Annotated in this window: 106 protein-coding genes and 13 pseudogenes (1 of these 119 only partly in view); 56 read left to right on the forward strand and 63 right to left on the reverse strand. The window is 60.9% G+C overall.

Features of this window, described 5'->3' with window-relative positions; all coding sequences use genetic code 11:
• Positions 1-804, forward strand: a pseudogene (locus NKH05_RS19805) (calcium-binding protein); the annotation flags it as partial.
• A 302-nt stretch (positions 805-1,106) separates the two neighbouring features.
• Here the strand turns inward: NKH05_RS19805 and NKH05_RS19810 are convergent.
• Positions 1,107-1,814 (reverse strand): hypothetical protein, encoded by a 708-nt coding sequence (locus tag NKH05_RS19810; protein WP_353025916.1) that lies wholly within the window; start codon positions 1,812-1,814, stop codon positions 1,107-1,109.
• A 205-nt stretch (positions 1,815-2,019) separates the two neighbouring features.
• On the opposite strand from NKH05_RS19810, the gene NKH05_RS19815 reads away from it, so the two are divergent.
• Positions 2,020-2,268, forward strand: coding sequence for a helix-turn-helix domain-containing protein (locus NKH05_RS19815; RefSeq protein WP_031195030.1), 249 nt, complete (start codon positions 2,020-2,022; stop codon positions 2,266-2,268).
• 494 nt (positions 2,269-2,762) lie between these two features.
• Here NKH05_RS19815 and NKH05_RS19820 read toward each other — a convergent pair.
• A pseudogene (locus tag NKH05_RS19820) lies at positions 2,763-3,661 on the reverse strand (TIM barrel protein).
• Positions 3,662-4,303: 642 nt separating this feature from the next.
• Here NKH05_RS19820 and NKH05_RS19825 point away from each other — a divergent pair.
• The 7 genes and pseudogenes from NKH05_RS19825 to NKH05_RS19855 form a co-directional block, all read left to right on the forward strand.
• Positions 4,304-5,491 carry a magnesium transporter gene (locus NKH05_RS19825; protein WP_353025917.1) on the forward strand — a complete coding sequence of 396 codons (1,188 nt, stop codon included), beginning with the start codon at positions 4,304-4,306 and terminating at the stop codon, positions 5,489-5,491.
• Between the two features lie 491 nt (positions 5,492-5,982).
• Positions 5,983-7,254 carry a tetratricopeptide repeat protein gene (locus tag NKH05_RS19830; protein ID WP_352484404.1) on the forward strand — a complete coding sequence of 424 codons (1,272 nt, stop codon included), beginning with the start codon at positions 5,983-5,985 and terminating at the stop codon, positions 7,252-7,254.
• An 11-nt stretch (positions 7,255-7,265) separates the two neighbouring features.
• Positions 7,266-8,084: a FecR family protein gene (locus tag NKH05_RS19835; RefSeq protein ID WP_352915548.1), complete on the forward strand. Its 819-nt coding sequence runs from the start codon at positions 7,266-7,268 to the stop codon at positions 8,082-8,084.
• A 15-nt stretch (positions 8,085-8,099) separates the two neighbouring features.
• On the forward strand, positions 8,100-10,145 hold the full coding sequence (locus NKH05_RS19840; RefSeq protein ID WP_353025919.1) for a CHASE2 domain-containing protein: 2,046 nt from the start codon (positions 8,100-8,102) through the stop codon (positions 10,143-10,145).
• Between the two features lie 748 nt (positions 10,146-10,893).
• Positions 10,894-11,139 carry a type II toxin-antitoxin system VapB family antitoxin gene (locus tag NKH05_RS19845; protein ID WP_023722247.1) on the forward strand — a complete coding sequence of 82 codons (246 nt, stop codon included), beginning with the start codon at positions 10,894-10,896 and terminating at the stop codon, positions 11,137-11,139.
• Positions 11,139-11,567, forward strand: a complete 429-nt coding sequence (locus NKH05_RS19850) for a type II toxin-antitoxin system VapC family toxin (protein ID WP_023722248.1) — start codon at positions 11,139-11,141, stop codon at positions 11,565-11,567. Before NKH05_RS19845 ends, NKH05_RS19850 begins: the two co-directional genes overlap by 1 nt.
• 157 nt (positions 11,568-11,724) lie before the next feature.
• Positions 11,725-12,390 (forward strand): annotated as a pseudogene (locus tag NKH05_RS19855) (IS5 family transposase); the annotation flags it as partial.
• Between the two features lie 24 nt (positions 12,391-12,414).
• Here NKH05_RS19855 and NKH05_RS19860 read toward each other — a convergent pair.
• The 7 genes from NKH05_RS19860 to NKH05_RS19890 are packed head-to-tail and all read right to left on the reverse strand — an operon-like array spanning position 12,415 to position 18,677.
• The gene (locus NKH05_RS19860; RefSeq protein WP_023722251.1) at positions 12,415-13,206 is read right to left on the reverse strand and encodes a sugar isomerase domain-containing protein; all 792 of its coding nucleotides are present in this window, start codon (positions 13,204-13,206) and stop codon (positions 12,415-12,417) included.
• Positions 13,207-13,242: 36 nt separating this feature from the next.
• Entirely contained in the window at positions 13,243-14,013 is a 771-nt protein-coding gene (locus NKH05_RS19865) for a GntR family transcriptional regulator (protein WP_352494293.1), read from the reverse strand.
• Positions 14,010-14,885 carry an ROK family protein gene (locus NKH05_RS19870; protein ID WP_353025920.1) on the reverse strand — a complete coding sequence of 292 codons (876 nt, stop codon included), beginning with the start codon at positions 14,883-14,885 and terminating at the stop codon, positions 14,010-14,012. The genes NKH05_RS19865 and NKH05_RS19870 overlap by 4 nt, the downstream gene beginning before the upstream one ends.
• Positions 14,882-15,619: a PIG-L deacetylase family protein gene (locus tag NKH05_RS19875; RefSeq protein ID WP_352492816.1), complete on the reverse strand. Its 738-nt coding sequence runs from the start codon at positions 15,617-15,619 to the stop codon at positions 14,882-14,884. Before NKH05_RS19875 ends, NKH05_RS19870 begins: the two co-directional genes overlap by 4 nt.
• A complete protein-coding gene (locus NKH05_RS19880; RefSeq protein ID WP_352549465.1) occupies positions 15,616-16,449 on the reverse strand; it encodes a carbohydrate ABC transporter permease in 834 nt (277 codons plus the stop codon). Before NKH05_RS19880 ends, NKH05_RS19875 begins: the two co-directional genes overlap by 4 nt.
• Positions 16,450-16,451: 2 nt before the next feature.
• The gene (locus tag NKH05_RS19885) at positions 16,452-17,384 is read right to left on the reverse strand and encodes a carbohydrate ABC transporter permease (protein WP_353025921.1); all 933 of its coding nucleotides are present in this window, start codon (positions 17,382-17,384) and stop codon (positions 16,452-16,454) included.
• Positions 17,385-17,411: 27 nt separating this feature from the next.
• Positions 17,412-18,677: an extracellular solute-binding protein gene (locus tag NKH05_RS19890; protein ID WP_353025923.1), complete on the reverse strand. Its 1,266-nt coding sequence runs from the start codon at positions 18,675-18,677 to the stop codon at positions 17,412-17,414.
• A gap of 328 nt (positions 18,678-19,005) precedes the next feature.
• Here NKH05_RS19890 and NKH05_RS19895 point away from each other — a divergent pair, with 328 nt between their 5' ends.
• The 4 genes from NKH05_RS19895 to NKH05_RS19910 all read left to right on the forward strand — a co-directional run bounded on the left by NKH05_RS19895 (position 19,006) and on the right by NKH05_RS19910 (position 22,948).
• Positions 19,006-20,298 (forward strand): ABC transporter substrate-binding protein, encoded by a 1,293-nt coding sequence (locus tag NKH05_RS19895; protein WP_352494297.1) that lies wholly within the window; start codon positions 19,006-19,008, stop codon positions 20,296-20,298.
• A gap of 43 nt (positions 20,299-20,341) precedes the next feature.
• Positions 20,342-21,232, forward strand: coding sequence for a carbohydrate ABC transporter permease (locus NKH05_RS19900; RefSeq protein WP_352857326.1), 891 nt, complete (start codon positions 20,342-20,344; stop codon positions 21,230-21,232).
• Positions 21,229-22,101, forward strand: a complete 873-nt coding sequence (locus tag NKH05_RS19905; RefSeq protein ID WP_352549455.1) for a carbohydrate ABC transporter permease — start codon at positions 21,229-21,231, stop codon at positions 22,099-22,101. The genes NKH05_RS19900 and NKH05_RS19905 overlap by 4 nt, the downstream gene beginning before the upstream one ends.
• 166 nt (positions 22,102-22,267) lie before the next feature.
• A complete protein-coding gene (locus NKH05_RS19910; protein ID WP_353025925.1) occupies positions 22,268-22,948 on the forward strand; it encodes a hypothetical protein in 681 nt (226 codons plus the stop codon).
• Positions 22,949-22,971: 23 nt separating this feature from the next.
• Here NKH05_RS19910 and NKH05_RS19915 read toward each other — a convergent pair.
• The 8 genes and pseudogenes from NKH05_RS19915 to NKH05_RS19950 all read right to left on the reverse strand — a co-directional run bounded on the left by NKH05_RS19915 (position 22,972) and on the right by NKH05_RS19950 (position 32,361).
• Positions 22,972-23,599 (reverse strand): annotated as a pseudogene (locus NKH05_RS19915) (DUF6088 family protein).
• A 304-nt stretch (positions 23,600-23,903) separates the two neighbouring features.
• Positions 23,904-24,782 carry an SMP-30/gluconolactonase/LRE family protein gene (locus NKH05_RS19920; RefSeq protein ID WP_352689867.1) on the reverse strand — a complete coding sequence of 293 codons (879 nt, stop codon included), beginning with the start codon at positions 24,780-24,782 and terminating at the stop codon, positions 23,904-23,906.
• Positions 24,783-24,817: 35 nt separating this feature from the next.
• Positions 24,818-25,780, reverse strand: a complete 963-nt coding sequence (gene kce, locus NKH05_RS19925; RefSeq protein ID WP_353025926.1) for a 3,5-dioxohexanoate:acetyl-CoA acetone transferase — start codon at positions 25,778-25,780, stop codon at positions 24,818-24,820.
• The gene (locus NKH05_RS19930; protein ID WP_353025928.1) at positions 25,777-26,724 is read right to left on the reverse strand and encodes a 3-hydroxyacyl-CoA dehydrogenase; all 948 of its coding nucleotides are present in this window, start codon (positions 26,722-26,724) and stop codon (positions 25,777-25,779) included. The genes kce and NKH05_RS19930 overlap by 4 nt, the downstream gene beginning before the upstream one ends.
• Before the next feature lie 9 nt (positions 26,725-26,733).
• Complete coding sequence (locus NKH05_RS19935; RefSeq protein ID WP_353025929.1) at positions 26,734-27,540, reverse strand: SDR family oxidoreductase; 807 nt, start codon at positions 27,538-27,540, stop codon at positions 26,734-26,736.
• A 13-nt stretch (positions 27,541-27,553) separates the two neighbouring features.
• Positions 27,554-29,626, reverse strand: coding sequence for an ABC transporter permease (locus tag NKH05_RS19940; RefSeq protein ID WP_353025931.1), 2,073 nt, complete (start codon positions 29,624-29,626; stop codon positions 27,554-27,556).
• Positions 29,623-31,161 (reverse strand): sugar ABC transporter ATP-binding protein, encoded by a 1,539-nt coding sequence (locus NKH05_RS19945; RefSeq protein WP_502913245.1) that lies wholly within the window; start codon positions 31,159-31,161, stop codon positions 29,623-29,625. Before NKH05_RS19945 ends, NKH05_RS19940 begins: the two co-directional genes overlap by 4 nt.
• A gap of 72 nt (positions 31,162-31,233) precedes the next feature.
• Complete coding sequence (locus tag NKH05_RS19950; protein ID WP_023722272.1) at positions 31,234-32,361, reverse strand: sugar ABC transporter substrate-binding protein; 1,128 nt, start codon at positions 32,359-32,361, stop codon at positions 31,234-31,236.
• A 232-nt stretch (positions 32,362-32,593) separates the two neighbouring features.
• Here NKH05_RS19950 and NKH05_RS19955 point away from each other — a divergent pair, with 232 nt between their 5' ends.
• On the forward strand, positions 32,594-33,274 hold the full coding sequence (locus tag NKH05_RS19955) for a GntR family transcriptional regulator (RefSeq protein ID WP_352484666.1): 681 nt from the start codon (positions 32,594-32,596) through the stop codon (positions 33,272-33,274).
• Between the two features lie 140 nt (positions 33,275-33,414).
• Here NKH05_RS19955 and panC read toward each other — a convergent pair whose 3' ends face one another.
• Complete coding sequence (panC, locus tag NKH05_RS19960; RefSeq protein WP_352549442.1) at positions 33,415-34,374, reverse strand: pantoate--beta-alanine ligase; 960 nt, start codon at positions 34,372-34,374, stop codon at positions 33,415-33,417.
• Complete coding sequence (gene panB / locus NKH05_RS19965) at positions 34,371-35,207, reverse strand: 3-methyl-2-oxobutanoate hydroxymethyltransferase (protein ID WP_023722275.1); 837 nt, start codon at positions 35,205-35,207, stop codon at positions 34,371-34,373. The genes panC and panB overlap by 4 nt, the downstream gene beginning before the upstream one ends.
• A gap of 448 nt (positions 35,208-35,655) precedes the next feature.
• Here panB and NKH05_RS19970 point away from each other — a divergent pair, with 448 nt between their 5' ends.
• Together NKH05_RS19970 and NKH05_RS19975 are read left to right on the forward strand one after the other, a co-directional pair.
• Positions 35,656-35,967: a hypothetical protein gene (locus NKH05_RS19970; protein ID WP_023722276.1), complete on the forward strand. Its 312-nt coding sequence runs from the start codon at positions 35,656-35,658 to the stop codon at positions 35,965-35,967.
• An 818-nt stretch (positions 35,968-36,785) separates the two neighbouring features.
• Entirely contained in the window at positions 36,786-37,160 is a 375-nt protein-coding gene (locus tag NKH05_RS19975; protein ID WP_353025994.1) for an FCD domain-containing protein, read from the forward strand.
• Between the two features lie 41 nt (positions 37,161-37,201).
• Here NKH05_RS19975 and NKH05_RS19980 read toward each other — a convergent pair whose 3' ends face one another.
• Together NKH05_RS19980 and NKH05_RS19985 are read right to left on the reverse strand one after the other, a co-directional pair.
• The gene (locus tag NKH05_RS19980; RefSeq protein ID WP_023722279.1) at positions 37,202-37,618 is read right to left on the reverse strand and encodes a hypothetical protein; all 417 of its coding nucleotides are present in this window, start codon (positions 37,616-37,618) and stop codon (positions 37,202-37,204) included.
• Positions 37,615-38,277 carry a nucleotidyltransferase domain-containing protein gene (locus NKH05_RS19985; protein WP_352484673.1) on the reverse strand — a complete coding sequence of 221 codons (663 nt, stop codon included), beginning with the start codon at positions 38,275-38,277 and terminating at the stop codon, positions 37,615-37,617. Before NKH05_RS19985 ends, NKH05_RS19980 begins: the two co-directional genes overlap by 4 nt.
• 307 nt (positions 38,278-38,584) lie before the next feature.
• Between NKH05_RS19985 and NKH05_RS19990 the strand changes: the two genes are divergently transcribed.
• Positions 38,585-38,848 (forward strand): hypothetical protein, encoded by a 264-nt coding sequence (locus NKH05_RS19990; protein WP_023722282.1) that lies wholly within the window; start codon positions 38,585-38,587, stop codon positions 38,846-38,848.
• 55 nt (positions 38,849-38,903) lie between these two features.
• On the opposite strand, the gene NKH05_RS33140 is transcribed toward NKH05_RS19990, so the two are convergent.
• The 4 genes and pseudogenes from NKH05_RS33140 to NKH05_RS20005 all read right to left on the reverse strand — a co-directional run bounded on the left by NKH05_RS33140 (position 38,904) and on the right by NKH05_RS20005 (position 40,733).
• On the reverse strand, positions 38,904-39,494 hold the full coding sequence (locus NKH05_RS33140) for a hypothetical protein (protein ID WP_502913246.1): 591 nt from the start codon (positions 39,492-39,494) through the stop codon (positions 38,904-38,906).
• Positions 39,495-39,723: 229 nt separating this feature from the next.
• Positions 39,724-40,179 (reverse strand): Ros/MucR family transcriptional regulator, encoded by a 456-nt coding sequence (locus NKH05_RS20000; RefSeq protein WP_352549438.1) that lies wholly within the window; start codon positions 40,177-40,179, stop codon positions 39,724-39,726.
• Positions 40,180-40,347: 168 nt separating this feature from the next.
• Positions 40,348-40,547 (reverse strand): annotated as a pseudogene (locus tag NKH05_RS33145) (biotin/lipoyl-containing protein); the annotation flags it as partial.
• 42 nt (positions 40,548-40,589) lie between these two features.
• A complete protein-coding gene (locus tag NKH05_RS20005; RefSeq protein ID WP_352958797.1) occupies positions 40,590-40,733 on the reverse strand; it encodes a DUF982 domain-containing protein in 144 nt (47 codons plus the stop codon).
• 484 nt (positions 40,734-41,217) lie between these two features.
• Here NKH05_RS20005 and NKH05_RS20010 point away from each other — a divergent pair, with 484 nt between their 5' ends.
• A complete protein-coding gene (locus tag NKH05_RS20010) occupies positions 41,218-41,427 on the forward strand; it encodes a hypothetical protein (protein ID WP_353025934.1) in 210 nt (69 codons plus the stop codon).
• A 261-nt stretch (positions 41,428-41,688) separates the two neighbouring features.
• Here the strand turns inward: NKH05_RS20010 and NKH05_RS20015 are convergent, their stop codons facing one another.
• Positions 41,689-43,182 carry a serine hydrolase gene (locus NKH05_RS20015; protein ID WP_353025936.1) on the reverse strand — a complete coding sequence of 498 codons (1,494 nt, stop codon included), beginning with the start codon at positions 43,180-43,182 and terminating at the stop codon, positions 41,689-41,691.
• A 635-nt stretch (positions 43,183-43,817) separates the two neighbouring features.
• Here NKH05_RS20015 and NKH05_RS20020 point away from each other — a divergent pair.
• Positions 43,818-44,348: an alpha/beta fold hydrolase gene (locus NKH05_RS20020; protein WP_353025937.1), complete on the forward strand. Its 531-nt coding sequence runs from the start codon at positions 43,818-43,820 to the stop codon at positions 44,346-44,348.
• Positions 44,349-44,372: 24 nt separating this feature from the next.
• Here the strand turns inward: NKH05_RS20020 and NKH05_RS20025 are convergent.
• Together NKH05_RS20025 and NKH05_RS33150 are read right to left on the reverse strand one after the other, a co-directional pair.
• A pseudogene (locus NKH05_RS20025) lies at positions 44,373-44,782 on the reverse strand (molybdopterin cofactor-binding domain-containing protein); the annotation flags it as partial.
• Positions 44,778-45,192: pseudogene (locus NKH05_RS33150) on the reverse strand (DHA2 family efflux MFS transporter permease subunit); the annotation flags it as partial. The pseudogenes NKH05_RS33150 and NKH05_RS20025, both read right to left, overlap by 5 nt.
• Positions 45,193-45,420: 228 nt before the next feature.
• Here NKH05_RS33150 and NKH05_RS20035 point away from each other — a divergent pair.
• Positions 45,421-46,818 (forward strand): cytochrome B6, encoded by a 1,398-nt coding sequence (locus tag NKH05_RS20035; RefSeq protein ID WP_352958826.1) that lies wholly within the window; start codon positions 45,421-45,423, stop codon positions 46,816-46,818.
• 56 nt (positions 46,819-46,874) lie between these two features.
• Positions 46,875-47,477: a DUF4142 domain-containing protein gene (locus tag NKH05_RS20040; protein ID WP_353025939.1), complete on the forward strand. Its 603-nt coding sequence runs from the start codon at positions 46,875-46,877 to the stop codon at positions 47,475-47,477.
• 344 nt (positions 47,478-47,821) lie between these two features.
• On the opposite strand, the pseudogene NKH05_RS20045 reads toward NKH05_RS20040, so the two are convergent.
• A pseudogene (locus NKH05_RS20045) lies at positions 47,822-48,704 on the reverse strand (IS110 family transposase).
• Positions 48,705-49,046: 342 nt separating this feature from the next.
• On the opposite strand from NKH05_RS20045, the gene NKH05_RS20050 reads away from it, so the two are divergent.
• Positions 49,047-49,235 carry a hypothetical protein gene (locus NKH05_RS20050; protein WP_352958805.1) on the forward strand — a complete coding sequence of 63 codons (189 nt, stop codon included), beginning with the start codon at positions 49,047-49,049 and terminating at the stop codon, positions 49,233-49,235.
• 313 nt (positions 49,236-49,548) lie between these two features.
• Here the strand turns inward: NKH05_RS20050 and NKH05_RS20055 are convergent, their stop codons facing one another.
• Positions 49,549-49,767, reverse strand: a complete 219-nt coding sequence (locus NKH05_RS20055) for a KTSC domain-containing protein (RefSeq protein ID WP_023722567.1) — start codon at positions 49,765-49,767, stop codon at positions 49,549-49,551.
• A 313-nt stretch (positions 49,768-50,080) separates the two neighbouring features.
• Between NKH05_RS20055 and NKH05_RS20060 the strand changes: the two genes are divergently transcribed.
• The 3 genes from NKH05_RS20060 (at position 50,081) to NKH05_RS20070 (ending at position 51,518) form a co-directional block, all read left to right on the forward strand.
• Positions 50,081-50,290, forward strand: coding sequence for a hypothetical protein (locus tag NKH05_RS20060; RefSeq protein WP_023722566.1), 210 nt, complete (start codon positions 50,081-50,083; stop codon positions 50,288-50,290).
• A gap of 418 nt (positions 50,291-50,708) precedes the next feature.
• Positions 50,709-51,221, forward strand: coding sequence for a DUF2231 domain-containing protein (locus NKH05_RS20065; RefSeq protein WP_023722565.1), 513 nt, complete (start codon positions 50,709-50,711; stop codon positions 51,219-51,221).
• A 99-nt stretch (positions 51,222-51,320) separates the two neighbouring features.
• Positions 51,321-51,518, forward strand: coding sequence for an RNase H family protein (locus NKH05_RS20070; protein ID WP_352589231.1), 198 nt, complete (start codon positions 51,321-51,323; stop codon positions 51,516-51,518).
• A gap of 95 nt (positions 51,519-51,613) precedes the next feature.
• Here NKH05_RS20070 and NKH05_RS33155 read toward each other — a convergent pair.
• The 3 genes and pseudogenes from NKH05_RS33155 to NKH05_RS20085 form a co-directional block, all read right to left on the reverse strand.
• Positions 51,614-51,818, reverse strand: a pseudogene (locus NKH05_RS33155) (spore coat protein U domain-containing protein); the annotation flags it as partial.
• Positions 51,819-51,842: 24 nt separating this feature from the next.
• Positions 51,843-52,496, reverse strand: a pseudogene (locus NKH05_RS20080) (IS110 family transposase); the annotation flags it as partial.
• Between the two features lie 616 nt (positions 52,497-53,112).
• Positions 53,113-53,367, reverse strand: coding sequence for a DUF982 domain-containing protein (locus NKH05_RS20085; protein WP_352958807.1), 255 nt, complete (start codon positions 53,365-53,367; stop codon positions 53,113-53,115).
• Positions 53,368-54,226: 859 nt separating this feature from the next.
• Between NKH05_RS20085 and NKH05_RS20090 the strand changes: the two genes are divergently transcribed.
• Positions 54,227-55,096, forward strand: coding sequence for an MBL fold metallo-hydrolase (locus NKH05_RS20090; RefSeq protein WP_352589225.1), 870 nt, complete (start codon positions 54,227-54,229; stop codon positions 55,094-55,096).
• A gap of 342 nt (positions 55,097-55,438) precedes the next feature.
• Complete coding sequence (locus NKH05_RS20095; protein WP_352494309.1) at positions 55,439-55,891, forward strand: YidB family protein; 453 nt, start codon at positions 55,439-55,441, stop codon at positions 55,889-55,891.
• A gap of 187 nt (positions 55,892-56,078) precedes the next feature.
• On the opposite strand, the gene NKH05_RS20100 is transcribed toward NKH05_RS20095, so the two are convergent.
• The gene (locus NKH05_RS20100) at positions 56,079-56,264 is read right to left on the reverse strand and encodes a hypothetical protein (RefSeq protein ID WP_352494310.1); all 186 of its coding nucleotides are present in this window, start codon (positions 56,262-56,264) and stop codon (positions 56,079-56,081) included.
• An 821-nt stretch (positions 56,265-57,085) separates the two neighbouring features.
• Here NKH05_RS20100 and NKH05_RS33160 point away from each other — a divergent pair.
• Both NKH05_RS33160 and NKH05_RS20110 read left to right on the forward strand, forming a co-directional pair.
• Entirely contained in the window at positions 57,086-57,445 is a 360-nt protein-coding gene (locus tag NKH05_RS33160) for a PHB depolymerase family esterase (RefSeq protein ID WP_502896865.1), read from the forward strand.
• Positions 57,446-57,690: 245 nt separating this feature from the next.
• A complete protein-coding gene (locus NKH05_RS20110; RefSeq protein WP_023722557.1) occupies positions 57,691-58,041 on the forward strand; it encodes a hypothetical protein in 351 nt (116 codons plus the stop codon).
• Positions 58,042-58,230: 189 nt separating this feature from the next.
• On the opposite strand, the gene NKH05_RS20115 is transcribed toward NKH05_RS20110, so the two are convergent.
• Positions 58,231-59,313, reverse strand: a complete 1,083-nt coding sequence (locus tag NKH05_RS20115) for a sensor histidine kinase (protein WP_352484681.1) — start codon at positions 59,311-59,313, stop codon at positions 58,231-58,233.
• Between the two features lie 398 nt (positions 59,314-59,711).
• Here NKH05_RS20115 and NKH05_RS20120 point away from each other — a divergent pair, with 398 nt between their 5' ends.
• Together NKH05_RS20120 and NKH05_RS20125 are read left to right on the forward strand one after the other, a co-directional pair.
• Entirely contained in the window at positions 59,712-60,245 is a 534-nt protein-coding gene (locus NKH05_RS20120; RefSeq protein ID WP_023723255.1) for an alpha/beta fold hydrolase, read from the forward strand.
• A 277-nt stretch (positions 60,246-60,522) separates the two neighbouring features.
• Complete coding sequence (locus NKH05_RS20125; RefSeq protein ID WP_352589216.1) at positions 60,523-61,449, forward strand: ArsR/SmtB family transcription factor; 927 nt, start codon at positions 60,523-60,525, stop codon at positions 61,447-61,449.
• 429 nt (positions 61,450-61,878) lie between these two features.
• Here the strand turns inward: NKH05_RS20125 and NKH05_RS20130 are convergent, their stop codons facing one another.
• Positions 61,879-62,802 (reverse strand): glycoside hydrolase family protein, encoded by a 924-nt coding sequence (locus NKH05_RS20130; protein WP_352589214.1) that lies wholly within the window; start codon positions 62,800-62,802, stop codon positions 61,879-61,881.
• 645 nt (positions 62,803-63,447) lie between these two features.
• Here NKH05_RS20130 and NKH05_RS20135 point away from each other — a divergent pair.
• The 3 genes from NKH05_RS20135 (at position 63,448) to NKH05_RS20145 (ending at position 65,889) form a co-directional block, all read left to right on the forward strand.
• Positions 63,448-64,395 (forward strand): glycosyltransferase family protein, encoded by a 948-nt coding sequence (locus tag NKH05_RS20135; protein ID WP_352589211.1) that lies wholly within the window; start codon positions 63,448-63,450, stop codon positions 64,393-64,395.
• 2 nt (positions 64,396-64,397) lie between these two features.
• A complete protein-coding gene (gene glf / locus NKH05_RS20140) occupies positions 64,398-65,540 on the forward strand; it encodes a UDP-galactopyranose mutase (protein ID WP_023717096.1) in 1,143 nt (380 codons plus the stop codon).
• Positions 65,541-65,799: 259 nt separating this feature from the next.
• Complete coding sequence (locus NKH05_RS20145; RefSeq protein ID WP_352494395.1) at positions 65,800-65,889, forward strand: hypothetical protein; 90 nt, start codon at positions 65,800-65,802, stop codon at positions 65,887-65,889.
• Between the two features lie 49 nt (positions 65,890-65,938).
• Here the strand turns inward: NKH05_RS20145 and NKH05_RS20150 are convergent, their stop codons facing one another.
• The 4 genes and pseudogenes from NKH05_RS20150 to NKH05_RS20165 all read right to left on the reverse strand — a co-directional run bounded on the left by NKH05_RS20150 (position 65,939) and on the right by NKH05_RS20165 (position 68,191).
• A complete protein-coding gene (locus NKH05_RS20150; RefSeq protein WP_352999307.1) occupies positions 65,939-67,105 on the reverse strand; it encodes a beta-glucosidase in 1,167 nt (388 codons plus the stop codon).
• The gene (locus NKH05_RS20155) at positions 67,102-67,374 is read right to left on the reverse strand and encodes a cell division topological specificity factor MinE (protein ID WP_023717093.1); all 273 of its coding nucleotides are present in this window, start codon (positions 67,372-67,374) and stop codon (positions 67,102-67,104) included. The genes NKH05_RS20150 and NKH05_RS20155 overlap by 4 nt, the downstream gene beginning before the upstream one ends.
• Positions 67,371-67,493 (reverse strand): annotated as a pseudogene (locus NKH05_RS20160) (septum site-determining protein MinD); the annotation flags it as partial. The pseudogene NKH05_RS20160 and the gene NKH05_RS20155, both read right to left, overlap by 4 nt.
• 178 nt (positions 67,494-67,671) lie before the next feature.
• Positions 67,672-68,191: pseudogene (locus tag NKH05_RS20165) on the reverse strand (YciE/YciF ferroxidase family protein).
• A 784-nt stretch (positions 68,192-68,975) separates the two neighbouring features.
• Between NKH05_RS20165 and NKH05_RS20170 the strand changes: the two are divergent.
• The 4 genes and pseudogenes from NKH05_RS20170 to NKH05_RS20180 all read left to right on the forward strand — a co-directional run bounded on the left by NKH05_RS20170 (position 68,976) and on the right by NKH05_RS20180 (position 72,848).
• Positions 68,976-69,902: an NAD(P)/FAD-dependent oxidoreductase gene (locus NKH05_RS20170; RefSeq protein ID WP_352589202.1), complete on the forward strand. Its 927-nt coding sequence runs from the start codon at positions 68,976-68,978 to the stop codon at positions 69,900-69,902.
• Positions 69,903-71,490: 1,588 nt separating this feature from the next.
• A pseudogene (locus NKH05_RS33165) lies at positions 71,491-71,657 on the forward strand (PIN domain-containing protein); the annotation flags it as partial.
• Positions 71,658-71,879: 222 nt separating this feature from the next.
• A complete protein-coding gene (locus NKH05_RS20175) occupies positions 71,880-72,092 on the forward strand; it encodes a DUF982 domain-containing protein (protein ID WP_352814477.1) in 213 nt (70 codons plus the stop codon).
• A 171-nt stretch (positions 72,093-72,263) separates the two neighbouring features.
• A complete protein-coding gene (locus NKH05_RS20180; RefSeq protein ID WP_352589199.1) occupies positions 72,264-72,848 on the forward strand; it encodes a PTS sugar transporter subunit IIA in 585 nt (194 codons plus the stop codon).
• A gap of 120 nt (positions 72,849-72,968) precedes the next feature.
• Here NKH05_RS20180 and NKH05_RS20185 read toward each other — a convergent pair whose 3' ends face one another.
• Both NKH05_RS20185 and NKH05_RS20190 read right to left on the reverse strand, forming a co-directional pair.
• Positions 72,969-73,325 carry a hypothetical protein gene (locus NKH05_RS20185; RefSeq protein ID WP_023717087.1) on the reverse strand — a complete coding sequence of 119 codons (357 nt, stop codon included), beginning with the start codon at positions 73,323-73,325 and terminating at the stop codon, positions 72,969-72,971.
• Between the two features lie 346 nt (positions 73,326-73,671).
• A complete protein-coding gene (locus NKH05_RS20190) occupies positions 73,672-74,496 on the reverse strand; it encodes a 5'-3' exonuclease (RefSeq protein WP_352483876.1) in 825 nt (274 codons plus the stop codon).
• 825 nt (positions 74,497-75,321) lie between these two features.
• Here NKH05_RS20190 and NKH05_RS20195 point away from each other — a divergent pair.
• Positions 75,322-75,609, forward strand: a complete 288-nt coding sequence (locus NKH05_RS20195; RefSeq protein WP_352483875.1) for a hypothetical protein — start codon at positions 75,322-75,324, stop codon at positions 75,607-75,609.
• A 152-nt stretch (positions 75,610-75,761) separates the two neighbouring features.
• On the opposite strand, the gene NKH05_RS20200 is transcribed toward NKH05_RS20195, so the two are convergent.
• The 4 genes from NKH05_RS20200 to NKH05_RS20215 form a co-directional block, all read right to left on the reverse strand.
• Positions 75,762-76,076, reverse strand: coding sequence for a hypothetical protein (locus tag NKH05_RS20200; RefSeq protein WP_023717084.1), 315 nt, complete (start codon positions 76,074-76,076; stop codon positions 75,762-75,764).
• A 457-nt stretch (positions 76,077-76,533) separates the two neighbouring features.
• The gene (locus tag NKH05_RS20205) at positions 76,534-78,375 is read right to left on the reverse strand and encodes a HipA domain-containing protein (protein WP_352589196.1); all 1,842 of its coding nucleotides are present in this window, start codon (positions 78,373-78,375) and stop codon (positions 76,534-76,536) included.
• A gap of 259 nt (positions 78,376-78,634) precedes the next feature.
• Positions 78,635-79,111, reverse strand: a complete 477-nt coding sequence (locus tag NKH05_RS20210) for a hypothetical protein (RefSeq protein ID WP_352937117.1) — start codon at positions 79,109-79,111, stop codon at positions 78,635-78,637.
• Positions 79,098-79,394: a hypothetical protein gene (locus tag NKH05_RS20215; protein WP_352483872.1), complete on the reverse strand. Its 297-nt coding sequence runs from the start codon at positions 79,392-79,394 to the stop codon at positions 79,098-79,100. The genes NKH05_RS20210 and NKH05_RS20215 overlap by 14 nt, the downstream gene beginning before the upstream one ends.
• A gap of 91 nt (positions 79,395-79,485) precedes the next feature.
• Here NKH05_RS20215 and NKH05_RS20220 point away from each other — a divergent pair, with 91 nt between their 5' ends.
• From NKH05_RS20220 to NKH05_RS20250, 7 genes are read left to right on the forward strand one after another with little or no spacing between them, the layout of a single operon-like run.
• A complete protein-coding gene (locus NKH05_RS20220; RefSeq protein ID WP_245278510.1) occupies positions 79,486-80,691 on the forward strand; it encodes an ROK family transcriptional regulator in 1,206 nt (401 codons plus the stop codon).
• The gene (locus tag NKH05_RS20225) at positions 80,688-81,947 is read left to right on the forward strand and encodes a M20 family metallopeptidase (RefSeq protein ID WP_023717077.1); all 1,260 of its coding nucleotides are present in this window, start codon (positions 80,688-80,690) and stop codon (positions 81,945-81,947) included. Before NKH05_RS20220 ends, NKH05_RS20225 begins: the two co-directional genes overlap by 4 nt.
• A gap of 33 nt (positions 81,948-81,980) precedes the next feature.
• Positions 81,981-83,042: a substrate-binding domain-containing protein gene (locus NKH05_RS20230; protein WP_352589191.1), complete on the forward strand. Its 1,062-nt coding sequence runs from the start codon at positions 81,981-81,983 to the stop codon at positions 83,040-83,042.
• A gap of 59 nt (positions 83,043-83,101) precedes the next feature.
• On the forward strand, positions 83,102-84,163 hold the full coding sequence (locus NKH05_RS20235; RefSeq protein ID WP_352813468.1) for a substrate-binding domain-containing protein: 1,062 nt from the start codon (positions 83,102-83,104) through the stop codon (positions 84,161-84,163).
• Positions 84,164-84,198: 35 nt separating this feature from the next.
• A complete protein-coding gene (locus NKH05_RS20240) occupies positions 84,199-85,173 on the forward strand; it encodes an ABC transporter permease (protein WP_023717074.1) in 975 nt (324 codons plus the stop codon).
• Positions 85,174-85,185: 12 nt separating this feature from the next.
• Positions 85,186-86,385, forward strand: a complete 1,200-nt coding sequence (locus tag NKH05_RS20245) for an alanine racemase (protein WP_023717073.1) — start codon at positions 85,186-85,188, stop codon at positions 86,383-86,385.
• Positions 86,386-86,394: 9 nt separating this feature from the next.
• Complete coding sequence (locus NKH05_RS20250; RefSeq protein ID WP_036244138.1) at positions 86,395-87,147, forward strand: ATP-binding cassette domain-containing protein; 753 nt, start codon at positions 86,395-86,397, stop codon at positions 87,145-87,147.
• A gap of 104 nt (positions 87,148-87,251) precedes the next feature.
• Here the strand turns inward: NKH05_RS20250 and NKH05_RS20255 are convergent, their stop codons facing one another.
• Entirely contained in the window at positions 87,252-89,642 is a 2,391-nt protein-coding gene (locus NKH05_RS20255) for a thiamine pyrophosphate-binding protein (RefSeq protein ID WP_352589189.1), read from the reverse strand.
• A 129-nt stretch (positions 89,643-89,771) separates the two neighbouring features.
• Between NKH05_RS20255 and NKH05_RS20260 the strand changes: the two genes are divergently transcribed.
• Positions 89,772-90,245 carry an Lrp/AsnC family transcriptional regulator gene (locus NKH05_RS20260; RefSeq protein WP_352515862.1) on the forward strand — a complete coding sequence of 158 codons (474 nt, stop codon included), beginning with the start codon at positions 89,772-89,774 and terminating at the stop codon, positions 90,243-90,245.
• Positions 90,246-90,311: 66 nt separating this feature from the next.
• On the opposite strand, the gene NKH05_RS20265 is transcribed toward NKH05_RS20260, so the two are convergent.
• Together NKH05_RS20265 and NKH05_RS20270 are read right to left on the reverse strand one after the other, a co-directional pair.
• Complete coding sequence (locus NKH05_RS20265) at positions 90,312-91,028, reverse strand: acyl-homoserine-lactone synthase (protein ID WP_352589186.1); 717 nt, start codon at positions 91,026-91,028, stop codon at positions 90,312-90,314.
• A gap of 73 nt (positions 91,029-91,101) precedes the next feature.
• Positions 91,102-91,851 (reverse strand): autoinducer binding domain-containing protein, encoded by a 750-nt coding sequence (locus NKH05_RS20270; protein WP_352515860.1) that lies wholly within the window; start codon positions 91,849-91,851, stop codon positions 91,102-91,104.
• Between the two features lie 127 nt (positions 91,852-91,978).
• Here NKH05_RS20270 and NKH05_RS20275 point away from each other — a divergent pair, with 127 nt between their 5' ends.
• Complete coding sequence (locus NKH05_RS20275) at positions 91,979-92,194, forward strand: helix-turn-helix domain-containing protein (protein ID WP_023679380.1); 216 nt, start codon at positions 91,979-91,981, stop codon at positions 92,192-92,194.
• A gap of 28 nt (positions 92,195-92,222) precedes the next feature.
• Here the strand turns inward: NKH05_RS20275 and NKH05_RS20280 are convergent, their stop codons facing one another.
• Complete coding sequence (locus tag NKH05_RS20280) at positions 92,223-92,489, reverse strand: helix-turn-helix domain-containing protein (RefSeq protein ID WP_352908441.1); 267 nt, start codon at positions 92,487-92,489, stop codon at positions 92,223-92,225.
• 158 nt (positions 92,490-92,647) lie between these two features.
• On the opposite strand from NKH05_RS20280, the gene NKH05_RS20285 reads away from it, so the two are divergent.
• The 6 genes from NKH05_RS20285 (at position 92,648) to NKH05_RS20310 (ending at position 98,289) form a co-directional block, all read left to right on the forward strand.
• Positions 92,648-93,421 carry an IclR family transcriptional regulator gene (locus NKH05_RS20285; protein WP_352846215.1) on the forward strand — a complete coding sequence of 258 codons (774 nt, stop codon included), beginning with the start codon at positions 92,648-92,650 and terminating at the stop codon, positions 93,419-93,421.
• Positions 93,411-94,604, forward strand: a complete 1,194-nt coding sequence (locus tag NKH05_RS20290) for a M24 family metallopeptidase (RefSeq protein ID WP_352515857.1) — start codon at positions 93,411-93,413, stop codon at positions 94,602-94,604. The genes NKH05_RS20285 and NKH05_RS20290 overlap by 11 nt, the downstream gene beginning before the upstream one ends.
• Entirely contained in the window at positions 94,601-95,893 is a 1,293-nt protein-coding gene (locus tag NKH05_RS20295; RefSeq protein WP_352589177.1) for a threonine synthase, read from the forward strand. Before NKH05_RS20290 ends, NKH05_RS20295 begins: the two co-directional genes overlap by 4 nt.
• Before the next feature lie 157 nt (positions 95,894-96,050).
• Complete coding sequence (locus NKH05_RS20300) at positions 96,051-96,797, forward strand: substrate-binding periplasmic protein (RefSeq protein WP_352589174.1); 747 nt, start codon at positions 96,051-96,053, stop codon at positions 96,795-96,797.
• 107 nt (positions 96,798-96,904) lie between these two features.
• Positions 96,905-97,561, forward strand: coding sequence for an amino acid ABC transporter permease (locus NKH05_RS20305; protein ID WP_352589171.1), 657 nt, complete (start codon positions 96,905-96,907; stop codon positions 97,559-97,561).
• Entirely contained in the window at positions 97,558-98,289 is a 732-nt protein-coding gene (locus NKH05_RS20310; protein ID WP_352589168.1) for an amino acid ABC transporter ATP-binding protein, read from the forward strand. The genes NKH05_RS20305 and NKH05_RS20310 overlap by 4 nt, the downstream gene beginning before the upstream one ends.
• 45 nt (positions 98,290-98,334) lie before the next feature.
• Here the strand turns inward: NKH05_RS20310 and NKH05_RS20315 are convergent, their stop codons facing one another.
• Positions 98,335-99,381: a cysteine synthase family protein gene (locus tag NKH05_RS20315; protein WP_352857353.1), complete on the reverse strand. Its 1,047-nt coding sequence runs from the start codon at positions 99,379-99,381 to the stop codon at positions 98,335-98,337.
• A complete protein-coding gene (locus tag NKH05_RS20320) occupies positions 99,378-100,055 on the reverse strand; it encodes a GHMP family kinase ATP-binding protein (protein ID WP_353025946.1) in 678 nt (225 codons plus the stop codon). The genes NKH05_RS20315 and NKH05_RS20320 overlap by 4 nt, the downstream gene beginning before the upstream one ends.
• A 652-nt stretch (positions 100,056-100,707) precedes the next feature.
• On the opposite strand from NKH05_RS20320, the gene NKH05_RS20325 reads away from it, so the two are divergent.
• Together NKH05_RS20325 and NKH05_RS20330 are read left to right on the forward strand one after the other, a co-directional pair.
• Complete coding sequence (locus tag NKH05_RS20325) at positions 100,708-101,595, forward strand: LysR family transcriptional regulator (protein WP_352589162.1); 888 nt, start codon at positions 100,708-100,710, stop codon at positions 101,593-101,595.
• A 221-nt stretch (positions 101,596-101,816) separates the two neighbouring features.
• The gene (locus NKH05_RS20330) at positions 101,817-102,821 is read left to right on the forward strand and encodes an ATP-binding protein (RefSeq protein WP_502896868.1); all 1,005 of its coding nucleotides are present in this window, start codon (positions 101,817-101,819) and stop codon (positions 102,819-102,821) included.
• 441 nt (positions 102,822-103,262) lie between these two features.
• Here the strand turns inward: NKH05_RS20330 and NKH05_RS20335 are convergent, their stop codons facing one another.
• The 11 genes from NKH05_RS20335 to trbB all read right to left on the reverse strand — a co-directional run.
• Positions 103,263-103,490 carry a DUF2274 domain-containing protein gene (locus NKH05_RS20335; RefSeq protein WP_353025948.1) on the reverse strand — a complete coding sequence of 76 codons (228 nt, stop codon included), beginning with the start codon at positions 103,488-103,490 and terminating at the stop codon, positions 103,263-103,265.
• Entirely contained in the window at positions 103,487-104,701 is a 1,215-nt protein-coding gene (locus NKH05_RS20340) for a TraB/TrbI/VirB10 family type IV secretion system protein (protein ID WP_352589156.1), read from the reverse strand. Before NKH05_RS20340 ends, NKH05_RS20335 begins: the two co-directional genes overlap by 4 nt.
• Positions 104,698-105,696: a P-type conjugative transfer protein TrbG gene (trbG, locus tag NKH05_RS20345; protein ID WP_353025997.1), complete on the reverse strand. Its 999-nt coding sequence runs from the start codon at positions 105,694-105,696 to the stop codon at positions 104,698-104,700. The genes NKH05_RS20340 and trbG overlap by 4 nt, the downstream gene beginning before the upstream one ends.
• Before the next feature lie 62 nt (positions 105,697-105,758).
• Positions 105,759-106,445, reverse strand: coding sequence for a conjugal transfer protein TrbF (gene trbF / locus NKH05_RS20350; protein WP_353025950.1), 687 nt, complete (start codon positions 106,443-106,445; stop codon positions 105,759-105,761).
• Complete coding sequence (gene trbL / locus NKH05_RS20355) at positions 106,442-107,806, reverse strand: P-type conjugative transfer protein TrbL (protein WP_353025952.1); 1,365 nt, start codon at positions 107,804-107,806, stop codon at positions 106,442-106,444. Before trbL ends, trbF begins: the two co-directional genes overlap by 4 nt.
• Positions 107,803-108,171, reverse strand: a complete 369-nt coding sequence (gene trbK-alt / locus NKH05_RS20360) for a putative entry exclusion protein TrbK-alt (protein ID WP_352589147.1) — start codon at positions 108,169-108,171, stop codon at positions 107,803-107,805. The genes trbL and trbK-alt overlap by 4 nt, the downstream gene beginning before the upstream one ends.
• Before the next feature lie 11 nt (positions 108,172-108,182).
• The gene (gene trbJ / locus NKH05_RS20365; RefSeq protein ID WP_353025998.1) at positions 108,183-108,896 is read right to left on the reverse strand and encodes a P-type conjugative transfer protein TrbJ; all 714 of its coding nucleotides are present in this window, start codon (positions 108,894-108,896) and stop codon (positions 108,183-108,185) included.
• 32 nt (positions 108,897-108,928) lie between these two features.
• Positions 108,929-111,436 (reverse strand): conjugal transfer protein TrbE, encoded by a 2,508-nt coding sequence (gene trbE, locus NKH05_RS20370; protein WP_352589145.1) that lies wholly within the window; start codon positions 111,434-111,436, stop codon positions 108,929-108,931.
• 10 nt (positions 111,437-111,446) lie between these two features.
• Positions 111,447-111,710: a VirB3 family type IV secretion system protein gene (locus tag NKH05_RS20375; protein ID WP_352589142.1), complete on the reverse strand. Its 264-nt coding sequence runs from the start codon at positions 111,708-111,710 to the stop codon at positions 111,447-111,449.
• Entirely contained in the window at positions 111,710-111,973 is a 264-nt protein-coding gene (locus tag NKH05_RS20380) for a TrbC/VirB2 family type IV secretion system protein (protein ID WP_353025999.1), read from the reverse strand. The genes NKH05_RS20375 and NKH05_RS20380 overlap by 1 nt, the downstream gene beginning before the upstream one ends.
• 74 nt (positions 111,974-112,047) lie before the next feature.
• A protein-coding gene (trbB, locus tag NKH05_RS20385) for a P-type conjugative transfer ATPase TrbB (protein ID WP_352589139.1) crosses the window boundary here: on the reverse strand, positions 112,048-112,212 show its final stretch. The gene runs 852 nt beyond the window's last position; the window shows 165 of its 1,017 coding nt (coding positions 853-1,017); its start codon lies off the right edge, out of view; it ends in the stop codon at positions 112,048-112,050.

The raw sequence follows: 112,212 nt of genomic DNA on the forward strand, positions 1-112,212 counted from the left end.
AATGCCGGCGATAGGGTGTACGAGGCGGCTGGTGGTGGCACTGACAAAGTTCTCGCCTCCGTGAGCCATGCCCTTTTAGCTGGGCAGGAGATCGAGCTTCTCGGCACAACGAACTCTTCAGGTACCACAGCCATCAACCTCACCGGCAACGAGTTCGCCCAAACCATCCTGGGCAATGCGGCCAATAACACCATCAACGGCGGCAGCGGCGGTGACATGATGGCAGGCTATCGCGGCAACGACACCTACTATGTCGATAATGCCGGCGATAGGGTGTACGAGGCGGCTGGTGGTGGCACTGACAAAGTTCTCGCCTCCGTGAGCCATGCCCTTTTAGCTGGGCAGGAGATCGAGCTTCTCGCCACCAGGAATCCGTCGGGCACGACGGCGATCAATCTCACAGGCAACGGCTTTGCCCAGACCGTCCAAGGCAATGCCGGCTCGAACATCATCAATGGCGGCGGCGGTGCCGACATCTTGACCAGTAACGGAGGCAATGATGCTTTCGTGTTCAACAGCACTCTTGGAGCCGGCAATATCGACAAGGTCACCGACTTCAACAAGGTCCAGGACAAGATCCATCTCGACGACGCCGTTTTTGCCGGGCTTAAGCTGGGTGGCCTTTCATCCGACGCTTTCTTTGCTGGTACGACCGCGCATGATAGCTCCGACCATATCATCTACAACAGCTCAACCGGAGCGCTCTCTTTCGACAGTGACGGGATCGGCGGCGCAGCTCAAGTACAGTTCGCCACTCTCTCTCCAGGTCTGTCGCTTGCAGCAGGTTCGTTTCTTGTGATCTGAACGACCCGGAACGGCGGACCTTCAACTCGAGACGGTCCGCCGCTATTATCCTTGTTCAAGCACCGGATTTCCAAGCAAAGTGAGGAGTCTGGATTGTGCCATCCTCCTGGAGCTCGGTTCCCTGTCAAGGCTGAAGGCCAGAGGGAACACTGCTTGGCGCGAGTGTGCAAAGCAGTCGGATTGGCTGGAACTGCACAGGGTTCCGGGGTGGAGCTCAGAGACGACGGTTGATCAGACTCTCATCCGCGGGTTGGATACCGCCTTCCGTGTCTTCGTCTCGGGGCCGTGACTTGACCGGACGGTCATCGGGAATGGCGGAGAGTTTTAGCTTGGTCGTGACGGATCCTTCGGCGCCGCGCCCGGTCAGCACCAATGTCTTCGGCTATGCGCACCAGGTCGCTCAGCGCTGAACGGATTTGCGGCCAAGGAAATTCGGAACATTCCTCCCACGCCTCGCCCTCGCGCAATACGGCATCGAGCTTGCCTTCCACACCGGCGAGAGTCGTAGCGGGGGTGGTTGAGAAGGCTTCCAGAAGATCGTTCGCCCGCTCGCCAGCTTCGCGTTCGGCTCTGAGGGCAGCAATGTAACCGGTCTTCTCAGCAGCCGCATCCCAGCGTGCCTGATGCGCAGCAAACTCAGATTCGGCCCTTTCTCGGAGAGCGGCGGTATCCGGCCCGTTCCCGAGCACCTGACCGAGCGCCTCGATCGAGTAGACTGTTAGTTCCTGGCCATCGGGCAGGCGGACGTCCACACAAGGAAAGCCGACGCATTCGACAAGCTTGGTCTCTAGGCGCTGCTGCCTGCGGCAAAGCCGATCGGTTAACCTGTGGGCTGTCTGCCATTCCCGCCGAAGCGCCAGCGCTGGGTCAGAAGGCACATTGGTCCTTCCGGCGTCGCCTGCGGACGCGTTACCTTCAAGTGTCCACGCGGTAGTAGCCGCCACTGTTCCCGCAAGCACTCGCCGGCGGGTGACGAATGGGAGACTCGTGATATTGTCGGAATCAGTCATGATCCGAGCTCCTCAGAAGCTTGGGGTTGTGGTCAGGCCGGGTAAGGTGTTGCACCACCTTATTCGGCCGTTTTACACGGGCTCGTCCTGCCACCGGTCGAGTATTGTCTGGGGCTGAGCGAGCGCAGTATCCACTCTACGGTCTTAAACGAAACCGTCGGCATTGTCAAGACTTTTAGCATCAAATGATGCGTCAGGTATAATAATGATAACGAGTGAGCAGTTGCGAGCAGCCCGCGCACTTTTGCAATGGGATCAAAAAGCCCTCGCCGCGAAGTCAAAAGTGTCAGTCGCGACCATTAAGCGGCTTGAGCCACTCGCTGGCATGTTGAAGGCCAACCAGGTGACGATCGAAGCACTGAAGCGTGCATTGGAGGCCGGTGGCGTCGAATTCATTCCCGAAAATGGCGGCGGGCCTGGTGTACGGCTGGCACGCCCTCTGGAAAGCAAATAAGTTGTTGCAAACGTGCGGCAAAGGCTTCGTTCATCCATCTCCGGCCAAGTGTCTTCGATGAGGGTTGCGTGTGTCCATCTGCGGCTCAACTTACGATTGTTATTGTTACAGATCGATTGCGCTCACCCGGAATGCGAGAGCATGCCCGCGAAGCTGAGGGCCGAGGTTGTGAGCAGGCAAGCGATTGCAGAGAGCAGAAATCAGTCGAGGGCCGGCTGGCCAAAGGGGGGTGTTTGGCACGTTTCCGGCCTGCCCCGCTCGAGCGCCAAAGATAGATCAAGCCAAATGCTGCCCGTCATATCGCAGACCGTTAGGCGCACTCTTCTTACAATCTCACCGAAAACGGGATGAGCAAATCGCGTCACGACCCATCTAGCTATACGGACGTCTCGCTGCTAACGGGTTGGCAGCTCTGGCCGACGTTTGCAGGACCACGCCAGCTCATCGCGACCCTTACTCCGCCGTTCCGCGCTCAGCGCGATTGTTCAAGGCAATCAGGTTTTTGCCCGGGCTGGGCTGCCGGGCTGCTCATTGCGATAACGGGGTCCGATTTCCATGATGAGAACGGTCTCCGGCAAGAAGATCAGCTCGCTGAAGATCTCATCCCATTCAATATCGCCCGAACCGAGGGGTAAGTGCAGGTCGCCCAGACCAAACGCTGCATTCTCCTGCGAGAGGTAGGTTCGATGGAGACCCTGCGGGCGCCCGAAGGAATCATGGACATGAAGGGCCCCGTGACCGGCGCCATAGCCCGCAGCTGCTCATGGAAGTTCAGGCCGCGATGGGTCGATTCAATATAGGCGTGGCTGAAATCGATGAGCGCCACCAGGCTGGCATGGCCGACCGCCTTCACCGTCTGCGCCACCTCGGCCGGGGTCTGCCGGCGCTGACCCGGTTCCATGGCGAAGAGATTCTCGAAGGCGATGCGCACACCATGGGGCTTGCTGAACTCGGCGAGTTCGAACAACGCTTCGCGTTCGCGTTCCTCGGCACCGGCACGATCGAGAAGCTGGTCGGCGCGAAAATGGCCGCTATGCTGGACAAGCACGCGCGGGTCGATCCGGTCGCAGAATTCGTCCAGGGCCTTGGCGGCATCGATCTGGTAGCGGCAGACCGCCGGGTCCATGAGGTTCGATGAGACGACGCCATGAACCGTGTAGCGGAAATCGAATTGACTGGTCAGTTCGATAAGCCTCTCGGCTCTCTCGGGGATGACGCGGCCACCCGCTATGAGATCGAAGGTCGTCAGGCTCAGTTCGACGGCTTCGACGCCGATATCGGCAAAGCTGCGAAAGTCCGCCGCAAGGCTCGCCAACCCGCTATTGGCAGAGATTGAGTTAAAACCTGTGGGATAGTGCTGCTCATATGCATCACCCGATGATGGGCAAGGAATGCCAGGCCAGTCCGGATCGCCGATCAGGTGAGATGCAACTACCGAACCGATGCCACTCTCGAAACGAGTCTTCGTTCGCCCCCAGGTGCGATCGAGCGGTCTACCGCTATTATCAGTGGGCCTACATTAACTCGGACCGGACTGCGACGACCTCGAGTCTCACAAAGCAGACCGCCTGCCCCCGAACCTGCAAGCTCTAAGAGCACCTCTCGTTCCTGACAGACTTCAGACTGAGAATCCCTTTCAGGCTAAACTTTTACGGTTTCACGCAAATCACCTTGTCATCCTGGCGAATTCATCCGCCTCCAGAGCTGGTGGAACTGGCAAGATGCGCCGGATGAGGCACGCCGGAGGCCCCCGCCTCTGCAGAGTTTCCGGGTTTAAGTTTCATGGTGCGGCGTGCTCGCAGAGCCCAAGAAAAGATCGGTGAAGTTCGCAACACGTTGAATTCTCGGCGACACGCAGAGGTTACAGCCCGCCTGTATGCACCCCGCAGTGGCTCAGATTTGTCTGGGTACGGTCTACTCGGCGCCTGGAGAAGGCGAAGATTCCCGGATCGAGCGCTTGGGCACTGCGCCAGCGCAGAGCGATCAGATTCGTGTCATACCGTCAGAGGCAAGACACTAGCAATTGGGGAAGCAGATGAAGGAAGAGAACGACGTTCAGAAGCTGGTGCGCACGCTGCGTGCTCGAGCACCTGATGACGCGGCTGAATTGCTTGCCCGAGAGTCTCCCGAGCTCATCCAGGACGCACTAAAGTTGTTGCCGGATAGGCTCGCCCGGAAGGTGGTGGAGCATTTGCCGCCGCATATGAGGCCTATCAAGGCTCATAGCGATGGCAAGGGCCTCGCGATCCCGGAGTCGCTCGTCGAGCTGATGGACCCGATTCCCGGCAGCGTTCTTGTCGGTACGGCGGTCGCCGCCGCAGTGGAGGCTGTCAGGCGCACTCAGGTGCCGACCGAGCTCACTTATCTCTATGTCACGGACGAGGGCGACAAACTGGTTGGCCTCGTAGTCCTGCGCGATCTGATGCTGAGCGAACCGGACGCAACCGTGGATCAGATCATGCTGCCGAAACCGTTCGCCCTTCCCGTCAGTATGTCTTTGAGCGACGCATGCAAGGCGGCGGTACGCCGTCACTACCCTGTCTATCCCGTGGTAGACGCGGAGAACCGGCTGCTCGGGCAGGTTCGCGGCTGGCGGCTGTTCGAGCAGCAAATCATCGAGATTTCCGCCCAGTCTGGCCAAATGGTGGGTGTCCAGAAGGAGGAGCGTTCTTTTACGCCGCTGTTTTCAGCCTTTTTGAAGCGTCATCCGTGGCTGCAGCTGAACCTGCTGACGGCCTTCATGGCCGCTTTCGTGGTCAGTTCGTTCACAGGCACGATCGAGAAGATCGTCGCCCTGGCGGCATTCCTACCGGTCTTGGCCGGGCAGAGCGGAAACACCGGCTGCCAGGCACTGGCTATGACGCTGCGTGGCCTTGCCCTGGGCGATGTAGACAAACGGCCGAAGCTGCACCTGGTGATGAGGGAGGGCGCGCTCGGGATCGCCAACGGCGTGCTCGTCGGTCTTGTGGCGGCTGCGGCGATGTGGTTCTACGCCTCGCGGCAACCGGAGTCGGCGGCCCAGGCGCCCATGCTGGCACTTGTGATCCTGCTCGCCATGTCCGGATCGTGCCTCATGTCCGGAATCTCCGGCGTGCTGATCCCGCTGGGCCTGCGCCGGGTCGGCGCCGATCCGGCGGTCGCTTCGGCGATCTTCCTCACCACCGTGACCGATATCGTAGGCATGGGTCTGATGCTGGGGCTGGCCACCATGCTCGTTCTGTAGCAAGGCGCGTCCGGTGACGCGTCCCTGGGGAGATGGGGTCCTATAAGCTGACCTCGTCGGCGGTCAACGAAATTGCGAAGGCCAGGCCGCAATCGCGCACACGTCGTGAGAAGCACCTTCCGGCAGCTCTCCGACCCCTTGCGCAACGCGACGGAAGACCTTTGGATGAGCCGTGGGTGACCTTGAAACCTCATTCGGTGACCAGATACGCGCAGAATCGCGCAAACAATATTAATCTTGTCGGCTGTGCGATCCGCCATTGATGATGATTTGAGTTGGTTGCCACTGGTGCCGAATACTTCAATTACGTATAGCAACGCTGAGAAGATGTTTTGACAACCAGCGCAGCCGAAATAGGAATAAACCCGATAATTTGTTGCGCAGCTGCAACAGCTGCTGAGACTCGCATGGTCTGGTGACAGTTCAGTCGCCTTTTTCTTGTAGTCGTGCTAAATCCTTCGCACTAGTCGGGTTTGGGGTGGGTTCTCGGCATGCAATCTTCGTTTCCAGCTATCTTCGGCTTCGCCGCGGCGCTGCTTTGTACCGGCGTATTGCCGGCCGGCGCGCAGGGTCTCTTTCCGGCCTATGACGATGCGTTTTCGGCCCGCATAGCCAGTCCGGCCGACAATGGAACGCTCGCCCAATTCGTCACAGTTGCCGTCAACGCGGGACAATACGATCAGGCGATCTCCTCGATCGAGCAGTATCTGATCAAATATCCCCGCGATGCGCGCGCCCGGCTGGCGGCCAGCCGGTTGTACTATCATGTCGGCTCCTATGAATTGGCCCGGCGGCAGGTGCAGTACGGCATCGAAGTCGGTGGCTTGTCCGCAAGTGAGCAGCAGGAAGCTGCTCGCCTGCTCGCCCGCATCGATCGCGCGTTGCGCGGCGTCACCTGGGAACTCGCCCTGACCGGCGGCGTGTTCAGCGCATTTACCGATTTTGAGCCGGGCGGGGCGCAAGACGACGACAGCTTCGTCTCGCCCTATGGGCGGGCGGAAGGCTTTGTCCGGTGGGACCTCGGCACGCCAAGCGCCGACGCTCTCGTCCTTTCGGGGTCATTGACGGCGACACAGCGTTTTTTCACGGAAGACCTGTCGGTTCCGGGTAGCAAGGAGACCTTCATCCACGGCAACGCCGCGATCACCTGGGACAAGGGGCTGCCCAACAGTGGGATCGATTCGCTGCGCCTGCTGCTTTCCGCCTTCACAGTTACGGATCGCTTCGACAGCGATATCCAGGAAACCGGCGTCGGCGTCAGTGGGCGCTTTCTTGTGCGCCCGACGGTCGAGACGACGCTCTTCGCCGGTGGCGGCTACATCGATCTAAGCGCCTCGCAAGGCATTTTCGTCGATAGCAGGGTTTTCTATGAGGCAGGCGGCAGCTACCGCTTCCGCAATGGCCAGGCGCTCGGACTGCGCTTTGTCGGCTCTAATGACTTCGCCTCCGGATCTGAAATCGGCCGCAGCTACACAGGCGAGGTCCGCTATGGCGGCCTGTTGATGAATGTACCGGATCTTTTCGCATGGTCGCACCAGGTCGCCTTCTCGGCCGGACATAGCGACGCTCCCGATCTGTCCGTCGGCATCGGCACAAGTATCAAGAGCGACTTCTGGCGCATTGCCTCGGAAAGCGATTTTCAGCTGACGGAGTCGCAGAAGATCAGCGTCGATCTCGCCTATCGCGAAACCAACTTCGACATCGCCAGCCGCGACCGAAAATCGTTCGAAATGCTCATGAGCTACACGTTGACGCTCAATTGAAAGAGGCCGCGATGAGGACCCCGTACCGTCAGATCGCCATTTTTGTCGCCTGCCTTGCCTTCGCGGCACCATCCGCCGCTGAGACGGTCGGGTCGATGACGGCCTACCAGACCAACATCGTCCGCAACAACGGCGGGACTATGAACGTCGGCGCGGGCGTCGAACTCGGCGACCAGCTGCGCAGCAATCCCACTGGTCTTGGAATGCTGGTGTTCCGGGACGAATCGAGCGCCAAGATTGGTCCGAACACCAGCCTGACGATCGATGAATTCGTCTACAATCCGGGCTCCGGATCGGGAAAGATCGACATCGGGATGAACAGCGGCCTGGCCCGGTTCTATGGCGGCCAGGTTTCGAAAGGCGGCGTCATGCAGGTTGCGACGCCGCATATGGTGCTCGGAGCCAGAGGCGGCATCATCGAAGTGCTGGTGGCAGCCGGCCAGACCGTCGGCATTCTGCGCGCCGGCCGCATGACCTGCACGATCAATGGGAAACGGCTGGTCATCACAAACCCGGGCTACGCCTGCACATCGGAAGATGGCAAGCTGCTGACCGGCTACGGCGGAATCGACACCTTCCCGATATTGGACAGCATCGACCGGATAGCCGGCACCGGCCTGCCAGGCGCACCGGGTCCGGGATTGGACGTAAGCGCGATTTGTGCGTCGGCACTCGGCGGCTCGCTCAAAGTCTGCGACTCCACCGACGGCGCATTGCCAGGAGTGGTCATGGAGTTCCCCGACAGCCCAACGCCCCCTGTGGGCGGCGGCGTGGAGGATTATGGCGAGGGCGATGGCGAGGGCGACGGCTGCTCCTACTACTGCAATTAGGCCCGGCAGCGCGACATGAGCCTCTTGGCCGGTTGGCGCTGGGCTGATTGGCGGCAAGCTGCCAGGCGCAAAATATCCGGTCTTGCGGTCGTGCTCCTGCTGCTCGCTTGCCATTTGGCTTTTGACGGGCCGTTGTCGCGCCTGCGCGAACGCACGTACGACTTCTACCAGTTTCTCGCTCCGCGCCAGGCGACGAGCAATCCTGTCGTGATCGTCTCGATAGACGACGCCAGCCTCAAGGCACATGGGCGATGGCCCTGGAACCGTGGCCTCTTGGCCGATCTGGTCGATGGCATCACCAAGTCCGGCGCCGCGGTCATCGGGCTTGCGCTGGTACTGCCCGAGGCCGACACCTCGCCTGAGGGCATCGCCGGAGACAAGCGCCTGGCAGCGGCACTGGCGAAAAATCGAACGGCGCTTGCCGTCAGCCTGGGCAACGAGGCGACGGTTTCAGAAGCAGAGCCCAAAGCCGGCTGGTCGATCGTCGGGCAAGTACCCGACACACTTCCCGGCTTCACCGGCCTGACCGGCTCGCTTGCCGAATTCTCGAACGCCGCCGCGGGCCTCGGCGTAATTCGCACCTTGCCCGACCCCGACGGCGTACTGCGCCATGTGCCGCTGCTGTGGCTTCGCAACACCGCTCAAGGCGTGCAGCTGTGGCCGTCCTTCGCGCTCGAACTCCTGCGCCTTTATGCCGGACAGGACGGCTACATAGCCCGCCTGAATGCCGCGGGGTTTAATGCACTCAGGATGGCTGGCGCCATTGTGCCGCTCGAGCCCGAGGGGAGCATCCGGCTATGGGAAACCGCCACGGATACGCCCCGTATATCTGCCAGCACTATCCTTTCGGGCGGCAGTGATCCGCGGCTGCGGGACGCCATCGCCATTGTCGATCTGTCGGCCGTGGGACTGACGCAGTACCTGCCCACCCCGACACGTCCAGCGCGACCAGGCGCGGACATCCACGCCGATGCAATCGGCCAGATGCTTGCCGGGCGCTACCTGGCAGAGCCAACGCACGCGCGTATGCTCGAGCGGCTCTGGTTTGTCCTCAGTGCCGTCGTTTTCATCGGACTTTCCGGAGTGCTCGCCGGGCGCGTCGTGCTTGGTGCCCTGGCTCTCGTGCTGCTGGCCGTCACGCCGTTCGTGTTCGGCGCTCTCGAATACAGCCTGCAGGGTGCACTCTATGACCCGCTGCAGCCGGCGCTTGCGACGATCCTGGTAGCCGGCTTCGAAGGCTATGTTCTCTACAGGCGCAGCGAGCAGCGCCGGTCCACCCTGGCACGGCAGTTCTCCCAGTATCTGTCGCCTTCCGTGGTGCAGCGCCTCGCAAGCTCGGACACCGAAGCGATCCTGTCCGGCGAGAAGCGCGAGATCACGATCCTGCTCAGCGACATACGCGGCTTCACGACGATGAGCGAACAACTCGATACCCAGGAAATCGCCAAGGTGGTCAATCACTTCCTCGGCATTGCGACCGATGAGATCCTCAAGCGCGACGGCACCATCGACAAGTTCATGGGCGATGCGGTGCTCGCCTTCTGGAACGCGCCGCTTGATCAGCCGGACCATCGCGAGCGCGCGCTCGACGCGGGGCTTGCCCTGATCGAACGGGTGAAGCGTGAAGACGCCGCCTTCACCGCGGACGGCCACCCCTCCATCGCAATCGGCGTCGCCATCGAGACCGGCATCTGCTCGGTAGGCAATTTCGGCTCCGAACGGCGCTTCGACTACACCGCGATCGGCTCCCCGGTGAACCGCACGGCACGGCTCGAGTCGACGACCAAGAAGCTGGGCATCCCCCTGGTGCTTGGTCCCGGCTTTGCGGCAGGAGCATCGATGCCGGTCGTCCAGGCAGGCGCCTTTGAGCTCCAGGGTTTCAAGGGCGAGGTGCCGGTTTTCACCGTTCCGGAGATGCAAGCTGCTCACCAAGGTATGAGCCGCGAAGTAGAGAGCCAACGTGGTGAGCAATCTGGCGCCCCTGCCGTGGTGGTTGGTTCGCCGCCATCCGTGCAAATGGCACCGCCTGATCTTGCACCCCGAACCCGAAGCACACGCTGACCGGATCCAGCGGATGGCAGGGGTGCCGACCTGCTTTGTGAACTAATACTGCTGGGGAGGCCTAGGTGTCATCAAACGGCCCTTTAATTGCGGGTGGCTGTCAATCCGGATCAGCGCGACAGCCGATGAGACGCGGATAGACGGCGAAGGGATCCGTCGAGGTAACCCCGGCAATGATTGTCGAGGCCGCCGAATTTTCGAGCGAGAAGATAGGCCGTGTTATCCAGTTCACCACGAATGCAGCACGGCTTCGTTGAGTTCGCCGGCGCCATCATGTGGAGGCAGCGCGTGGTTCAGATTGTTTATCCTCGCCGCCGGATCATGCGCTCGGGATGTTCCCAAGAGCATCCAGCCGTAGCACTCCCCGAGCTGCCCTACCGAGAGAGTTCGCTGGGCCGGGATTATGGCCGTTATGAACCTGACGCAATCGATGCAGCTGGCGCTGGCCTCGTCGGGCGCGTGGGCGGTCTATCGACATCAATCGGTCGCCGCGGATGTTGGGATGCGCAGGCGTCGGCGTACGTAGCGCCGGTGCGCCTTGGGCATGTGGGCGTTGACAGTGACATGGCCGCAGCGACGTGTTTCAGACGCCGAGCAATTCCAAGGACTGAGCACCAGAACCGAACCTTCCGACGGATTTTCGCGAGCTGCATTCCTCCCTGCCCTCCATATCAAAACCGCCGCTCGCGAATTCGCTGGCCAGTATATCTGCGATATGATATACATATATCACTCAGAGGATATACAAATGCCGCTCTTCATTCGCGATCCCGACGTCGATGCCATGGCCGTCGAGCTGCAGCAGATTACCAACGCGCGCAGCAAGACCGAGGCCGTCAGAACCGCCTTGCGCCATGAGATCGAGCGCAACCGCGGCAGCGTCCCGCTGCGCGAGAGACTTGCCAAAGTCAAGGAAATGGCGCGGCGGATCGGGCCGGCCAACCCTGATTTCGATATGAAGAAATTCACCGACCAAATGTGGAGCGACGACTGATGTTCGTCGATGCCTCGGTGATCGTTGCCATCCTGAACGAGGAACCTGGCGCGGAAGAACTCGAAAAGCGGCTCGCGGCCGCGACCAAGCCGCTGTATATCTCCCCGCTCGTCCGGTTCGAGGCAGTCCAGGGTCTCGCGCGAGCATCGGCCGAAGCCATCAAAAAGAACGCCAAGCCCACGGCCGACATGCTGGCGCAAGCCCGTGAGACCGTCGACGCCTTTTTGATCGAGATCGCCGGCAAGGAAATCATGATATCCGGCGACATCGGCGACCGGGCGATCGAAGCCAGCATGAAATACGGCAAAGCAGTCGGGCACAAAGCCGATCTCAATTTCGGCGATTGTTTTGCCTACGCTTGCGCGAAGGCTCACCGGCTTGCCCTGCTTTACAAGGGCAATGACTTTTCACAAACTGATCTGGCGTAAGGCTTTCCTGGCCTTGCATCGCGGCGCGAGAGCCGATGGGCCCTTTTGCATGCTTTGGGCGAATCGTCGTCTTTCATGGTTAAACGCAATATTGCGAGGAACGTTCGCTGCAGCACTGGTTTTCTTCGGCACGATCACCGTCCAGGCACAACGGGCAGACGGCATCTTCTGGGTGCTGCGATCGGGTGCGCCATGCCGCGATCTTCCAGGGGGCGATACGGCCCACGCACCACCTGCTACAATCGCTTCGTTCGATGGCGGAAAGCAGGTGTGTGGGACCGCCTCATGCATGGCATCACCAAAGCCCATGATGCAACGGTGCAGATGATCGATACCTCCATTGTTCGCGTCCATCAGCAAGGCGCGACAGCAAAAAGGGGGATCGAGATTATTGTCTCGGTCGTTCCCGATGCGGGCTGACGACCAAAATCCATGCTCTTGTCGACGCCGAAGGCAGGCCGATCAAGCTGACGCTCACGGCAGGTCAAATGAGTGACATTGCCTACGCAGCGGACTTGATCAAGGATTTGCCCGAGGGTGCCATGCTGCTCGCCGACAAGGGCTATGATGCCAACGCCTTGCGCAATGCCGTCACCGAGCAAAAGGCATGGGCCAACATCCCGCCCAAGGCCAACCGCAAGGACCCGATGTGCTTCAGCCCCTTTCTCTACAAGGCCCGCAACCTCGTCGAACGTTCTTCAACAAGGCCAAGCAGTTCCGTCGCATCGCAACTCGATATGACAAGCTGGCAGAAAACTACCTTGCTGCCCTGAAACTCGTGTCAACTCGCATCTGGCTACGCGGTAATGAGTCTACGTCCTAGCGTTTTGCGTGCCCTGCCCGGTTGTCATTCGCCGCGCATGGTCGCCTGGAACGTCGGCAGGTGCTTCTTCTGCGCCTCGAGCATTTTCTCGCGATAGACGCCATAGATGACGTCGGTGTCGTGCAGCGTGACGCCGGCAATTGTCGGCGAGGCAAAAACCGGCAGTTCGATGCCGCGTTTCGAAAGCGCCTCGGCGGTGCGGGCGATCAGCTCATGCGCCAGGATCATGGCAAGCACGGTCGACGAACCGGAGACCGGCCGGCTCCAGCCCTCGACCGGCACGATGGCATCCTCGATCGGCGAGCAGGTGTCGATGACAAGGTCGGCGGCATCGGCAAGCCGTTTGCCGGAAGAGTGCGTCGCCGGCTTGTCGAGATTGTTCTTGCTAGTTATCGCAACGACGAAGATGCCGCGTTTTTTCGCATAAAGCGCGGTGTCGATGCCGGACGAATTGCGGCCGCTGTGGCCAAAGATGATGATCGAATCGCCTTTGTTCAGCGGCTGGTGGTCGAGGAATTTCTCGGCGTATTTCTCGGTCCGCTCCAGCCACAGAAGTTCGCGCACGCCGCCGGCGCCGAGCACGTTATGCCACATGACACGCGGGTCGGTCAGCGGATTGAAGCCGACATAGCTGCCGTAGCGCGGAAACACTTCCTGGACCGGCAACACCGAGTGGCCCGAGCCGTAAAGATGAACCAACCCGCCGCTCTCGAGCGTGTCGGCAAAGCGGCTGGCCGCTTCGCCAAAGGCTTCGGCATTGGCTTTCGAGGCCTGTTCGATGAGGGCGGCAAGGCGGGGTATGTAAAGATCGGACACGTCGGTACTCCTGTTATGGGTCGGCTTGGGTATGGCTCAGCTTCTTGCGGTTGGCGCGGCGCGACCGGCACGCAGCGTCGAGCGGATTTCGTAGCGGTCGCCACGCATCACCGAGACAGTGAATTCGAACGGGCCGCGCTCGTCGGTGGTGATGCGCTCGACCACGAAAGCGGGGCTCCCCGCAGGCAGATCGAGCAACTCGGCATCCGCCGCCCCGACAGCGCCGACACGGTAGTTTTCGCGCGCTGCGACCGGCACGATGCCGTAATGGCGTTCCAGCGCTTCGTAGAGCGAGCCTTGCAGCAGGCCGGCATCGAGAAAGCCCGGCACGCGCGCGGCCGAGAGTTGCGCAGTCTGAATACCGATCGGTTCGTTGTTGCCGAGCCTGAGCCGCCGGATGCGCACCACCGGGTCGCCCTCCTCGATCTCCAGCGCTCCGGCCGCGGCGGCATTGGCGGTGGTCAGGCTGCAGTCGAGCAAGCGCGAGCCGGCGACCACGCCCATATTGCCCATTTCCTGCGTGAAGCTGGTGAGTTCGCGGGTGCCGGCGACCAGCGTGGTGGAGCGCACGAAGGTGCCACGGCCATGTTCGCGCCTGAGCAGCCCGTGCTCCTCAAGATTGCGCAAGGCGTGTCGCAGCGTGATGCGGCTCACCCCGAACAAGGCGCACAGTCTGTCTTCGGCCGGAATCTGGTCGCCGGTCGCCCACTCGCCACTCTTGACGATGGCGCGGATGGCCTCTTCCACCTGATACCAGAGCGGCTCGGGCCTTCTGCGGTCGGGCAGATGGAAGCTGACTTGGCTCATCTTATCTGCCTCCACTGTGCTCCGGCGAGACCAGCCAGCGAGGCGCCGACGAGACCGGCGCGGGAGCCGAATTCGCCGGACCGCAGAACGACGTCGCGCAGATGCGGCGGCAACTGACGCCGCAATGCCGCAAGCAGCGGCGGCCCTATCACGTCCAGCGCATCGGCAAGCCCGCCGGAAATCAGGATCGCCTGCGGATCAAGCAGCGCGACCGCACCCGCAAGGGCAGTGCCCAGCCGGCGCGCCGGCAGCTCCAACGCGTCAAGTGCGGCCGTCTTGCCAGCCCGGGCGGCCTCGACCAACCTGCCGCCATTGGCCAACCCGATCTGGCGCGCCACGGCGTCGAACGCACGCCCGGAAGCGAAGCGCTCCAGCCAGCCGCTACGGTCCTCGCCTTCATCCTCGATGTCGGCGCAGGCCCAGCCGAATGAGCAGGCGCCGCCACATGCGCCGGCAACGATGCGATTATTGGCCAGAACGGCGGAGCCGATGCCGGTACCGATCGCCAGCAGGATGGCATCGGACAGGCCCTTTGCGGCACCTTCGATCGCTTCGGCCAGCATGGCGATCTGTGCGTCATTGCCAACTACAACGCGCAGACGAGGAAACAAGGCCGCGATGTCGATGCCGTCGAGATAGGGCAGGTTCGGAATCCAGCGGCAGACCGAGCCCTCGACAAGTCCGGGCACCGCAAGCCCGAGGGCGTCGACCGGACCGGCCTCGGCGCGCAAGGCACCGATACGGGCGACGAAGGCATCCAGGCTTGTCGGCGCAGGCTCGCGGCTCAGCATCTCCAGCCAGCGAACATCGCCGCTATGGATTGCGGCGCGCAAATTGGTGCCGCCAAGATCGATAGCCAGAATGCGTGTCATCGAGAGCCGCTCCGATTGGCCGGCGCGAACAGGCCACTGCCGGCTTGCCAGGACTGCGAGGCCGCCGCAAAACCCTGCGCGTAGCGCGTGCCGCGCAGGCAGCCGCGAAGCCGATAAAGCGCACTGTAATAATCGACGTAGGGGAAACTGCTCAGGCCGCGTGCCAGTTCGTATTCCCGCACCGCCTCGCTCCAGGCCTCGAAGCCGTCGCTGACGTCGACGAGGTGTTCGGGGCGAAAGCCTTCGTCGTCCTCCCAGTTTTCGCCGAACAGCAGCAGTTGCGGTGTGTGTGCAGCATGGTCGCGCTTCAGCGTCGGCAATGCCGCAAAAAAAATACCGGTCTGTGTCAGTCGGGCCGCGGCGCGATGGTCCTTGTGCCAGCTGCCATGCCAGTGAGTGATGACGATTTGCGGCTTCAACTCGCGCACAACATCGCAAACCTTGAGCGCCGTCTCGTCGTCGCAGGGCAGGAAGGCGTCGTGCAGCCCGAGACTGCGCATGGCAACGCCGAGCCTGGCTGCGGCCTTTGCGGCCTCCTCCTGCTTCTGGACGCAATAGTACTCGGGGGCGAGGCTTGGATGGCCCTGCTCGCCCATGCTGAGATGCAGGAAGGTGACTTCGGCACCGCCTTGCACCGCCGCCGCCGCCAGTGGACCGGCAATCACCTCGGCATCGAAGGCATGCGCCCCGACGACCAGAATCGAGCGTGCGGCATAGACCTTGTCCTCGATCATTTCGCGCCTCCCCCGGAGCCGACGCCCTCGCGAATCTGGCGGGCAAGCAGACAGTACATGATCAGGATGGGCGCCATGGAGATGGCAAGCGAGGCGAACACGAGGCCCCAATCCGTGCGGAACTGGCCGACAAACACGCTGATCGCCAGCGGCACGGTCTTGTAGCGGTCGTCGAAGATGAAGATCAGCGGGAAGAAGAAGTCGTTCCACACGGCGATAGCGGTGAAGATGGCGACGATCGATACGGCTGGCTTCACCATTGGCAGCACGATCTGGAACAGAATGCGCGCCTCGCCGGCCCCATCCATGCGCGCAGCCTCGTCGAGCTCGGACGGCAGTACCCGCATGAAATTTGCGAAGATGAAGACGGCGAAGGGAATGCGGATGGCCGAATAGACAAGGATCAGGCCGATCAGCGAATCGAGCAGGCCAAGGTTGCGCATCAGCGTGAACAGCTCCACCGAGGCAAGCCGGATCGGCAGCATGATGCCGGACAGGAACAGGCCGAGCATGATACCGTTCCAGCCCAGCCGATAGCGGCTCAGCGGATAGGCGGCCATTGCCGACACGATAATCGTCAGGATCACCGCACCGCCGGTGACGATCAGGCTGTTGATGAAATTCTGGCCGAGATCGGCGCGCGTCCAGGCCGCAACGAAATTGTCGAAGGCAAAGCTTTGCGGCAGGCCGAGCCTGTTGTCGTAGATCTCCGCCGTGGTCTTGAAACAGGAGACGACGAGAATATAGAGCGGCAGCAGCACCGCTGCGGTCCACAGGACCAGCGCCGTCCAGCCGGGCAGCCGAGCAAGCTGTCGAGGGATGGCGAGCATATTCACAGTTGCACCGTGCGGCGGTCGAAGAAGCGCAGCATCACAAGCGTGCCGATGCTGAGGATGAGAAACAGCAGCGTTCCCAGCGCAAGCGCCAGGCCTATATCGGTGATACCGACCGCGCCTTCCGCGCCGAAAGCGAGCCGGTAGAAATAGGTCACCAGCGTGTCTGTGGAATAGCTCGGATTGCCCTGCACGCCTTGCATGACATAGACGATGTCGAACTGGTTGAAGGTGTTGATGAACGACAGCGTCGTCAACGTGCCGACGGCCGGCATCAGCAAAGGCAGGGCAACCGAGACCAGCATGCGGCCGCTGCCGGCGCCATCCAGCCTGGCAGCCTCGAATATCTGGGACGAAATCTGCCTGAGGCCGGCGGTGTAGATCAGCACCGGCAGGCCCATCCAGTTCCAGGCGTCGACGGCGATCAGCATCACGAGTGCCGTGTGGCTGTTGCCGAGAACCGTCAGGCTGCCTTGATGCAGGCCAAGGCCGTTGAGCATCCATTCGATGGTGCCGCCGGGCGCCAGCAGCAGCCGCCACAGGGCGCCGACGATGGCCGGGCTCAGCACCGCCGGGAAGAAGAAGACCGACTGGAAGAAGGCCGCCCCTTTGGCGCGCAGGAACAGCAGCCAGGCCAACAGCAGACCAAGGCCGTTCTGGAACAGCATGATGCCGAAGAACCAGGCGACGTTGTGCCAGAGCGCTCCGTAGAGCCGCCCACCGCTCGGGAAAACGAACAGGCGGGTAAAATTCGACAGGCCGGCGAACTCCAGCATGCGCAGGCCCCTCCAGACGAAGAAGCTGCCCCACAGCGACATCAGCAGCGGATAAAGGACAAACAGCGCATAAACGGCCAGTGCCGGCACGATGAACAGCACGGCCATGCGCTGCTGGGTGCGCTGAAGGCTGCTTTTGCGGCGACGGGCGATCATGTGCTGTTTCGCGCAGGGTGTGACGGCCTACTGCTTCGGCTTGAACCAGCTGCTGACGGCGGCCTGCATGTCCGCCGCCAGCTTCTGCGGCGTGATGTTGCCTTCGACCATGTCGATGATCTCGGACTGCAGGATCGAGGAGGCCGTAGGCGTCTGCCAGCGGAAGCCGACAAGCGTCAGATAGGGTGTGGAATTCTTCGACATCTCCATCATCGTGGCGAGTACCGGGTCCTTCACGGTGACGTCGGTACGGGCCGGCGGCCAGCCCAACTCGTCGGCGAAGAGCTGCGCGAACTCGGCCGAAGCCATGAAGTTGAGCACCTTGATCGCTGCCTCCTTGTTGGTACTTTCAGAGACCAGACCATAGGAGCCGTCCGAAAAGGCCGAGGTGTAGAGCTTGGTGGCAGGATCGTCGGCGGGGAACGGGAAGATCGAGAATTTCAGCTTCGGGTTCTGCGCCTTGAAGCTGCCGTTCTCGAACGAGCCGCCGAAGAACATGGCCGCCTTGCCGCCGATGAATTGCTGTGTCGAAGTGGTGTAATCGACACCGGCAAAGCCGTCGGAGAAATACGGCTTCAACTCGGCATAGCGTTTCAGGGCAGCCACGTAGCGCGGATCCTCGAAGGTCGCCTTGCCGCTCATCATTTCGTCGTAGAAGCCCGGGCCATAGATGGTCGGGCCGACAACACCGACGCCGATCTCCAGCGCCCAGGCGGAGCCGTTGGCACCGCCGGCGGCTATTGGCGTTATCCCCGCCGCTTTCAGCTTCTCGCAGGCGGCGACGAAATCTTTGTAGGTCTTGGGAATCTCGATGCCCTGGGCGGCGAAGATGTCTTGATTGTAGAAGACGCCCATCATCGGCACCGAATAGGGCACGCCATAGATCTTGCCGTCGGCAACGCCACGAGCGCCGCCCAGCGCGCTATCGGGCATGTTCTTCAGCTCCGGCACGCTGTCGTCGAGCGGATCGAGATAGCCACCCTCGATGAATGGTTGCAGTTCGCCGTAAGCCTTGAGCTGAGCGATATCAGGCCCGCGGCCGCCACGCAGCGCCGTACTCAGCCGGTTCTGGTAGTCGGCGTCGGGGGTGAACTGGATGTTGACCTTAATGCCGGGAGTCTTGGCCTCGAAGGCGTCGAAGATGCGGCGCATCGCAGCCTCGTCCTCGGTGCGCCAGCTCCACAGGGTCACGGTGTCGTCGGCCTTGGCCGGCAGTGCGGTGAAGACCCCGGTGCAGACTGCGGCAAACCCGCCGATCAGGCCGAGTGCGGCGCGTCGATGAATTGAAAGCATGCTCAGTCTCCCATTCTTGTCGATATTGTCATCCCCACGGCGGTTCAAAAGCCGCAAGGCAGTCATAGCTTTTCTCATGTCATTATAACGACATGACTTCGACCGCAAGTGCCTTGCAGTATGTTTGGGCATGGCCGGCAGCGGAGAATCATCTCGAACTGTATCAGATAATTTCTTGTTTTCACGATGTAATCTTGCATGCTTTGTTGACCGCAGTAAGAAAACGCCGCAACACCGGCAGGAGCTCTCCACGAAGATAGCGCTTGCATCGTTGCTTGGAGTTGTCATAACGTCATGGACGTCGCTGGGTGGCTATGCGGAGGGTCGGATGTCTTTGGCTTGGATTTCGAAACTGGCGCTGGCTGCAGGGTTGTTGGCCTCGCCCACCATTGGTTGGACCCAATCGGTCAACATCTCCTATCTGACGCACTGGTCGCCCGAAACGGTCGCTTTGCTGGACGCCGCGGCCAAGGACTACGCCAAGAGCAATCCGGATGTGACCGTCACCGTGCGCGCCGTCCCCTTCGGCGATCTCCTGACGACACTGCGTTCCCAGGGCGGCAGCTCGGACGGGCCGACGATCGGCGGCATCTATGATTTGTGGCTGCCCGAACTGGCGCGAGACAAGCTGGTCGCGCCGGCCCCCGATGCGGTTGCCGGCGAGGTCAAGAGTGCGTGGCCGGCCGGTGTCGTCAGTGCGGCCTCTGTTGGTGGCACGCTCTACGGCATTCCAAACGAGATCGACGTCTATGCACTGAACTACAACAAGGAGCTGTTCAAGCAGGCAGGCATTACGGCCGCGCCGAAAACCTGGTCCGAATTGAAGGATGCGGCCCAGAAGCTGACCAGGAAAGATGCCGGCCAGCAAGGTTTCGGCATGATCAATTCCTGGGCGGCGGGCGTCGTCCATCCCTTCGCCTCGCTACTGGCCTCCAATGGCGGCGAGCTGGTCAAGGACGGCAAACCGGTGCTCGACAGTCCTCAAGCCGGCGAGACTTTCCAGCTCTACGAGGACCTGATCAAGTCCGGTGCCAGCGATCCGGCGATGGCCACGGCCGACGCCAACACAACCGGTCCCTTCCTCGACAGTTTCGTCTCCGGCAAGACCGGCATGATCATCATGGCCAACTGGTGGGAAAGCGCATTGAAGAGCGGCATGGGCGACAAGTTCTCCAATATCGCCACCGCACCCATCCCGGTGGGTCCGAACGGCGACAAGCCGCACTCGATCTCCTATTCGTGGATGACCGTCGTCAACGCCAATGCCGGTGAGGCCGAGCAGAAAGCGGCATGGGATTTCCTGGCGTGGCTGAACAGTCCGAAGTCCGGCGAGAACGGCGCCTCGGCAATGTCGGATATTCTGATGTCGATGGGCATCCTGCCGACGCGGACCTCCGACATCGAAGCCCATAAGGACAAGCTCGGCTCCGAGTTCCTGTCCGGCTATGTCAGCGTCCTTGCCGACGCCAAGCCCTTCCCTGTCGTGCCGGGCGGCCAGGAGTTCAGCGAATCGCTGCAGCAGACGCTCGAGGCGTTGCAGTATGGTCAGCTCTCGGCCAAGGATGCGCAGGCGAACGCGCAGGCCGATGCCGTCTCGATCCTGGAGCGTGCCGCCAAATAGCGAAGGCGCTGTTTCGAGAGCCCGGCGCTTTGGAAGCAGAGCGATGATCAAGAACTATCGTGCCTCGGCGGGCATCATGCTGGCGCCTGCCGTGACATTGATCGGTGTTTTCATCCTGCTGCCGATGCTGCTCACCATCTGGCTGTCATTCCAGGACTGGTCGACGCAGACGCCTTTTTCCAATGCGAGCTTCATCGGCTTCGACAATTTTCGCGAAATATTCGGGCCGACCTCGGTCGGGCGGGATTTCAAGCGAGCACTGCTCAACACCGCGATCTACACGGCATTGTCGGTGATGCTCATCCTGCCCCTTTCGGTCGCGTTCGGTTTGATGGTCTACCAGCGCGATGTCGCAGGCGGCACGGCGCTGCGGACCGTGTTGTTTTCCACCTACATGGTGCCGATGATCGCCGTGACGCTGGTCTGGTCGAAGCTTTATTCGCCGAGCGAAGGGCCGCTCAACCAGATGCTCGGCCTCGCCGGCATCGGCCCGCAACCCTGGCTGTCCTCGCCAAGATCGGCGTTGATCTCGATCGTCGTCCTGAATGTCTGGCAGCAGATCGGCTATTTTACCGTGCTGGCCGTTGCCGGGCTGACCCAGATCCCGGGCAGTCTTTACGAGGCGGCGACTCTGGACGGCGCCACCCGACGCGAACAGTTCCGCTTTATCACGTTGCCGCTGCTGCGGCGCACGCTTCTGTTCAGCGCCGTCATCGCCATCATAAACGCCGTGCAGGTGTTCGAGCCGGTGGCGCTGATCACCCAAGGCGGGCCGGTCGGCTCGACCAATGTGCTGACCTATCACATCCGCCGTGTCGGCATCGAGCGCGCGCAAGGCGGATTGGGCTCGGCCATGGCAGTGATGCTGATGTTGGCGCTGATCGTCGTTGTGTGCGCGCTGTTTGCATTTGCCAACCGGAAGGATGACGAATGAGCGCGCCGGGCCGATCAGCATCGAGCCGGTTGGCGCGCAAACGCCTGGCGGGCCGCAGAGCACTGCTCGCCACGCTGATGCTGCTGGTTGCCGTGGCCTCCGCCTTTCCGCTGTTGTGGATGGTGCTCTCCAGCCTGAAGACGCCGGCCGAAACCATGCAGGTGCCGCCGGTGTGGATACCGCGCACGCCGAGCCTCGAAGCGTATGAGAAAGTGTCCGGCGTCATCAATGTCGGCCGCTCGATGTGGAATTCGCTCGTGATCGCCACGATCACCACCGCCGGCATTCTGGTCACCAGCATGATGGCTGGCTACGCCTTCGCCAAGCATCACTTTCCCGGCCGCTCACTGCTGTTTTCGGTGCTGATCGCCACAATGTTTCTGCCGCCGATCGTGACTTTGGTCCCGCTGTACCGTCTCGTCGGATCGATCGGTCTGAATGCCAGCCTTGCCGGCATCATCGTGCCCAACCTCGCCAATGCCTTCGGCATCTTCCTGATGCGCCAGTTCATCGCCGGCGTGCCGGACGATTTGATCGACGCGGCACGGATGGATGGGGCGTCGGAACTTGTGATCCTGTTCAAGATCGTCGCGCCGAGCGTGGCGCCCGCGACCGCGGCATTGGCGCTGTTTGCCTTCGTCTATCATTGGAACAGCTATCTGTGGCCGCTTACCGTGCTGCAGGGCAATGCGGAAGATTATCCGATCGTCATTAGCCTCAGCCGCCTGCTCAGCTACAACAGAGGTGCGCTCAACACCGGACTGGTCATGGCGGGCGCCACTCTTGCCGTGCTGCCGCCACTGGTGCTGTTCGTTTTCCTGCAGCGCTTCTTCGTGGATTCGATCGTCGGCTCGGCGATCAAGGGATAGCCTCGGCGGCACTGCCGGCTTACGCCGGTCGGTCGTTGGGACGCGCTCTGCAAGCTCCAGGCAATCAGCGAACTTGGACGCCAAATGCCACAGCTTAGCTGCACCTGTGATACCGGTTGTTGTGCTACATATGTAACCATGCTCATCGCCCCAGGAGCGGGAGATCATGGCACTTACCCATGAGACTATTGAACTGTCGGGATTTGGCGTCCTCACCGGAAAGCCGAAGGAGGTTGGTGACCGACTTGATCGCCTAACTCTCGAGCTGGTCATAGCAGTAACGGTCGAGCATGGGAGTGAACCTGCTGTGCGCGGCCTCGCGGACACGCTCGTCAGCATTGCGCCTCTGGTGCGTACGATCCTGATGAGTCGCCAGCGCGAAGCCATAAGCACGATAATCGACGCCCTGGTCCCTGACGTACTCCCTCCGCAACACGTGCTCATACAAGCGCGGATGGCGGCCGAGGCGAGAAGAGAAGTATTGGAAAGCGGCGGTTGGCTGACCGCTCCTCAAGTCGCGACAATGGCAGGGTTCAGCACGAGCAACCCACGTGCGCAGCCAAACAAGTGGAAAAAACAAGGCAGCATCTTCGCAGTTCGGCATCGGGGTGTAGACTATTTTCCCGGCTACGCTCTGGATATTGCAGCTGGATATCGGCCCACTAAACCGCTCGCTAAGGTTCTGAGTGTGTTTCGCGGGAAAAAGGATGCCTGGGGGCTCGCCTATTGGTTTGCATCGATCAATAGCTTCCTTGGCGGCAAACGTCCGCAAGATGTGCTCGCCTCGGACCCCGAACGCGTTCTTTCAGCTGCCGTGGATGAGTTAGCACGCGCACCACATGGCTAACCGACGCGGCTTGGCGCACGAAGCTATCCATGAGCCGCATCCGATGGTGAGTCGCCAATGGCCCTTAGTATTGGACGCATCCAAGCCGCGCCTGTATGGCGGTTGAGACGAGTCTCTTTTTGTTACTCAGGGACAGTTGGCGCGACGCGATCTGAACGACATCGGCGGCCCGTGATGGCCCGAGATGCCGCAACGCCTGAACGACTGTTCCCGCAGCACTCCCCGGTGCTATCGAGTGTTTGGGCGACGCATGGCGCAGGTCGATAACACGCTTTCCGAGCACCACGCGACGGGATGGACCATCCGTGAGATATGAGGTTCGGGCGGGAACTTGGCTGGTCAGACCAAGCGCATTGGCCGCATGCGTCCCGGCGACCTGCACATGAGAGCCAGTCTCCCTGGCCAGCGCCTGGGCAACATAATCGGGCGACGGGGAAAGCGCCCAAGTTTTGGATGCAGTTTCGGGAAATCGTAAAGTCCGCGGGCGAGACGCCGCAACCTATCTCTTTTGACGAGGCGCGAGAGCGCCTGATCGATCGCTGACCGTCCCGCCAGATCAAGAAAATCGCTGGGCGTGAAAACGCTCCCGCGCCCACTACCGCGGGCGCGCCTCAAGATCCGATCAGGAACTGAGGAAACGACCATCTTCATGCGTCAGAAAATAACGCATCTTTTACTGACATTCATCGAAAAAATAGGCATCGCTGTCTGGTTGCTAGGTTTCTCAACAGAGTGCGAGAGCCCAACCAAGCGCCGCGGACTCAGTTGGCGGGCCGCAGCCACAGAGGACTCGGAGACGGCTTGTCCGTGAGAACCTGTTGTTGAAACGAATTCGGGCGCGAGGGTCATGCCGGCCACCGGTCACGCCCGTCGGATGGCAGCCTGCTACAGACTGAGTACTGCGGAAAGCTGCCGAGACGATGACCGCCACAAAGTGACGGCTCGATGCCGAGCTTCACGCAGCAAATCTTGGCTCCGGAACTCCCGTTACGCCGAGGCCGGTGACGGCAAAAAGGCTGCCGCGTAAAACTCCGTCACCCGGAAAGCGCGGCAGCGGCGGCTTGGCCATCGACGTGACGTACAGGGTATCGAGCTTCGGCCCGCCGAACATGACGCTGGTGATCTTCTTGACGGGCATGTCGATGATGCGGTCGACGCTGCCGTCGGGCGCGTAACGCACCAGCCTGCCGTCATAGACCAGCGCGTTCCAGAGGAAGCCCTCGGCATCGACAGTTGAGCCGTCGGCCGCCCCTCCCCGGCTGGTATCGACGCGGGTGAAAGTGCGCCGGTTGGTGGCGGCACCGGTTTCGATATCATAGTCGTAGGCCCAGATCTCGCCGGTCCAGGTGTCGGCGAAATAGAAGGTGCGGTCGTCTGGACTCCAGCACGGGCCGTTCGAGCAGATGATGCCGGAATCTATCCTGGTCACGGAGAAATCGGGATCGAGCCGGTAGAGCCCGCCGGAGGGCCCCTCTTCCATCGTGTCCATTGAGCCGGCGAAGAAGCGGCCGCGCCGATCGACCTTGCCGTCATTGAGCCGGTTCATCGGCCGGTCCGGCTCCGGATCGTGGATCGGCGTCACCTCGCCGGTGGCGAAATCAAGCAGATGGAAGCCGCGCTGCAGCGACACCACCGCGCCACCGCCGTCCTTGCGCAATGCCATCGAGCCGATCTTCATCGGCACGTCCCAGCAACGGATCTCGCGGCCGTCGGCGGTCGCCCGAAACACACGCCCGTCGAAACTGTCGATCCAGTAGAGGCGCTCCTGTTCAACGTCCCACAGCGGTCCCTCGCCCAGCGTGGTCTTCACGTCCACCACGACTTCGATCTTCATGCCGTCCTCCTCTGTTCGAACCTTGCAGAAACCGGTCAGAACGCGACCTGGTCGCCGCCCTTCAATGACAGGATTTCGCGAGCCTCGTCGGGCGTCGCCACTTCCATGCCGAGGCCTTCGATAATCTTGCGGGCAAGCACCACCTGCTCGGCGTTCGATTTGGCAAGCTTGCCCTTGCCGGCCCACAGACTGTCTTCGAGCCCAACGCGAATATTGCCGCCAAGCGCTGCCGATTGCGCGGCAATGCGCAGCTGGCTGGCGCCGGCACCCAGCACCGACCAGCGATATTGGTCGCCGAACAGCCGGTCGGCGGTGCGCTTCATATGGGCGACGTCTTCCGGGTGCGTACCGATGCCGCCGAGCAGGCCGAACACGGATTGTACGAAGAACGGTGGTTTCACCAGCCCGCGATCGGCGAAATGCGAGAGGTTATAGAGATGGGCGATGTCGTAGCACTCGAACTCGAAGCGCGTGCCGTTGTCGTAACAGGTCTCCAGTATGTACTCGATATCCCTGAACGAGTTGCGGAAGACCAGGTCACGCGTCGCTTCCAGGTGCGGCCTTTCCCAGTCGAACTTGAACGTTTCGTATTTGTCTACGAGGTGATAGAGCCCGAAATTGATCGACCCCATGTTGAGCGAGGCGACTTCCGGCTTGAACTGGGCGGCGGGCCGCACACGCTCCTCCACCTTCATGTAAGGACTGCCGCCGGTGGTGATGTTGATGGCGGCATTGGTGCCTTGCTTGACGCGCGGCAGGAAACGCGCGAACGCCTCCGGCGTCTGGTCGGGCTTGCCGGTCTCAGGGTCGCGGGCATGCAGATGCAGGATTGCCGCACCAGCCTCGGCCGCCGCAATCGCCTCCGAGGCGATCTGGTCTGGCGTGATCGGCAGATAAGGCGACATGGTCGGCGTATGGATTGCCCCCGTCACCGCACAGGTGATGATGACCTTGCCCTTGGCCTGCGGGGCGCCGGGCTTGCGGCTTGTTTCCATCATCGTCCAAACTCCTGATCCGATTTTTTCTTGTGCGCCGCCAGCGCCATCAGCCGACGGTCGCGCCAGACCTGCCGTTCGCCGAGTTCTTCCCGCGGCAGGCGCTTGCGGCGCTCGGCCTCGATCGTCTCCATGACCTCGCCGGCCCAGTCGACCCGACGCAGCATCTGCGGGAAGATGTTGGAATAGATCGTCTGGTAGCGCTCTACATAGTCGCGCACACCACCAGGCGCGTTGAGGTCGATCGTTTCGAACGGACCCATGAACGACCAGCGCAGCGCCAGCCCCTCGCGCAGGCCCGTGTCAACGTCCTCAACGCTGGCGTAGCCGTCGGCGACGAGCCGGAACGCCTCCTCCAACAGCGCGCCCTGCAAGCGGTTCATGATGAAGCCGTCGAGTTCGCGCTTCATCACCAGCGGCGCGTGGCCCGCTTCGACAAGGAAGGCGCGGGTCCTTTCCACCGTTTCGGCGGAGGTCCATGGCGCCGGCACGACTTCCGCTGCCGGGATGAGATAGGGCGGATTGATTGGATGTACGACGAGGCAGCGATGCCGCCCCTCAAGATGATCGGTGAATTTCGACGGCAACAGCGCCGAGGTGGAACTGGCGATCACCGCCTGCGGACCGGCAAGGGCGTCGATCCGGGAGAACACGTCACGCTTCACCTCCAGGTTTTCGGGTGTGTTCTCCTGGACGTGGACGGCATCGGCCAGGGCCTCGCCAAGCTCCGCCACAATGGTGATGCGGCCAAGCACGGCATCGACCGCCTGTCCCCGCAGCAAATCGTTGGCGGCGAGGTCGCCGAGCACGCCGGCGATATAGTCGCGCGCACCGCTGGTCGCGGCCGGCGCCTGGTCCCACATCCGCACATCATACCCCGCGCGAGCGAAGCTGATCGCCCACGCTCGCCCGATGAAACCGCTTCCGACAATTGCTACCTTCGCCATGATCGCCCCTCAGAGTGTCTCGACATTGCCGTCGACGCCAAGCGATTGGCCGGAAATGTTGACGCCCGCATCGGAAAGCAGGAAGGCCACCATCGCCGCGACATCGTATGGGCTGGTCATCCGGCGCAGCGAGATGTTCTGCAGATAGCGTTGTGTCATCTCCTCGTTTGACACGCCGAGCTGCTTTGCCCGGTCGGCAATGACCTTGTCGATTCGCGGCCCTTCGATGATGCCGGGCAAGATGGCATTGACCCTGATCCCATCCGGTCCGAGTTCCTTGGCAAGGCTCTGGGTCAGGCCGACAACGCCGAACTTGGCAGCCGAATAGGGGGTGCGGAACGCGTAGCCATGGCGGCCGGCGGCCGAAGACATCGAGACGATCGAGCCGCCGCCCGCCGCCTTGATCAGCGGCACGGCACGCCGCGCGCACAGGAACTGGCCGGTCAGGCAGATATCTATGCAACGCCGCCAGTCTGCCGGATCGATCTCGTCGACGCCGCCGGTTGGCCCGGCAATGCCGGCATTGTTGATCAGGGCGTCGAGCCCGCCGAGCTTCTCCTTGACGATCTCGAACAGTCGGTCGACATCGCCGTCGCGCGAAACGTCGGCCTTGACTGCGGCGGCGAGCGTAATTCTCTCTCGAGCAGCGGCCAGCGCCTCGTCCGAAATATCGCAGATCGCGACGCGTGCGCCGAGCCGCGATAGCGTCTCTGCAATGGCAAAGCCAATGCCGCCAGCGCCCGCCGTGACCAGCACGCGCTGGCCTTTGAGCCCGGTCAGGAATTCGTCCGCCGATGCCGGTGAGCTTGAGCTCATTGTTCCATCCCTTTCACTGAATCCGCCTTTCGCGCAGCGCCATGACGGCACCGAGCACCACCAGCCCAAACAGGATTGCCCGCGTCGCGTAAGGCAGCGTCGTGCCGGCGAGCAGCATCTGCAACGCGGTCAGGAGCAGCACCCCACCCAGCATGCCGAGATAGTGGCCACGCCCGCCGGTAATCAGCGCACCGCCGACCACGACGACGGCGATGGAGGGCAGTAGATAATCGTCGCCCATGCCGAGGCTGGCCTGGCCGGAAAAGCCGGTCAGCATGATGCCGACGATCGCCGCGCAGACCGCCGACAGGACATAGACGAGGATGAGCGTGCGACCGACCGCGATGCCGGAGAGCTGGGCTGCGCGCAGGCTGTTGCCGATGCCGTAGATGCGGCGGCCGAAAGCGGTGCGGCCGAGCAACAGCACGGCGAAGACGACGAAGGCGATCATGAACAGCACCACCGGCGTGATGATGAATATTTTGCCGGTCATGAACCAGCGCAGCATCGGCGAGGAGAAGCCGGCCGGCGTGCCTTGCGAGTAGAGCAAAGCGAAACCTTGCAGAATGCCGTTGGTGGCCAGCGTCATTACAATTGGCGAAATGCCGAGGAAGACGATGCCGATGCCGTTGGCGAGACCGATCAGGCAAGCGATGAGCAGCACCGCCGGCAGCGCATAGGCAAGTGCAGCATCCGATCCGTTGACCATGCCGGCAAGCAGGATGCCCGAGAGGCCGATCGTCCACGGCAGCGACAGGTCGAGCCCACCGGTGAGGATTACGCTGCCCTGCCCAAGCGCCAGGATGGCAAGGAAGCTCGACAGCACGAACAGCGAGTTCCAGTAGGTGACGTTGACGATGGCGCGTCCAAGCCAGATCTGGGTGACGATCACGACGACGGCCAGGCAGACATAGGCCGGCAGCGCATAGCGCAGCGTCTCGGCGTTACGGACATGGAAGGCCGGCTGCGGCGCCTGCTGGTCGCCAGCGCTGCCCCGCTTGATTCTCAGCCGCCGGTCGGTGCGATCGATCTGCGAGGGCAGCATTCCGGCGCGCCACGCGGCCAGCCGAGCCCGTAGCGCACGCAGTTGGCGGGCAAGCACGGAGCCATGCGACAGCGAGCCGGCAAGCACGGCAAGGATCAGGATCATGCCCTCGGCGATCGTCGAATAATAGGCCGAGACGTTGAGCACGAGCAGGATGTTGACGACCATCATCAGGATGTAGGCGCCGAAGACGGTGCCGACTGGCCCGCCTTGACCGCCGCCCAGCCTTGTACCGCCGACGACGACTGCCGCGAACATCGACAGCAACAACGGGTTGCCGACCAGCGGATCGCCGCTGCCGGTCTGGGCGCTGATGAAAACGCCGGCAAGCCCATAGCAGCCGCCGGCAATGACATAGACCAGGAAGCGTACGAGAACGACGCGCACACCGACCGCGGCGGCGGCATCCGGGTCGCTGCCGACCGCATAAAGCGCCGTCCCGAAGCGTGTTCCTTTGAGCCAGAACCAGCCGAGCAGGACGACGCCGATGACGACCAGCGGCATCGGTATCCAGCTGGCAATGGCATCACCGAGATAGAAGGCGCCAAGATCGGGCGAGACGAAGCCGCCCGGCTTGTCCATGACCAGCAGCGTTACCCCCTGCAGGATGAACATGGTCGACAGTGTGACGACGATTGGCTGCATGCGCAGGACGGCGATGAAGAAGCCGTTGAAGGCGCCGACCAGCATGCCGACACCAATTCCGGCCAAGGTCCACAGCGCGACACTCGTGCCGGTTGCCATCGGATCCATGCCTTTTGCCAGAACGACATTGACCAGCGAGATCACCGCGCCCGCGGACAGGTCGAAACCGCCGGACAGGATGACCAGGGTCTGGCCGATCGCCGCCAGTGCCGAGGTGGCGCCGCCGCTCGACAGGAACGAAATATCGAAATAGGTGAGCCGCCCGGCACTTACCAGATCAACGATTAGCAGGAGCACGGCAAAGACGATCGCCGCGATGATCGCGCCGCTGTGCCGCGCGAGGAGCCGCGACACTGTTGCGGCCGGTGCCGCGGCGGCCAAGCTCGTCACACTCATTCCGCCGCCTCCCGGACCATGTCCCGGTGGCCAAGCGCCGGCCGCATGATCGCGCCTTCCGTGATGTCGTTGTCGGCAAGCTCCGCCACCAGGTGACCGTCGTAGAGGACGAGCACCCGGTCGCATTGATGGACCAGCTCGGGAATTTCGGTTGAATGCAGAAGGATCGAGCCGCCGGCCGCCACATAGTCGCGCATCATCACATAGAGCTCGTGCTTGGTGCCGACGTCGATGCCGCGGGTCGGATCGAAAAGCAGCAGGATCCGGCTTTCGGCGACCAGCCATTTGGCAATCGCTATCTTCTGCTGGTTGCCGCCAGAGAACGCCCCTGCCCTCGTCCACAAGGCACTGCGGTCGACCTCCACGGTTGAGAAGGCGGACTGCACGGTCTTTGCCTCCTCGTCGTTTCTGATCAGGCCAAATCGGGTAAAGCGTTCGACCACAGGCAGCGATGCATTCTGCCGGCCCGAGAGCTTCAGGAACAGGCCTTCGGTCTTGCGGTCCTCCGGCACCAGCCCGATCGCCATGTTGGGCTTGAGCGCATCGGAGGGCGAGCCGAGCCAGACCTTGCGGCCGTCGACCAGGACATGGCCGCGCTCGATCTCGGCCATGCCGAAGCAGGCGAGGAACAAGTCGAGCTGCCCCATGCCCTGAAGCCCGGCAATGCCGAGAATCTCGCCCTTGCGCAGGTCGAAACCGACGCCGTCGAGCTTCCTCCCCGTCTTGAGATCGCGCACACCGAGCACCGGCGGACCGAAGGCGGCCTCACTTTGAGGTTTCGGCGGGAAGGTCTGGGCGATGCTGCGGCCGATGATCTTTTCGATCACCTCACCATCCGAAACATCGGCAACCGGCGCGGTCACGATGTGGTGGCCGTTCCTGAGAATGGTCAGCGTGTCGCAGAAAGCCCGCACCTCGCGCATGCGATGGGTGATGAACACGACCGTGGTACCGGCCGCTTTCAATTGCGCGATGATGGCGCCCAGCCACTCGACATCGCCACCTGACAGTGTCGAAGTCGGCTCGTCGAGCAGAAGGATGCGCGGCTTGCGATAGAGCGCGCGCGCGATTTCGATCTTCTGGCGGATGGCGAGATCGAGCGTCGCTACCTCGGCATCGAGATCGACCGTAAACCCCAGATCGGAGATGTGCTTGCGGACTGCCTTGCGCGCGCTCAACCGCCTGATCAGGCCGATCGAGCCAACGGGCGCGTAAGGCAGCAACATGTTATCGAGAACGCTGAGATCGCGTACCAGGGTCATTTCCTGGAAGGCTGTCTGCACGCCTTTGGCATGCGCGGCGCGCGGCGAACCGAGTGGCGCCGGTTCGCCTGACACGGTGATTTGCCCATCGTCGGGCCGTACCAGCCCCGACAGCAGCTTAACGAGCGTGGACTTGCCCGCACCGTTCTCGCCAAGCAAGGCATGCACGCTGCCGGAAGCGATCTCGAAGGAAACGCCATCGAGGGCAACTGTTGCGCCAAACGCCTTGCGGACGCCCTCTATGCCGACAGCTGTCGAATGCGCTGACATCATGATCTCAGTCCCAGCCCGCATGAAAGCTGCGTGGAGCGCCTCGAAAGCACCCCACGCCCCACTTCGGAAGGCCTACTCCTCGGGCTGGCCTACAAGGGCGGCCGCGAGACCGATCTCAGGTGTCTGATCGGAGAAGATCGAGGCGAACCAGCCTGGGTTCGAGACCAGCGACGGTTTGAACGCATTGCAACCAGCCTTCATCTCCGCCCAGGTGCCCTCGTCGCAAAGCTTTATCGTCTCGTTGGTGACGACCGGCAGCGGCAGGATCGTCTTCTTGGCAACGTGCTTGCCTTCAAGCGCCTCGACGGCAAGCTTGAGAGCGAGCGCCCCGGAATAAGGCGGCGAGGCGTAGGAAATGCGCGGCGCGCCGAGCGGCGCATAGGGAGAGGTTGCGCCCTCGACCTCCGTGCCCTCCGGCAGCATCTGGATGCGCCCGCCATTGGAGCCCTCGCCGGCGCAAGGCAGGAGTTCGCTGACCTTCTTGCCGGCCTCGAGCTGCATGGAATTGGCAGTGAAGCAGCCTACCTGCATCCACAGCCCATTTATGTCATCCCAGCTGCGCGTCGCCAATATCTTGGACAGTTCGGTACGGGCCACCGCCTGGCTCCACATGCCGACAGCTTCGCCGACGATCTTGATGTCGGGATGCTTGGCAAACACCTCCTTCGCGGCCTTGGTGCGCAGGTCATCGACCGAGGTGCCGGGGACGCCGGTCACCGCGATGATGTTGCCCTTACCATTAAGTTTCTTGACCAGCCACTCCGCCGTCACGCGGCCAGCCTCCTCCTGGTCGATATGGACATTGTAGGCGCAGGGCTCGGTGATTTCGGCATCATAGGCAAACACCTTTACCCCCTTGTCGCAGGCGTTCTTCACCACCTGGTTGAGCGCTGTCGGCGAGATAGGGAAAATCACGATGGCTTCGGCGCCTGCCTGCACCATCGCGTTGATCTGCTGGATCTGGCGCTGTGCGTTCGGCCCCGCCACCTGAACCTGGAGGTCGACCTTGTCGGCCATGCTCTTGTGCGACGCCATCGCCTTGAGCATGTTGGCGGCCTCGGCCTGCCAATCATTGCCGATGAAGCTCATGCTGAGAAATATCTTGTGCTTTCCGGCCGCTTCGGCGGCGGACGTACCACAAACGCAAACAGCCATGCCGGCAAGCAGCGCAAGCCGCCGGGCTTTCGATCCGATACCCATTCGAAACTCCTCCCAGTTCAGACGACCGAATGCCTCCCAAGGGTACGAAACGTACTCCTTGTCATTCGATGCGGCTGACCGTATCATGATTTGATCAAAGATCAATGATGAAATTGCTAAGAGGGAAAAGTCGGAAACGCGGGCGCTTGACGCGGCAATCCGAACCTTGCATTCCGGACACAGGCGCCGGGTATGACAAGAGCGTCGCCCGAATGGGGGAAGGTTGACAGAAATGGCTGGGGCGGCATTCAGGAAGCCGGGCGTCGAGATCACGCCGCTGTCCAGGGAAACCCTGCAGGACAGGGTTTACCGGCACGTTACCGAGTTGATCCTCGACGGCAGCATCGTTCCAGGTGAAATGGTGACGGTGCAGAGCCTCGCAGACGCTTTCGGCGTCAGCCCGATGCCGGTTCGCGAGGCTCTGAGGCGTCTGAGCGCGGCCAACGCCTTGATGGTGGTTTCGGGCCGTTCGATCGGTATCCCGGCATTAAGTCGTGCGCGGCTTATCGATCTCAGGAACGTCAGGTTCGAAATCGAGGCGATCGCCGCCGCATGGGCCGCAGAACGCATTGACGATCACGGCGTGATGCTGCTGGGCCAGCATCTGGAGGCACTCGAGCAGGCCAATGCCGCTGGCGACGTCAAATCCTATCTCAGGGCCAATTACGCCTTTCACTTTTCCATCTACCGGGCCGCGGGCTCGGAAAACATGCTCAGCATCATCGAGAACCTGTGGCTGCAGATCAGCCCCTATTTCAACATGCTGCACGATTCCGGAAACTATTCGACCGCCAACCAGCACCATCAGGAGATGTTTGCAGCGCTGCGAAACCGCAACGCGGAGGCGGTCCGGGCTGCGGTTCGCGCTGACATCGACGCGGCTTTCACTGTCCTGATCAAACTGCTGAAATAGTCGCAGGTCGCCAAGCCCGACATGGCAGGACGGTGATGCTCACCACGAACCGAACCGCCGAGCATCAGCGGGCATTTCCGGCGCCTTGCTGCGGTGATTCATCCAGAGGGGACGATCCAGCGCTCACAGGGCCGAGTTGGTCAGGGGTAGCGCTTGCCAGAGCCTACAAGCTCATCCTTGAATGCTGGCGTTGCGGTGTGACCGTCGGCACGGGTGAAGGCATGCCCGAGCGGCTTGTCAACAAGAACGGGAGACGGCAGTGTTCTGACGTTATCAATGAGCCGCGTTTCGCCGAGCCAGGCCGCTGCAAACAGGCGTGCCGGCCGATCCAGGCTTGCTATCGGTTGCAGATCTGCCTCGCCACGGAGTTCCAGGTACTCGACCTCGCGATAGCCCGCGGACAGGATCGCTGCGCGCGCGTCGGCAAGCGTTGGCAGGACGGGAGAGCCGTTCGAGAGCCCCGCCGCCGTATCGAGTAGGACCGATGCTAGCCTTGGGGCGACGGCGCGCTCTGCCGGCGAGAGCCGGACATTGCGCGATGACAAAGCGAGACCATCGGCTTCCCGGACTGTCGGACAGGGGACGACGGTGATCGGAATATCCAGGTCCCGGACCATGCGCCTGATAAGTTGAAGCTGCTGGAAGTCCTTCTCTCCGAAAAAGGCGAAATCAGCGCCGGTCTGCAGGAAGAGTTTTGCAACGACGGTCGCCACCCCATCGAAATGGCCGGGCCGGAACGCACCGCAAAGGCTTTCACTGACGCCGGACACGGACACGGTCGTGGCGAAGCCGTCAGGATACATCTCAGTCGCATCCGGAACATAAAGCAGGTGGGCGCCCAGCCGCGTGAGCTTTGCAGCGTCTTCGTCTTCCGTGCGGGGATAGGCGGCAAGATCCGCCGCACTGTTGAACTGCTTGGGATTGACGAACAGCGTCACGATCACGCGATCGGCCTTTTGAAGCGCAGAACGCACGAGACTCAAATGCCCTTCATGCAAGGCCCCCATCGTAGGCACCACGGCGATATTGGCACCAGAACGGCGCCATCCCGCCACAACGGTACGAAGCCCGGCAATGGTGCGGACGATCGGCACGCTCACGCGGTTTCTCCGGCCTGCGGCGCGTCGGCGAAGAGATGTTCGGCCGCCGGAAAGCGCCCTCCCCGCACATCAGCCGCATAAGCCGCAATGGCAGCTTCGGCCTCTGAGCCCAGTTCGGCATAGCGCTTGACGAATTTCGGACGAAAACCGGTGAACATGCCCAGAATATCGTCGACGACCAGAACCTGGCCGTCGCAGGCGGCGGAGGCGCCGATCCCGATGGTTGGAATCGTAACCTCCTCGGTTATTCTTCGTGCGAGCGGCTCGGCCACCTTTTCCAGCACAACGGAGAATGAGCCGGATTCGGCAACAGCAACAGCGTCCCGCAAAATCCTGTCGCCGTCTCTGCCCCTGCCCTGGACCTTGTAGCCGCCAAGCACATTGATCGCTTGCGGTGTCAGCCCGACATGGCTCATGACGGGGATGCCGCGGGCAATGAGAAAGCGGATCGTGTCAGCCATGCTCTCGCCGCCCTCCAGCTTGACCGCAGCGCATCCGGTCTCCGCCATCAGCCGGGCGGCGTTGCGAAAGGCCTGTTCGCAGCCCTCCTCATAGGAGCCGAACGGCATGTCGACGACCATCAGCGCCCGTTCAAGACCGCGGCGCACGGCCTTGCCGTGCATGATCATCATCTCCAGCGTAACTCCGAGGGTTGACGTCAGGCCATGAAGCACCATGCCGACGCTGTCGCCGACCAGGACCACGTCGCAATGCCTATCGGCGAGGCGCGCAACGGGCGTTGTATACGCTGTTAAGCAGACAATCGGCATCTTGTGCTTTCGGGCCGCAATGTCCGGCGGCGTCAGCGCCTTTGTTTCGACCGCCACACTCATCAGCACATTCCCTTGGGTCAAGTTCCAGCGGTGACGGTTTTGCATAGTTCTGTGCAGGTGCGAAGGCCAAAACCGCACTGCATCAGAAAAGTTTGTGCGTCGCGAAGCAGGCTCTCCGCAAAGCAAAGACAGAGGGCCAGCGTTTCTCTGCTTCGGTGATCCTGCGCGACAACCGTGTTGCTGATCGGCTGAGCAATCGGGCTCCGGCCGTTTTCAACTCGAACAGTTTAACTGCCGCACGGCGGTTCACGCCAGAAGCGACCTTGGTTGCAAGCCTACCAGAAATGCGTTGTGACGGAAGCATGCGCCCGCACTCCAGACACTACGATTTGAATCAAAATCGCTGGTTCGAATCAGTTCCGAAACAAGGTGCACGCTGGCGGTGTTGGCATCTTCCGCATATTAGCAATCCCTTGACTACCGTCAAAGCCGCTCCAGAATCAGGGGCATGGCTTGGGAAATTGCGGACATCAATATCGGCGATGAGGTGGCGATCACCGTGACGGTGCTGAAGCTCCTGGACGACGGAAGAGCTAGCGTCAGCATCCCCTCCTATGGTTTTCCGCATTCGATCCCTGCTCCTAAAAAGTCCAAACCAGGTGACGAGCTCCAGCTCACTGGCGAGGTCACGCGGGTCGACGAGGAAAATCGAAAGGTGACCGTGAAAGCTGGCGGGCTAATCACCGTCGATGCTGATACAATCATCGACTGGACGCCTGTCCGCCGCAAAAAGATGTCGCTCAGAGATGAGGCGGATTAGCGAACGCAGATCAAACCATCGATGCCGAAGACAAGTCCGCAAGGCCTGGCCGCCCTTGCTCTGGTGCGCGTGGCATCGAGGAGACCTGCCCGGCCGGCGTGCTGCCGATCGAGGAGGCTGTCTTCCTGCTCTTATGGCCAAGAGCCCATGCATGAGGGTGAGGCGCTTGCCAAGGCTATCATTGAAACAGTTGAACGGCTAACTGCTTGCGGAAAGGCAATCGGCCCCAGGTGGCGCACTGTACGAAAATTACCAACTTCGTTAGCCGGGAACAAGCACTCAACATCAAACGTTTTTTTGCGCGAGAACTCTCCTCCGTTCTCCAGTCTGGCTGTAAAGGCCCGCTGCTCTGCACGGGCAGCGGGCCTGAGGGTTCGCACATGCCGCAGCGCCAGCGTACCAATCGCACCTGCCTTAGTCCTCATGATTTGGCTATTTGCCAGCGCGTTTTCGATCGGATTTGCGCAGACGAAGACCTCGACCCTTTAAGCCAACAGGGCAAAATCCTGGCGGAAACGGTAGTGGCGACTTTTCGAAATGCTCACACTGACGAGCGGGAACTGCTGAAGGCAGTCAGGTCTCATCGAGGAAATTGAGCGGCAAAATTTCACCCGACCGACAAGGTCGGGCTTGACCCATTCGGCCTTGTCCCCGGAGCAGGCCCGGGAGCTAACGAGGCCCTAACTGCCAACAAGATAGGCGTCACCGATTGCGGCGTCGCTGTGTTGACGGTCGTTTTGCGCCCTCATCATTCCGCTCTTGCATAGCAGTCCCAGTCTTCAGCCGCTGTTCCCGTAGTCTGGCCGTTTTTGCGTCCCGTGCCGTACGCTCAGTGCGGTCCTTGCTTTCCTGATGAGCAGCCATGCCTCACCTACGTTTTTTGCTGGTGCCCAAACCTTCGTCAAAACCCGCTGTTCCACTCCGGATCCTACCTCAGGGCTAACTACGCCTTTCATTTCTCCATCTATCGAGCCGCGGGCTCGGAAAACATGCTCAACATCATCGAGAACCTGTGGCTGCAGATCAGTCCCTATTTCAACATGCTGCACGATTCCGGAAACTATTCGACCGCCAACCAGCACCATCAGCAGATGTTTGCAGCGCTGCGAGACCGTAACGCGGAAGCGGTCCGCGCCGCGGTTCGCGCTGACATCGACGCGGCTTTCACAGTGCTGATCAAACTGCTGAAGTAACATTCAGGTCGCCGTAAGCGACATGCCGCCTCCATTGCTGATCAGACTTCCAGTTCTTTTTCCGCCCACTCCGCGAACTTTTCCAACTTGTCGAGCAAGCTCTCCGCTTCGGGTAATGATTTTGCCCTTATTCCGTATTGAGTTTCGTCCTTCTCATCGAGGATGCTCCGCAACCTGCTGGCCTGCGCTGCAGGAAGGCGATTTCCAAGCGCGTCGCGCATGGTTTTCACCACGGCCGCATGATCCGCGCGGTTGATCTTTCCTGCAAATCGGGCAGTGAGCGCATCGGCGTATGCTATTGCCGCATTCACGATCTGCGACATAGCCGGATTTCCGATGTCACCCGTTCCGGACATTGCCACCTCTAAACGGGCAGCCTTCAAATATGAGCGGGCGATGCGCAATCGCCCCTCGCCAAAGCCTGTCTCGACTGCTTTCGTCGCACCTCTTCTGGTCATGCCAACGCCTGCCGGCGAGTTTTTGTTGCGAGTTCGTCCGGGCGTGAACCCAAGACGAGCAGGGCATTGGCTTCGACCCCGCCCCACCACGGGTCTCGCGTGCTCGACAGCCTTGCCACATCCTCCGGAGTGAGTCCCACGACCGAGGGATTGAAGCCAAGCTTTTGACCTTGGGTCACCAGTGCCTCACGGATTTCTTGGAGCGCGCTATCTAGCTTTTCGGATGGCGTAACCACTGCGATGTCGAGATCGCTGTCTGGACGGTCCTCGCCCCTCGCTACGCTGCCGTAAATCCAGGCCGCGAGTACTTTCGGCCGAACTGCGGAGACCGCCTCAGTGATTACGGCGCGAATATTGGAATACCGAAGCGCCTCCTGCTCGAAGAGAGCTTCCAGTGATGTCGCCAGCGGATGGCGATCATTCAACCGGTAAAGACGAGCCCTGCCCGTTCCCTCCGAAGATACGATGCCAATCCCTTCCAAGGTTGCGAGAGCAGACCACACGCTTGCCCTTGCAAGCCCGCTACGAGTCGCAAGCAATGGAGAAGAAAGCAAGCCGCCGTGGCGCGACAATTCCCGGAGCAATCTTACGCTTGCTTCGGTGCCGAGCATAATGGTGAGTGGATAGCGCAAAGCGCTTTGAGCGGTCGAGCGTGCCATGCGCAAGTTCCTTCTGCTGTGGACTCATAGCACATCAAATCGTCGGATATCAAATCGGATGTTTTGTTTTCTAAACGAACGTCCTGTTGCCTGAATCCTGGGCGGTTGCTGCGCCACGTTTGCATCTGGACCTGATGCTGGTCGCCGTCGGCCATCTGTTCAGAGGATATCGGCGGCTTGGGCAACCCGCTCCAAGTGTAGATAGTGTTCCGCGACCTGCACGGGCTCCTCAAAACGGTGGTCTTGCACGCGCACCTCCCGAGTCTCGAACACGACTCAATCCTCGGTCATGTGACAGGTTCCTGCCATGTCTGATCATATTCTGCCCGGTCAAAAGAAGCCCAAGCTAATCGTCGTAGTGGCGTTCGATCGTGGCGAGGACGGCGAACTGTTTCCCGCCTTTGGTCCCGCCGATCAGCAAAGCGAGGAACGCGCAATCCGCACCGGTCAGGCGCTCGCAGGGAAGCACGTTGGCGTAATCGCATGGAGCCGCGACGCCGACCCGGCTATTGGCGACTATGGCCCGCCGACCGTGCTATTCACCTGCGGTGACGTGCCGGATATGGAGTAAATTCAGCCCCGAGATTCCATTTCGCGGCGTTCGGAGAACTCCCCTTCACTGCCCTTCACTGGGTATTTTGTGAATCATTTATTGGGTAACGCCGCTCTTGGCGATGCGCTCTTCGAAACTCGGGGCCGGCCCGACGTGCTGAAGCACTGGCCAGCGTCCATCGCGGCGGCAGCTTCTGGGCTAAGCGGATGCCTTCTGTTACTTGCGGACGTTTGATGTGGCTCAAAGGATCAGCAGAAGCTAACATATCTTGTTCTTGGAGGCTGTCGTGCGTACGAAACGTTTCAGAAAGCCCGTCATCATTCAACCCGGCCGGATCGATCGCGACAGAGTTGTTGCGTCGGTATCCGACGCGGCCGAAGTTCTGCTGAAGGATTGGCCGAGGCCGGAGGGCAAGTCGCGGCGCGCCGCAATCGAAGCATGCCTTGCCGTAATCCGTGGAGAAAAACCACCAAGGATAGCACGCCAGGCGTTCATCGCTGCTGCCAAGGAGGCCAGGATATTGCTCGGGGAAGAAATTTAGGCTTACCCAGCACCCGTATGGCCATGCCCTTGAAGCACGGAGCGCTGCTGGATTCAGCGGCTTTGTTGCTTTGTGGCATCGAGCAGAGCTTGATGTATCGATGTAGTGCGATTTTATCGACATGATTTGATTATCTGTCGAGGGCGACGATGTATCAGCTCGACTTGTCGATCGCACATTGATCGACCTCTCCTGCCCCCGCCAGGATACGAGGACGTGAAGACGCAAGCAGTGCTGAAGCTTGTGTTGTGGCGTGAGCGGCGCTTACTGAACTGCGAAGCCAGGCAGCTCATTCCCAGCCACGCCACCTGGACCATCTAGACCTGATGGCATGGCCCGAATTCGTGCACTGTCAGGCTTTGGCCTTGCGCTTTGCTGGTGCTTTCTTTGGCGGCGTTTTGGCAACCGCCCTGCGGCCGAGACCGGCAGCTTTGGCCAGCGCAGACCGCTGAGCCGCATAGCTTGGCGCTACCATAGGATAGTCCCGCGCCAAACCCCACTTGGCTCTGTACTCATCAGGTGTCATGCCAAGCAAGCCCAGGTGGCGCTTCATCGACTTGAACTTGCGCCCGTTCTCAAGGCTTATAATGTATTCGGGAAAGATCGACTTCTTAGGATTTGCCGCGGGCGTAAGTATTGGCGATGGTGCAGCGACCGGCTCATCCAGGCCAGACAACGCAGAATTAACACTGGCGATCAAATTCGGCAGATCCGCCACGGGCGTTGCGTTGCTCTGGACATAGGCTGCGACGATATCTGCTGTCATCCCTAGCAGATCAGCCCTTCTCTGCCCAATTGCTTCATCCATCAAAATTGTTCCCTTGTTGATCTCCGGCGTTCCTATTTGGAAAATTCGGCCTGCGCAATTGCAAACAACGATTATTTGACGCTAGATTACTCCAAGGCCGACTTTGCTGGTCATCTTCTGCGACATGCGTGTTTGCGGCCGATTTCCCTTCAGGTGTAGCACCCTCATTCACCCGAATGCGATCAGCAGATCGTTGGCATTATCTGGTCGCCGGCCTTGATCTGGACTTCGGCGATGGTGCTGTCGCGCTCGGCATGCAGCGCCGTTCCATCTCACCGCTTCGATCGAAAGCAGCAGATCGCCGGCCTTCACCGCCTGGACGGCAGCGACCGAGAGCGCCGACAGACGCCAGGCCTCGGCGCGCGGACACGCGAACACAGCCCAGGATGGCAACGTGCATTCGGGAGATGTCAGGCGTTCAAGATTTTCGCTTCCTTGGCGGCGCTGAGAAATGCCACGCGGGCAATCTCCGGGGCCCTATCCCAGCCGAGCATGCAGGCCATGGGTGCCTGGATGCGGCGCCCAGTTTCTCCAGTGGGCCAATCATAACGCATCAGGTCAGGCCGGCGTTTAAGCGTTCGACTCTACCTTCACCGCGAAAAAGTACCTGTCGATACAAGCGATCCAGCCGTCGTCTTGCGGTCATGGAGCAAAATTCAAAATGCACTGTTAGGTGTAAGATTAGGAGCGACCTATGCACCCCAGCTTCACCTGGAACGATATGGCTCGCGGCACTCCAACTACGCCGGGCGAGGAAGGGCTAGCTCCGGCGTTGGCCCGCAACATTGACGCTCTCGTCGAGCGTGCAAGGCGAGAGGCGAAAGCAGCTTCTCTTGAGGAAAGGCCGCCGCCGCAATGGCCGTAGGGGAGCGTCTGGGCATTTTAGGATCTGATGGGAAAGGTCATCGCAGCGGGTTGGAGCGTTGGAGCTCGCGAAGCGATAGAGCACCTCCCGGCTGATAAGCGGGCGAGGGACGAGAACGCCGCACTCGACGCATCTCTCGTGATTGCGCGAACTTTGGCCGCGAGGGCACCGCAATGAAGACTCCGAAGCCGCTGTTCGTCCTGACCGGGGTGGGTGCTGCCGCGGAGTTCTCGAAGGAAAATCGTCCCTCGATCGGCATTCTGACTTTGAATACCGACACGGAAGAGCTGAAGTTCGCTATGAACATCGAAGGAGCCGAGGCGATCATCAGATCATCAACGCTACGAACGCATTCCTTCAGGCAGCGGCCGAGCACGCCGTGAAACAAGGAGGGCCACCGCCGGTCGGTGGCCACCACCCAGGGTGGTTTTGATCCCAACGAGACGAGGCGCTTTTTAAGACACTGCGGCTCTGTCTGGCGAGCGCCCACGAGGCTTTGAAGCGTGAGGTCGACCGACGGCATGGGGTGTATGAAGCACCCGACGCCTTCACCCCCTACCTCTGAAAATGCCCCAACTCGTTCTCATTCAGATAGTCCACCGTCATCACCCGCGCGCGAATGCCGCCGGGGGAACCGACGAACTTCACCGATGAGAGCCGGTCGGCGCGTTCTCTCCGCGGGGCGTGAGGGCGTAGGTGTCGCCGTCCCAGTGCTCGAGCGTGAACTGCATGGGCTTGGGGCCGAGTTCGAGCATCAGCTTGTCGCCATCGGCCCGCACGGTGGCGGTGTCGAAATAGTTGCTCGTATATTGGCCCTCGTAGAAGGATGGACTGCGCGCCTTGGCGGGGTTCGTCGGCTTGACCTTGCCGGCGAGGTCGCCCACCGGCTTGTAGTAGCCCATGAACCGCGGCTTCATGTAGGGATACCAGTCGCGGGTGATCTGGCCATATTGCACGATGTCCATGAAGCTGGCGGCGACCGCCTCGGCGGCGCCGACGGGGGAGCCGTTGGTGAGCACGACGATGCCGACGTCGGCCGAGGGCAAGATCTGGAAGGTGGTGCCGGCGCCGAGCAGGAAGCCGCCGGAATGGCCCATGGTGGTGCGCCCATTGGCGTTCACCCCCACATTGAAGCCATAGCCATAGGAGCTGGCCCGCGTATCGGGCGTCTCGCCGCGGTAGGTCACGCTCTGCGGTGTGATGGCGGGCTGCAGGATCTTCGGGTCGATCATGGGCTGGCCGTTATAGGTGCCGTCGCCAAGCAGCAGGATCATCCACTTGGCAAGATCCTGGACGCTGGAGGAGACGCCACCCGCCGGCGCCTGCTGGTCGGGATCGCGGTCATAGAGCGGCTCGAACACATTCTCCGCCACGCGCGCATGCAGCAGGGCGCGGTTCTTGCCGGCGGCCATGAAGTCCGAGTGCCGATAGCTGCTCGAGCGCATACCGAGCGGATCGAACAACAGGCTCTTGGCCAGCGGCTCCCAAGGCTGTTTCTCGGCGTGGGCCACTGCCTCGGCGCCGATCGTCGTGCCGAAATTGGCGTAGTGATAGGAGATGCGGAAGGGATCGAGCGGCACCATCCACAGGCCGCCGACGATCTGCTTGCGCTGGAAGCCGAGATCCTCGAGCTCATCGCCCGCCGCCATTGGCAGGCCCGAGCGATGGGCGAAGAAATCGCCGATGGTGGCGTTGCCCGAGACATAGTCGAGATTGAGGCGGAAGCCGTCCCAGACCTTGCCGACCGGGGTATCCCAATCGAAGCTGTGGTCCTTCGTCATGGCGATGGCGGCTACCGTGGCCGAGATCGACTTCGACACCGAGGCGACCTGGAAGATGGTGGTGCTGCTGACCCTAGAAGTGTCGTCCCGGTTGTCGCGAAGGCCATAGCCTTCGTCAAAGATCATTTTGCCGCCCTGCACCACCGCCACGGCGAAGCCGGGAACGTCGGATGCTTCCTTGACTTTCTTGACGATGTCCGACAGGGCGGCCACAGCCTTCTCGACACCGCCGGGATACAGCTGCACAGCATCCTGCGGCGGCGATGGCCCAAGCTCCGGCACGTAGGACTGCGCGGCTGCCATGGCGGGGAGCATGGTAACGAGGGAAAGCACCACGAGAGCAGCGGCCTTCTTCATTGCATGTCCTCAAACTTGCACGGCAGATGATCGGATCATACGCGGCAAGATGAAAGATGGTTACAGTTATTTCTACTGACATGTTTAAGTCCAAAGATCAGACAGCGACCGCGGCTGCACGCATGTGATTGCGGGACCTGGTGAAGTATCCGCGTTACCTACGCGGGCGGCAATTGGATGGGACTGCGCGGGAGAACGTCACGTTCCAAGGCCGGGCGGCAAATGGCATCCAATCAGGAGTTGTTCGCCAACGGGCTGGCGGCAAACCAGAAAGTCATCGAAGCCAATTATATGGCCCATCGCGAGGCCCTATGGCCTGCTGCATGGGGTCCGATGGCCGAGGGGCCGGGACGCTTCGTCTTCACCGATCTTGCCTGCGGCAGGGGGCCCGTTTGCTGTCCGTCCGGTTATTGCCGCGGGACCAGTTAAAGCCGCCATTCGGCTCACGACCTCTTCTCGGAAATACGTGGCAAGTTCACATCCCGCGGAAGCCGACATTGAACTGCCTCTCCGTTTACACGTTTGGCAAATGTTGCGAATGGAGGGAGTTGCATGTTTGAAGGTTTCTCGCTGGAGTCAAACTTCTGGATGCGACGCTCAGAGTGCGGGTTGGTGGAAGGGGCCCACCGCTTCTGATGCTGCACGGTCATCCTCGCACCCATGCCACTTGGCATCGCGTGGCGCCGATTTTGGCTGAGGAATACACCGTAATTTGCCTGATCTTCGCGGTTTCGGCCAAGCCCTTTGACATGCCTGACCATTCGGGCTCGTCTAAAAGGTCCAATGCCCGCGATTGCTTAGCCCTTATGTACTATCTGGGCTTCGATCGCTTCGGACTTGCGGGTCAGGACCGTGGGGCGTACACCGCATTTCGGACAGCAATGGATCATCCGGCATCCGTCAGCCGGCAAGCCATTCCGATCGGCATGCGCTGGCGCGATGTGACGCTCGGTTCGCATCGGCTTGGTGGCATTGGTTCTTCTTCGCTCAGCCTGAAAAGCCGGAGCAGGCTATCCTTGCCAATCCAGACGCATGGTACGGCGGTGATCCCGCGGAGATGGGCGCGGAGGCTTACGCTGATTTCTCGCCTCGATCCACGATCCGGCGACGGTCCACGGCGTGATCGAGGACTACAGGGCCGGGTTACGCATAGACCGACAACATGACGAGGACGACCGAGCCGCAGGCCACGAGCCGGTCTCGGAATCCACCTCGATATGGCAGATATGGGTGGCGAAGGAGACGCCGGCGCCGTGGGCGACGAGCTCACTGTGGCCGGCGATCGGTCCGCCGGTCTTCCCCGACGCGGCGTCCTCCAGCGACAGCGGCGAAAGGTTGCCGTGCGTCGCGCCCCTGGCGATCGCGTGGCCCTTTTCCCAGGCCAGGTCGTCGACCGGGATGTCTGCGTGGCGCGGTCCCGCAGGATCTTGATGGCGCTGCGGGCGGCGGAGATCGCCGCCATCGAAGACGAGAAGGCGCCGCGGCTGCCGTCCGTCATATCGTTGTAGCCGAGGCTGGAGGTATCGGCGACCACCGCCTTGACCTGCTCATAGGGGATACCGAGTTCCTCCGCCGCCACCAGCGAAATCGAGGCGCGAGCCGCCGATGTTGCGGGCGACGTTGATCAGCGCTGACGCCTGATTGGTCTTTGCGCAGGGAGACCGACGTAAGCCGCGGTCGAAATAGGGATGATCAGGAACGCAGTCCGATCATCAGGAAGACGCGCCCAAAAGGCAAAAAGTAGTAGCTGGCGTCGGGGTGAGCGACGTCATATGCCATAGGGCGAACGTAGCCACCACATACCCGCAGCATGGCGATGCCGCCCGGCATTATCGAGAGGCCCGACAGCGTCGCTGTGTAGGCCAATGCCGTTTGTTGCAGCTGTGGCATGATCTGCGTTGTGCTGAACATGACGGCGCCGACTGCCATCATAACCAAGAAACATGCACCAAATTGGCGAGTGAACAGCAGGCGTATGTCGACGGTCGGATCGCCGCGGCCAATATCCCAGAAATGACTGCAAACGTCGTGATGAAGCTCGACACGAACCAGCCGTTGCGTTGGCCTTGGTCAAGGAGGATTACCGCTCTGCAATCCCAGTCGTCTTACTATCACGGCGGCTCGCCCGAGCTCATCAACGACGCGGTCCGGTTTGGTTGGAGTCACGGGAACAAACATCGCACGTGGGAGTTGGGGCGGTCTGTTCGTATTGAGACTTTCATAATCTTGGGAGGGGATATGTCACGTGTCTTCAACCTTGGCTTGCCGGCGCTGCTTGGCGCCGCCGCGGTCACGCTTAGCGCTGCTTCCGATCCGCTGCCGCCAGATCTGACCTATCGTCCATTGCCAAGCCTGCCCTTTTCTGCGGTGAAGGAGAATGACGAAGCGCAAAAACCCGCCGTGATCGAGCGGCAGCGCAAGTTGCTCGAAAGCCGTTACAACCTGGCGGACCGGCCGATGCGGGGCGTCATGATGTCGGGCGGCCGGAAAGTGGTGCAGGAGGGCGTCAGGGTCAAACTCCCGGCAGGCGAGACCTGGGACAGCCTGGCCGCCAAGACTCCCCAAGAAATCCGCGACCGTGGTTTGTTGCCGAACGGCTTCCTGCCGCTGCCGCACGTCAAGCAGGCGACCGGAGGCCAGGTCTTTCCGGAAAACCAGATCAGAGAGATCGGCGCCGATGAAGGGCGCGATCTGCGGCGCTTCGACGTCGATTTCGACCTGCCCGACTATCTTACGCCGGAATTTCCACCTCCGATATTCCTCACCACGCATCCCGAACTGGGGGATGTATCGCGCGGTGATCTGCTGACGATCCGCAACTTCTACGAATATATGAACGGCATCATCACACCCGTACAAATGGAAGGGCTGCGTCTGCTGCTGACGCCCTTCCCGCAGGAGGAATTCAATCAGACCGAGGACAGAAAGGTCGCGATGCAAAGCATGGGTGTGGCATGCCTCGACTGCCATGCGAATTTCCATACCAACGCAGCCTTTCACCTGACGCCGGACGTCCGGCCACAAGCCGAGCGCTTTCGGCTCGACACAACCAGCCTACGCGGCCTGTTCAATCAGCAGATTCATGGCTCCAAGCGCTCGCTGCGCTCAGTCGAGGACTTCACGGAATTCGAGCAGCGCACCGCCTACTTCAACGGCGATCACGTGAGCGCCACCCGCAAAGGGGTGAATCTGCCCGACCGCACGAACCAGGTGGCGATGATGGCGCAGATGCAGAATATCATCGATTTTCCGCCGGCGCCGAAGCTCGACCCGTTCGGGCGGCTTGACCCGGCCACCGCAAGTGCGCAGGAGCTCAAGGGCGAGCAGGTGTTCATGGGCAAGGGCCGCTGCGCCGAGTGTCATGTTCCAGGGTTGTCATTCATGGACAACAACATGCACGACCTGAAGCTCGAGCGGTTCTACAAGATCGGCGAGACCTTCAACGACCAGGTCGCCATACCGGATGGGCCGATAAAGACCTTCACACTGCGCGGGATCAAGGATTCTCCGCCCTATCTGCATGACGGCCGCCTAATGACGCTTGGCGATACCGTTGAGTTCTTCAACTTGGTGCTCGGAACGAAGCTTGACCAGCCGGAAAAGGATTCACTCGTGGCTTACCTGCTCACTCTCTGAACGAGCGAAAGAGCCGCTGCCGGGGGCCCGCCTTCGGCGCGGAATGGAGGACACTCATGCGTGCTGCCGCAATCACCTTCGCCGTGGGGCTGTCGCCTTGTTGTGCGTTGGCGCAGATCGGCAATCCGGCCGGCCTTGCTCCCGACACGAGGATGGAGAAGCCCGGAGTTCCAGCGCCGAACCAGACGAATTATCAGGATCGGCTTTTCGCCCAGCTGGTCACGGCTGGCGGCAGGGCCGAGGTGGAACTGGGTCGGCTCGCGGCCGAAAAGACAAGCCATGATGGGGTGAGCGCATTTGCAAATCGAATGGTCGAAGATCACGACGAGGCAAATAAACAGCTGAAATCCGTCGCGGACAAGAGCGAGATTCCGCTTCCCGAAGAGCTCGACCCTGATCATAAGAAAATCCGCGCTGATCTCGAAAAGCAGGACGGCGTCGCGTTCGATCTTGCTTATCTGGCTGCGCAGATCCTCGACCACCAGAAAACAGCGCAGCTTCTGGCTTGGGAGATTGGCTCGGGCGAAGATCCAGAGCTCCAGCACTTCGCCTCAGACAACCTACCAAAGGTGCTCGAGCACCTCGATATGGCGCGCACGCTGCACGCGGAACTGGCGGGACAAGCCTTGCTCACAGCGGAAGCGCAAAAGAGCAAATAAACTGCCGGCCACATCTGCAACGTGAACAGTGCTTACGATTGCACGCGAGCCGCCAAACGCGTCAATCTTAGCTGTTGTGGCCATTCGGCGAGCTCCGCCTGTCAAACGGCCCTTTAATTGCGGGTGGTTGTCAATCCGGATCTCGCACTGCCATCGCCGGGGTCATGGTCCTTTCCGAGGTCGAGTGCCTCATGATGATGTTCGGGTCGGGGGCCTCAACGTTTCCAACGAGATGCAGATGAACTGCTGTCAGCCGTTTGACCGAGGTCGCCGCAACCACCGTCCCGGCGGGGGACATCACGAGTTCCGCAAAGGGCCCGCGATTGGGATCGAGTGCGGATCTGTTACGCCATCTTTTCGCTGCCCCACTCGAAGCTGGTGAAGTCGACCCAAATGCAATGAAGCAGAACCGCGATCTTCCGTGCGACCGCCACCTTTGCCTTCTTCAAGCCGATCCGCCTCGACAGACGCATCCCCCAGGCTTTCAGCGTGGACCATTTCTTCGTCCGGTGCAGGAGGACACTGGCTGCTTCGTAGAGATAGGTTCGCAACAGTCGATCGCCCCAGCGTGAGACGCGGCCATTGATATCCGTTTCGCCGTCGTCTTCACGAGCGAGATGCCGGACTTGCCGATCGAGCTTCTCCTGTTCACAGCAGACCTGCTCGTGGACAGATAGAAGGGCCTGAACCAACGACCGAAGCGGATGCCCGTCAGCAACCAGCTCCCAAACCTTTCGCCGGAACTGTGACCCAATCGATCGACTGAACTGCAGCCCGTATTCCTTCAGCATGGACCGTGTCTGGTTTTCGAGATCGCGCCGGATCTCAACAAGTCTTGACCGTGCGACGAGCATGGATCTGGTGGCCTGACTCTCCGCGCTTTTGACCTTCACTTCCCGATACCAACCGACGTGAACCAGCTCGGCCAGGCCGCGGGCATCGTTCTCATCACTTTTGTTCATTCGAACTGAAAGTGCCGCCTTCGCATGCCGAGCATCAATGCAGACGACCGGCAATCCGACCCGCTTGAGCTCATGCCAGAGCCAGCTGGACATGGCCCGTCTCGAATCGGATGCGCTCGGCGTGAGGTGCCCGTTTGCGGAGCAACTCGGTCAGTGCTCCCGGATCGGACTTCACCTTCCCTTGGAAGATAGGCCTTCCAGCATCATCGTCGACGCAAACGCTGGTCTCTCGCTGCGACACATCCAATCCGACATATTGCTTCAGCCTTAGGATGGCTGGCGTATATTAGAAGCCTCTTGAAGAAGACACTGCCCGCACCAGAATCCATGGCATGGCTCGGGGAATAGGCATTGGTGACCAAGTGGCGATTACTGCCACGGTTCGAAGGCGGATAACAGAGGACCGCGTAAGCGTCTCTATCCCAGGTTACGAGTTCCCACATTCCATCATCGACCACACCAAGGTGAACCGAGGCCAGCAAATTGACCTGAAAGGCGAGGTCACGCGCATCGACGAGGACACCGTGACGGACCTCGGGCCACTAGTCACGGTCGACCGTGACAAGCGAGAAATATCGGCCGCCAAAACGACCAAAGGCACTTGTCGATGCCCCGGATTAGAACCGACAACATCGCCACAGGCTATAAGGGCAGGCCGCATGACGGGCCGGTAGAGGACGAATCGAAGCACTTTATCTACTGCCCAGTCTGCGACCAAACGTTCGACGCGCGCGATCTTGGACAGGTGTTCCACCACGCTGAGCCGCAGCACGAGCCGCTTCCGGTCGAGCAATAGTCCACTAGTTGAGCTCCGGCGGCAAACCGACGTTGAGACCCTTCAGCGCCAGCGACGTACGTTGGATGAGAAAAGGGTGCTGCGTGCACCGCGCCTTCCCCGCGCGCCGATGTTCCACCTGGACCGCAAAAAGTCCCGCCGCACTGCCGGAACGGCGGGACCGATCAAACGCTTTGCACCAGGCGGGGGGATGCGGGGGGTTGGGCTTGCCAAGTGAGCGCGGACCGTAACCAACCCTAAGCGCAACAGCGGCAACGCGTCCACCAACCGCCGGTTGGGAGCGACAGGACGATTGAGCCGCCGGCAGGTCAGGTCATCCCGGGTCGCTATCGCTCGCAACCAGACGGTAGCGGAAATTGTTGCGGATGTGGTCGTTGAAATAGCGGCCCTTGGCGAACGCGGCCCGGAACGCGGCAAAGGTTTCCGGCGGTACCCCCTCAAACTCGTACCGTTTACCGCTGGCGACGAACCACACCGAGAGGGTCCTTCTATCCAGATCATATTCCATCTTGCGGATCGAAGTAGATGGCATGAGCACCACAGGCCGAGGCCCGCGCCCTTGCGGGGAGCGCGGGCCGATCGGGATACCGATCTGCAGCAATACCTGGAGGGGAGGGTTCGCTGCGTGCACCGAACTTTCGCGGCGGTCCCGTGTTCCCAATCGAGATACACAAAAAGGTAGCTGCACCTTTCGGCATCACGCGCACGTTGGATTTCTGAGAAAGCGCGAGCGTCAATACTAACAATGCGGCTGGTCTCGAAGAAGCCGCCCATGACATTGCCGCTCGGGCGTCAGCCAAATGGGATTAGTTGCGCAGCATACTCATCCGGCGTGGGAGGGACACATGCCGATCCACCGAAAAGCTGAAGAGGCAGGCGTCTTCAATCCATCCGAACTCGCGTTGCTGGGCCGCGTGTTCGATCGGCTCAAGTTCGAAGGTCAATCTGAACAGCGGCGCGAAGCGCTGGCGTCTCGTATCCTTGCAAACTACACCGCTGGAATTACACACGAGGAAGAACTTGTTTCAACGTCGAAACTACCGTTGGCGCGCTAGGGAGTTGGCTTGTGTGGCGGGCCAGATCCCGCCGCGAAGGTGCGCCTGGCTTTTTGGCGTTTGCGGGCGTGCGCTCGTCAATCTAGAAACGTTGAATGTACCGCCGTCGGGCCTTTGCCCGCACCAGGACAGACCGACGGGAAGACGTATCGGCTTGTAAGCCCAGCGGCCCGCCCTTTTCCACGGCGTCGGCGGCGTCATCGTCGAGACCCACCGCGCGAACGCAGCAAGTTCTGACAGGCCGCAGGATCGGCATTTCCAAGGCCGCCGAGGCCGAATGGCGGTTCGGCTGCGCGGCTCGGAATATTTAAGTCGAAGGTTTTCATCCTGCGCATCGCGCCGCTGAGAACAACTTTCGATAGCGACTGATTGCTGCTGTTCGCCTGGAACCCCCGGGCCGCCTTCAACGTTGTTGGGCATGGCTGACGATCGCGCAAATCATCTGCTGGGCGTTGCAACCACCGCAAAGATCGGCAGCCATCCGATTCACCCCATGCTGATCCCTTTCCCGATCGCATTGCTCGTGTCGGTATTCCTGTCGGATTTAGTGTTCTGGTCGACCGGCAATGCATTCTGGGCCGAAGCATCCTTCTGGCTGCTCGGCTTTGCCCTGTTGATGAGCGCTGCCGCGGCGCTGGCCGGCTTTGCCGATTTTCTTGGAAATTCAAGGGTGCGGTCCATCAATGCCGCGTGGCACCATATGGTCGGCAACGTCGTGGCCGTGGTGCTGGCGCTGGCCAGCTTCATCCTGCGCCTAAGCGCCGGTGCCGCCGAGGGCGCCTTGCCCTGGGGCCTGGCGCTGTCGACGATTGTCGTTCTGCTGCTCCTTTATACCGGCTGGAAAGGCGGGACGCTTGTCTACGAACACAGGGTAGGCGTCCATCCCGAAGAGGGTGAGGACGTCAACTCCCGCCCGGAACTATCCCGATAGGGTTGACGAATGGCCGACCTGCCGGGAGCCGTCGTCGTGGTCACCGGCGTTGTTTCGTGTCTCTGGGATTCGTCAAATACCAGGGAGACACCATGAGTTTTGAGTTGCAGAGCCAAGGGCTGGCGCAAGGCTCAACGCAAGCCAGTTCTAAACCGTAGCCTGTGGGAGGAACTAGAAGTCCTCGTTGCCGGCCGCGATATCACCTGGGAACGGGTGCGTGGCCACAATGGCGATCCATTGAACGAGGAGGTCGACCGGTTAGCCAATGAAGCTGCTCGGTCGGCTAGGTTCTCATAAAATGCTCATTGCTGTCGGATTGGCGTTCGCGTCCATTGTTGCTTTAGCCAGGCTGCCCAAGTAAACATCGCTCCCCGGGCCGCATCGTGTCCCACTCAGTAAGTGACTGTGACGACGACAGTGTCGGTGTAAACACCGGCCGACGGCATGGCCTGCGGAGGCACCCGGCCATAAACGGTCAAGGCTGGGGTGTCCGGTGCCAGTTGCCGTCACCATGCTGCCAGCCATCGACGCATCACCCCAAGGCTGAGTTCGGGCAATGTCCTTGTAGAGCCCGTAAGTCACGGTTCCGCCCCCTTTGACATTTGCGGCTGCGGGGGTGAACCGGCGGTCGAGGCTGCCCAGTTCCGGCATTTCGGCGATCAGGCTGCGGGCAACGACAGGACCGACACCCGGCACGGAGGAAAGCAGCTTTTCGTTGACCCGCCAGACTGGGGACTTGCGGATATGATCGTCCATGCCCGCATCGAGGCTTGCCAGCTCAGGCCGAAGCGCGACGAGCAGCCGGTGGATGCTCTTTTGCGCCTGTTTCGCGATGACCGTGCGAGCACGGTTGTCCTCCGCCACAATCATCTGCACGATCTGACGCCGGCGGGCGACGAGCTCGGCCAGGGCCTCGGTTTCGGCGTCGCGCAATGGCCGCAATTGCGGCCTGGTCGCAGCGATGAAAGCGGCAATGACGGCAGCATCGATCGGGTCGGTCTTGGCCCGCTTGCCGAGTGCATTGGCATAGGCGCGCACCTGCGCCGGATTGACCACAACAATCGCCAGGCCGGCGCCTGCCAAGGCGGCGACCGCCCGTCTCTCGAAGCTGCCTGTCGGCTCCAATCCGACAACGGCCGGCGAAAGGGCTGCCAGCCGCCGAACCAGATCCTCCACCCCGGCGTGGTCATTCTCCACCGAGAACGCCTCGCCGGACGGCAAAACATGCACGTCGAGCCGATCCTTGGAAACGTCGATGCCAACAATGATTTCCATCCTGTCCCATCCTTGCCTAATCGGGCTTCGCTTGCGGCCCAGGCGACTGTTCGGGTTCGATGGAACGGCGGACGAAGACCCTTGCTCTCCCACGGCCTCGATCACCCAAAGATGCTCCGGTCTCCGGTCCGCCACCGCACCTGCCTTCATAGCACAGTCGGCAAAAAACGATACACGTTGGCCTCCTTGGCAGCCGCCTCAAAGGCTGACGACCTCTTGGGGGAAGACTCTGTCCTCGAACGCGTCCACGCAGGATTGGACCGCCTTGGTCCACTTCGGACCCTTTGTGTCCCACGCCATGAGTTCCTCGGCGGCTCCCTCGACGTGGCTGACCCCATTGCGAATGCCCGGACGTTTCGTTTTCACGTAGACCGGAGGGTTGAACGAGAGGGGAGCCATGAGGGGGAACTTAGAGCGACAAGAGCCCGCTGACCAACCCAGTTGTAGCCGCAGCCAAGGGAACGATGTAGGCCCTCGCGGGTTTAGAGGTTGCAGTGGTCCTTCTCGGATGTGCAGCCGCTGTGGCGGGGTCCGTCGCCTCCCCTTGCTGGCGGCGGGCTCCTTTCGCGAAGGCGGTGTTGGTCAGAGACATCTAGAACCTTATACCGCATCCAATTTAGCTAGTTGTCATTGGGGGGAGCAATGTCCCCTCCTCTTTTGCAGCAGCTAGGAATGCCTTGCGGGCCTCCTCAGGTCCATCTCGTCGAAAAATTACGGCCATGCAAACGCGCACCGCGAGGTCCCACCAAGGACCACGCTTGGTCCACTTCATCAGCTCCTCGCCGGCTGCCTCGGCGTTGTTAACATTGCGGATGATCCCGGGACGCTCGGTCTTGACGGGGACCGGAGGGTTGAACCAGTGGAGAGCCATGCGGTCACTCTTTGTCGACCTTATCAAGTTCCTCCAGCAAATACCTTTGCTCAGCCCGCAGTTCCCGTTCTACAGGCAGATATAGCAGGTTGCGAAGGTAATTACGGATTACCTCTGACTATTGAAATGCGCAGGACGGCGCGCTTCCGTTGCGATGCCACAGCGGCTGAAGTTGGCTGACAGCTACTCGCGACCGTCAAAAGCCACGCAGAGGCCCAAGGCAGTTGCTGCCTCGACGATTGCCTCGGTTAGTTCTTCGTCGGAGGCCACCAAATAAGGCGCAGTCTCCCGAGCTTCGCGTAGTGCCGCTTTGATCGAGACGGTGTCGCCACGGTCCGTCGCGGATGGTGCGAAGGCCGAGTTCGGCGCAGCCGCGGTAGGCGCCCAGGGCATGCAAATTATGCGAGGTCGCACGAATAAGATGGAGGCGAACCCCGTCCTTGCGCCGGTGCGAGGAGCACTCAAAGCCTGCCATGAAAAACTGGCGAAGCGCGAAGCTTGCGGAACCGGAGCCTCCAGAACCGGAGCCTCCACCTGGTGCTCGTCCCTGCGCCCCACTTCGCTCATTCGAAGTCTCCTTTCAGCAGTCGGCTTCGAACTCGGCCGCCTTGTTAGGACCGGGAACCGCGTTGGCGAAATACCGCATCCAATCGGGCGCGCGCCATCTTCGTTGCTCAGTCCAGCTCGTCCTTGCGTGGCCGGGTAATGCCGAACCGATTGGTCGAGCCTTGTTCCTGTGGTGGACTGTCCGGAGCTGGGGGCGAATGAGGAACAAGGGGGGCCGTGCCAAGTTCGGGGCGATGTACCACCGCCGATCGACTCGAGCGGCTGCTCAGCAACAAGAGAGGCACGGGATCACATGACCGTTCAGATTCGACTTTCCGAGATCGACCACGCCAGGCGCGAGGATCGTGGCGACGGCGCTTGGAGCATCGCACCGGACTTGGGCTATTTGCGGCTAGCAATCGTCAATGTCGTGTTCTTCGGCGCACCGGGCAGCGGAGATCGGAACTGGGTGCTGATCGATACCGGGTTGCCGACGTCCCGCAGCAGCATTCTTGCGGTCGCGGAAAGGCGGTTTGGCACGAACGCACGGCCGGCCGCGATCATCCTGACCCACGGCCATTTCGACCATGTGGGAACGGTTCTAGACCTCGCAAATAAATGGGACGTGCCTGTCTTCGCGCATCCACTCGAGCACCCCTATTTGGACGGAACCGCATCCTATCCGCCACCCGATCCCTGGGTCGGGGGTGGACTGATGGCGCTGCTGTCGCCGCTTTTTCCACGCGGGCCAATTGATCTTGGCAACCGTTTGGAACTCTTACCTGCCGACGGATCGATCCCCGGAATGCCCGGATGGCGATGGTTACACACACCCGGGCACGCGCCTGGGCATATCTCGCTCTGGCGCGAGAAGGACCGTTCGCTGATCGTAGGGGACGCTTTCATCACCACCGGTCAGGAGTCAGTCTATGAGGTCGCCGTTCAGGATCTTGAGATGCACGGTCCGCCGCGCTACTTCACGCCGGACTGGGATGCGGCGGAAAGATCCGTGAAGCACCTGGCTGCCCTGAACCCGCAGATGGTCATCAGTGGACACGGTGCGGCTGCTGCGGGAGTGGGCATGCGTCACGCTCTTGACAGCCTGGCTGAGCGGTTCAGGGTGTTCGCCGTCCCGCCGAAATTGAAATTTGTGCGCGAGCCGGCGGCAGTCCAAGGTAGCTGAGGCTAACCGAGCCGCCGCCGTTCTGAAGTATGGTCAAGTTGGGCAGACTCTATTTCTCGAGCCGGTAGAGTTACCCGTCGGGTCGTGCCCCCTACCGTCGCCGACAAACTCTGACAAGCGGAACAAACCCGGAAGGCGCCGGGTTAGGGCGTTCGATCGGCGCAGGCGACAGCGGCCAAGCGCCCCGAAGTTCTGCGTCAGGAGAAGACGTCAGATGGAAAAGAGTACCCGAGGACGCGCCCTCTCCGCCGGCGAGCCGACCGGCAAGAAGTTGTTCGAGCCCACACGCGTCGGCATCCGCCGAGACTTGGCTTCGATTCGCTCAACCGTGGAGGAGACCAAATGGCAAATCTGGGAAGATTGGCGATCGCCATGCTTGGCGTTCTGGCATACCAAAATCGCGACAAGCTCTGTGAATTGATTCCGGGAGCGGGGTATCTTAACCCAAACGACCCGCAACGCAGAATTCTGGCTCAGATAACGAATGGCGTGTCGAGGGCTGACCTTGGTGAGATCCTCGACCGGTTCAGGGAGGTGGGGGCAGGATCGAAGGTCGACTCGTGGGTTGGCAGCGGGCCAAACCAACCGATCGAGCCAAGGGACGTCGAAGCGGCAATGGACGAAGGTACACTCACGTCCATTTTGATGCACACGGGTCTTTCGCGCGACGAGCTAATCAGAAGGATTGCGCGGGATCTACCCGAGACAGTCAACGAGATCACGCCGAATGGTGAATGGCCGCCTGAGCCGACACAAGGCTTGGATAAGTCGACGCTGCTCGACAATGTATCGTAGGGGACGCAGCCAGGAATGCAGCCGGCCAAGGCGAGATCCAGTACTCTACACCGGGGAATCCAATTGCTCGGACGCACCCAGTTGGACAGCCCGCCAGCCGCAAGTTACCGGCCTTGGGAAGGCTCGTCGGTCGTGTCCCATCAGGTGGTGTAGCTCGGCGGTTACGAAGCCGCTCGCGAGCGCGCCGTCAGTAGCGAGTGGGGCGGCCGAGGTCGCGGGGCAGCGGTGGTCCAAGCATCGGGGGCTTGGGCTTGATCCCCGAATAGTCCTTAGACAGCCTTTCAATTGCCTCCGTGGTTGGCTTCCGCTCAGTGTTGTAAAGCTCGTCAGCCTGCTCTTTGATGCGCAGCGCCGGTCCCTGCAGCGCCATCATGGTGACGCCTAGCTAGAACGGTGCCGGAAGCAACAGCTGCAATGGCGACAATAATGCTGCGCTTGAAGCGCACAGCGCGGCGAGGCGAGGCCCGCAGCTGCAGCTGTTCTGGATCGAGTTTCGGTGTAGCATCGGAGCGGGGAGTATCCGTCATGGACCGCATCCCGTTCATCGAGATCTCCAGCCCCACACGATCTGAGAAGGCGGCCGGGAGATGGGGCAGAAGTCGGGTGCTCCGCGTTAAGTGAAGCATGCGGCAACGGAGGCACGCCTTGCGAAGCTCGCCGGTCACTGTCGTGTCATGTTCCCGTAGACCTCCGGAGTGCGCCACCGTCCGCCCATCACTTGGTTTGTCTTGGCGGGGCGGTTGCGGCAAGCGCGTCGGCCGACAAAGCGTCTGTTGAACTGCTACGCCCAGAATACATCGCCATCGCAGCGGCAGCGCAGGGCGGCAAGCGGCACCGCGACAAGGAAGCGGTCTGCCCACCATCAGGTTTCCTCCAAGCCCAGCTCCAGGGCTCGGCCGGACTTTGTCTCCCCACCTACCTTGCTATTGTGCAATGCGGCAGCGATATTGCTGCGTATGCGTTGCGCGGATCGAGGTCCATTCGGGCATCACAACCGGAGGCGGCTCGATTGCGAAAAAAATCCGATACGTCGCAAGTATCGCCGCGTTGTAAGCGCGATATGCGTCACATACTCCCAAACGTAGCGGGTCGAACCATCTGCAGACGCTGGCCGAGTTCGGTACCAAACCCGGCGCGTTGGGGGCCACGTTTTATCTTCCCGATGAACTGCCCAAAGGCGCTCCGCTCGTCGTCATGCTGCATGGCTGCACCCAGACTGCGGCAGCGTACAACCGTCACTCCGGATGGTCGCGACTTTCGGACGAAACCGGGTTCGCCCTGCTCTTTCACGAGCAGCAACGCGGCAACAATCCAAACCTCTGTTTCAAATGGTTCCAGCCTGACGACGCCAAGCGCGGTTCGGGCGAGGCGCTTTCGATCCGCCAGATGATCAAGACGATGGTCGTCACCCACGGTCTCGACCACGGGCTTTTCGGCTGGAGGCGCAATGGCAGCGGCCATGCTGGCGACATATCCGGAAGTATTTGGAAGGCTGTGCGATATTGCCGGCCTGCCCTACGGCAGCGCAACGACAATCCCGGACGCGTTCGATAGAATGCGTGGACATGGCGGCCCGTCGGAACAGGATCTGCAACGAACTCCGCGGCGCGTCGCATCATCGAGGACCGTGGCCGAAGATCTCAATTTGCCACGGCACCGCCGACCAGACGGTTTCGCCTTCCAACGCCGAAGCGCTCGCGAGCCACTGGCGGGAGGTCCATCGGGCAAAAGCGCTAACGCATCTTTAGGCTGCCGGCCAGCACGCAAAGCAAGTTTGGCGTGATGGCGCGGGAGAAGTCTTGATCGAGGTCAACATGATCGCTGGGATGGGCCACGGTACACCGCTCGGCAACGGCCTCGGCGCTCCGGGACCCTTTATGCTTGATGTCGGCATCTCTTCCACTCAGGAGATCGCGCGGTTCTGGGGCATCTTGGTAACGGAGAAGGGTGTCTCCACGACATCGAGGCCAGAGTTGCCTGCTCGCCAGCACGTGCCATCCCGTTTGGAGATACCAGCTATGGAAAAGGCGAAGACGGCGTCCTCGGAGTCAACCGCCACCCTCCAGTCCCCGCGTACTAACGCATCGGGCCAGCCGGGCGTGAAGAACCTCATCGAGCACGCCCTTCGGACAGCGGGCCTTATGCGCTAACCCAAGCGAGCGCACCGCCCCCACACGTCGTCCCTGCTTCCCCGCCAATAATAATGCGGCCCTTCGACCGGGAAATTTGGACCGCGTGATGGAAGCCGTCTCGAAGACCTCCGGGCCTATTTGCAAGCACACTGTTCAAGGCCGCGATATGAACGCAACTGCCAGTGCAGTATGTTCGACGGCAATTTTTCAGCTTGCTGCCGCCGATCGTTTGAAGATGATGGTCACCTTCGTCCCTTTGCTAGCGCTAGAGTCGACTGCGAACTGCGCCTTGGCGTTCTCGGTCAGCGAGCGCGCGATCAGCGCTCCGAGCTTGCCTGGCTTGGGCCACGTCTCGCCTTCCGGCAGGCCGATTCCGTCGTCCGCCACTATAACCCGGCAGCCGTCGCCATTGACGATGCTGTGCAGCGTTATCGTGCCGCCGTCGCGTCCCCGGAACGCATGCTTTAGTGAATTGGTCAGCAATTCGTTCACGACCAGTCCCGCCGGCATGGCGACGTTTATTGACACGGGATATGTATCGACCTTCATATCCAGGCGGATCCCCTCGACTGCATGCGAACTCATCACCGCGGACGCGATCTGGCTGAGATAGACGCCAAGATCGACCTCCTCCTTCGGCTCGTCGGCCGTTAGCGTCTGGTAGAGGATCGCCAGAGCGTCGACGCGACCGGCGAGCCGCTCAAACCGTCTCCGGTCGGCCTCGGTTGCGTTGCGGCTTTCCAGCCGGATCAGTGCAGTGATCATCTGCAGGTTGTTCTTTACCCGGTGCTGCAGTTCGCGTAGCAGCGTGTCTTTCTCGCTGACACGCTCCTCCACCGAGCGCTCATCTCCCGCCTCGCCATGGGCCGATACGTCGACCAGCGCCACCAGCCGGAAGCACATCTTGCCGTTGTCGTCCTCGATCACGTTGGAATAAACGTCGACGATCGCCGGCTTGTCCTCGTTGCGCTCCAGCCTGTAGGTGCCGACTAAATCGGTTCCCTCGACCACGGCCTCGGCAAGCGGCCGGTCCTTCTGCTCGTGGAGGCCTTTGCCCAAAAGGGCTGCCCAGTTTTCCCGGGTGAGCCTGGCGGCCATCAGGCCTGAGAGCTTCTCGAATTCGGGATTGGCGTAGACCACACGCTCCTCAGCGGCAAGGTCGGAAACGGCTATGGCGATCGGCACCTGGTCAAGGAATTTTTTGAACTGTTCGCTTTCCAGTGCGGTTGCAAGCTCAGGTGTATCCAGCAACTGCTCGACCGCCGCGGGCTTCTCTGAATCAGATGTCATTTGCGCGCCTGTTCCGTGCGTACAATATCAACAATCCAGCGCCCCCGCCATCGCCAAAGCTGGACACTGCATTTTCATGCGCCGCGTATAGGCCTCGAGGAACAAGTCGCCAGTCAGCTGGACTTCATGCGGGCCGAGAACGATAGCGTGAATGCGATCACGCAGATGACCACCGGCCAACTGAACCAGCTACCTGAGCATCACGATAGCTTATCTATCTTGGCCCGGCCCTGCCCGGCCTTTACAGACGTGCGCTGACGCGATGGTCGAGCCATATCGACTCGCCTACATCGTATGTTCACGACAGCGGAAATCGCCTGTGGGCAATGCAACCAGGCAGATCATCGAAGATTGCCCGGGACATCACGTCGCCGAGGGAAACCGGGCATCGTATTCGCATGCTGATGCGCGAGGTCAACCATCGCGTCAAATCAGTATTCGATCATCATTTCGATCCGCGAGACCAACAAGCGGGCCGAAAGCCCGGCCGCATTGGAAGCGCATTGTGTCACACATTTATGCCACTCCTTGTCAGGCTGACTTGGCCGCTGGCAGTGCCGAAGATATTTGGGCCGGCTGCAGTGTCGACCGTCTCCGCTTCGGCTATGAAGGAACTTGCAAGCCGTCCCTCGCAATTGCGGTCCACCTCAGCGGAATCGGGCTTACTTGTTCCGTCGGCGCTGCTTCGCTCCAGCTATAAAGAGGTATCGGTGCCTGCCGGAATCCTAGCCGGCGATGGTGACCGCCTGCTCGATGCGAAGGGGCAGGCCCACCGCCTTCATGCTGATGTGCCAGGTTCGCTGATTCATATCGTGCAGAATTCCGGTCACATGGTGCACCACAGCGCGTCCCAAGCCGTCCTTGCCATGATCCATACAGTGGTCGCCACGGCGGGAGCGAACGATGAAGCATTGCGGCGCACCCATGACTAGCCCCCCGCAACGCTACCGGTGCGACTCGCGGCTTGCTGCAATCCAATCGATGCGTGCCTTGCCGAGCTGCGCGGCAAACAATTTAGACCTGAGCCAAACATCCTTGTTGCGGTGTGGCTTCAAATGCGTACCGAACGTGGAGCCGCTTGCATGTAACCAAATTGCCGGCTCGGCGTTTCCTTCGACGCCGTTGCAACGGTCCCGCCCACCAACGCAAGCTTACAGAACACGAATTAGCGAGGCGATAGCTTCTTCCACAAGTATAGACTGGAAATTCATGGGTCGTAATTTTCTGGTGATTGAACCTGAGGAAGGCATTGCCGTGCTCAAGGGGCTTGCCTCCTCGGCGCGTATCTCGATGCTGAAACTGCTGCATGAGAAGGGGCCGATGAATGTCAACGAAATCGCCGCCGTGCTGTCGCTGCCGCAGTCGACCGTCTCGACCAACATCCAGGTGCTGGAGGATGCGGGGCTGATCCGCACCGAGCACCTGAAAGCGAAGAAGGGCAGTCAGAAAATCTGTTATCCGACGGCCGAAGAAGTGCTCGTCGTGTTCAAGGGCGAATATCGTGCGGTCAAGAACGACGCGATCGAAGTGTCGATGCCGATCGGGCTTTACACCGGCTTCGAGGTTACCGCGCCCTGCGGCCTTTGTTCGCCGGACGGCATCATCGGTCTGCTCGATGTACCGAACACTTTCCTCGATCCGGATCGTATGAAAGCCGGGCTGTTGTGGTTCACCCGCGGTTTTGTCGAATACCAGTTTCCCAATAATGCCAAGCTCGCCAATGCCGAGATCACCGAGCTCGAAGTGGCGATAGAGCTGTCTTCGGAAGTGCCGGGCACCAGCGCCGATTGGCCCTCGGACATCACGCTGACGATCAATGGCGTCGATGTCGGCACCTGGACGTCGCCGGGGGATTTCGGTGACAAACGCGGCGTCTTCACGCCGTCCTGGTGGAAACTCAAGGGTTCGCAATACGGCAAGCTCAAGAACTGGCGAATTGCCAATGACGGCACCTATGTCGACGGCCTCAGGATTTCCGAAACCGGCCTCGCCGCACTCGATCTGAAGAGCCATCATTCAATCCGCGTCCGTATCGGCGTCAAGGACGACGCCAAGCGCCCTGGCGGGATCAACATTTTCGGCAAGGGCTTTGGAAATTACGATCAGGACATCCTGCTCAGGATCAAAACCGGTTGATATCATCGATCCCGGTTTGAAAAATAGTGAACCCAATTTCAGCTGCTTCCTTTCATCTAGCCAACTCGCATCCAATGGTCAGACTTACGGCTATCTTGTCACCGGCGCTGAGAAACCGATTGGCACGACTGGTCTCACCGAGGAGTTCGAAGAGAGAATTTAAATGTATTATCTGACGACCAGCTTACCTTGATCCATTTTATACTCTCAACCTGCCTCGTCGCAGGCTTCGCCGACTGCCTACGTCATCCGCCTGGGACATCTAGCCCATCCGTTATCGCTTGACGACCATTGATCCGAAACGGCGACTGGCAGCACCATTGTGATGAGCAAGCTTAATCTGTGCCTTTCTTGGGTTTTGTCGGCGTCCGTCGGCAATGCGACCTGGACGAGGTGGGTAGCCCAGCGGCTACGATTGGATCACGTTCTCTAGGCTACTCTGGAAAGTATGTGCCGATCCAAGTCGCACTTGGCCAAGCCATATCGCCAGCGGTGGTTCGTCGTCTCGCGTCTGCTCTGGTAGAACAAAGTCAATTGCCGGCCTTCGATCATTACGGTCGAATGGCCATTCTCGCCGGGCTCACCAGGGTCGAGAACGGGGCCAACGGAAACGTAGGGACCCTTGACGTCATCGGCGATGGCGAAGAAGACGCGCTGCCGGCTGCCGCGCGGACCTTCGGGGAGGAAGCAGGTGGCGTTAAGAAGCACACGACCGTCCGGGAGCTCGACGAGCTGCGCGCCTTCGATCCCCCATTCGTAATCCGGGTGTTCGCGCGCATTGTGATGCGGCACGTCGAGATGATCGAGTATTTTGCCGAGACGTTTCCATGGCCCGAACCAGGAATCGGATTGGCTGCGCGCCAGATAGACATCAGGCTGGGGCACCTTGGTGAATTTGGGCATGCCTGAATAGACGATGTAGCGCTTGCCGTCGACGATTGCCGGATGGGGATCGTAGATGCCGTCCTCATCGGTGTCGGGCAGCGACAATATCGCCGGATTGAGCACCACCCAATGAAAGCCGTCATTGGAGACCGCGTGCTCGCAACGTCCGCCGGACTTCATGAATTCGGTCTGGATGAACATATGGAAGACGCCGCACTCATGAATGACGCCGGGCGCCGCAATGCCCGATCCGGTTACCGGCAAAACGATCGCCTCGTGCTCTGTCCAGGGTCCATAAAGATCCGGCGCTGTGGCGTGGAGGATTTTCCAGCTCTCGGTTGTGACGGTGCCGCTGGAGCCGAAGACGTGCCAGAGCGTGCCATCGAACACCGGACAAGGGTCCTTCAGATCATCCACCGCCTGCGGGTGAAACAGTGGAAAGACGTTGGTTTCAAAGTCGATCTTCATTCGCAAGCATTCCCGCGATTGTTTCGCGGACCCCTTTCATTTGGACCGTCTGCGTGACTCAGCCGAATCGATTCGCAGCCCTCATTTATAACTCCGCCCATGAACGGTTGTTGAACGATTGAACGATTTCAACCGTTCTGTGGCAATGCGCCACATTTTGGGTGAGGTCACGCACGGCGCGGGGCTTCAGCTTCTGGAGCGGCCATCATGTCAGCCGGATGCAGGGTCGTTCGGCTTGACCTTCTCTGTTGAGCCATGGCCGGAATGGAGCGGACCGCTGGCCTCGCCCGAGACAGTTTGGAACTATGGAACAACTTACTGGGATGAAAGTTATATAGATGGCTGCGAATTTCATTCGAAGCTGCCTCGATTAACGTATGTTAGCCGAGGCAATTTCTAATTGTAACGAAGGATTTCTATATGGAAATGGCGGTGGGCACCTCCCTAAAACCAAACACCACCGTACAGTCGTCAATTTTACTTTGCTTTTCCCACCTCCGATGGAATTTTGTATTCCAAAGACCGCAACAGATTCTGACGCTCGCCTCAAAACAGCAGCAGCTAATTTATTTCGAGGAGCCGATCTTCGACGAAAGGCGCCACGCTTCGACGCGGGTGAACGATGTTTCACCTACGATCAGAATTGTGACGCCGCTGATCCCAGTTGGTACTTCCGCGACCAGGGCGAACGCGATCCAGCGCAGGTTCGTCGATCAGATCCTCGCCTCCACGCCGCATGACCGATTGACGACCTGGTATTACACGCCCATGGCGCTACGCTTCAGCGATCATCTCGCCTGTGACGTCTGCGTCTACGACTGCATGGATGAACTCTCCGCGTTCAAAGACGCTCCCGCAGAGTTGACGCAGTTGGAAAAGGCGCTGTTGCAACGTGCCGATGTCGTCTTCACGGGCGGGCAGAGCCTTTACGAGGCCAAGCGAAGCCTGCATCGTTCGATCTTTGCTTTTCCAAGCAGCATCGACGTTGCACATTTCCATCAGGCGAGAGAGCCGGGTGAGGACCCACTCGACCAGGCCAACATACCTCACCCGAGAGTGGGGTATTTCGGGGTCATTGACGAGCGGCTCGACGTCGAATTGGTAGCGGAGACGGCTGCAGCAATGCCGGACGTGCAATTCGTCATGCTCGGCCCTGTGGTCAAGATCGATCCGGCGAGGCTGCCCACGGCAAGCAACCTGCATTGGCTGGGCGGCAAGTCCTATGCCGACCTGCCACGCTACCTCCGGCATTGGAGTGCCGGCTGGATGCCTTTCAAGCTCAACGAGGCGACACGCTACATCAGTCCGACAAAGACTCCTGAATTCCTGGCGGCAGGACTGCCGGTGGTTTCGACAGCGATCGTCGACGTCGTGCGCACCTACGGCGCCGAAGGCCTTGTCGACATTGTCGACGCCGAGGATGTCGAAGCCAAGCTTCGATCCATCCTGGCGCGTCCTCGCGATTTCCTGGTGGAGAAAGCCGACGCCTACCTCGCCGATATGTCCTGGGACAAGACCTGGAATGCGATGGCGGCCCACATCCAGCGCGCCCACGCGATGAAGAGCGTCGTGCCGTTGCTGAGGGGAGCGTGAGCATGTTCGACTGGCTGATCGTCGGCGCCGGCTTCGCCGGCAGCGTGCTGGCGGAACGCATCGCATCGCAGCGACAAGAAAGCGTCCTGATCGTCGACAGACGAAATCACATCGGCGGCAATGCGTATGACTGTTATGACGAGGCAGGGATCCTGATCCACCGCTATGGGCCGCACATATTCCACACCAACGCCCAATCGATCGTCGACTACCTGTCGCAGTTCACCGAATGGCGGTCTTACGAACACCGCGTGCTGTCGCTGGTCGACGGAAAGCTGCTGCCGATACCGATCAACCTAGACACCATAAATCGCCTTTACGGCCTTAAGCTGACATCCGAGCAGCTGCAGGAGTTCTTCGCTTCCCGGCGAGAGACGGTGGAAGAAGTCCGCACAGCCGAAGACGTCGTCGTGAGCACCGTGGGCAGGGAGCTCTACGAGAAATTCTTCCGCGGCTACACGAGGAAGCAGTGGGGTGTTGACCCTTCCCAGCTGAGCAAGTCGGTGACGGCGCGAGTCCCAACCCGGACCGATCGGGATGATCGCTACTTTGGCGACACTTTCCAGAAAATGCCGGCAGGCGGGTATACGCGCATGTTCCAGCGCATGCTGGATAATCCCAAGATCAAGATCATGCTGCAGACCGACTACCGCGAAATTCGCGACAAGATCCCCTTCCAGCGGATGATCTATACCGGTCCGATCGACGAGTATTTCGACTGGAAGCTTGGTCGCTTGCCCTACCGTTCGCTGCGCTTTGAGCACACGACGCTTGATTGCGAGGAGTTTCAGCCGGTCGCCGTCGTCAACTATCCGCAGACGGAAAACTACACCCGCATCACCGAGTACAAGCATCTGACCGGACAGAAGAGTCCGAAGACCAGCCTGACCTACGAATACCCCTCGGACATCGGAGATCCCTATTACCCGGTGCCGCGGCCCGAAAACGAGGCGTTGTACAAGAGCTACGAAGCGTTGGCAGCGGCGTGCCCACAGGTCTGGTTCGTCGGACGTCTGGCGACATATCGCTATTACAATATGGATCAGGTCGTCGGGCAGGCTTTGGCGACGTTCGCGCGCCTTCAAAACAGCATGCCGGTAAACGGCATCGGGCAGATGCCGAGGCAGCGCGAGGCGGCGGAGTGAACGATGCGCCGGGATTAAGCTGCATTCGCGGTGACCATTAACATTTGAGATGGCGCAAAGATCAGCCGAAGCTAATATGCCGTTGGAGGGGTCGTGCGTACGAGACGTTTCACAAAGCCGATAGTCGTTCAACCGGCCGGATCGATCGCGACAGGGTTGTTGTCTCGGTAACGGACGCGGCCGAGGTTCTGCTGAAGGATTGGCCGGAGCCGGCTTGCAAGCGTCGAGACTCGCAACAATCGAGGCGTGCCTTGCCGTCATGCGCGGTGAAAAGTCGCCAAGAGTCGCACGCGAGGCGATCATCGCTGCGGCCAAGGACCCCAGGATCTTTCTCGGTGGACAGATTTAGGCTTACCGCGTTGCCGATGCAGTTAAAGCGCGGCGCACTATCGGCGGGGCTATACCGCGCCTGCTGGCTCGTTGTCGAAGGCCTCGAACAATCGGCGTTGGCGCTCCAACTCGTCGGCAAGCGGCTTGTGAAGAGTGCGCGAGCCGTTCGCATGAATGGTGGAGAACAAGCCTACTTCGGCGTGGCGCGAATTGTCCCAACCGGGGTAGGCCGTCACCGGGTACAGGCATATGCCCTGAATAGGTGCGCCGAGGCTCATCGCATCGCGCACTTCGTCGCAAACATAATGGAGCCAAGCCGGCCGTCCCGACCCCTCGGCGCCGGTCTCGGCAATAATCATCGGCTTCTTGTAGCGCTCGTCGACCTCGACCAGCATTTCCGAAAGCGCCCGGTATTCGTGGTGTCCCATCGGTATCGTTGGCCCATTCAAGTACCATTGGTTGTGCGGATAGAAGTTGAGGCCTATGACGTCGACAAGGTCCTCGCTGCCACCCAACTCCGGCTCAGCGCGCCCGACCAGCATGTCGTAAGCCTCGAACTGGCCCTGACGAGCATTTTCGGCGCGCCGCCGCTCGGCGCGACTGCGGTCACGAGGAGCAATATGGATGAGCGGTTCAGCCCAGATGAACCTGCAACTGGGTTCGGCCTCCCGCATTGCTCTGGTCCCGGCGATCGCTGCCCTGACAAGGTGGCGTTTGAACCATCCGCGCTTATTCTGCCCGGCGCGCGGGAAATAGCCGACCTCCACCGCCCACGCAAAGAAAGAAATTTCGTTGATCGGACACACCAGGGGAGCCACTCCGGTGGCTAAGCGATGAACCCGAACAGCTTCCGCGGCGAAACGGACATAGGCCTCGACAAAGCCGGGGCCACCTTGGTCGACGTGGTCTGGCGAACCATAGTGGAAGATATCCCAGATGACCTGCACCCCGGCCGCCTGGGCTGCTTCGATCACCAACATCCAGCTCGACCAGTCAAAGACTCCCGGCGCTGTTTCGATCAAGTGCCAGCGCAAGCCGTCGCGGATCGTGTGAAGCCCAAGCTCGGCACAGTGGCGATAGTCGCCGGATGCATGGGTGTCATGTGAGGTCGCACGGATCAGATCAAGGCGCACCCCGTCGGCACGTCGATGCGAGGAACACTCGAAACCAGCCATGAAAAAGCTCTCGATGCCAGAAGGATCTGCCGCGGGCCGACGAGCCGGTTCCTCGTTCATACCGGCATCCTGTCGGCCAGGGATGGCGCAAGTACTTGCGTTCGGCGACCGCCCTTTGCCAGGTTCGGTCGCCTCTTCGATTTCGATGAGGCTGCCGTCACGTCGAGGTGTTGGCCTTGCCTGGCGTTCACAGCCATGATTTCCTCGCGCAACACGGAGACGAGATCGGGCTGGTTGCGGTTGCGGCGCTCGTAAGCCAACAGCAGTTGCAAGCGCTCGCGCGCCACGGACGCGCTGCCGCGGCGCTTGAATATATCGAGCAGGTTCATGCTGCCCTCCTTCCCAACAGCCGGTCGAGGAGGCCCCTCCGCTCGAAAAGCAGAATGACCGGCAGGTCCTCGCCCTCGAGTCTTCTTGCTGCGTCGATACAGGCGCGTGCGGCGGGGTTGGTGTTTTTGCATAACCGGCGCGCCCACATTGGTGCGCGTAGTAGTACAATGCGGTTAGAGCCAAAACACGTGTGCTCGACGGGCAAGCGACAGAGGAAATGGCCAAATCCGAATTCGCCCATTGCGCTGCTCACGAAGATGCAAATTTCGGATTGGCCACCCCAGCAATGCGCGACCTCACGCGGCCTGCTGCATTGCCCGTTCGTTGACGCCAGTTTCGCCGAGTTGGGTGAGCGCCTCATCGGTGGCTTTTTCTTCTTCGAGAGTCTGTTCCAGAAGTGGGACTGCGTCTCGTAGGCCGAGCAAGCCCGCCCACGTCACAAGAGTGCCGTAGCGCGCGATTTCATAATGCTCGACCGCCTGGGCTGCAGCCACGAGCCCTGCGTCCAATGCTGGAGCGTCTCCGAATTCTTCCAAAATCTCCTGCCCCTCCTCGATCATGCCATCGATCGCTGGGCACGTCTTACCCTGAGCCCTCTTGCCAAACGCGTCGAAAACCTGCTGCAGGCGCTCGATTTGACCTTCTGTCTCGTCTCGATGCGAACGCGGCCTTCAGCTCTTCGGACTCTGCGCCCTTTGCCATTTTCTTTAAGGCGGTCAGAATCTTCCGTTCGACGTAGTAGATGTCCTTCAGACCATCGTAGAAAAGGTCTTCCAAGCCCTTGGAACTGCCCTGTGATCTTCGCGTCATCGCCATTCTCATCTCCTGTTGAAAGCTATCGATGGATGTACGGCTCTAACGAGGCCAGTGCCTTGTTGTTCCTTCACGATGGCCCCACTGACGCCGACTCATGGTGGCGAGCGGCGTCGCTTGCAGGTCATCAAGATGCGTGGGGCATAAATACGCGGCGGCTATCACGACTTCGTCATCCAGCCGGACGTCGTTACCGTCTTTGCGCGGCTGGTAGCCGCCGAGCACCCTAAAGCCGAACACGGCTCGCCGGCCTTAAGCGGAAATTCCGTGGACACTCTGATCGGCGGCCGCCTCGATCGGGGCACAAGCTCGCTCTTGATCGGCCCTCTCAGGTGTCGGGAAGTCCACCATCGCTTGCTGCTACTCTCACGCGGCGCTCTCAAGGCCGCCTCAAGGTGCGATGGTGGATCCGCGGTTCCGCGGCTGAGCAGGTTGTTTACCTCGACCGGCAGGAGCGAAACGGCCCCGCCGTGGAGCCCCTGAAGCGGCGAGGCTTTGGAACGACATTGCTGGGAAAGGTAGTTGCCGTGCATTGCAATGCAAAGATCGAATTACACTACAACCCCGAGGGACAATCCCGAGGGCCTGCATTTCACCATGGCGTTGCCATTGCGCGAGCCAGGCTCGTGCCAGCATACTCCTGAGCGCCGGGTCGAACGCAACGTGGGAAGCATGCAGCTATGCCCCAGCAACCAATACTTGGTAACCAAATTGGCGGTTCGGCGTTTCCTTTCAACGTGGTCCACGGTGCACTCACGGTGCGGTTTTGCAGTGTCAGGATTTCTGAATGGTCGACAGAGACAAAGCGCGCCGCGATCGGATGTTTGACTCCCTGGTTGTGGGCGGCGGGCCAGCAGGCCTCGTGGCCGCGACCTACCTTGGACGTTTTCGGCGTCGGGTAGTTGTCGTCGATGCAGGTCAAAGCCGGGCAAACTGGATTCCCTTGACGCGCAACTGCCCGGGCTTCCCGCGCGGAATCACCGGCCCTGACCTGCTTCACCGCCTCAAACTGCAGGCCACCCGGCACGGCGCAGATTGGGTGTGCGATACGGTCGTGGGCATTCGCATCGCGGAGAATGGATTTTTAGCGCAGGCTTCATCTCCCATTCATGCCCGCTCACTGCTTATTGCCACTGGTGTCGTCGACAGCCTCCCCGACGTTCCGGGCACCGCCGACATGATTAAAGCCGGAGCCTTGCGATTGTGCCCTATCTGCGACGGCTATGAGGTCATTGACAAACGGGTGGCCGTCATCGGACCGGCCGAACACGCAATGAAAAAGGCGCTGTTCATGCGGACCTTCACTCGAGACGTAACTTTGCTGATTGCTGATGCAGCCCAGCCCAGCCCGGATGACGTTCTTAGGCTAAAAAGGGCTGGAATCGAGTTCGGCGCATGCGCCCGAGACGCAATTTCAGCTGAGGGCCGTCGGGCAGTTGTCGAACTCGTCGACGGCAGGACGCTCTCGTTTGACACCATCTACCCTGCGATGGGGTCGATCATCCGCTCGAGGCTAGCGACCGACCTTGGTGCAGAATGTGACCGAGCCGGCAATCTTGTCGTGGATTCGCACCAGCGCACCGCCGTGCCGGGACTCTATGCAGCTGGAGATGTCGTCGACGAGATCAACCAGCTTGCCGTCGCGTTCGGGCACGCAGCGGTCGCGGCAAGTGACATGCATAACTATCTTGCGAAGGGCGAAGGGGAGCACTGATTGCAGGCTGAAAACACCGCGTAGTGACAGTCCTACGCGAACGGCGTGCCCGGCGCTGACGTTAAGATACCGACAATCACAAACCATTGGGCTGCTGCCATATGTGTCTCTTTCCGATCCTGCTGCCTCGCGCGAACAATTCCGGCAGACCGTTCCCCAAGCAGGAATTCGACCCGACAAGGCCGAGCTGGCTAGCCGTTCGCCGGCGTCATGGCTTTTCTGCAGTCACTGGCCGAAGGGGTGTGGCGGCAAGGCGGCCATTCCAACATTGACGACCTCGTCATGTTGGAGATGATGACGGACGAGATCGACTTGCCGCGCGGAACTCGAGCGGCGATTTCGCCAGGACGAAAATGACCATCCGTTCCCTATCGATCTGCGTCGTGTAGCGCACGCAGCGCTTCGGTTCGACCACGCGTGCTTGCCGTTCCGGCTCCTCTTCGGTGTCGGTTGCACAGGGGTGCCCCCTTGCAGCCTCCAAGCGCACTCCCCGATCCGAGCGGTCTTTGCATCTCGTGCTGCGCGCTCAACCTCGATCAGTGCTCGTACAGCATCGATGTTCGGTTCTCTCTCACTTGTCTCTTTTCTCAGCCGCGCTCCCCGCCTAGTTAACCGAACCATCGTCGCAAACGGGTGTTCCACCACGACAACAAAAAGCCCGCCGGCCGGAACCGGCGGGCTAAGTGACCCAACAGCGGAACACAATTGCTAGGGGTCGGTGGAGTACGAGATTCCAACCGACGAATGCGAGAAGGTTCCGCAACTGCTAATGTAACGTAGGAGGAGTTGGGGGAACTGGAATTCCGGTCGTAGACCTGTTCGTATCCGAGCTGCTACACCCGGCCAACGAAGCCCGTCAATGAACGATGGCGGAGCGTGCTGCCCTGCTCCGGCGCACGGCGGCAACAATCAAGACTATCAGCCTGACCGACTATTCCGGATCTCAGCCAATGACAGCGCCTCAGGCGTGTAGCTTTCGACTTTGAGTCGATGGCGGTTGTAGTGGCGATTTTCCGGCCACCAACACGCGAGCTGGAGGGTGGTGAGTGCATCAAGGCCGGCAGAGCGCTGTTGGGCCGAAAGCTGAAACTCCGCCGCCGGCTCAGTACGGCCCACCGCCGAGAGGTATTTATAGCCGCCGGTGGTCGTCTAGCGAGCGCGTGCGAGATGCACTTCCCAAACACGAACGCCCGCTCGGAAACGACGGCTGGATGCTCTGCATAGCCAACGAGATCACAATCTGCGGGCTTCGGGAGCGGGGCTAGTCTCCATGACGTCAGGGCACGCCGCCGCTTCCGGTCTGTCAGCTTGGTGCATGTGTCAACAGTTCGGAGCCGAAGCAGTGCGCCGCCCTCCCAGCCAAAGAAAGTTGGCTCGCCCGACTGGCAGAAGAAGGCCCCGATGCTTCGCGCCTTCGCGGGGCCGTCAGCCAGACCATCGTCGGTGAGCCGCCGAAGGAACATGGCATCGTTGCCGCGCTGCGCCGATCCCGGCTGCCGGAGCCGATCTCCAGGTCAAGATCTGATGCGACATCTGCTCGATACAAACCGACTCGGAGCCCCTGCTCTAAAGGACAGCCGAACGAAACGACCATAACCTTTTCATCTCCTCCCTCACAGTCGCCGAATTCGTCGCGGTGTACTTGAGAAGCTGTCGGGCAAGCGGCGTGACGAACTCGAAAAATGGTTCGCGGCGTCGGACGGTGCGCAGATGCTTTTTGCCGGTCGGGTCCTGTTGTTCGACGAGAAGGATGGTCCGGCGAGGCAAAGAGCCGGGCCCAAGGAGAGCCTGCTCAGCCTCAATCGCATCGGCCAGCGGTTCTTTGAATTCGCCGTGATCCACATTCATGCAACCACTGCCCTTGTCTTCGCGTTTAGCCGCGTTCAATCGTGGGGAGCGACAAGAATGCGGGCCTTCAGTCCAATTACAATTTGCCTCAATCGCAACCTGACGGTGGTCGCGTCCATAGCCGACGCAATGAAGGTGCTTCAGCAGCCATGGCCTAGAATGGGAAAGCCGGGGCGGCTCAAGGCGATCCGAATGGTCGAGGAATCGCTCGCCGGGCATTGCAGCCAGCAAGCTGCGTTCGAGGCCTTCAAGGCGGCCGCGGCTGAACAGGGACTCCTTAGAACAAGAGGGACCAGCACAGGTCTGGGGAAATGTGCGCGGATGGTTGAAGACCTGATGTGAGGTCATGCCGGCCTCGCTAACACTGAAGAGCCACCCCACCTGAAGCCCGAAATACTGCCTTCTCCCGCGAGAGCCGAAACGCCTCAAAACGGGCTATTAGCCCGGACGCGAGAAGGCCTTCGCGTCCGGGACAGCCACTTATCCGACGGTGAATTCTGCGCTGGCCAAGCAGTGCGCTGCACCCCATTTGCGATCGCGTTTGGGATCCACATTGAGGTTACTCTGACGGTCTGCCCCATCTTGTCAGAAGAAGACATTTCGCTTGACCTTGCGACTAAAGGAAAGCAATCAGCCTTGACAAAAATCGCGATCAGAATTGCGCGAAGAGCCGGGCTTGACGAGCAGGTGGTTCTCCGTAGTCTCTTCGACCGCGAGGATTTCGGCTCGACGGGCATCGGTCGTGGTGTCGCGATCCCTCACGCTCTACTGGGTATGATCTCTTCGCCTGTCGCGTCTTTGACACGCTTGGCCCAGCCTATCGATTTCGACGGCCCCGACGACGACCCAGTCGATCTCATTTACACTGTACTCTGGCCGCGCTCTGCTACTTCCGCCTTCCTCCCTGCCCTTTCGCAAATATGCCGGGTGCTTCGGACATCTCAAGTTCGGGAGCGACTCCGACAGGCACAGTCATCCGATGAGGCCTTGGCGATTCTCGAAACTGAGCCGCTTCCGAGAATTTCACCAAATTTGCATACTTGCCGCGTCGGCGGGGGCTCGCTACCAGCCGATGAGGCGGTCTTCGCGGGGGATTGACGCATCTTCGGGTTCCTTTTCTGCGCGGTAACCCAAACAGAATGTCTGCGTCGTCATTACTCCGAGGCCGCGCCGCGCTCCGGCAACGCGCGGTCTGGTCCCCGCGGGTACTGCGATCGATCAGCCCCGCATCGTTGAGCGTAGGATGGCCTGCATGTGCTCTTTCAAGTCGAGTTCGCCTCGTGCCTCAACAGTCAACAGGTACTCGGCCTTGACCCGGCGGTCGCCTCGGCTGGTCGCAGGATAGGAACAGATGGCCAGCAAGGCTTGCTCTTCAATTCGGTCTGCCGTCTTGCGGTCGTGCCAGTTGCTGCCCGCTCGATGAACAACCCTGTGGAGCGCGGCATAGGCGGTTTCATGCCTTGCGATCAGCGCCTGCAGTTCGCGCGAGATACCTTCGCCTTCAGCAAACGTCGGTTCAATGACAGACGCAACGGCGGTGAACGCAAGAAGTGTACGGCGGGTGACTGCGGGCATGCCTCATATCCTTGCCGTCTGATGAGTGCGGGCACACCATAGCACCGGCGCAGCGTTCGGAGAGATGCTTTGCAACATGACCCTATTTTCTGCTGACAAAACGTTTCCGATCCCGCGGCTGCTCCTCCTGCAATGGCTGGCAGCTTCAGTCTCCTGAAGGTCCCAGGTGGACGCTAGTATGCCATTGAACGCCACCCACAACTCAGATGCTGTGTGAGCGCCTGCCCCCAGCCGGCACATTTGCCTGTGTCTTATTCCAGACTGTTCCCGCGTGCACAGTGCCCCTGTGCGATCGGGAATCGACGCTGGCCTTTTAAAGGCCGCTTCCAGATCTCGCCTCCCGAAGTCAGTTTCGGCGAGCGTTGAGAGCACGTGCGAGGAGCCGGGTGTCAGTTAGCTGGATCACGCACGTCTCGAACGCTTTGGTCGGGCCGCGCCAGCGCAGCTCTTCGACGTCATCGAACAGCCGAGCGTCCGTGCGAAGCGTCGCGAGATTTTTGAATAAAAGCGCGAGCTCTCTACGCTTGCCGAGGGCTTCAGGCGGAAAGCTTTCAAGAGGGCCGTAGCGGCCAAGCAGCCGGGCGGCCGAGACCAGGCCGATGCCTTCGAGACCCGGATAGCCATCGGCGGCATCACCGACGAGCGCGAGGAAATCTGGAATGAGGGCCGGCTCAACTCCGAACTTCTCGCGTACACCCGCGGCATCGCGAATTTTCTGGGTCCTGCGGTCTACCTGGACCACATGGTCACCGCGCACACACTGCGCGAGATCCTTGTCCGGCGTCCAGATGCACACCTTCTGCACGCGCCCATCGGCAGCCGCGCTGTGCGCCGCGGAGGCCAGCGCGTCGTCGGCTTCCAGCTCGATCATCGGCCAGACCGCCACTCCCATCGCCGCCAAGGCTTTCTCGAGGGGGTGAAACTGCGCGAGCAATGCCGGCTCGATGCCATCCCCGGTCTTGTAGCCCGGCCAGAGCTGATTTCTGAACGATTCTACTACATGATCGGTAGCCACCCCAATGTGTGTGGCGCCATTCTCGCTCATCTCCAGCACTGTGTTCAGCACGCCGACGACGGCGCCAAACGGCTTGTCTTGGCCGTTGTTGAACCGGCGTTGGCCGTAGAAGTGGCGAAACAGTTCGTATGTGCCGTCTACTAAATGTACGATCATCGCAATCCTCGAGAAACAGCATCCGGCCCCGTCTGCAAAGCTAGACCGACAGTTGGCCTTCTCCAAACCTTCAAGTAGGTGCGCTCGGCCGTGCCCGTACGCCCACCGCAAGCCATGCCTCTCACCGGCACTTAGCAACAGCTTACCTTCAAGGGCAGGCGATATTTCTCGCCCCGCCGCCTCGCTTTTGCGCCAGGCGGCCATTTGGTTCGCGAGAGTATCCCTTCTTCCAAACGCAGCGAAAAACGACTTGGCGATGCTGTCGCGACTAGCGCCGGCCGCGCAGGAGGCAGCCTGGGCCGATATTGCGACCAGCTTGCGATGTGGGGAAGCCCGGACGGGTGGGTTGGCCCGAACACACTGCTCCTGACGACAGAATGGAAATGACGACGTTCAGACGCTCCGATCTGCGGCGGCAGTTCCGTCATGACGATGATATGGAATGCATGCCCCCGGTTTGGGGTTCTCATTCCTGTGACGGCCGGCGAGGCGCACCCCGCCTCTTGAAACCTTCAAACATTTTGCAGTTGTTAGGACTCACCTCGTTGACGCACTTCGACACAAAACCCGATGTCGGTAAATTGCGCAGCTTCGGAGGTGGCACAGGCGCAGCCTCTAGCACCTGGTCTGTGATCGGTCGGGTCCCAAGCCAATTTCCGCCTGCCGCGCTTCACGCTATTGCAAGACGTTCAAATTTCAAATTTGAGCTTCCGCACTCATGCTTTGTCGAGAGTATCTCTTAAAGTCACTTAAACCTTCTGCGCAGTAAGTTTTAGCCGTTCTGAATCGCCGTCGGCGACGATGACGATGAAATAGGAGGACGCAATGGCTCGCAGTCACGTTGAACGTCTTGGTGAGTTCAGGGAAATCCTGGTCGCGACTCGACGCGAAGGAGTCCGTAACGTGCACCATACTCGCGACGCAATGCGGGCAAGTGGCTTTCAGATCGGGGACAGCGACGGCTCCAGCTACGGAGCCGAGATGAAGGTGCTTCAAGAGGAAATTGAGGCAGTCGATCGCGCCATCGAAGACGAGAAGCGGCTGGCTTTGGCCATCGAGGGCGCGGCTCAACCCCGCCGACCGACTAAACCGAGAATCGTGAAGGGAACATAGAGTCAGGTACGGCCCTTGGCGCCGTCGCGTCGATCGCCTGCGGTATGGTGTCGGGCTCGTCGCCGCCGTGGTGCAGCACCCTGACGTCATCCATTGCCATCAAACGTCAGGAAGGGACGGCCGAAGCCGCCTCTGCCGGCGTCGCTGACTGCTCAGCTTTCATCTTCCCCGTCGATTTCGCCGTCTCCATCGTGACGATGCTTCGCTAATCTCGTGAAGGCGTTCTTCAGGTGTCCGAGTACGGCCTGAAACGCGACATTTGGACACGAAATCACGGAGGTCAGCTTCGAGGCGCGAAGCGGGGCGTGGCGGTGGAATATTGCGGCGAGCAGTTCGATAACGATGGCAGCATGGTCTCTGCAATCCTCAAAAATATGAAACGGGTGATGGCAAGCGAGTACAGCCGCGAGCTGTCCCCAAAGGTCTCCAGAGCGCAGCTGCAGCAGGCTCGTCTCGGATTCAGCCAAAGGGGGACCCGTGCCCTACGGCGTCCGGCGAATGTTGCTGGATAAGGATGGGAGCCCCGTTACGTTCTCGGCTCTGGAGAACAGAAAGGGCTCGCTGGCGAACGTGTTCTCCTTGTCCCTGGCCCGCCAAACGAAATCAGGCTTGTGAGGGGCATCTTCAACATGTTTGTTGCTGAAGGGCAGAGCATGGCTGGTATATCAGTTCGTCTGAACAAAGAGGGAGAGCCGTCCACATACGGCGATGTGTGAACGCCTGCCCGAACAGCCCGCCGCCGACGATGAAGTTGTTGGGGCTATGAAGCTTGAAGAGAAACAGTTCGCCCGGTTGGAGCGCTCGGAACTGCGACCGCCCCCCCGGGCTGCCAGATGTTCACCTCGTCAACGTCCTGGCGGCGCGACAGAAATTCGAACCAATCTAGATCGGTGACGCCGACATAGATCTTGATCCCATGGGTGCTCATGAAAACGCCTCAGCGCGGTCGCGCACGATCGCCTTCACTCGCTCCGCCGCTGTTTGAGCGGGATCAGCCCGTTCGGCAAAGGACGGCAGAGCGAGCATGCGCGCTGCTTCGCGCAGGGCAGCGGCGATCGAACCTATCGCTTCTTCCGCGCGAGTGACCGGCAACTCGATCGTGCGCGCGAGAGTTAGGAAGTCCTGCCGTGTAAGCCGGTCGTCCTTACCGTTGAGCTTCAGCGCCATACGATCGCCACCAAGCCCCGGAAAGACGCGGGTCGTCACGGCGTCGTAAAGGGATGCGAACCGGACGGTCTCGAACCGCTTGGAGCCAGGGCCTGCAATCTTGAGGAGCGCCAGGTTCTTGAGATGCATGTCCCCGTCGGCGATCAGCCACGCGAAAAACGCCCGGCGGAACAAGGTCTCGATATCGGCGGCAGGGTCGGTCGAAAGCGGCCGCAAACCGCGCGCCATGCGTTCGATTGTGCCGTCGTATTTGGCTGAGGTCGGCAGATCGAGAACCGAACAGAAGTCCTCGAGCGCTAGGAAGCGTCGATCATCGGGCCCGCGTCGCACGTCGAATCGCTCGACGACCAATGCAGGTGACATCCCATCCGGCATGTCGATGAGCGCGGCGGCCGGAACCTCGAAGCCCGCTGCGCGACCAAGTTCAAGACAAAGCCATTCGACGACCGGCAGCATTTCGAAGCCCGCGGTTCCGGCCGGCTTAAGGATGTGAGTGAATGGCAGATCGATCGCGGGTAGCAGCGCGCCGTCCGATGCCAAATTCATCGGCGCCTTAATCTGGACACCCGATAATCTCGGCATTTCCGCGCGCGCAAACAGCTGAGCCAAGTTGTGCTCGAACGTCTCCTGGATCTCGCCTCGCGACGGGCCGACGTATCGACCAGTGAAGCGCCCATCGTCGGTGAACGCGACAAGTTTGGTGTCGAGTTCGTCTCGCGGCAGGACGTTAAGCTCGGCTTGGCTCTCGACGACCGCGATATTTGACATGTAGCGCTTGCCGCTTCGCAGCGCTTCGCGTTCATCCCGCTGACGGAGCACTTGCGCGAGCCATCCTTCTGGGAGGAGCGACTCGATGAAAGCCGGCAGCTTGCCTGGTGCAGTCTGTCGAACGAGTGGCGGGCCGCTGCGCCTCACAGGCTTCCAGCGCCACTCGAATCCATCGTGGATTAGACGACCGAGAGGATCCCCATGCCATGCCACAAGGAAATCCAGGGCCGCCTTGTTAACGGGGCCCTTGGCCGCCGCCGGGCGCGCAATCAGATAACGCTCAGCGCCCTCCCCTTCGCGGTACCATCCGTTCTCGCGGGCCAACGCCCAGACCGCGTCAGCGGCCACCTGTGGCGAGCCGTGTTCTTCTATGAGTCTTGCCGCCATGTCGGCCCGCATCAGTTCGGTGATGGCGCTAGCATGCTCGCTCCGCAAGCGGAATGCTTCCAGGAAGCGTTGGCGCGGCGAGGAAACGTCAACTCGCAGCTCGCCAAGATCGTCCCCTACCACCGCAGAGGCAGTCGAAGGATGGGGAGGCGCCTCGTTTTGGATTATTTCGAGCGTCCGTAGCCGGGTTCGTTGATTACGCCGACCGCTAACGAACAGGCGGCCGTCAGGTGTGGGAGCAAGAAGTTGAGCAGAGGCCGATGATAGATAGGCAGTAGGATAGAGGTAGCGCGCGATGCGTACGGCGTGGCCTAAAACTGCTTGCTCAACGTCGTCGCCTGATCGTGCATAAACACCGCGGACGAGCGGGACGAGTTCCCCTACCACCGCTAGCGCATGCGCACGTCTCTTGTCTATTGTCTCTCCAACCAGCAGTATGGACACGGACTTTCTCGCATTTCAGATGCGCAAAAGTCCGCTAATAGGCGTCAAGAGTCAAGGACTTTCTCGAATCTGAAATGCGAGAAAGTCATGCCTGTCTACGGGCGTCGCCAGTCTGCTCGGCCGCATTCTCGATCTGCTTTTGCCGAATGCACTGGTATTACGGTCGAGCAATGGAGCCCCGTCGAATGAGGGCTCGCGCCGAGCGGAAGCGACCAGTCCAGTACGGGTCATGCCCCTGCCCTGCGCACTTTTCCGCAGATCAACGTTCGTTGTTGTCATCCTCATAGCCTTCATAGTTGTCCTGCGGCGCATAATATTCCGCTGCGTCATAGACTTGGGTCTTCTTGTAGCGCTCTCCAGGCCAACCGCAGCGAGGCGCGAAAAGCCGTTGATCTTCAAGCCGCAGGCGATGCACTCGAAACGATTGGGCAGATATCTGCGTCTCGGTGATCTCGCCGTCCTCGAGTTTCTGTGTCGGCGCAGTGACGGGCTCACCCACGACCAAAGCTTGGGAAGCGCACGATGGACAGTTCACCCGATGGCCGGCCGGGCGGATTGCCCAACCGGCCGCCGACTGGCTGAGCGTGGTGCGCTCCTCGTTGCTCTTGGCGGCCCAGGCGTTCTTGTGAGCGTCGACATCTCCCAGGACCGCCTTAGCGCCGTCATCGGCAGCGGCGGCGATGAGTTTGGCGGCGACTTTCGCCTCGGCATCCCCGATGAAGTCAGGCAGTGACATGCCCATCGAACCAAGGAGAACCTCGCATAACCGCCAGGCGATCGATGGATTGCGGTGCAATCTCGCAATTGATGAGCCCGTCGGCGACGACGATGCCGATATCGGACGACTTCACCTTCCTGAGCTTGGCAAGCGAGCGGTCGACGATCGGGTGCGGCGACGCAGCTTGGTCATCGCCACCAACGCCGCAAATCGGTAACACCTGGTAGTCGCCTTCGAAGGGCTTCCTGCTTTTCACCGGGACGTTAGATCGCCAGCGCTGCTGTTTTTCCCCGGTGTACAAACCCCTCTTTTGAGCGGCCAGTTGACTGCCGTCCAAAATGATTATTAAGTTCGGTGACAGAACGAATTAATCGGAGCTGCTGTTGAACGACGTGCCACGCATTTCTCGTCAGTTCTCGCAGCGCTCCGTCATGGAGGCGATCGTGCAAGGTGGGCCGATCTCGCGCGCTTCAATCGCAAAGCAGACCGGCTTGTCTAAGCAGACAATCTCCGAGATCGTCAGGACACTCGAGCAGGAAGGCTGGGTGCAGGAAACGGGGCGCACGAGCGGACATGTCGGACGCACGGCTGTCACTTACGAACTCGTATTTAACGCGGCCTACATCGCGGCGGTCGACCTCGGCGGCGCCAAAGTCCGGGTCGCCCTCACCGATCTTGCCTGCCAGATATTCGCGGAGGAAACGGCGCCGACCGATCCTCGGGGCGGACAGTTCGTCGTCGACCAGATCGTGGATCTAGCGCTTCAGGCGGCCCAGAGGCACCGCATCTCGCGCACAAAGATAAGGCTGGCGGTGATTGGTGTTCCCGGTGCACCCGACAAGAAGACCGGCCGCGTCCTGCTTGCCCCGAATATTGCCGGCTTTGGCACAATGAATGTCGTTCGCGCTTTCGAGCACGCATTCGGGTTTCATGTGGTGATCGAGAACGATGTCAATCTGGCGGTGCTCGGCGAGAACTGGCAGGGGTGCGGCCGCGGTATCGACAATCTCGCCTTCATAGCGCTGGGTACCGGCATCGGCAGCGGCCTCATGGTTGGAGGCAATCTGGTGCGGGGCGCCAGCAATGCAGCCGGCGAGATGGGCTTTTTGCCGATTGGCGCCGATCCTTTCGCGCCGACATCGTTGCGCGCCGGCGCTTTCGAGCGCGTGGTCGCAACCAACGCCATGGTTGAACGCTACGCGGCGCTGACGGGCAACATCGTCAACGTGCCGACGATTTTCCACAGTGCATTGGCCGGAGACAGGCATGCCGCGACGGTGCTCGACGAAACCGCGCGCTACCTGGCGCAAGGCATTGTGGCCATAGCGGCAATTGCCAATCCGCAAAAGGTCGTCCTGGGCGGCTCGATCGGGCTGCGGCCGGAAATCCTGTTGCGCGTTAGGGACCTGCTGCCGCGCTGCTTCCCCTATCCTATCGCCGTTGAGGCCAGCGAACTCGGGTCGCGGGCAGCGCTCATCGGCGCCGCCGCCATCGGGCTCGGCCAGTTGCACAACAAACTGTTCGGCGTCGACGCGCCCGACGGACGCATTTCGCTTCCCCCAGCCAGTTCGGCCGTGCTGCGCGAGGCCACGCTATGACCGCTTCAAAGGACATCACCGCCCGCTTGCGCGCCGCCCTCGATTGCGACGCAGCGGTGGAGCTTCTGCAGGGGGCAATCGGCCGCGAAAGCATAACCGGTCACGAAGAAAACTTTGTCGCCTTCCTTGAACACCGCATGCGCATGCTTGGCTTGAGCGAAATTCGGCGTGCGGAATTCGCGCCCGGCCGGCCCAATGTCTGGGGTGAGCGCAAAGGTGCCGGCGCCGGCAAGCGGCTGCTCTTCATCGGCCACACCGATACGGTTCATGTCGAGGGCTGGCGCGAGCACTGGGCTGGCACCGCCAGGCAGGATCCGTTTGCCGCGCCAATGATCGACGGGCAGATCTGGGGCCGCGGCGCCGGCGACCTCAAGGCCGGCATCTGCTCCGCGCTGTCGGCACTCTCTCTGCTCGACACGGCCGACATCGAACTGGCCGGCGACGTTGCCTTTGCCTTCGTCGGCGACGAGGAGAGCGGCCAGCCTGGAATCGGCGTCTCCGCCGGCATCAAGGACTTCGTCGGCCGCATCGAGAGAGGCGAAGTCGTGGCGCCCGATTTCATCGTCTATGTGGAGCCTACCCGCCTTTCGGTTTATCCGGCCCAAATCGGCTTCTTCATTACCGACATCACCGTCACCGGACGATCGGCCTATTTCGGCGTACCCGAACTCGGCAAGGATGCCTTGCGTGCAAGCCACGCCGTCATGAGCGCGCTGTGGAAGCATTCGGAAGATGTTGCAACCAGAGCCGAGCACCCGCTGATTGGGCGTGGCTTCCTGCTGATCACCGGGCTTGCGGGCGGAGGCTACATCGCGGTGCCCGAACGCTGCACGTTGTCGCTGATCCGCAAGCTGTTGCCCGGCGAGTCACTGGACGAGGCCGCCGCCGAAATCGAGGCAGTGGTGCGCGGCGCCATCACCGATCCTGAAATCATGTTGGCGTTCGCCTATCCGGCAGGCCGCGATCATCCGCTCGGGGGTAACGCCGCCGAGATTGCACCTGACAGGCCGGAGGTCGGCGCCCTTGCTGCCGCCATGGCCCGATCGATGGCTGGTCGCGGCGCCATCGAAGGCGCGCCATTCTGGTCAGAGTCATCATTTTTCACCAACCGGCTCGGCATCCCCGCCGTGTACTGCGCGCCAGGCGACATTCGCAACTGCCACACCTTCGACGAACACGTCGATGTCGAGGAATATCTGGCGGGCATCGTAGGCTTCGCCCGGTTCATGGCGGAGTATTGCGGCGTTACGGAATAAAGGACAACTGAGAGCGAAAATGGGAGAACTACCATGCTGATAGACAGACTTGTTGCTACAGCACTTGCAGGCAGTCTGATGCTGTTGGCCGGCGGAGCCGGCGCACAGACAGTGGGACCGAGCGGCGAGACGGCGACGCCCAGCGCCGAGGTTACTCTGTCGGACACAGATCTGGCCGCAGTGAAGGAGAAGGGCTACAAGGCCGCGCTGCTGTGGCACACCTCGTCCGACTTCACCAATGCGGTCAGCGCCGGCGCCAAGGATGAATTTGCCCGTGCTGGCATTCAGATCGTCGTGACCACCGACGCCGGCTTTGACGCGGCGCGCCAGCGCAGCGACATCGAAACCGCGCTCGCAGCCAAGCCAAACGTCATCCTGTCGCTGCCCCTCGATCCGGTCACTTCGGCCGAGGCTTTCCGTCAGGCGCTCACCGACGGCACCAAGCTGGTATTCCTTTCGAATCTGCCGAAAGGCTACAAGCACGGAACCGACTATGCCGCCATCGTCACTGACGACCTGTTCCAGATGGGCAAGCACGCGGCCGATGCACTGGCCAAGGCGCTCGATGGCAAAGGCAAGGTCGGCTACATCTTCCACGACGCCAGTTACTATGTGACGAACCAGCGCGACCAGGCTTTCAAGACAACGATCGAGAAGGATTATCCCGGTATCAAGATCGTCGCCGAGCAGGGGATCTCCGATCCGGCGCGGGCAGAAGAGCTGGCCAGCGCCATGCTCGTGCAGCATCCCGATCTTGACGGCATCTACGTCACCTGGGCCGAACCGGCCGACGGCGTGCTGTCGGCCTTGCGGGCAAGCGGAAACACCAAGACCAAGATCGTCACGCTCGACCTCGCCGAACCGGTGGCGCTCGATATGGTCAAGGGCGGCAATGTGACCGCACTGGTGGCCGACAAGGCGTATGAGCTCGGTCGCGCCATGGCCGCTGTCGGCGTCAAGGCGCTGCTCGGCCAGGAGACGCCGGCCTTCGTCGTTGCCCCGGCGCTTACCGTGACCAAGCAGAACGTTGCGCAGGGCTGGAAGGATTCGTTGAACCGCGACGCACCGCAATCGGTGCTCGACGCGGCCAAGTGACAGGCGAATGCCGGCGGCCAATGAGGGCCGCCGACACCATAAAAACAAGGGGAACTGACATGCGCACAGCAATTGGAATGTTGTCGGCACTGGTAGCGCTCGTCGCCGCCAACGCCTTCGCAGCCGACGGCACCACCACGGGACCGAACGGGGAAAAGCCGACGCCGGCAAAGAGCGTCGTGCTCACACCAGCTGAGGAGCAGCAGATCAAGGACGGCAAATACACCGCCGCGCTGGTCTGGCATGAGATGAGCGAATACACCAACGCGGTGAACAGCGGCGCCCAGGACGAGTTGAAGCGGCTCGGCATCACGGTGGTCGCTCAGACCGACGCCGGCTTTGATGCAGCCCGGCAGAAATCCGACGTCGAGACAGTACTCGCCAAAAAGCCCTCGATTATACTGTCCCTACCGGTCGATCCCGCAAGTGCGGCCACCGTCTATGATCCTGCGCGCCAGGCCGGCGTGAAATTGGGATTCGTCGACAATTCGCCAGCAGGCTACGTTCACGACAAGGACTATGTGACCATCGTTTCGGACGACCTTTTCCAGATGGGCAATAAGGCCGGGATCGCAATGGCCGACGCGCTCGGCAAGCAGGGCAAGGTCGGCTACATCTTTCACGATGCCGATTTCTACGTCACCAACCAGCGCGATGGAGCATTCAAGCACACAATCGAGCAGGACTATCCGGACATGAAGATCGTAGCCGAGGCCGGAATGGCCGACCCCGCGCGCAGCGAGGAAATCGCGCAGGCGATGATCACACAGCACCCAGACCTCGATGGTGTCTACGTCACCTGGGCTGAGCCGGCGCTTAGCGTGCTGTCCACATTGCGGGCGGCCGGCAACAGCCACACCAAGATCGTCACGCTCGACCTGAACGAACCGGCGGCACTGGACATGGTGAAAGGCGGCAACGTTGCGGCACTCATCGCAGACGAAGCCTATGACATCGGCGTGACGCTCGCACGCGCCACGGCCGCCTCGTTGATCGGCAAGAAGGCCGCGCCGTTCATGGTGGTCGATTCCCTCGCCGTCACCAAGGACACTGTCAAGGACGGGTGGAAGCGGTCCCTCAACAAGGACGTGCCCGCGACCATCGCGGCCGCCATGAAGTAGCGGCAGACAATGGCGCCCCGCCGGAGGAAGTGAGAATGTCGAGTATCAACACCAGCCCCGGCCGGGCAGCGAGCTTGGTCAGCCGCTTCAACCTGCAGCAATATGTCGTCTATCTCGGATTTCTGGCGATCTTTCTGTTCTTCGCGATCGTACTGAAGGACAGCGGTTTTCTGACGGTTCGCAACCTGTCGAACATCGTGCTGCAGACGGCACCCGTGACGATCATGGCGATCGGCCTTGTCTTTGTCATGTCGGCGGGCGAGATTGATCTTTCGATAGGTTCGATCGTTGCCGTGGCAGCTCTTGCTGCCGCGGTGGCGATAAACGCCTGTGGCTTGGTGGCCGGGGTGCTGGCTGGCCTCGGCGCCGGCCTGCTGATCGGCCTGCTCAACGGCGCCCTCGTGGCTTACGTCAAGTTGCCTTCATTCCTGGTAACGCTGGCGACGCTCGGGCTGTTTGCCGGCGTATCTCGCTCGATGACCGATTTGCGGTCGATCCCGGTCACCAACGACGCCTTCACCGGCTTCTTCGGCTCGGGTTCTTTGCTGGGTGTTCCGTCCTTGATCTGGTGGACGGTCATTGTCGTTGCGATCGCGCATCTCGTCTTTCGCGAGACGCGCTTCGGCGCCCATGTGCTGGCCACCGGCGACAACAGCCGTGCCGCCAGTGTTTCCGGCATCAGCGTGGCGCAGATAAGGCTGGCCGTTCTGACCATAAGCGGCGGGCTCGCCGGCCTTGCCGGGCTGCTCTATGCCGGCCGGCTGCAGGCCGCGAAATATACGCTCGGCGAAACCGACCTTATGACGGTGATAGCGGCCGTCATTGTCGGCGGAACCCTGCTCAACGGCGGCAAGGGATCGATTGTCGGCGCGCTGGTCGGCTCGCTGATGATGGGCATGCTGAACAACGGCCTCATCCTGATGGGCCTGTCCGTCTCCGATCAGATGATCGTGCGCGGATTGATCATTCTTGCGGCGGTCGCCGTATCGCTGCGCGAAAAGTCGCGTTGAAGGAGTTTTGTCATGTTCCTCGCTGTTCTGCGGCGCCGCAATCCGAGCTTTATAGAAAGCGCCATGCGCCTGCACCAGGAAGGAAAGCTGCCGGCTAATTCGTATGTGCTCGACCTCGATGCCGTCGAAAGCAACGCCCGGGTCCTGAAGCGCGAGGCCGACCGGTTTGGACTGAAGATTTTCGCCATGACCAAGCAGGTCGGCCGCGCCAGTTCGTTCTGCCATGCGCTCAAGCGCGGCGGCATCGATCAGGCCGTTGCCGTCGACATGGCCTGCGCGCGGGCAACGCACAGAGCCGGCCTGAGGCTCGGTCATCTTGGCCACCTGCAGCAGATCGCAAGGCACGAGGCCAATGCGGCGGCCAAAACGTTCAGGCCGGACTATTGGACCGTCTTCAACGACACCAAGGCTGAAGAAGCCGCTGCCAGCGCAAGGCTCGCCGGGTACACGCAAAACCTGCTTGCCCGCATCCGCGCCGATGGTGACGTTTTCTACCGCGGCCACGAAGGTGGTTTTGAGGCGGCCGATATCGCCGCGGTCGCCGAAAAACTGGATGGTCTCGACGGCGCACGATTCGCTGGCATCACCACCTTCCCGGCGCTGCTGTTCGACCAGACCACGCGAAAGGTCCTGCCGACACACAATCTGGCGACACTGGGCGGAGCTGCCGAAGCGCTCGCCAAGTCCGGCCGCAGCAACATAGAGGTGAACGCGCCCGGCACGACGTCGAGTGTCCTGCTTGGCGCGCTGGCCGAAGCCGGCGCCACGCAATGTGAACCGGGCAATGGCTTGGCCGGCACCACCGCGCTGCACGTCATGGAGGATCTGCCGGAGCTCCCTGCCGTTCTGTATTTGACCGAGGTGTCGCATTTGTCTGGCGGCAAAGCCTACTGCCTTGGTGGCGGCTTCTATATCGATCCGATCTTTCCGGACTATGAGGTGAAGGCAATCGTGTCCGCAGATCCCACCACGGCCGCCGCCGCGCTCAGAAACGTCGAGGTGCCGCCGCCTGCGGCAATCGACTATTACGCAATGATTGACGCTAGCGGCGCCAATGCTCCACGCCCCGGCGACACGGCGGTGTTCGGCTTTCGCGGCCAGGCGTTCGTGACCCGCGCCTACGTGGTCGGCATCTCCGGTGTCTCAAAGCGGGCCCCCCAAGTCGAAACGATCGAAAACGGTTTTGGCGAAACCGCTGCCTGGCCCGTCTAGGAGCAAGCGATGAACGCGACCATGACCGGCACGGCCCCTGTTTTGCAGCTGCGCGACATCCGCAAGAATTTCGGCGGCCTGACCGCCATCGAAAATTTCTCGCTCGAGCTCTATCCCGGCGAAATAGTGGCGTTGGTCGGCGATAACGGTGCCGGCAAGTCGACGCTGGTCAAGATCGTGACGGGGGTGCATGCTCCGACATCCGGGACGATCATCATCGAGGGGCAGGCGGTGGCAATGTCAAGCGCCACCATGGCGCGCGCCCACGGCATTGAGGTGGTCTATCAGGACCTGGCGCTCGCCGATCAGCAGACCGTCTACATGAACATGTTTCTTGGCCGCGAGCCGGTGAACCGCTTCGGCCTGCTCGACCGACGCCGGATGATTGACGACACCGAAAAGCTGGTGAAGGATCTCGACGTTCGCATCCCATCGGCTCACGCCACCATCCGCGATCTCTCGGGCGGCCAGCGCCAGGGCGTGGCGATCGCGCGCGCCACGCACTGGGCAAGCAAGCTGATCCTGCTCGACGAGCCAACCGCCGCGCTCGGCGTTGCCGAAACCGCCAAGGTCGAGACGATCGTTCTGTCGCTGAAGCAGCGCAATATTGGCGTGCTGATCATCAGCCACAGTCTCGACCAGGTGTTCAGGCTCTCAGATCGGATCTGTGTTCTGCGACGTGGCAAACAGATCGGCGTGCGCAAGACCAGCGAGACCGACAAGAACGAGATCGTCGCCATGATCACCGGGCTTCAGCACTAGCCTGGTCGATAGAGGCGCGCCGTTCCAGATACTGCGTTACCCGAGCAGTGAGTGGCATCACTTCAGATCCACGATCAGGCCTCGGCCAGAGAATGTTGCCAGCATCAATCTAGAGCACGCAGGTAGCGAATGGGGCGACCGCCGGCAATCCGGTCGGCCGCTGTGGCTATGGAATTGGCGTCGATGCCGAAATGCCCGTAAAGGTCGCCGATCGTGCCCGACTGGCCAAAATGCTCGACGCCGAGACTACGCGTGCGATGGCCGTAGACCGAGCCCAACCAGCCGAGCGCGGCCGGATGGCCGTCGGTGACGGCGACGATGGCGCAATGCGCCGGAAGGTCGGCAAATAACCTTTCGACATGGCTCCTGGCATGAACAACGCCGCGTTCGCGTGCCCGGCTCGCGGCAGTCCAGCCTGCGTTCAGCCGATCGGCCGAGGTCACCGCCAGGAGACCGACATCGCGACGGTCCTCCGCCATAATGCCGATAGCCTCGATGGCTTCCGGCGCAACCGCGCCGGTATAGGCAACAATTACTTCGGCATTAGGACCCGGATGCCGCAGCCAGTAGCCGCCGTCGATGATCTCCTGCTCGAGTACGGGCGTCACGCTACGCGTGATCTGCTCGACCGGGCGCGTCGAGAGCCGCAGATAGACCGAGCCGCCGGTCTCGTCGCGCAGCCAGGTGCGCTCCGACTGCACGGCGTCGCCGTCGCGCTGCATATAATCCAGGGCAAAGCGCATGATCACGCCCAACTCGTCGACGAAGGCCGGCTCGTAGGCGGCAAGCCCGTCTTGCGCTATGCCGATCAACGGTGTGGCGATCGACTGATGCGCCCCGCCTTCCGGCGCCAATGTGACCCCCGAAGGCGTCGCGACAAGGAGGAAGCGCGCGTCCTGGTAGCAGGCATAGTTGAGCGCATCGAGACCGCGCTGGATGAACGGATCGTAGAGTGTGCCGATCGGCAGCAGCCGTTTGCCGAAAACCGAATGCGACAGCCCAAGTGCCGACAGCAGGATGAACAGATTATTCTCGGCGATGCCGAGTTCGATGTGCTGGCCGGAGGTGCCGAATTCCCATTTCTGCGCCGAGGCGATGCGTTCGCTGCGGAAAGTGTCCGCGAGTGACTGACGCGCGAACAGGCCGCGCCGGTTGACCCAGGGGCCGAGATTGGTCGAAACCGTGACATCGGGTGATGCCGTGACGATCGCGTCGGCGAGCGGCCCGCCAGCCCGCGCAATCTCGTCCAGAATTCTGCCGAAGCCGACCTGCGTGGAGACGCTGCCTTTGGCTTCCGCGACGAGACGACCAGGGATCACGATGCGCTGGGCGTGCCGGCGCCGCTGGCCCTTTGCCGCGAACGGAACGGCATCGAGGAACCCTTGCAGCTCCAAATCCCCAACAGCCAATCCCTCGAAGGCGTCCCACTCCCGCCCGTCGCCGACCGACATCGAGGCGCGAAGGACCGCCATCTGATCCTTGGTCATCAGGCCGGCGTGGTTGTCCTTGTGGCCGGCGAGCGGCAGGCCGAAGCCCTTGATCGTGTATGCAATGAAGCAAGTCGGTCGATCGTTGCGGCGTGCCGTCCCGAAGGCCTCGATCAGGCCTGGCAGGTCATGGCCGCCGAGATTGGTCATCAGCGCGGCGAGCTCGGCATCGGAGCGCCGCTCGAGAAGCGATGCCAGGCCCGGCTTGTCTCCGATGTCGGCGATCAGGCGCTTGCGCCAGGCGGAGCCGCCCTGATAGGTCAGCGCCGAATAGAGCTGGTTCGGGCAGGCGTCGATCCAGGCCTTTAGCGCCTCGCCGCCCGGTTCGGTGAAGCAGGCTTCGAGCAGCGAGCCGTATTTCAGGATGACGACGTCCCAGCCGAAATTGCGGAAAATGTTCTCGAAGCGTTCCCAAAGGCCTTCGCGAACCACGGCATCGAGGCTCTGTCGGTTGTAGTCGACGATCCACCAGCAGTTGCGCAGGCCGTGTTTCCACCCCTCCAACAGCGCCTCGAAGATGTTGCCTTCGTCCATCTCGGCGTCGCCGATCAGCGCCACCATGCGGCCCTCGGGCATGCTTTCGTCGCGGGCGCTGAGATAATCCTGCACAAGAGAGGCAAACAGCGTCTGCGCGACACCGAGCCCAACGGAGCCGGTCGAGAAATCCACGTCGTCGACATCCTTGGTCCGCGACGGATAGCTTTGCGCGCCACCGAGGGCGCGAAACCGTTCGAGCTTCTCCCTCGTCTGGTTCCCAAGGAGATACTGGATAGCGTGGAATACCGGCGAGGCATGCGGCTTCACCGCAACGCGGTCGTGTGGCCTCAGCACCGAGAAATAGAGCGCGGTCATGATCGTCACCAGCGAGGCCGAGGATGCCTGGTGCCCGCCGACCTTTAGGCCGTCGGTGCTTTCGCGCAGATGATTGGCGTTGTGGATCATCCATGCCGACAGCCAGAGCACCTTTTTCTCCAGCGCCGAAAGTGCCTCCAGTTTTTGCTTGTCCATTCTGCAAGACTCCCGGTTGCGATCGCCGCAATCATAGGGCTGACCAAAAACCGATTGTCGCTAAACTTGCATGAGATTGGCAGCTGAGTTAGCTGTTTTCGCCAACATCGACGACAGGAGTGACGTTTCGTGCCAAAAAGCCGACTGGACGATATCGACCGGAAGATCATCGCCGCGCTGCAGGTCGATGGCAGGATGACGGCGCAGCAGCTTGCCGACCAGGTCGGCCTTTCGGCCTCGCCCTGCGCCCGCCGGGTCCGCCTGATGGAGGATATGGGCGTCATCACCGGTTACGCCGTGCTGATCGACCAGGATTTGGTCGGCCTGCCAATCTCGGTGTTCGCCTCAATCAAGCTGGAACGCCAACGCGAGAACGAGCTGCAGCGGTTCAATGCGGCGATCGCGCGCTGGCCGGAGGTGGTCGATTGCTATCTGATGACCGGCCAGCGCGACTATCTGCTGCGTGTCGTGGTGCGCGACCTGCACGCCTATGAGCGCTTCCTGAACGAAAAGCTGACCCGGCTCGACGGCGTCGCCTCCATCGAATCCAGCTTCGCGCTTGCCCAGATCAAGCGATCGAACCGGCTGCCGGTAGAGGCATGACCTTTGCGCGTTGGCAGGTCATTCACTCAATTCCATGGTTGCCGCAAGTTCTGGGAGAGCATGATTTCAGCCGGTCGCGAGTGGCGCTGTGGAGCCTTGATCAAAGTTTTGGCCGATAGAGATGGCTGCGCCCCCGCGGATGGTGTCCGGTGAGGCGAGCTGTCCGATTGCACTTTCGGCCCAAAGCACAGGCTCCGTTATGCGGTAGAATTGTCGCGTCGCGCTCAAGGCTGATGGGCTGACATCAACCATCAGACCGATGATTGTCATATCATCATGTGCGAGCGAAGGCCCGAGCTGCTTCGGACTCCAGCCAATCGATGCGAGGCGGTCGAACCAGTACTCCTCGCACACGATTGTCAGATTGCTGATATGTCGCTGAATACAGAATTCCAAAATTCCGCAGTAGATTACGCCGGCTGCCTGGCAAGGTCGGCCGGGCTCACGAAGATTCCGCGCCACGAAGAACCTGGTCCATTCAAAGATATTGGATCGGCGCGGAACGCCACCGTCGGCGAGTTGCGGAAAGGTTTCGCTCATCAGATGTGGCCGAAGGCTCGGCACGAAACGGGATCCGGCAACAACGCCTCTTCCTGGCTGGATGCCGAGCAGATAAATCGCTTCTGGAGTATCGAACGAGTCTATCTCGCGACCGTCGGGGCGTCTCAACTCGTGCCATCCACGTTCATCGACATAGATTTCATGCCGCAGGCGAAAGTAGCTGTCGAGATCGCCTCGATAGGCAAAGCTGTTTGACGCGTCGACGACATGGACCTGAATCATTGCGGTTCCTCGAGATGGAACCCCATCCGACCACGCGACGATTGCCCAGGAAATACCCAGATATGGGGATGGATCAAAGTTCGATTTCGTGCCTGCGAAAAGCCTCGACGATCGCGTGCACAACGTTGGCGGTGCTGAGCTTCTGCTTGATGTTGCGCAGGTGGGTCGTCACAGTGTTTTCCGAGATGCCAAGTATTCGGGAAACCTCCCATGCGGTCTTTCCTCCCGCGACCCACTGCAGGATTTCACGTTCTCGTTGGGAAAGCTTTTGTCTCGGCCGCCTGCGCGAGTTGCCAACGAGTCGTTCGGCAGCCGAGTAGGCATGGCGCGCAAGGGCATGAATGGTACGGCGCACCGCCGGCGCCAAGTCAATTTCGCTTCCAGCAACCGTTACGCAGGCCGGATCGCCAAACGCACTCTGGATTGGGATGCAGATGCCGTCGCAAAGACCAAACTCTTTCGCTTCATCCATCACCCTCCTGGCATTGCTGTTCGTCAAGTCGTGATAGACATCCCTCCAAAGGAAGGGCCCGATCGCACCACGGCACAAAGCAGCGCAAGGGTCATGACGATAGTGTCCGGCAGCCATGTAGTGGTCGTACCATTCCTGCGGCCAACCGTTCACAAGGATGTGTTCATTCAGGGACCCGGTGTCCTGGCGTGGCAATTCGGTGACGAGACAGGCTGCGTAGCCGTGACGTTCGATGCTCTTGCGCAGTTGCCGAATGATTTCTGTGGCGCTGGTTGCACGATCAATCTGCGCGGTTGCTTCAAAAATTTGTATTAGCTCATTTTGCAAAACGCTCCCGTGAACCGCAGCCATTGCACGTCCTTTCAATGTACTGAGACAAAGAAACAATAAGAAACTTAGGTCCGACCGCAACCTGCGCCATGACGTTTGACTACTATAGTAGGTGGCACTAAAGGGCGCGTTCTGACTGCCTCGCCGCATGAGGCTGAGGTCTGTTTTTGCTCGCAATCTGAGGTTGCTGCGCCAAGGCACGGGCTTGTCGCAGGAGCAGCTCGCGGACCTTGCCGGCCTCGATCGCAACTATGTCGGCAAGCTCGAGCGGGAGGAAAACTCACCGACCGTCGATACGCTGGAGGTACTGGCGTTGGCATTGCAAGTTGACGTGGAGCAGCTCATCCGTCGAAATTCGCCATGATGCACTGGCCAGCAGGCCGCCGAGAGCATCAGGATTTTCCCTTGCGCCGCTCATGCGGCGCCACAGCACAATCGCCAGCTGGGGCCCGGGCGTTTTTGCCGGGGCGTTTCGTCAGCTCCTCGATGTCGACGCTCAATGCAGTGGCAAGCTTTGCGAGCGACAGGAGTGTGGGATTGCGACGGCCGGCCTCGAGACCACTCAGATAGGCGCGCGTGAATCCTGAACGGAACGACAGTTCCTCTTGAGAGAGGGCCTGTGCGCGCCGAATCCTCTGTACGTTGAGGCCGACAACCAACCGTAGGTCCATGACGGCATGGTCGTCGCTGCGCACACTTTAGGACGACACACTATAATGAACATTCGTCATTGACAGGCACGGCCTTTGCTGCTTTTCTCATCATATTAAGGAACGCCATTCCGAAATAAGGAACGTCAGTGACAGGAAATCTTTCGTTGGAACGTGGGCTTGCGGTTCTCAATGTCCTCAAGGAAGCGGACGAAGCTGTCGGAGTGCGCGAACTCGCCCGCCGGCTTGAGCAGAGTGCTCCCGCCGTGCAGCGAATTCTGAATACCCTGGCAGAGCAGGGCTATGTCGAGCAGTCGCCAGACTCGCGGCGCTACCGGCTGGGTCACTCCGTGCTGGCGCTGGCGCGGAAGGTCCTGGGCAGAGATCGCCTGGTTGGTTTGGCTGAAATCGAACTGCAGGCGCTGGCCGCCGAAGGGTGCTTCAACGCATTCCTCGGTATCAGGCGGGGCAGCTGCGGAATTTATCTCTTGACAGTGCAAAGCAAGAGTCCGGTCGTCATTCGTTCTTCACCTGGCGAGACCTTCCCCTTGCATTCCACCGCGTTGGGTAAGGCGCTCCTGATGGAGCTGAGCGGCGAGGCGGTCATTGGGATTCTTGGACGAGGTCCACTGGAGCAGGTTGCCGTACGCACAGTCACCGATCCGCACAAACTCGTTGCTCAAATCAGAGCGTCCGAGCCCATTGGTTACACAACATCCCTGGACGAGAACTTTACCGGGCTGATTGCGGTCGGCGCACCGCTTCGCGATGCATCAGGCACAATCATCGCGGCTATAAGTGCGGCCTACCCCCGGTCAGTGGGACCGCATGTGGAGATCGCTGAGATTGGAGAGGCAGTAATGGCGGCTGCGGCGCGCATTTCCACCGGCCTCGGCTTTCTGGAAGCAAAACAGGCTCGGGATTCCCATCATGCTGCTTAACGAAGCGCGCCTGAAACAATGCATGTCGGCAGTCGGGCTTGACGCAATTATAGCGACTGCCCCGGAAAACGTGACCTATATGAGCGGCTTCTGGGCTCTGCCGCAATGGATCCGTCGCGGCCCGCAGGCTTATGTGGTGTGGCCGGCTCCTGACAAGGGCACGCCTGAAATCATCGCAAGCTCCAGCACCCTCGACCTCGTTGCCGATCAGGAACTGTGGGTAAGCAAGGTTCGGCGCTATGGCGACTTTTACGCCAATGTCGGTTCCTCGACCACCGTGGACCTCGCCAATGAACGACACCTCCAGCTTCGAGACCTGCCGAGGCATGGCGATGCCATTGCGGCTTTGGTCGCCGCATTGGAAGAAGCCAAGCTCGGCCGTGGGCGGATCGGCATAGACGAGGCGGGGCTCGCGCCAGGATACCAGGAAACCCTCAGAGCCCATTTTCCCAATGCGTCGTTCCTACCAGCCACCGCATTGCTTCGCGAGGTTCGTGCCGTAAAGACGGCAGATGAAATCGAACGGCTCGGCCAAGTTGCCCAGATTGCCGAACGCTCCATTCAAGCAGCACTCGCAGTTGCTCGGGAAGGCGCCACCGAAGCAGACCTGGCGCGTGCTTTTCATGTCAAGACGGTTGAGGAAGGCGCCCTGCCCGTACTGGGATGCATCGGCTTTGGCGAGCGCAGCGCGCTCATGAACGTCCAGCCGTCGGACCGCAAGTTGCGCGCTGGAGAAATCATCCGCTTCGACGTCGGTGGCCGGTTTCGGCACTACCGCGCCGACATTGCCCGCATCGCCACGCTGGGCGAGCCGCCGCCGCAGGCGCATCGGCTTCAGCAGGCTCTGCTGCGCGGCGTTCAGCACGCCTGCGACATTATCCGGCCCGGCATGGCAGCAGCACAGCTCTTCGAGGCGGTGATGCGTGTGGTTCAGCGCGAAGGAATTGCCCACTACGAGCGCGATCACGTCGGCCATGGCATCGGCCTTGATGGTTATGATGCGCCGACGCTCTCGGCGCGCAGTACAGACGTCCTTGAAGAAGGCATGGTGCTGTGCGTGGAGACGCCCTACTACGAAATCGGCCGCTGGGGCCTCCAGGTGGAGGACATGGTTGTTGTTCGCCAGGGCGGAGTGGAGCGGCTGACGCAGACGCGCGATGCAATCACGCGGGTGCCGTCATGAACCGCGCGGCAGGTCTTTCCTGTATTCGATGCGGCGTCTTGTTCCGGATCGATACCAAAATCGACTCTCGCGGCTGCCCGATATGCTGTGCGGAAGCGCCAGCCAATCTTAGGGTCGTCTACGATCCATCAGGAGCTACATCGGCCGCTTCCGCAGCGGGTGCCGCGCTGCCCTCGCTCTGGCGCTACGCCGACATGCTCCCTTGTGCGCTCAGCGATGCAATCTCTCTGGGCGAGGGTCTGACGCCGTTGCTGAGCGCCGAGAGGCTGGGGAAGCAGCTCGATGTCCCCAAGTTGCTTATCAAGGACGAGGGCGCAAACCCCACCTGGTCCCACAAGGACCGCTTCTCGACCGTGGCGGTGTCGATAGCACGTTTGAGTGGCGCACGCGTCGTGGCGACGGCTTCGTCGGGCAACGCCGGGGCCTCACTTGCCGCCTATGCTGCTCGGGCAGGCTTGAAATGCGTCGTTGTCACATTCTCAGGCACTGCTGGCGCAATGTTGGCGCAGATCCGCAAATACGGCGCCAGCGTCGTATCCCTGGCCGACAAGTCCCATCGCTGGCCATTGCTGGCCGCTGGTACCGAGCGCCTCGGATGGTTTGCGACGTCGCCGTTTCACAGCCCCGTCGTCGGCAGTCATCCTGTTGGGATCGAGGGCTACAAGACCTTGGCTTACGAGATCGTCGAACAGATGCACGGAGCCGTGCCGGACTGGTGCGCCTTGCCTGTTTGCTATGGCGACGCGCTTGCCGGGCTCTGGGCGGGATTCAAGGATCTTCTTAGCCAAGGCAGGATCGATCGGTTGCCGAGACTCGTGGCGGCGGAAGTGCACGGATCCTTGGCCAAAGCGCTTGCCGGCAAGGCCGATCTGGTCGCCGAGGTTCCCGCGGGTTTCGACACGCTTGCCATCTCGATCGGCACCACACGAAGCACGTTTCAGGCGCTCAATGCGCTGCGTGAATCTGGCGGCATGGCAATGCCGGTCGGCAACTTCGGCCTGATAGACATGCAGCAGCAGCTTGCGGCCACCGAGGGAGTGTTTGCCGAGCTTGCCTCGGTGACGCCATTTGCGGCCATTGAATCCTTGAGACGGGAGGGCACGATCGCGCGCTCGGACAGCGTCGTTGCCATCGTGACAGCGAGCGGCCTCAAGGATTTGGATCGTTCGACCGGCCCGGACCACGCACCACAATCGTTTCGGTCAGTTGCCGACGCGTGGCAACATCTGGCCGGGGACTGTGACCATTTCACGCCCTCTCATGAACAACGCGCGGCGAAGATGTCCTGAAGAGAAGATAGAGACGATCATGAACAGATGCGACTTCTGATCGACTGATCTCGTCCATTACTGGGCGGTATTGCGACTTCCAAAAACTATCCACGAGAGGCAAATTCAACTCGCTTAGCGAGCGGAACCTCGATTCAAACATGAAAGGGGAATTTTCATGCTTTGCAAAACACTCATCGGCTGGCTCGCAGCCCTCGGTGTCGCAATGGCAACTCAGACGATGGCTGAGGAAACCCTCAGGGTCGGCGTCACGCCGACCGGGGTGCCGTTCACGTTTGTGGACACGGCAACCCGAAAGCCAACTGGCGCGATGGTCGATCTGGCAAGTGCGATTGCGGCGAACCTTGGTACGACCGCCGACTTCCAGGTAAATGCTTTTCCAGCCCTGATCCCGGCATTGACGACCGACAAGATCAATCTGATTTCCGCCAGCATGTTCATAACGGACAAACGAAAGCAGGTGATCGATTTCAGCACGCCGGTTTACGCCTATGGCGAGGCGATGTTTGTTGCTGCCGGCGACAGCAAGAACTACACGATCGAAGAGCTGAGAGGTGCGACCGTCGGGGCGCAGATCGGCTCGACCTACGCTGACGCTCTGGAAGCGCTCGGCGTCTTCGGTCAAGTCAAGCTCTACGACTCAATCGCTGACATGATGCGTGATGTGGTTCTGGGCCGCATCAAGGCCGGCTTCGGTGACGCCCCGATCGTCGCATATCAGCTTTCAAAGAACCCCGAACTGGGTGTTCGCCTCGTCGACGGCTATCGGCCGATGAAAAAAGGCGAAGTCGCGTTAGCGGTTGCCAAGGAAAATCCACTGCTTCTCGAAAAGGTGAATGCCTCCATCGCCAAGCTGAAGGAAAGCGGCGAATTAACCCGAATATTTGCCAAATATGGCCTCTGAAGCCATCCCGCAATGACCTCGAAACAAGCGCCGGCTGGCAGGGCCATAGGATTGCATCGGAATGACCGGCTGTGACGGCCGGGGTACGTGCCAAAAGGAAGCCGGCCATGACCAAGTTCATCGCGCACGCAACGGAATATCTACCGCTTCTTCTTCAAGGCGTTTGGCTGACCATCGTGATAACCCTTCTTGCGCTGTGTCTGGCGACGGCGCTCGGCCTTGTCTGGGCGCTGTTGAGGACATCGGGGATACGCTGTCTCGCCGTGCCGACGCGGCTCCTTGTCGACTTCGTGCGCGGCATACCACTGCTGGTGGTTCTCTTTTATATCTACTTTGTCGCGCCCGAGATCGGCATCAACCTGACTGCGCTCCAGGCTGGCACGATCGGGCTGGGCCTGGCTCACTCCTGCTATCTCGGGGAAACCTTCCGGGCGGGCATCGAGGCGGTCGATAAGGGTCAGGTCGAAGCGGCAAAATCGATCGGGATGAAGCGTCCGTTGATGATGCGCCGCGTCGTGCTGCCGCAGGCAGTCAAGATTATCCTGCCGCCTTACGCCAACAACATGATCATGCTGCTGAAGGACTCCTCGCTTGTGTCGGTGATTTCGGTTCAGGAGTTGACCATGCAGGGTAAGATGCTTGCGTCGTCCACATTCGACAACATGACAGTTTTTACCTTGGTGGCACTGCTTTACCTGTGCCTGACCGTTCCGCTGAACCTGTTTATGCGTAGAGTCGAGAGCTATCTTGGGGCGGCGGGATGATCACCTTCGACGATGTGCACAAGTCCTTCGGCGCCCATGAAGTCCTCAAGGGGATCAACGCCGAGATCGTCAAGGGACAGGTCGTATGTTTGATCGGGCCCTCGGGTTCCGGCAAATCGACGCTTCTACGATGTGTGAACGGGCTTGAGACCTATCAGCGCGGTCGCATCAGCATCGACGGCACCGTGGTGGATGCCGCCTCACCTCAGGTTCACGCCATCTGCACCCGTGTTTCCATGGTTTTCCAACGCTTCAACCTGTTTCCGCACCGCACAGCCCTGGAAAACGTCATGGAAGGCCCGCTCTACGTGCTGAAGGAAAATAGGAACCAGGTGCGCGAGCGGGCCGTGGCATTGCTCAATCGCGTTGGCTTGGCCGACAAGACGAATGCCTATCCCGCGTCATTGTCGGGCGGCCAGCAGCAGCGCGTGGCCATCGCCCGCGCCCTGGCGATGCGCCCACAGGCCATTCTTTTCGACGAGCCTACCTCCGCACTTGACCCCGAAACGGTCGGTGAGGTCCTGCAGGTCATGCGCGCGCTCGCAAACGAGAACATGACCATGCTCGTCGTTACGCACGAAATTCAGTTCGCGCGCGAGGTTTCCGACAGCGTCCTCTTTCTCGACGGCGGCAGGATCGTTGAGCAAGGCCCGGCCAAGGAGCTCCTTCGACATCCGAAACACGAACGCACTAAGGATTTTCTTCACCGGGTCATGCACCCTGTCTGACTCCGAGCCGATGTTGGTTTGTCGCCTAGCCTGAATTCGGACCTGTTACTGCGTAGGGGACAAGTCGTCCAGCCCTGCGAGGACGGCGTTTAAAGTTCTGCGGTTCCAAGGGAATCTCGTCCATGCCGTCTCTTCAGCCGGACGAATTTGCGTGAGAACAGTTGGTTCAAGAGGAATTGAGATTGGCCAATCCTTCAAACCGGCGAGCCAGTCGGGGTTGTAGACTGTGTCGGAATGACGATGCCCTTCATCTGGCATTATCACGACGGTGGAGGCTTCCGGATTTTGCCTGGCGAACCAAGCGCCGACCAAGGCTGCGGCGCCGCTGGTCGGGCCCATGAAGAGCCCGTGATCGCGAAACAGCACATGCGCCATTGCGTAAGCCGGCAATGCGCCCACCCAATGAATATCGTCGATCATCTCATGACGAACATTGTCCGGCAAAACACTGTTGCCGAGTCCGCGCAGCATGCGGCGTCCGACAGGCTGGCCAAAGAGCATGCTTCTGTGGGTATCGACAGCAATCATCCTGAGATCAGGAAAGAGCTCACGAAGAAAGCCTCCGGTTCCACAGAGCGATCCCCCAGTGCCCACGCAGCCGACGAGGCAATCGATACGGCCGAATGAGCGGACTACGAGGTCGGCCAGGCGCGCGTAGGCAAGGCGGTTTTCCGGACTGTCGTATTGTCTAGGCCAATACGTGCCCGGGCTATCTTGCAGGGTCTGCTGAAGATACTGAAGCCGACCGCGCTGATTGCCGTCTCCTTGAGGATCGTCAATGGCCATGACTTTGGCACCAAGTTGTTCCAGTCGCCACCTGAGTTTCAGGTCGATGAGGCTGGAGGCCGTGACAAGTGTAAGCGCATAGCCACGAACCGCAGCTAGCATGGCAATTGCGAGGCCGAATGTGCCCGACGTCGTTTCGATGATATGCCCTTGCCGCCTGAGGCGCCCTGACGTTTCCGCCTGATCGACCATGAAGCGGGCGGGAATGAGCTTCATGAGGGAGAAGCAGGCGGCGTTGAGGTTAGGTGCGAGTTGGGCAAATCGCGGCGTCTCGTAGGCGCGCAAATAGTCTTGCGCCGCGCTCACTGGATTAGCCCCGTTTCGGCATTGAGGGCAAACGTATGGACACCTTGGAGGCCTGCGCCACTCACCTGCCTTGCGAGTTCAGCAGCGCGCATGGCCGCCCTGGGTGAAGTGGCATCGAGAAGGATCCCGATCAATGTGCCACTGTGGGCCACCTGCACACCGCACGCGTCATGCGCCCGCGCGATATCCAAAACGGTATTGAAGGATGCCTTCGGCAGGTGCCTCTGACTGATACTGGCGCTGATGGTTGCGACACGTCCAAGCAGGCGGGGATCTTGTTGCCGGACGGAGCGGTTCGCCAGTCCCCGCAGAACACGGAACAGCCCGATTTCCTCACCATCGTAGCGTGCCCGCGGCATACTTAGGGTATCGATCGGCCGGGCACTGCCGTCCCTGAAACCTACCAAGAGAAGGGGTGGGAACTCGCCACCGAAGTGTTCGATCGTACGGCCTTCCCGGTGGGCGAAGAGGAGGGGTTGGTCGCCGTAGGCAATGGCGTCGCTTGCGCCTTCTGCGGCCACCGCCAGTCGCGCAATCGTTGACTGGCGCAGCGTGAGGCACGCTGCAGCTGCCACCGCACGAATCGCCGCAATGACGTCCGCGGTCGAGGAACCGTAGCCATGCCCTATCAGAATAGGGCTTTCGATCGTAAGCTCTCCACCTCCATCAGCCATTCCGATATGCTTGAGCGTGAGGGCTGCCGCGCGAGCCGCTTTGGTCCGGTTTGCGGGCCGCGGTCGAATCCCTTTTTGTTCATGCGGCCAGAAAGTCGCTAGCGACTCTTGCGACGTGAGCGGCAAGGTTACGAGTCCGCGGCAAAGCCTTCCGTTTTCCCCTTCAAAGACGCCTTGGAGGAATTCCCCATGATGGGCGTGCGCTCGTCCGACTCCTACCGCCAGAGGCAGCCTGATAGTCTCGTTGTTGATGTTGTTCGAGCTTGTCCGATGGCCAGATCTCGTCATCTCCGTCTTTGTCACCACGTCACCTCCTCACCTGGAATTGACAGATGATGCGTATGACTGATCCATGCTGTCACTCGCCAAATCTTGGTAGTGCCACTGGCAAGCGCATCATGCAAAGATACGGATAAGATCGCCCCACCAGTTTGGGCGTCCAATACTGGACTAGACACAGCAGCACTCGCCGAGCGCGGTTGGCCATGCGGACAACTGTTTCCGAAACGAGTGCGTCATGCACGGTGTTTTCATTATTGCTCTTGTAAGGAGAATTGGACTGCTCACCCTGTCAATACTGAGATTTGGCGATAGCCCGCAGCGGCCAAAAACGCTCAAACGCGTTTTGTCGCCAACTTGACTTTGGGCAGAGATGCGGAGCTCCATCCAACTCGCGACCCTCAATTATGCGCTTGTGGTCGCGGAGGAGGGCAGCTTTCTTCGCGCCTCGCAACGCGCAGGGATCGATCACTCCGCGCTCAGCCGGCGCATACGCGATCTCGAATATGCGATGGGAACGAGGATATTTCATCGCCATGCTCGCGGCGTCGGCCCAACCCCGGCAGGCGAGCGCTTCCTGGAGCGTCTGCGCTCCGTTCTGCTCGAGCTTGACAATACTCTCACCCTGGCCAGGACCGGCATCAAAGATGAACACCAAAAGCTTTCCATCGGCTCCAACGGGATCATCCTTGCCGGGCGAGCGTTGGATGCAATCATCGAGTTCGGGCAATCTCATCCCAATGTGACCGTCAGCTTGACAGAGAGTCCTTACCCTTCGCCTGAGGCTACACTGGGTGCCACGCAGGTCGACGTCGTCGTGACCTCCTCGTCCCGATTTAGCGGCGGCGCATTCGAACTGACGCTATGGAAAGACACTTTGGCTATCGTTCTTGCCTCAAATCATCCTCTGGCAACCCGTTCCGTGATCGAGTGGCACGAGTTGCACCAGGAGACATTGCTGGTGCGCCAGGGCGAAGCATTTCTGCTCGCCGACGTTGTTGGACGCGGCGTGCAGCTTCCTCCAATCGTCGAACATCACGTCAGTGCGGGCATCCTTTTGCGCCTTGTCGGAAACGGGCTTGGAGTCGCCTTGATCCACGATCAAGATGCCGACAGAGTTCCTCAGGATGCGGTCTGTCGTAAGCTGCGGATCGGGGGCAAACCAATCCAGATCTCTAGTTTAGCTCGTTGGCGTCCCGACAACGCCAATCCTGCCCTGCCGACCTTCATCTCATTCCTGCGCGATCGGTATTCGTCCTGACAGTCATCCGACCGGCATGACCCGAACAGTCACCCGGTTTCAGAGTGCGTTGGGGCCTAGCAACGCTCTGTCTGTTGTCATGAACCGTGTCAGCATCGGTTTGAGCGGTTCGGGGCCAATCTAACCAAGGCGTCCGCGCTTTAACGCCACTTCCCCTTCCGCCCGTCTCGCGCCGCCGGGCCGCGGTTCTTCCTTGCAAAACTGGAACCATACTTGCAAGGATGATTGAACCCCGCATCAGCACAGAACTCACCGAGATGCTGGATAGCATGCCGGCTGTGGCGCTGCTCGGGCCGCGTCAGGTCGGCAAGACAACCCTGGCGCTGGAGATAGCCGAACGGCGTCCTTCGATCTATCTCGACCTCGAATCGGACGCTGACCGCGCTCGGCTTGCCGAGCCGGAGCTTTACCTGGCCGAGCATCAGGACAAGCTGGTTATCCTGGACGAGGTCCACCGGCTACCGAACCTGTTCCAGAGCCTACGCGGGCTGATCGACCGCGGTCGGCATGGCGGTCGCAAAGCCGGCCGGTTCCTGCTCTTAGGTTCGGCGTCGATCGATCTTATGAGGCAGTCAGGCGAGACCCTTGCCGGCCGCATTGCCTATCTCGAAATGCATCCGATCGATGGCCTCGAGGTCGGCGTCGCCCACCTTGGGCCGCTATGGGTACGCGGCGGCTTCCCCGACAGCTTTCTGGCCGCGAGTGACCGCGCCAGCCAGCGATGGCGGCTGGATTTCATCCGCACTTATCTGGAACGCGACATCCCCCTCCTCGGTCCGCGCATTCCGGCCGAGACGCTGCGCCGCTTCTGGACTATGCTGGCGCACCACCAAGCCGGCCTGCTCAACGCTGCCGAGTTCGCCCGCGCACTCGGCGTCGACGCCAAGACAGCCGCGTCCTATCTCGCCCTACTCGTTGATCTCCTGCTGGTTCGCCGGCTGGAACCTTGGCATGTCAATGTCGGCAAGCGCTTGGTGAAATCCCCGCGCGTCTATGTCCGCGACAGCGGAATCACCCATGCACTGCTTGGTCTCGCCACGCAGGAAGACGTGCTTGGGCACCCAGTGGCCGGCGCCTCCTGGGAAGGCTTTGTGATCGAAACCCTGACCGCCGCCGCCCCCGCCGGCACGCTGAGCAATTTCTATCGAACAACCGCAGGCGCGGAGATCGACCTGCTACTCACGTTGCCGGGCCAACGCCTCTGGGCCATGTCAAGCGCAGCCTGACGCCGAAGGTGGAAAAGGGTTTTCATCAGGCCTGCGAGGATCTTGCTCTGGCACGGCGCATCGTCGTCTTTCCCGGGATCGGAGCGTTTTCCGCTCCGGCATGGCGTCGAAGCGATGCCCCTGCAGGACCTAGGCCAGGCGCTGCTTGGCGAAGCATAATAAAATGGCTTTGGTATTCATCCCGTCAGAGCGGAGGCTCAAAAGACCCCACTCGTCCCAGGCTCGAGGCGATGGTGAGGTCGACGGTTCGTTTGTTTGGTCTGAGATGAGGCCACCTACAGGTCCGTCAGCCCTGCTGTCCTTCGTGTTCGTCTGCCGGTTTCATAGGGTGCGACCTTGATCGCTGGCGGACCGCAATGCTGATCTTGAGCAGATGCGGGGTGGCTCTCAGTGCGGACAACCGTCAGGCCGAGCAGACAACAGGCCGATCGCTGCCGTTGATTACCCTGACTTCGTCTTGGAACGCATTCGGCCGAATGCCCTGTCCGTTGCCATGAACCGTGCCAGCATCGGTGCGATCAGCTTTGCCGGATCTGCGATTGTCTGGCCGCTTTCACGGCCAAGCACATCGGCATAAGCGACAAGGTCGCGATGAACGGCGGCAGGCAGTTCGGCCGTGATCTTGACCGGACGGTCATCGGGAATGGCGGAAAGTTTCAGCTTGGTCATGATGGATCCTTCGGCGTGCGGTGAGGTATAAGAACAAGGTCGCGATTGACAATCACGCGAACCGGAAAACCGGGCCGCACGGTGAGCGTAGGCTGGACATTGAGCTGATTGCGTACGAGCTGCTGGCCAATATTGGCGGCCGAATCCTGCGCGCTTTCGCGGATGGCCTTGGCGATTTCGCTTTCGTCGTCGCTGGACCCAAGCGATGTCCCAATGCCCAGCAATGTCGAGAGTGCTGCGGCCCGGAACATCTGGCCCCAATGACGGTCGACCTCGTCCTCCAGCCCGGAAAATCCTTCAGCGTCTGCGCCCTGCTGGCGCTCCAGCACGATCGAGGTGCCGTCAGGCATGATCAGCCGGTTCCAGACCAGCAGCACGCGCGACTGGCCGAAGGCGACGTGGCTGTCGTACTGGCCGATCAGCCTCGCACCCTGGGGGATCAGAAGATTGGATCCTGTCGGGCTGTCGTAGACATTTTCCGTGACCTGAGCGGTGATCTCGCCGGGCAGGTCGGAGCGGATGCCGGTGATAAGGGCAGCCGGTATAACGGTACCAGCTTGCACCACATAGGGCGAGGCTTTCTCGGCGAGCCGATTGGGACTGACGGTGCGACGTTCTGGCTCGGCATTGACGAAGGCGAGCTTGCGGTCCTGCATGTTTTGCGCGGCACCAGGCTCGAGCGATGGCTCCTCTATCGGCAATATCGGGCCGGACAACGCGTTTGCGACGGTATTTCCCGCACCAGCACCTTGTGTGACCGGACTTGGCCGCACATTGGTATCGGTGAAAAGTTTTGCCACTCGTGCGGCCTCGATCTCGGCCAGTCGGCGTTGTTCTTCCGGATCGGCGCGCGGCGCACTGATGTTGGACGGCACAACCGGCTGGCCGCGCTCCTGGGCACGCAAGATCGGCCGGCCGAGGTCGCCAGGCAGCGCGGGGCCGAGTTGCGGAACGCCAGCATAATCCTTAGGCAGGTTCTGCAGCCCGTCGGCTGTCGTGCGGTTTTCGGTGGTGAAGAGCTCGGGCGGTTGCTCGATCCCGCGCCGTCTGGTGTCGAGCGCCCAAATCAACGTGCCGAGGATCGCAGCGCTGGCAATTCCACCAACGCCTAACAGCGTCTTGCGCGACAATCGCGTGACCCTGGCCGGCTCGGGCCGCAGGCGCAGTTCCGCTCGAATGTCCTGGTTGGGCACATTTGCAGGGTCGCTCATCGGAACAGCCTGGTGCTGGGCGAGGTTCGTTTCCCGTCCGTGCGTACGATGCGGACGCGCTTCTCGCTCGTCTTGTCGCCGAGCCTCAATTCAGCGGCGGCAAACAGCCGATCGACGACGTAGTAATTCTGGCGAGCACGGTAGTTGACCAGTTCCGAGCCGCCCGATGGGCCGATGACAAAGAGCGGCGGCATTTCGCCCTGCCCTATGCCTGACGGGAACTCGATATAGACTTTTGCACCGTCGTCGAAGGCGCGAAGCGGCCGCCAGGGTGCTGTGTCGCCCTCGATGCGATAGCGGAAATTCAGCTTCTGAATGTCGACGCCGGACGCGACCGGCTGTGCGGCGGAAGCCTGCGCATTCTGCCGCCGCAGCGCAATCAGCTGGTCCTGCGGGTACTGCCAGGAGACGGAAGCCATGTAGGTCTTTTCGGTCGAGCGCAGCTCGAGATGATAGGTGCGGCGGTCGCTGTTGATGACGAGATTGGTCTGGAGATCTGGCCGTGTCGGCTTCACAAGAATATGGACCTGCTGGCGCTCCCCTGCCCCACTTTGTGTATCGCCGATGATCCAGCGCACCGTGTCGCCGGCGGCCACAGGCCCGGAGCCGACAAGCTGCTCCCCGGGCTGCAAAGCGATGTCTGTGACCTGGCCGGGCGCGGCATAGATCTGGTAGAGCGCGCCCTCACTCCAGGGATAAAGCTGGATGGCATTGACGAACCCGTCGCGAACCGGCTGCATCCTCGCTGTCTCGTTCGCCTGGCTGATCCGCTGCTTCGGATCGGTCGGTTCCGGCTTCACCTTCATGGCCTCGACCGGTTTCAACTGACCCGGCAGCGGAAGCGGTTTCGGCACTTCCACCACCTTCACCGGACCAGGCGGATCGACCCTGCGCACGGCAGGCACCGCATCGTCGTAGGCGATTTCCGGCGGAATATATTTCTTCGAAGCACAGCCGGCGAGCGCCGTTGCTGACAGCAGTGCCAGGGCAAGCATACGCGCCTTGGGCGCATTGCGCCTGGCCGGTCTCGCCGATGTTCTTGTTCGTGCCGCACGCATCATGAAAGCTCCTTCGACCAGTTGATGGCGTTGACATAGACGCCGAGCGGATTGGCTTTGAGCCGGTCGGCGTTGCGGGGTTGCTGGATCACGATTGTGAGGATTGCGGTCCAGCGCTCGGTGCCGGCCAGATTGCCATTCTCGTAGCGGCGCTCGATCCAGGCGACGCGGAACGAATCCGGCGAAGCACGGATGACGCTGGAAACCTCGATGGCGACCTGGAGTTTGCCCACTTTGGCAAAAGGGTCGTTCAAGCGAGCGTAATCATTGAGGGAAATGGCGCCGCGGTCTGTGGTGTAATCGTAGGCGCGAAGCCAGTTTTGGCGGACGATGACCGGGTCGGCCGGAATGCTTCTGACCTGTTCGATGAGGCGGGCCAGATGCCAGGCGATCTGAGGATCGGTCGGCCGATAGTCGGCAACGGCCGGGGCGACAACCTGCGCCTCGCCAAACTTGTCGACCTGAACCACCCAGGGAACCACCGAGCCGCGCGTCGACTGCCAGACCAATGCGGATGCAAAACCGCCGGCCAGGACGAGCGAGCCGAAGGCCATCAGCCGCCAGTTTTTCGCCTGGACGCGAGCCGAGCCGATGCGCTCGTCCCAAATCTGGGCGGCACGCTGATATGGCGTCTCGGGATGAGGCGTTTTTCCGTAACGAACAGAAGGGCGTTTAAAGGGGGTCATCGGCGGTCGTCCTGATCGAGGGAAACATTCATCGAACCGCCGCCATGATCGCTGGAGTGGACTGAATGCGCGGCGATGCTGGCGCCGTGGCTCATGGCCTGGCCGCGCTTCATGCGTTTTGCCCAGGTTGGCGGCGAGTCCGCACTGGAGTCGGCGGTGTCACCCGAGGAAGCTCTTCCCACTGACTGTTCTCCATTCGTCGCAGCCCAAGCTGCCAAACGGCCGGCCTCGTAGCTGTCGGACAGGGCTGACGCGGCGCGCGACATTGACTGCTTGACGGGTTGAACAGCAGCGCTGGCACCAGCCTTGGCGACACCCGCCATGCCGGCGGCGATTGAGCCAGCACCACTTCTTCCGGATGTGGCTGCGCCAAGTTCCCAGGCGGCCGAAGTGCTGCCGGCCAGGTGTGCGCCGCCGCGTGCGGCTGCTGCCGATATGCGTCCACCGGCATTGAGTGCGCCTGCAGCACCGCCTATTGCGGCGCGGGCACCCATAGCGCTGGCAAGGCCAAGGCCGCCAGCCGCGAGGCTCGTGCCAACAGCGGCACCTGCGCCCAGTTGCGGGGCACCAGAGACCAGCCCCGTCGCAATGCCGGGACCGAAGATCGACAGCCCCATCAGCGACAGAGCACCCAGGACAAGCGACAGCGCATCTGTGATCGTGGGTTGTTCGGCGCCAAAGCCGTGGGTGAACTCGCCGAAGAGACCCGAGCCGATGCCGACGATGACGGCAAGCACTAGGATCTTCACGCCGGAGGCGACGATGTTGCCGAGCACCTTTTCAGCGAGGAAGGCGGTCCGGTTGAACAGCGCGAAGGGGAGCAGCACAAACCCGGCAAGCGTTGTCAGCTTGAATTCGACCAGCGTGACGAAAATCTGGACGGCCAGAAGAAAGAACGCAATCAGTACGATGGCCCAGGCGATCATAAGCACTACGATCTGGACGAAATTCTCGAAGAAAGAGACGTAGCCCATCAGCTGGCTGGCGGCCTCGAGGATCGGATTGCCGGCGTCGATGCCGACTTGCGCGACGCGGCCCGGCTGCAGCAATGCCGAGCCTGAAAGTGCCGAGCCTCCAGCCTTCAGGCCGAGCCCGGAAAAACTCTCGAAGACGATGCCGGCCAGACGGTTGAAGTTGCCGATGATGAAGGCGAAGAAGCCGATATAGAGCGTCTTCTTCACCAGCCGGTGCAGCACGTCCTCGTCAGCGCCCCAGGCCCAGAACAGGCCGCCAATCGTGATGTCGATGACGATCAGCGTGGAGGTCAGGAATGCCACCTCGCCGCCGAGCAGCCCAAACCCGGAATCGATGTAGCGGGTGAAAGTTTCGAGGAAGCGATCGATCACGCCGGTGTCGTTCATGGCGCCACCGTTTCCGGATGATGCCGGTCTTCCGCGAGAGGTGGTGTTGGCGGTTGGAGCGGCAACATTCGGCTCGGGTCTTTTTCGATCGACGGAGCCGCATTTGGCGCTACGGGACGAGATGGCCGCAGGAAGCGTCGGCGGTTTTCCGCCCAGGCTTTCCTGCAGGCGTCGTCATCAATCGCCGCCATGCCAATGTCCCGGCATCGGGCAAGTTCGACGCTTGCCGGCTCGCCGCCCGGATGTGCGGAGCGCGGGGAGGACGCGTCCTGTGAGCCGTCGCCGCGCAGCGCCATGAAGGCGGCGGTCATGGCGGCGCCAAGGGCGAGAACGGCTGTCATCCGAGCGGCGATCTTGAGATCCATGCGTCTTCGCCTCAGTCGTGGAACATTTTTACGGATGACGGGCTGTAGCTGCTGCCCGTCATGAAACGGCTGAACTGTTCCCGCGCCTGCTCCTGCGCTGCCGCCCTCCTTGCCTGCTCAAGGGCCTCGGCTCTTCCTTGTGCCGCCAGCATCGCGGTAAGATCGGCAACTTGCTTGGCCTGCAGGGCAAGAAGCTGGTTGCCGGCCTGCGTCGCCTGCAGCACGCCGACAGCCGACTGGCTGGCGCTGACCAGCGCGCTCGTCTGCTCTTGTGTCCCTGCGATGTTGTCGACTGCGACGGCGCCGGTTTTCAGCGAATGCTCGAAGGCAGACACCGAGGTCTGCCAGCGTTGATGCGCACCCTCAACAAGCTGCTGGCTGGAGAGATCCGAACCGAAATTCTTGTAAGTGGAGGCAAACTGGCTCTCGATGTCCTGGACGCTATAGGCCAGCTTCTCGGCCTCGCCGAGCAGGGCCTTCATCTCGGAAAAATTGCCCTCGATCTGGCCAAGCAGCGAGGTCGGCAGCGAAGTGAGATTCTTCGCCTGGTTGATCAGCATCTGCGCTTCGTTTTGCAGCGAGGTGATCTGGTTATGGATCTGCTCCAGGGCGCGCGATGCCGAAAGCAGGTTTTCGGCATAGTTCCTGGGATCGAACACGATCAGCGCCGATGCTGGTGCCGATGAAAGCGCCGTGGCGACCGCGATGGCGCCGGCTGCCGCCATGCGACGGATAAGGCTGCCTGCAAGAACGGAATTCATGACGAAATCTCCTCTGTGGACTGGTCGATCACATTGGTGAGATTTGGGATGAGGTCGGCCGCCCAGGAGAGACCGCGCTCCGCTAGCCAAGCCTCGAGAAAATGGTCTCGGCCGGCCTCGGCGATAATCCGTTCGATCGCGGCCTGGTCCGATTTGGACGACGTGGCGCAGAGCGCCAGCGCGATCGGACCGAGCCCCAGTTCGAACAGGCGGTTGCCGCGGCGGCTTTGACAGTAATAGTCGCGCTTCGGTATCGCCCGGGCGATGATCTCGATCTGGCGATCGTTGAGACCAAAGCGTCGGTAGATCTCGGTGATCTGTGGCTCGATGGCGCGCTCGTTTGGCAAGAACAACCGCGTCGGGCAGCTTTCAACTATTGCCGGCGCGATTGGCGATCCGTCGATGTCGGAAAGCGACTGCGTGGCGAAGACCACGCTGGCGTTCTTCTTTCTCAGCGTCTTCAGCCATTCGCGCAGCTGGTCGGCGAAACCGCCATCGTCGAGCGCCAGCCAGCCCTCGTCGATGAGCAGCAGTGTTGGCCGGCCGTCCATCCTCTGCTCGATGCGGTGGAACAGATAGGCAAGCACCGCGGGAGCAGCACCTGTGCCGATCAGGCCCTCGGTTTCGAACGCCTGGACGGAGGCTTCGCCGAGACGCTCATGCTCGGCATCAAGCAGATGGCCATAAGCACCGCCGATACAATAGGGACCAAGCGCCTGTTTCAGTAGCGAGGACTGCAGCAGCACGGACAGGCCAGTCAGCGTCCTCTCCTGGACTGGCGCAGAAGCGAGCGACGTCAGCGCCGACCACAGATGTTCCTTGACCTGCGGCGTGATGGCCACGCCTTCGCGCAGTAGAATGTCGAAAAGCCAGTCGGCCGCCCAGGCCCGCTCTGGCGTATGATGGATGCGGGCAAGCGGCTGCAGCGACACGGTGTGAACGTCGTCCGACAGATCGGCCAAGGTGAGCAAGGACAACGGATCGTCAGACCCCTGCCCGCCTGGGGCATTGCTTCCGAGACTGTGCCAATCGCCATTCATGGCGAGCATGGCCGCGCAGATTGAGCCGCCGAAATCGAAGCCAAAGACCTGGCTGTTTTGGTACCGCCGGAACTGAAGCGCGATCATCGCCAACAGGACCGACTTGCCGGCGCCGGTCGGGCCGATGACGAGAGTGTGGCCGACATCTCCAACATGCAGGCTGAACCGGAACGGCGTGGCGTCTTCCGTTCTGGCGAAGAACAGCGGCGGAGCGCCAAAGTGCTCATCCTCGATCGGCCCTGCCCAGACCGCGGAGAGCGGAATCATGTGCGCGAGGTTGAGCGTGGAAAGCGGCGGCTGGCGAATATTGGCATAGACATGGCCAGGGATACTGCCCAGCCAAGCCTCGACAGCGTTGACGCTTTCGGCGATGCAGGTGAAGTCCCTGCCCTGAATGATCTTTTCGACCCGACGCAGCTTTTCGTCGGAAATCGAGGGATCGGCATCCCAGACAGTCACGGTGGCGGTGACATAGGCTTCGCCGATCTGGTCAGAGCCCAGATCCTGGAGCGCTGCGTCCGCATCGGCCGCCTTGTTGGCGGCATCCGTGTCGACGAGAACGGACGCCTCGTTGGTCATCACCTCCTTGAGGATCGCGGCGACAGATTTCCGTTTCGCGAACCACTGACGGCGTATCTTCGTCACCAGCTTGGTCGCGTCGGTCTTGTCGAGCATGATCGCCCGCGTCGACCAGCGGTAGGGGAAGGCAAGGCGATTAAGGTCGTCGAGAATCCCCGGGAAGGTCATCGTCGGAAACCCGGTGATGGTGAGTGTGCGCAGATGCGCCTCGCCAAGCCTCGGCTCTAACCCGCCGGCCAGCGGCTGATCGACAAGCAGGCCATCGAGATGCATCGGCGTTTCTGGTACGCGAACGCCATGCCGCTTGGTCGAAATGGTTGAGTGCAGGTAACTCAGCGTCTCCCCATCGTCGAGCCAGTCAGATTCCGGAACGAAGCCTTCGATGAGGTTGAGCACGCGGTCGGTGCGATCGACAAAACTCTTCAGGAGCTCCCACGGATCGACACCGGTCTTTTCCCGGCCTTCGTAGAGCCAGCTCTCCATTCGCGACGCCTCCTCGGCCGGAGGCAGCCACACGAAGGTGAGAAAGTAGCTGCTTTCAAACAGCACACCGGAGTCTTCGAACTGTTCGCGACGCTCGATGTCGAGAAGTGCGGATGCACAATCCGGGAACCGGCTGTCGGGGTAGCCGCTGGCGGGATTGCGCTGCGCTTCGACAAAAATTGCCCAGCCGGAGCCGAGACGGCGCAGCGCGCCGTTGAGCCGCGCGGTTTTGCCGACCAGCTCGGCCGGCGTGGCGGAGTCCAGATCCGGCCCGCGAAAACGCGCCGTTCTTTGAAAACTGCCGTCCTTGTTGAGCACCACGCCCGGCGCCACCAGGGCGGCCCAAGGCAGATAATCGACGAGGCTGGCACTCTTCTTTCGGTATTCCGCGAGGTTCATCATGGCGAAAACCTCAACATCCGAAATGCGTGGGATAGCGAAGGTGCCGGCGAACCACATCGATGAATTGCGCATCGCGCTTTGCCGCCCAGACGGCCACAACATGCCCGACCGCCCAGATGATGAGCCCCGCGATCCACAAACGAAGTCCCAATCCGACCGCGCCGGCCAGCGTGCCGTTGGCAATCGCGACTGCACGCGGCGCGCCGCCGAGCAGGATCGGTTCGGTGAGTGCGCGATGAACCGGCGCGAAAAACCCACGGATCTCCTCATCCATCAGATCAGCGCTCCGCCGCCGAAGGAGAAAAAGGACAGGAAGAACGAACTTGCCGCGAAAGCGATCGACAGCCCGAAGACGATCTGGATCAGCCGGCGAAATCCGCCTGAGGTGTCGCCGAAGGCGAGCGAAAGGCCGGTGATGATGATGATGGTCACCGCCACGATCTTGGCGACTGGTCCCTCGATCGATTCGAGGATTTGCTGAAGCGGCTCCTCCCAGGGCATGGAAGAACCGGCAGCATGGGCGGGTGCAATCATCATGATCGCAGCGGTCGCCGCATACGACAGCTCCACGACAGGCTTGCGGAAAGCCGATGAATTGAAGCGGATCTGGGTCATTCTGAAGCTCCATAGGGCGAGTGGTGATTCAAGGTCGTTGTGGTCTCGAGATTTGCTTCCAGGGTGCGATAGTCGCCGGTGGCCGGATCGAGCCCGTCGACCAAGGCGATCTCGACGAGCCGGCGCGCTGAGCCGCGGCCAGCGAGAACCGCGATGAGATC

Origin of the sequence: Mesorhizobium sp. M1399 (genome assembly GCF_040317735.1) — a bacterium.
GTDB lineage: Bacteria > Pseudomonadota > Alphaproteobacteria > Rhizobiales > Rhizobiaceae > Mesorhizobium.

Excerpts from the sequence above, each read along its gene's own strand:
- NKH05_RS20375 (WP_352589142.1), bottom strand. The coding sequence starts at position 111,710 with ATGGATGAGGAGATCCGTGGGTTTTTCGCGCCGGTTCATCGCGCACTC.
- NKH05_RS19840 (WP_353025919.1), top strand. The coding sequence starts at position 8,100 with ATGAGCCTCTTGGCCGGTTGGCGCTGGGCTGATTGGCGGCAAGCTGCC.
- NKH05_RS20040 (WP_353025939.1), top strand. The coding sequence starts at position 46,875 with ATGCGTGCTGCCGCAATCACCTTCGCCGTGGGGCTGTCGCCTTGTTGT.
- NKH05_RS20060 (WP_023722566.1), top strand. The coding sequence starts at position 50,081 with ATGCCGATCCACCGAAAAGCTGAAGAGGCAGGCGTCTTCAATCCATCC.
- NKH05_RS20210 (WP_352937117.1), bottom strand. The coding sequence starts at position 79,111 with ATGTCACTGCCTGACTTCATCGGGGATGCCGAGGCGAAAGTCGCCGCC.
- NKH05_RS20095 (WP_352494309.1), top strand. The coding sequence starts at position 55,439 with ATGGCAAATCTGGGAAGATTGGCGATCGCCATGCTTGGCGTTCTGGCA.
- NKH05_RS20170 (WP_352589202.1), top strand. The coding sequence starts at position 68,976 with ATGGTCGACAGAGACAAAGCGCGCCGCGATCGGATGTTTGACTCCCTG.
- NKH05_RS20335 (WP_353025948.1), bottom strand. The coding sequence starts at position 103,490 with ATGACCAAGCTGAAACTTTCCGCCATTCCCGATGACCGTCCGGTCAAG.
- NKH05_RS20275 (WP_023679380.1), top strand. The coding sequence starts at position 91,979 with ATGAGGCTGAGGTCTGTTTTTGCTCGCAATCTGAGGTTGCTGCGCCAA.
- NKH05_RS33160 (WP_502896865.1), top strand. The coding sequence starts at position 57,086 with ATGCTGCATGGCTGCACCCAGACTGCGGCAGCGTACAACCGTCACTCC.
- glf (WP_023717096.1), top strand. The coding sequence starts at position 64,398 with ATGTTCGACTGGCTGATCGTCGGCGCCGGCTTCGCCGGCAGCGTGCTG.
- NKH05_RS20125 (WP_352589216.1), top strand. The coding sequence starts at position 60,523 with ATGGGTCGTAATTTTCTGGTGATTGAACCTGAGGAAGGCATTGCCGTG.
- NKH05_RS19910 (WP_353025925.1), top strand. The coding sequence starts at position 22,268 with ATGGCACTTACCCATGAGACTATTGAACTGTCGGGATTTGGCGTCCTC.
- NKH05_RS19850 (WP_023722248.1), top strand. The coding sequence starts at position 11,139 with ATGTTCGTCGATGCCTCGGTGATCGTTGCCATCCTGAACGAGGAACCT.
- NKH05_RS20065 (WP_023722565.1), top strand. The coding sequence starts at position 50,709 with ATGGCTGACGATCGCGCAAATCATCTGCTGGGCGTTGCAACCACCGCA.
- trbK-alt (WP_352589147.1), bottom strand. The coding sequence starts at position 108,171 with ATGGATCTCAAGATCGCCGCTCGGATGACAGCCGTTCTCGCCCTTGGC.
- NKH05_RS19815 (WP_031195030.1), top strand. The coding sequence starts at position 2,020 with ATGATAACGAGTGAGCAGTTGCGAGCAGCCCGCGCACTTTTGCAATGG.
- NKH05_RS20035 (WP_352958826.1), top strand. The coding sequence starts at position 45,421 with ATGTCACGTGTCTTCAACCTTGGCTTGCCGGCGCTGCTTGGCGCCGCC.
- NKH05_RS19935 (WP_353025929.1), bottom strand. The coding sequence starts at position 27,540 with ATGAGCTCAAGCTCACCGGCATCGGCGGACGAATTCCTGACCGGGCTC.
- NKH05_RS20090 (WP_352589225.1), top strand. The coding sequence starts at position 54,227 with ATGACCGTTCAGATTCGACTTTCCGAGATCGACCACGCCAGGCGCGAG.
- NKH05_RS20010 (WP_353025934.1), top strand. The coding sequence starts at position 41,218 with ATGAAGACTCCGAAGCCGCTGTTCGTCCTGACCGGGGTGGGTGCTGCC.
- NKH05_RS20380 (WP_353025999.1), bottom strand. The coding sequence starts at position 111,973 with ATGATGATTGCACCCGCCCATGCTGCCGGTTCTTCCATGCCCTGGGAG.
- NKH05_RS20245 (WP_023717073.1), top strand. The coding sequence starts at position 85,186 with ATGTTCCTCGCTGTTCTGCGGCGCCGCAATCCGAGCTTTATAGAAAGC.
- NKH05_RS19865 (WP_352494293.1), bottom strand. The coding sequence starts at position 14,013 with ATGAGCCAAGTCAGCTTCCATCTGCCCGACCGCAGAAGGCCCGAGCCG.
- NKH05_RS19940 (WP_353025931.1), bottom strand. The coding sequence starts at position 29,626 with ATGAGTGTGACGAGCTTGGCCGCCGCGGCACCGGCCGCAACAGTGTCG.
- NKH05_RS20310 (WP_352589168.1), top strand. The coding sequence starts at position 97,558 with ATGATCACCTTCGACGATGTGCACAAGTCCTTCGGCGCCCATGAAGTC.
- NKH05_RS19920 (WP_352689867.1), bottom strand. The coding sequence starts at position 24,782 with ATGAAGATCGAAGTCGTGGTGGACGTGAAGACCACGCTGGGCGAGGGA.
- NKH05_RS20255 (WP_352589189.1), bottom strand. The coding sequence starts at position 89,642 with ATGGACAAGCAAAAACTGGAGGCACTTTCGGCGCTGGAGAAAAAGGTG.
- NKH05_RS19970 (WP_023722276.1), top strand. The coding sequence starts at position 35,656 with ATGGCTTGGGAAATTGCGGACATCAATATCGGCGATGAGGTGGCGATC.
- NKH05_RS20300 (WP_352589174.1), top strand. The coding sequence starts at position 96,051 with ATGCTTTGCAAAACACTCATCGGCTGGCTCGCAGCCCTCGGTGTCGCA.
- NKH05_RS20100 (WP_352494310.1), bottom strand. The coding sequence starts at position 56,264 with ATGATGGCGCTGCAGGGACCGGCGCTGCGCATCAAAGAGCAGGCTGAC.
- NKH05_RS19825 (WP_353025917.1), top strand. The coding sequence starts at position 4,304 with ATGAAGGAAGAGAACGACGTTCAGAAGCTGGTGCGCACGCTGCGTGCT.
- NKH05_RS20225 (WP_023717077.1), top strand. The coding sequence starts at position 80,688 with ATGACCGCTTCAAAGGACATCACCGCCCGCTTGCGCGCCGCCCTCGAT.
- NKH05_RS20145 (WP_352494395.1), top strand. The coding sequence starts at position 65,800 with ATGCGCGGTGAAAAGTCGCCAAGAGTCGCACGCGAGGCGATCATCGCT.
- NKH05_RS20020 (WP_353025937.1), top strand. The coding sequence starts at position 43,818 with ATGCTGCACGGTCATCCTCGCACCCATGCCACTTGGCATCGCGTGGCG.
- NKH05_RS19845 (WP_023722247.1), top strand. The coding sequence starts at position 10,894 with ATGCCGCTCTTCATTCGCGATCCCGACGTCGATGCCATGGCCGTCGAG.
- NKH05_RS20005 (WP_352958797.1), bottom strand. The coding sequence starts at position 40,733 with ATGCGTTATGATTGGCCCACTGGAGAAACTGGGCGCCGCATCCAGGCA.
- NKH05_RS19905 (WP_352549455.1), top strand. The coding sequence starts at position 21,229 with ATGAGCGCGCCGGGCCGATCAGCATCGAGCCGGTTGGCGCGCAAACGC.
- NKH05_RS20115 (WP_352484681.1), bottom strand. The coding sequence starts at position 59,313 with ATGACATCTGATTCAGAGAAGCCCGCGGCGGTCGAGCAGTTGCTGGAT.
- trbL (WP_353025952.1), bottom strand. The coding sequence starts at position 107,806 with ATGAACGACACCGGCGTGATCGATCGCTTCCTCGAAACTTTCACCCGC.
- NKH05_RS19890 (WP_353025923.1), bottom strand. The coding sequence starts at position 18,677 with ATGCTTTCAATTCATCGACGCGCCGCACTCGGCCTGATCGGCGGGTTT.
- NKH05_RS20265 (WP_352589186.1), bottom strand. The coding sequence starts at position 91,028 with ATGATTCAGGTCCATGTCGTCGACGCGTCAAACAGCTTTGCCTATCGA.
- NKH05_RS19830 (WP_352484404.1), top strand. The coding sequence starts at position 5,983 with ATGCAATCTTCGTTTCCAGCTATCTTCGGCTTCGCCGCGGCGCTGCTT.
- NKH05_RS20015 (WP_353025936.1), bottom strand. The coding sequence starts at position 43,182 with ATGAAGAAGGCCGCTGCTCTCGTGGTGCTTTCCCTCGTTACCATGCTC.
- NKH05_RS19885 (WP_353025921.1), bottom strand. The coding sequence starts at position 17,384 with ATGATCGCCCGTCGCCGCAAAAGCAGCCTTCAGCGCACCCAGCAGCGC.
- NKH05_RS20230 (WP_352589191.1), top strand. The coding sequence starts at position 81,981 with ATGCTGATAGACAGACTTGTTGCTACAGCACTTGCAGGCAGTCTGATG.
- NKH05_RS20185 (WP_023717087.1), bottom strand. The coding sequence starts at position 73,325 with ATGCCCGCAGTCACCCGCCGTACACTTCTTGCGTTCACCGCCGTTGCG.
- NKH05_RS20120 (WP_023723255.1), top strand. The coding sequence starts at position 59,712 with ATGCTGATGCGCGAGGTCAACCATCGCGTCAAATCAGTATTCGATCAT.
- NKH05_RS20270 (WP_352515860.1), bottom strand. The coding sequence starts at position 91,851 with ATGGCTGCGGTTCACGGGAGCGTTTTGCAAAATGAGCTAATACAAATT.
- NKH05_RS20290 (WP_352515857.1), top strand. The coding sequence starts at position 93,411 with ATGCTGCTTAACGAAGCGCGCCTGAAACAATGCATGTCGGCAGTCGGG.
- trbE (WP_352589145.1), bottom strand. The coding sequence starts at position 111,436 with ATGATGAACCTCGCGGAATACCGAAAGAAGAGTGCCAGCCTCGTCGAT.
- NKH05_RS20000 (WP_352549438.1), bottom strand. The coding sequence starts at position 40,179 with ATGGATGAAGCAATTGGGCAGAGAAGGGCTGATCTGCTAGGGATGACA.
- NKH05_RS19945 (WP_502913245.1), bottom strand. The coding sequence starts at position 31,161 with ATGATGTCAGCGCATTCGACAGCTGTCGGCATAGAGGGCGTCCGCAAG.
- NKH05_RS20190 (WP_352483876.1), bottom strand. The coding sequence starts at position 74,496 with ATGATCGTACATTTAGTAGACGGCACATACGAACTGTTTCGCCACTTC.
- kce (WP_353025926.1), bottom strand. The coding sequence starts at position 25,780 with ATGATGGAAACAAGCCGCAAGCCCGGCGCCCCGCAGGCCAAGGGCAAG.
- NKH05_RS20320 (WP_353025946.1), bottom strand. The coding sequence starts at position 100,055 with ATGGCTGATGGAGGTGGAGAGCTTACGATCGAAAGCCCTATTCTGATA.
- trbF (WP_353025950.1), bottom strand. The coding sequence starts at position 106,445 with ATGACCCCCTTTAAACGCCCTTCTGTTCGTTACGGAAAAACGCCTCAT.
- NKH05_RS20325 (WP_352589162.1), top strand. The coding sequence starts at position 100,708 with ATGCGGAGCTCCATCCAACTCGCGACCCTCAATTATGCGCTTGTGGTC.
- NKH05_RS19870 (WP_353025920.1), bottom strand. The coding sequence starts at position 14,885 with ATGACACGCATTCTGGCTATCGATCTTGGCGGCACCAATTTGCGCGCC.
- NKH05_RS19955 (WP_352484666.1), top strand. The coding sequence starts at position 32,594 with ATGGCTGGGGCGGCATTCAGGAAGCCGGGCGTCGAGATCACGCCGCTG.
- NKH05_RS19990 (WP_023722282.1), top strand. The coding sequence starts at position 38,585 with ATGTCTGATCATATTCTGCCCGGTCAAAAGAAGCCCAAGCTAATCGTC.
- NKH05_RS19985 (WP_352484673.1), bottom strand. The coding sequence starts at position 38,277 with ATGGCACGCTCGACCGCTCAAAGCGCTTTGCGCTATCCACTCACCATT.
- NKH05_RS19930 (WP_353025928.1), bottom strand. The coding sequence starts at position 26,724 with ATGGCGAAGGTAGCAATTGTCGGAAGCGGTTTCATCGGGCGAGCGTGG.
- NKH05_RS19875 (WP_352492816.1), bottom strand. The coding sequence starts at position 15,619 with ATGATCGAGGACAAGGTCTATGCCGCACGCTCGATTCTGGTCGTCGGG.
- NKH05_RS20330 (WP_502896868.1), top strand. The coding sequence starts at position 101,817 with ATGATTGAACCCCGCATCAGCACAGAACTCACCGAGATGCTGGATAGC.
- NKH05_RS20240 (WP_023717074.1), top strand. The coding sequence starts at position 84,199 with ATGTCGAGTATCAACACCAGCCCCGGCCGGGCAGCGAGCTTGGTCAGC.
- NKH05_RS20195 (WP_352483875.1), top strand. The coding sequence starts at position 75,322 with ATGGCTCGCAGTCACGTTGAACGTCTTGGTGAGTTCAGGGAAATCCTG.
- NKH05_RS20295 (WP_352589177.1), top strand. The coding sequence starts at position 94,601 with ATGAACCGCGCGGCAGGTCTTTCCTGTATTCGATGCGGCGTCTTGTTC.
- NKH05_RS20150 (WP_352999307.1), bottom strand. The coding sequence starts at position 67,105 with ATGAACGAGGAACCGGCTCGTCGGCCCGCGGCAGATCCTTCTGGCATC.
- NKH05_RS20250 (WP_036244138.1), top strand. The coding sequence starts at position 86,395 with ATGAACGCGACCATGACCGGCACGGCCCCTGTTTTGCAGCTGCGCGAC.
- NKH05_RS20130 (WP_352589214.1), bottom strand. The coding sequence starts at position 62,802 with ATGAAGATCGACTTTGAAACCAACGTCTTTCCACTGTTTCACCCGCAG.
- NKH05_RS20175 (WP_352814477.1), top strand. The coding sequence starts at position 71,880 with ATGAAGGTGCTTCAGCAGCCATGGCCTAGAATGGGAAAGCCGGGGCGG.
- NKH05_RS20085 (WP_352958807.1), bottom strand. The coding sequence starts at position 53,367 with ATGGCTCTCCACTGGTTCAACCCTCCGGTCCCCGTCAAGACCGAGCGT.
- NKH05_RS20050 (WP_352958805.1), top strand. The coding sequence starts at position 49,047 with ATGCCCCGGATTAGAACCGACAACATCGCCACAGGCTATAAGGGCAGG.
- NKH05_RS20055 (WP_023722567.1), bottom strand. The coding sequence starts at position 49,767 with ATGCCATCTACTTCGATCCGCAAGATGGAATATGATCTGGATAGAAGG.
- NKH05_RS19880 (WP_352549465.1), bottom strand. The coding sequence starts at position 16,449 with ATGCTCGCCATCCCTCGACAGCTTGCTCGGCTGCCCGGCTGGACGGCG.
- NKH05_RS20235 (WP_352813468.1), top strand. The coding sequence starts at position 83,102 with ATGCGCACAGCAATTGGAATGTTGTCGGCACTGGTAGCGCTCGTCGCC.
- NKH05_RS19900 (WP_352857326.1), top strand. The coding sequence starts at position 20,342 with ATGATCAAGAACTATCGTGCCTCGGCGGGCATCATGCTGGCGCCTGCC.
- NKH05_RS19980 (WP_023722279.1), bottom strand. The coding sequence starts at position 37,618 with ATGACCAGAAGAGGTGCGACGAAAGCAGTCGAGACAGGCTTTGGCGAG.
- NKH05_RS19835 (WP_352915548.1), top strand. The coding sequence starts at position 7,266 with ATGAGGACCCCGTACCGTCAGATCGCCATTTTTGTCGCCTGCCTTGCC.
- NKH05_RS33140 (WP_502913246.1), bottom strand. The coding sequence starts at position 39,494 with ATGTCGATAAAATCGCACTACATCGATACATCAAGCTCTGCTCGATGC.
- NKH05_RS20340 (WP_352589156.1), bottom strand. The coding sequence starts at position 104,701 with ATGAGCGACCCTGCAAATGTGCCCAACCAGGACATTCGAGCGGAACTG.
- panB (WP_023722275.1), bottom strand. The coding sequence starts at position 35,207 with ATGAGTGTGGCGGTCGAAACAAAGGCGCTGACGCCGCCGGACATTGCG.
- trbG (WP_353025997.1), bottom strand. The coding sequence starts at position 105,696 with ATGCTTGCCCTGGCACTGCTGTCAGCAACGGCGCTCGCCGGCTGTGCT.
- NKH05_RS20305 (WP_352589171.1), top strand. The coding sequence starts at position 96,905 with ATGACCAAGTTCATCGCGCACGCAACGGAATATCTACCGCTTCTTCTT.
- trbJ (WP_353025998.1), bottom strand. The coding sequence starts at position 108,896 with ATGGCGGCAGCCGGCGCCATCGCGGTCGCCACGGCGCTTTCATCGGCA.
- NKH05_RS19810 (WP_353025916.1), bottom strand. The coding sequence starts at position 1,814 with ATGACTGATTCCGACAATATCACGAGTCTCCCATTCGTCACCCGCCGG.
- NKH05_RS19950 (WP_023722272.1), bottom strand. The coding sequence starts at position 32,361 with ATGGGTATCGGATCGAAAGCCCGGCGGCTTGCGCTGCTTGCCGGCATG.
- NKH05_RS19895 (WP_352494297.1), top strand. The coding sequence starts at position 19,006 with ATGTCTTTGGCTTGGATTTCGAAACTGGCGCTGGCTGCAGGGTTGTTG.
- NKH05_RS20155 (WP_023717093.1), bottom strand. The coding sequence starts at position 67,374 with ATGAACCTGCTCGATATATTCAAGCGCCGCGGCAGCGCGTCCGTGGCG.